The organism is Mesorhizobium sp. B2-2-4, from assembly GCF_006442375.1.
GTDB lineage: Bacteria > Pseudomonadota > Alphaproteobacteria > Rhizobiales > Rhizobiaceae > Mesorhizobium.
This window is the reverse complement of sequence record NZ_VFWB01000003.1, coordinates 332,865-447,372: the sequence shown is the minus strand read 5'-3', so window position 1 is coordinate 447,372 and position 114,508 is coordinate 332,865. Positions and strand designations below refer to the sequence as shown.

Sequence of the window (114,508 nt, the reverse complement as noted above, 5' to 3'; positions counted from 1 at the left end):
ATCTCCGGGAGCCAGCTCTTGCCCGACAGCACGTCCTCGATCAGCCGCCCGACGCGCTCGGCACGCCGGCGCTCGTCCTCGTCGCGGTCGAACTCCCTCGAGATCAGGATCGTGTCCAGCGCGCGGCCGTCCGAGGTGGTGAAGATCTGCGCGTCGACGATGTTGCCGCCGGCCGCCGCACAGGCGCCGGCGATCACCGACAGCAGGCGCGGATGGTCCTGCGCCAAAACGGTGATCTCGGTCACCGCCTCGAACTGGTGCGTCTTGACCATGGTGGCAAGCTTGTTGCCGGACGCATCCGCCTCGCGGATGAATTCGGCGTGGCGAAGCTGGTCCGGCAGGTCGACGGTCAGCAGGTAATTCTCATAGTGCAGGCCGACATAGCGTTTGCGGATCTTGTCGGGCCAGCCGGCGAGCGCTTCGGCCAGGCACTCGCGCGCCGCCGCCGTGCGCTGGGCGCGCGACACTTCCGAGAAGCCGCCGGTGAGCAGCAGTTCGGTCTCGTAGTACAGCGTGCGCAGCAACTGGCCCTTCCAACCGTTCCAGACGCCCGGTCCGACGCCCCTGATGTCGCAGACGGTGAGGATGAGAAGCAGCTTCAGCCGCTCGACGGACTGCACGATCGAGGCGAAGTCCTCGATCGTCTTGCGATCGTTGAGATCGCGCGTCTGCGCCGTCATCGACATGACCAGATGGTTCTCGACCAGCCAGGCCACCGTTTCGGTGTCGGCGGTCGAAAGTCCCATATGCGGGCAGATGCGCCGGGCGATCCGCGCGCCGGCTTCCGAATGGTCCTCCGGCCTGCCCTTGGCGATGTCGTGCAGCAGCACGGCGACGTAGAGCGCTTCGCGGCTCTTTCTCAGTCCCGGCATCAGCGAATGCGACAGCGGATGCACCTTCTCGCCGTCGCCGCGCTCGATCTCGGCCAGCACGCCGATGCAGCGGATCAGATGCTCGTCGACCGTGTAGTGGTGGTACATCGAGAACTGCATCATGGCGACGATCTTGCCGAAATCAGGGATCAGCCGGCCCAGCAGCCCCGCCTCGTTCATGCGGCGCAGGTTGAGCTCGGCATTGCGGTCCGAGGTCAGGATGTCGAGGAACAGCCGGTTGGCCTCCTCGTCGCGCCGGAGCGATTTGTTGACCAGGCCGAGCGAGCGGGTGAGCAGCTTCAGCGCGTCGGGGTGAAACTCCAGCCCGTGCTTGTCGGCGAACCAGAACAGCCTGAGCAGATTGACCGGATCGCGCTCGAACACCTGGTCGTCGGCGATGTTGATACGGTGGTTGTCGACGATGAAATCCGACGTGCCGGCAAGCTTGCGCTTGCGGCGCTGGAAGGTGAGGAAGATGCGGTTGAAGCCCGGCACATGCTTGGCCTGCTCCTCTTCGAGCGCGGCGCAGAAGATGCGGGTCAGGTCGCCGACATCCTTGGCGACGAGGAAATAGTGCTTCATGAAGCGCTCGACCGCCGACAGGCCGGGATGCGTGGTGTAGCCCAGCCGCTCCGCGATCTCGCGCTGGATGTCGAAATGCAGCCGCTCCTCGGCCTTGCCGGTGAGGAAATGCATGTGGCAGCGCACGGCCCACAGGAAATCCTCGGCCTTCTGGAATTCGCGGTATTCGGCCTGCGTGAAGACGCCCTTCTCGACCAGCTCCTCGCCGGTGCGCACCCGGTAGAAATATTTGCCGATCCAGAACAGCGTCTGCAGGTCGCGCAGGCCGCCCTTGCCGTCCTTGACGTTGGGCTCGACCAGATAGCGGCTTTCGCCGGCCTTGGCATGGCGCTCGTCGCGTTCGGCGAGCTTGGCCTGCACATATTCCGGTCCGGTGGTGCGCACCACCTCATGGTCGAAGCGCAGCATCAGTTCGTCGTAGAGCTTCTGCTCACCCCACAGGAAGCGCGCTTCCAGGATCGAGGTGCGGATGGTGATGTCGGTGCGCGACAGCCGCAGGCATTCCTCGATGTTGCGGGTCGCGTGGCCGACCTTCAGCCCGAGGTCCCACAGCATGTAGAGCATGTATTCGACTGTCTGTTCGCCCCACGGCGTCTGCTTGTAGGGCAACAGGAACAGGAGGTCGATGTCGGATCCCGGCGCCAGCGTGCCGCGCCCATAGCCGCCGACCGCGACGACGGCCATGCGTTCGGCCACCGACCGGTTCTTTACCCGGTAGACATGGGTCGCGACAAAATCGTAGAGCGCCCGGATCAGCTCATCCATCAGATGCGACAGCCGCTCGGCGCAGGCATTGCCGCCGCCATCCTGCTTCAGCATGGCCTCGGCTGTTTTGCGGCCCGCGGCGAGCCGGCCCTTGAGAAGCTGGAGAACCCCGGCGCGGGCGGCCGATCCGGAGCCGTCCCCGGTCGTGGCCGCCGTCAGCGCGGTCATCTCGCGGCGCAAGGCGTCGCCGTCGATCAGTTCATCGAGCTTCAGGGAGATTTTCGCCATGGTACCGGTTGGCCTTGCCTTTTGGGCGGCGTCTATAGCGCGTTTCCGCGGCGCTGGGTATGGGGGCGGGTTGACGCGTTTCCATGGTGCGGGACACCCGCGACAATAAAATTCAAGCCAGTCCTTGACCTTCCAGTTACTGGAAGGACTACCTCCGGCTCGAAGCAGTTTGATAGAGGCATTCGAAATGACGCATTCAGATCACGATCATCACGCGCATGGTGGTTGCTGCGCGGCAAAAGGTGCGGCCGTGGATGCGGGCGCCGTCACACGCGATCCGGTCTGCGGCATGACCGTCGATCCAGCCGCCGGCAAGCCGACATCGCAGCATGCTGGCCGTCTCTATCATTTCTGCAGCGAAAGCTGCCGTTCGAAATTCCGGGCCAAGCCGGAAACATACCTGACCGCCACCGACCCCGTCTGCGGCATGAGCGTGGACCGCGCCACGGCAAAGCATTTTCTGCGCCATGACGGCCAGGGCTTCTATTTCTGCTCCGCCGGCTGCAAGTCGAAATTCGAGGCGGCGCCGCAAACCTATCTCGGCGACAGACCGGCGCCGGAAGCGATGCCGAAGGGCACGCAATACACTTGCCCGATGCATCCCGAGATCATCCGTGACAAGCCCGGCTCCTGCCCGATCTGCGGCATGGCTCTCGAGCCGATGGGCGTTCCGACCGGTGACGAGGGGCCAAATCCCGAACTGGTCGATTTCACCAGGCGGTTCTGGGTCAGTGCGGTGCTCTCGGTGCCCCTTCTCATCGTCGCCATGGCGCCGATGATCGGTCTGTCGTTCGAGAAGCTGGTCGATGACCGGACAAAAGTCTGGATCGAGCTGGCGCTCGCGAGCCCGGTCGTGCTTTGGGCCGCATTTCCGTTCTTTCATCGCGGCTGGGACTCGATCCGCAACCGCAGCCCGAACATGTGGACGCTGATTTCGCTCGGCGTCGGTGCGGCCTATCTCTACAGCGTCGTCGCGACGCTGTTCCCGGACATTTTTCCGCATCAGTTCCGCGGCCATGGCGGGGCGGTGCCGGTCTATTTCGAGGCCGCAGCCGTCATCGTCGCGCTGGTCTTTCTCGGCCAGGTGCTGGAACTGCGCGCCCGCGAAAAGACCGGCTCGGCGATCCGCGCCCTGCTCGACCTTGCGCCCAAGACCGCCCGCCGCATAGGAGAGGACGGTTCCGAGAGCGATGTGCCGCTGGACAGCGTCAAGGCCGGCGAGCGCCTGCGCATCCGGCCCGGCGATGCCGTGCCGGTCGACGGTACCGTGCTCGAAGGCCGCTCTTCCATCGATGAATCGATGATCACCGGCGAACCGTTGCCGGTCGAGAAGGCCGAAGGGGATGCCCTCACCGGCGGCACGCTCAACAAGAATGGCTCGCTGATCATGCGCGCCGAGCGGATCGGCGCCGAGACCACGCTCTCGCGCATCGTCGAGCTGGTCGCCAAGGCGCAACGCTCGCGCGCGCCGATACAAGGGTTGGCCGATCGCGTTTCCTTCTACTTCGTCCCGGCTGTCGTTCTGGTCGCCATCGCTGCCTTTGTCGCCTGGGCGATCTTTGGGCCCACGCCCAGCCTGATCTTCGCCATCGTCTCGGCGGTCTCGGTGTTGATCATTGCCTGTCCCTGCGCACTCGGCCTCGCCACGCCGATGTCGATCATGACCGCCACCGGACGTGGCGCCCACGCCGGCGTGCTGATCAAGGAGGCCGCCGCGCTCGAACGCTTCGCTTCCGTCGATACGCTGATCGTCGACAAGACGGGGACACTGACCGAAGGCCGGCCGAAACTGACGGATGTCGTGGCGGCCGATGGGTTTTCGGAGGAGGAATTGCTGGGCCTCGCCGCGAGCCTGGAGAAGGGCTCGGAGCATCCCCTGGCCGAGGCTATTGTCGAAGGCGCCGCGACCCGCGGTGTAAGGGTCGCCGAAGCCAATGGCTTCGAGGCGGTCACCGGCAAGGGTGTTTCCGGTGCCGTTTCGGGCAGGAATGTAGCGCTCGGCAACGCCGCGATGATGCGTGATCTCGGTGCCGACGTGTCCACCGTTTCGGCCGCGGCCGAAGCGCTACAAGGCGATGGCAAGACGGCGATGTTCGTCGTCGTGGACAGGAAATTGGCCGGCATCGTGGCCGTCGCCGATCCGGTCAAGGCGACCACCGCCGAGGCGATCAAGGCCCTGCACGACAGCGGCTTGAGGATCATCATGGCGACCGGCGACAATGAGCGCACGGCAAACGCGATCGCCAGGAGTCTCGGCATCGACGAAGTCCGCGCCGGCCTGTTGCCGGAACAGAAGGGCGCGCTGGTCGAGGAATTGCGCGGCAAGGGCGCCGGCGTCGCCATGGCCGGCGACGGCGTCAACGACGCACCGGCCTTGGCCGCCGCCGATGTCGGTATCGCCATGGGCACCGGCGCCGATGTCGCCGTCGAAAGCGCCGGCATCACTTTGGTCAAGGGCGACCTCAACGGCATCGTGCGTGCCCGCACACTGGCGCAGGCGACCATCCGCAATATCAGGCAGAACCTGTTCTTCGCCTTCCTCTACAATGTGCTTGGCGTGCCGGTCGCGGCCGGCGTGCTCTATCCGCTGACCGGCACGCTGTTGTCGCCGATGCTGGCGGCGGCGGCGATGAGCCTGTCCTCGGTTTCAGTGATCGCCAATGCGTTGCGGCTGAGGACATTGAAACTTTGAGCCGATCCCCCAAATACGAAACCCGATCAACAGGAGACCATCAATGACCTTGGCCAAGAAAATCGTGCTGCTGCTGATGGCGGCTGGAATGCTGGTTGCCGTCTTCCTCGAAAGCGTTCCCGCACAGAGCGAAGAGATGAAGCACGACATGGCCGGCATGGCTACGGGGGCGGAAGGCCCATCGACCGCAGGCTACAAGGCGGCGATGGACAAGATGCACGCCGACATGATGGCCTCCAAATACACCGGCGATGCCGACGTCGATTTCGTCCGCGGCATGATCCCTCACCACCAGGGCGCCATCGACATGGCCAGGGTCGAACTCGCCAACGGCAAGGACCCCGAGATCCGCAAGCTGGCAGAGGCGGTCATCGCGGCGCAGGAAGCCGAGATCAAGCAGATGCAGGACTGGCTCGCCGCCCATCCGGTGAAGTAAGCTTTCGCGGCTCGGCGAGAACGCCTCTGAATTTCTCGTCCGGCCTGTGATGCGATCCCGTCTCAACTGGAGCCTGCCATGCCATCGAGCGTCAGAACCACCACGCTGCCCTGCGGCGAAGTCATCCCCGTTCTCGGCCAGGGCACCTGGAAAATGGGCGAGGATTCGCGCCGTCGCGCGGAGGAGGTGAATGCCCTCAAGCTTGGTCTCGATCTCGGCGTCAAGCTGATCGACACCGCCGAAATGTACGCCAGCGGCGGCGCCGAGGAGGTGGTGGCCGAAGCCATTGCCGGGCAGCGTGCCGAGGTCTTCCTGGTCTCGAAGGTGCTGCCGTCCAACGCCTCGCGCGCCGGTGCGCAGCGCGCCTGCGAAAACAGCCTGAAGCGCCTCGCGACCGACCGTATCGATCTTTATCTGCTGCATTGGCCGGGCAGCGTGCCCCTGGCCGAAACCGTCGAAGCTTTCGAGGCGCTGAAGAAAGCCGGCAAGATCCGCCACTGGGGCGTCAGCAATTTCGACACCGGGGAGATGGAAGAGCTGGTCGGCCTGCCCGACGGCGGCAACGTCCAGACCAACCAGGTGCTCTACAATCTGGTCCGGCGCGGCCTTGAGTTCGATCTGGCGCCCTGGAACCGGAAACGCGGAATTCCTCTTATGGCCTATTCGCCGGTCGAGCAGGGCGCCTTGGCGCGCAATGCCAGTTTAGACGCGGTCGCAGACCGCCACGGTGCGACCGCGGCACAAATCGCACTGGCCTGGGTGATGCACCAGGATGGCGTCATCGCCATTCCCAAGGCCAGCAGCCAGGACCATGTCCGCCAGAATGTCGCGACACTCGACATCGAGCTTACGCGCGAAGACCTCGCCGACCTCGACCGCGCCTTCCCGCCGCCGAGCCGCAAACGCGGGCTGGAGATGATCTGAGCGTTGTCGGTGAAGCTGCCAATCTCCCCCCTCGAGGGGGGAGATTGGCGGTTTCGGCGATACCGCCATGCCAGCAGGTTCAATTTACATCCCCGCCAACCCCTTCAACCGATAAAGCGCTTCCAGCGCTTCCCTCGGCGTCATCTCATCGGGATTGATGTCACTGAGTGCGACGCCCAGCGCATCGCTCTTGACCGGCTTCTGCGCTTCCCGCTTCACCGCCACTGAAAACAGCGGCAGGTCGTCGACCAGCCGGTTGGTCTTGCCCGAAACCTCGCCTTCCTCGAGCTGGTGCAGCACTTCCTTGGCACGGTCCACCACCGCCTCCGGCAGGCCGGCCAGCCGCGCCACCTGGACGCCGTAGGAGCGGTCGGCCGCGCCCTTGCCGACCTCGTGCAGGAAGACGACGTCGTTCTCCCATTCCTTGACCCGCATGGTGACGTTGTGGAGCCGCGCCAGCTTGCCGGCAAGCGAGGTCATTTCGTGGAAATGCGTGGCGAAGATCGCCCGGCAGCGGTTCTTCTCGTGCAGATATTCCACCGCGGCCCAGGCGATCGACAGGCCGTCGAACGTGGCGGTGCCGCGGCCGATCTCGTCGAGGATTACCAGCGCCCGTTCGCCGGCCTGGTTGAGGATCGCCGCCGTCTCGACCATCTCGACCATGAAGGTCGATCGGCCGCGCGCCAGATCGTCCGAGGCGCCGACGCGGGAAAAGAGGCGGTCGACGACGCCGATATGAGCCGATGTCGCCGGCACGAAAGAGCCGGTCTGGGCCAGGATGGCGATCAGCGCGTTCTGCCGCAGGAATGTCGATTTACCGCCCATATTGGGGCCGGTCAGCAGCCAGATCGCGCCGTTCTTGGCGCTGCCCTCCGGCGACAGGTCGCAGTCATTGGCCACGAACGGCCCTTCGCCCGAGCGCCGCAGCGCCTGTTCGACCACGGGATGGCGCCCACCCGAAATCTCGAAGGCAAGGCTGGCATCGACCAGCGGCCGGCACCAGGCCTCGCTTTCCGACAAAAGCGCGAGCGCCGCCGACACGTCCAGCACGGCGAGCGCATCGGCCCCGGCGCGGATCTTCTCCGCTTCGCCGACCGCTTCCGCCGTCAGCGCATCGAAGGCGGCAAGCTCGATGCTCAGCGCCCGGTCGGCGGCATTGGCGATCTTTGTTTCCAGCTCCGCCAGCTCCGTCGTGGTGAAGCGCATGGCGTTGGCCATGGTCTGGCGGTGGATGAAGCGCGCCTTGGCGCCATCGCTGCCGGTCATCACGGCGTGATGGTTGGCGGTCACCTCGATGTAGTAGCCGAGCACATTGTTGTGCCGGATCTTCAGGGACCGAATGCCGGTCTCCTCGATCAGCGAACGCTCCAGCCCGGCGATCACTTTTCGCGACTCGTCGCGCAGCGCCCGCATCTCGTCGAGCTCGGCGTTGTAGCCGCCTCGGATGAAGCCGCCGTCGCGCTTCAGCAGCGGCAGTTCCTCGCCAAGTGCCTGCGTCAGATGCCCGGCAAGCGCGTGCGGCAGCGCCCGGATGGCGGCGAGCGCCGCCGCCAATTCCTGGGGCAGGGCGGTCGCGGCAAAGACCTCCGCGATCGCGCCGGCCGCCTCGAAGCCGGCGCGCAGCGCGCCGAGGTCGCGCGGGCCGCCGCGGTTGAGCGCCAGCCGCGACAACGCGCGCGGCATGTCGGCGACGCTCTTCAGGCTCGCCCGCACGGTCTGGCAAAGCCGCGTCTCGGAACGGAAGAACGACACCGAATCCAGCCGCGCGGCAATTGCCGCCGGATCGGTCAGCGGCGCCATCAGCCGGTCGGCGAGCAGCCTGGCGCCGCCGCCGGTCACCGTGCGGTCGATCGCCTTGAACAATGAGCCTTCACGGCTGCCCGACAGCGTGCGCAGGAGTTCCAGGTTGCCGCGCGTCGCCGGGTCGATGAACAGGGTCGAGCCGGCCTCCTCGCGCTCGGGGCGCGACAGCGGCGGCCGCTCGGCCTTCTGCGTCTTTTCGACATAGGCGATGGCGCCCGAGATCGCCGACAGCTCGGCACGGGAAAACGCACCAAAGCTGTCCGGTGTCGCCACCTCGAAGAAGCGGGCGATGCGCGCGGCCGCCCAGGCCGAATCGAACAGGCTCGGCGGCTGCGGGTTGGCGACGCGGCCGAGCATGTCGAATACCGGTCGCAATTCGGGATCGTGGAACACCGGATCGGCGACGATCAGTTCGCGCGGATCGACGCGGAAGATGTCGGCGAGCAGCCGGTCTGCGGTGGTGTCTGTGACCCGGAAAGCGCCGGTCGAAATGTCGATCCAGGCCAGGGCAAAGCTCCCCTGGTTCCCGGTCGCGCCGCCGCGCTCCCCGCCTCTTGCATCGCTGCTGCCCTTCACCCGTCCCAGCGCCATCAGGAAACTCGATTCCGACGGCGCCAGCAATTTGTCCTCGGTGATGGTGCCAGGCGTCACCAGCCGCACCACATCGCGGCGCACCACCGATTTGGAGCCGCGCTTCTTGGCTTCGGCCGGATCCTCGATCTGCTCGCAGACGGCGACGCGGAAACCCTGCGCGATCAGTTTCTGCAGATAGTCGTCCGCCGCATGCACCGGCACGCCGCACATCGGGATGTCGTGGCCCTGATGCTTGCCGCGCTTGGTCAGCACGATGCCGAGCGCCCGGCTCGCCTTCTCCGCATCCTCGAAGAACAGCTCGTAGAAATCGCCCATCCGGTAGAACAGCAGCGAATCCGGGTTCGCCGCCTTGATCTCGATGAACTGCTCCATCATCGGCGTGACGCCGCCAGCGGCTGCCGGCGTGATCGCCTCGGGAGCGTCCGGTTCGTTTTGAATGTGCATGTTCATGCGCTCACGCTAGCAGATGTGGCGGCGGGGTTTAATGCCGGCCATTGGAAAAGCAGGGGAAGAACGGAGATCAACCACCATTGAACGCCATGCGTCCTTCCGACGCCAGTTCGGTAACGCTTGGCGGTTTACACGCGGCGGCGCGTAGTCTTAATTCGGAATCACACAAGGCACCCGCCTCAAGGAGGTGCCGCATGGCGAGGAAATCAAAAGCATCATGGCAAGGAAAACCGAAAACAGCGGTCCGTCCGTCAGCGCGCAGGAAGCGCTCGAATTCCACGCCATGGGGCGGCCCGGCAAGCTCGAGATCGTCGCCACCAAGCCGATGGCCACGCAGCGCGATTTGAGCCTCGCCTATTCGCCTGGCGTCGCCGTGCCGGTACTGGCCATCGCGGAGGATCCCAGCCGCGCCTTCGACTACACGTCGCGCGGCAACATGGTCGCCGTCATCTCCAACGGCACCGCGATCCTGGGCTTGGGCAATCTCGGCGCGCTGGCCTCCAAGCCGGTCATGGAGGGAAAGGCGGTGCTGTTCAAGCGCTTCGCCGACGTCGATTCCATCGACCTCGAGGTCGACACCGAGGACGCCGACGAGTTCATCAACTGCGTGCGCTTCCTTGGGCCCTCCTTCGGCGGCATCAACCTGGAGGACATCAAGGCGCCGGAATGCTTCATCATCGAGCAGCGGTTGCGCGAGCTGATGGACATCCCGGTCTTCCACGACGACCAGCACGGCACCGCCATCATCTCGGCCGCCGGCCTGATCAACGCGCTGGAGATCACCGGCCGCGACATGAAGACCACCAGGATGGTCTGCAACGGCGCCGGTGCGGCCGGCATCGCCTGTATCGAGCTGATGAAGGCGATGGGCTTTGCGCCCGAAAACATCATCCTGTGCGACACCAAGGGCGTGGTCTTCCAGGGCCGCACCGAAGGCATGAACCAGTGGAAGTCGGCGCATGCGGTCAAGACCGACGCGCGGTCGCTGGCCGAGGCGCTGGACGGCGCCGACGTGTTCCTCGGCCTTTCCGCCAAGGGCGCGCTGACCACCGCCATGGTGCGTTCCATGGCCAAGAACCCGATCATCTTCGCCATGGCCAACCCCGATCCCGAGATCACGCCCGAGGAAGTGGCGGAGATCCGCACCGACGCCATCATGGCGACCGGGCGTTCGGATTATCCCAATCAGGTCAACAACGTGCTCGGCTTCCCCTATATTTTCCGCGGCGCGCTGGATGTGCGGGCCACCACCATCAATGACGACATGAAGATCGCCGCCGCGCGTGCGCTTGCCGACCTGGCACGCAAGGACGTGCCCGACGACGTCGCCGCAGCCTACCAGGGCAACCGGCCGAAATTCGGCCCCAACTACATCATCCCGGTGCCGTTCGATCCGCGCCTGATCTCGGCCATTCCGCTGGCCGTCGCCAGGGCGGCGATGGATTCTGGCGTCGCCCGCAAGCCGATCCTCGATCTCGACCGCTACGCGCAGGAGCTGTCGGCCCGCCGTGATCCGATCGCCTCGACCTTGCAGCGCATTTACGACCGTGTGCGCCGCCAGCCCAAGCGCATCGTCTTCGCCGAGGGCGAGGAGGAGCAGGTGATGCGCGCCGCCGTCTCCTATGTGAACCAGCGGCTCGGCACCGCCATCCTGCTCGGCCGTGACGACGTCATCAAGGAGAACGCCAGGCACGCCGGCATCGACCTCGACAAGCAGGGGCTGGAGATCATCAATGCTCGCCTGTCGCGCCGCAATTCGGTCTATACCGATTATCTCTACGAGCGCATGCAGCGCAAAGGCTTCCTGTTCCGCGACTGCCAGCGCCTGATCAACAACGACCGCAACCATTTCGCCGCCTGCATGGTGGCGCTGGGGGATGCCGACGGCATCGTCACCGGCGTCACCCGCAATTATTCCACCGCGCTCGACGATGTCAGGCGCGTCATCGACGCCAAGCCCGGCCACCGCGTCATCGGCGTGTCGATCGTTTTGGCACGTGGCCGCACCGTGATCGTCGCCGACACCGCCGTGCACGACATGCCGAACGCCGAGCAGATCGCCGATATCGCGGAGGAAGCGGCAGGCTTTGCCCGCCGCATGGGCTATGAGCCGAGGCTCGCCATGCTCGCCTATTCCACCTTCGGCCATCCCCACGGCGAGCGCTCCGAGCGCATCCAGGAAGCCGTGCGCATCCTCGACAAGCGCCGCGTCGATTTCGAGTATGACGGCGAGATGGCCGCCGACGTCGCGCTCAACGCCCGTGCCATGGCGCAATACCCGTTCATGAGGCTGACCGGCCCGGCCAATGTGCTGATCATGCCGGCCTTCCACTCCGCCTCGATCTCCACCAAGATGCTGCAGGAGCTCGGCGGCTCGACGGTCATCGGCCCGCTGCTGGTCGGGCTGAACAAGCCGGTGCAGATCGTCTCGCTGAACGCCAAGGACAGCGATATCGTCAACATGGCGGCGATCGCGGCCTACACGGCGGGGACCTGAGGAAGGTCCGCGCGTCGGATGCGAAAGCTGCGGCGGATCTGCTTAACCCGCGGAAAACACCCGCGCCGCCTCGACGACCTCCTTGACCTGGTCTTGCCGCAGCAGGTCGATGGGAATGCGCTCGTCGAGCAGCGCCGAGGGGCGGGTCAGCCACAGCCATGCCAGCCTCGGATTGCCGATCAACGACAGCACGTCTCGAATGCCCGCCACCGGCCTGCCGTCCACGAACTGCGCCAGCGGGAAGACGTGCTTGCGGCCGCCCTTGCGCAAGGCGACCACCTCGCCCCGCCTTTGCCAGCGGTGCAGGGTCGAGCGGGCAATGCGCAGGTGTTCCTCCAGATAGGTCGAACCGGCGACCCGCCCGGCCCAGTCTTCGATCAGCATTGATTCGAGATCGTCGGACTGGGTGCGCGGAAGCGGGGAGGCGGGGCCGTCGAAACCCGCCGATGGATTTGTGGCGCCCGCGGTGCCGGCTTCGCTGCGGCGCGCGGCTTCCACGGCCAGCGCACGCACGAATTTCGACGCCAGCCCCGGAAGGTCGGCATGAATGGCATCGATGGCGCGCTGATGCGTCGGCGATAGCAAGGTGACGGCTGACGCTATGCTGCCGGCGATCTTGCCAACCGAGACCATGGTGGGTTTGTTGATGGCCTCGTCATAGTGGGCGAGCGCCCGCTCGACCTTCTCCGCGACCATGTCCGCGAAGTCGTCTTGTTTAAGACCGGTTATGTGAAATCTGTTCATGCATCTGTCTTCGGGCCGCGAGCGCTCCTCCCCGACTGCGCCCGTTGCTGAATTTCTAATGTGGAAAGCGGAAATCGCGGCGGCAACAAATCCGGCCGCCGACAGCTTGCTTTCTTGCATCTTGGCACCCCAACTGGTTGAGGGCGCCCAAATGTCAGTCAAAGGGCGCCCAGATTGCGTGTAGGTGCGATGTGTGACAGCCGCGCGACGGTGAAGCTGCCGATCTCCCCCCTCGTGGGGGAGATGCCCGGCAGGGCAGAGGGGCGCGCGAAGGATCGCTAGGTTGCGGTGGTTCCCTTCCGCGTGCCCATACTCTTCGAACTGGCGCCCCGACATGACAGTACGCTCATGCCGTTCATTTCGGGCTTGGCGGCAGTGTAGAACCCTGGATATGCCAGCGGGACAGCGCCCCCCCCCTCTGGCCTGCCGGCCATCTCCCCCACGAGGGGGGAGATCGGCAGCTTCACCGCCCCCCTACAGCAGCCCCGCCAGCTCGGCCTCGCGACGCAGATTCTGCCTTGGCCTCGGCCCGATCTGCTGGATCACCAGGCCGGCCGCCAGTGAGCCGAGATCGCCGCAGGTCTTGAGGTCGCGGCCCTGGGTATAGCCATGCAGGAAACCCGCGGCATAGAGGTCGCCGGCGCCCGTCGTGTCGACCAGCTCCTTGATGGCGGTCGCCTGGATGACGACGGTCTCGTCGCCGCGCGCGATGACGGAGCCTTTTTCCGAACGCGTCACGGCGGCGACCTTGCAGTCCTTGCGGATCTGGGCCAGCGCCTCGTCGAAGGACGAGGTCTGGTAGAGCGACTTGATCTCGTGGCTGTTGGCGAAGACGATGTCCACGGTGCCCGAGCGCATCAGCTCGAGGAACTCGTCGCGGTAGCGGTCGACGCAGAACGAATCCGACAAGGTCATCGACACTTCGCGGCCCGCCGCGTGCGCCAGCTTGGCCGTCTGCCGGATCGCCTCCTTGGCGCGCGGCGGATCCCACAGATAGCCCTCGAAATAGGTAATCTTGGCGCCCGACGCCTTGTCGGCCTCGACATCCTCCGGCCCGAGCTCGACGCAGGCGCCGAGATAGGTGTTCATAGAGCGCTCGCCGTCGGGGGTGACGAAAATCATCGAGCGCGCCGTCGGCGGCTCGCCCTGAAGCGGCTTGGTGTCGAAGGCGACGCCCTGGGCGTGGATGTCGTGGGCATAGATTTCGCCCAAAGCATCGTTGGAAACCTTGCCGAAGAAGGCGGCGCGGCCGCCGAAGGAGGCAACGCCGGCCGCCGTGTTGCCCGCGCTGCCACCGGACGCCTCGATCGCCGGGCCCATGCGGCTGTAGAGTAGCTCGGCGCGGTGCGTGTCGATGAGGTTCATCGCGCCCTTGATGATGCCATTGGTCTCCAGGAATTCCTCTTCGCACTGGGCGATGATGTCGACAATCGCATTGCCGATGCAAAGCACGTCATAGTCCGGCATCAATGTCTCCGCCAAAATCCGCGCCGGCTTCTTGCCATGCCGGCCGGGCGCGGGTCTAGCGATTTGCAACCGGTTTGCCTAGGCCATGTTCATATCGCGTGACGCCCAGGAGCTACGACAATTCGGTCGTGGCCGAAGCATTTCACCGCGGCTTTGCCTAAAAAGGGCCGTTCGATCCCGGCCCGAAGGCGGCAAGCCCATGCCTGAAAGAAACGACATGAACACCGATCTGGCGCTGCTCGCCCTCCTGGCGGTGCTTTGGGGCGCCTCCTACACCTTCATCAAGATCGGCGTCGAGACGATCCCGCCGGTGACGTTCATCGCCGCCCGCACCTTGATCGCGGGCGCGATCCTGTTCGCCATCATCCGCTGGCGCGGGCTCGCCATGCCGGCCGATGCGGCGAGCTGGCGCCGCTTTGCTTTCCAGGCGTGCCTCAACAGCGTCATCCCGTTCACCCTGATCGCCGCCGCCGAGCGCTCGGTGGATGCCGGCCTCGCCACCATCCTCAACGCGACGTCGCCTATCTTCACCTTCCTTCTGACGGCGCTCATCACCCGCCACGAACCGGTGACGCTGCGCAAACTGATCGGCGTCGGCGCCGGCATTGCCGGCATCTGCCTCATCGTGGGCACACAGGCGCTGGGCGGCCTCGGCCATGAACTCTGGGCGCAGCTTGCCATCGTCCTTGCAACGGTCTGCTATGCGGGGGCGGCGATCTTCGGCCGAGGCTTCAAGGGCCTCGACCCGATGCTGCCCGCCGCCGGCTCAATGCTTTGCGGCGCCGTTATCCTGGTGCCGCTCAGCCTCGCCGTCGACCAGCCCTGGACGCTCGCGCCGTCGACGGCGTCGATCCTGGCCTTGCTCGGCCTGTCGGTGTTTTCGACCGCGCTGGCCTTCGTCATCTATTTCCGCCTGATCCACACGCTGGGCTCGGTCGGCACGACCTCGCAGGCCTATCTGCGCGTGCCGATCGGCGTCGGCATCGGCGCCGTTTTCCTTGGCGAAAGCCTGGGTTCGACGGCCTGGCTCGGCATGGCCTTCGTCGTCGCCGGCGTCGCGGCCATGACCATTCCCACCCGCAAGCCGGCGCTCGCACAATAGGCAGACAGGGCAATCGCCTCAGACCAAATGGCTCCGATTGTCGAGGTAGCGCCGCCCCTCATCCGCCTGCCGGCGTTCGTCACTCGAAAAGCCAAGCAGTTGGCTTTTCGTCCGCTTCGCGGACCGCTCCTCCAACTCCCCGTAAGTGACGGGGAGAAGGGCGCTGTCATCACTGATTTCGCCAATCACCACGTTGCGATGGAGGCACCGGGGTTGCCGCCAGCTCCTCTCTCCCCGTTCTACGGGGAGAGATGTCCGGCAGGACAGTGAGGGGCGGCGCCGGCGCTCGCAAGAGGGGTGATGCGGAGAGTTCGAAACCTGAAACGACCGCCTTGACCCACGGCAGGCAATAGAGCTTGTGACCGGCGAACCTGCTGCCTATCCTCCCAGGGGCAATCCGTCGAAGCGAGGAAGCACCGTGATCTCCAGCGCCGCCCGCGCCGCCGCCGGCCAGTTGTTCTCGCCCGAATTGCGCGCCGTCTTCCTCAAGACGTTAGGCCTGACTGTGCTTGCTCTGGTCGGCCTGTGGTTCGGGCTGACCAGCCTCGTCGAGTGGCTGGCGCTGCCATGGCTGCACACACTCTTTCCCGGCCTGCCGTCCTGGGCCGGTTGGCTGGGCGGCATCATCGCGGCCATCGCGCTTGCCTTCGGCATGGCGCTGCTCGTCGCGCCGGTCACGGCTGTCGTCGCCGGGCTGTTCCTCGACGATGTCGCCGAAGTGGTGGAGCGTACCGACTATCCCGGCGATCCGCCCGGCCGCGCCATGCCGGCGCTGCGCTCGCTGGTGTTGGCGATAAAGTTCTTCGGCGTCGTCGTTTTGGGCAACATCGTTGCCCTGCTGCTCCTGCTGGTGCCGGGCATCAACATCGCCGCCTTTTTCATCGTCAACGGCTACCTGCTTGGGCGCGAGTTCTTCGAATTCGCCGCTATGCGCTTCCGTCCGGAAGAAGAGGCCAGGGCCTTGCGCCGGCACCATGCCGGGACGGTCTTTCTCGCCGGCCTGGTGATAGCGGCCTTCCTTGCCGTGCCGGTGCTCAACCTGGCGACGCCGCTCTTCGCCGCAGCCATGATGGTGCATCTGCACAAGGCGATCTCGGCCCGGCCCGATCGGGGGAGCAAGCCGTCCCGTTGATGCGCCAGTCCCTACCGCAGCAGAAAGCCGCGCCCCAGTTCGTCGTCGGGCTCGACGATGAATTCCGCCCGGCCGCAATAGTAGGCGCGGCCGCCGACGCGGGCGATGATCGCTTCATGCGGTCCGGCTTTCGCCGTCCGCGCCACCGCGCCGGAAAAGCGCGAGCCGGCGATGCTCTCGAAAGTGCGTGTCTGGCCTGTTGCGATCTCGCCCTTGGCATGCATCGCCGCCAGCCGGGCGGTGACGCCGGAGCCGGTCGGCGACCGGTCGACCTGCGCCTCGGCGAAGACGCAGACGTTTTTCGTCGGCTCACCCGAAAACGTATCCCGCCCGTCCGTCAAAATGGTGCCGTAGAGAAAGGCGAGGTCGGCATGGTCGGGGTGCGACAGGTGGAATTCCTGCTTCAGCCTTTCGGACAGCGCCGTCGCCGCATCGACGAAATCGCGCACCCGATCGCGGCCGAATTCCAATCCGAACTGGTGACAGTCGGCCAGGGCATAGAAGGCGCCGCCATAGGCGATGTCGAAGCCGATCGCGCCGTAGCCGGGCAGCTCGATCTTGCGGTCGCGTGCGAACAAGAAAGCCGGCACGCTTTCGAACGACACAGCACCTGCCTTGCCGTCGCGCACCTCGACCGAGGCAATCACCATGCCGCAGGGCGCCTCGATGTTGACCATCGTCACCGGTTCCCGCTTGGTCACCAGCCCTTCGTCGACGGCATAGCGGCCGAGCGCGACGATGGCGTGGCCGCACATGGTCGAATAGCCCTCATTGTGCATGAACAGCACGGCAAGGTCGGCGCCCGGCAAATCGGGCTCGACCAGCAGCGCGCCGTACATGTCGTAATGGCCGCGCGGCTCGAACATCAGGATTTTCCGGAGATGATCGAGATGGTCGCGCACATGGGCGCGCTTTTCCAGGATCGTGCCCTTCGGGATATCGGGGTAACCCCCGGTGACGATCCTCAGCGGCTCGCCGCCGGTGTGCATGTCGACGACGGTCAGCGTCATGTGTTCGGCCCGCTTATCCCGATTTGCCAAACAGCGCCTGCAACTTGCCGAAGGGCATGGCGGCGCGGGCGAAGCCGAACGTGCCGTCCTGCTGGATCTCGCGCGCCGCCGTTTCCAGCATGCCATAGGCGAAGTTGGTGAGCCACGGCCCAAGCGAAACGCGCTTTGCCCCGGCCGCGGTCAGATCGGCAATGGTGAAGTCGGGCCTTGCCATGACGTTGACCGGCTTGCTCACGGCCGAGCAGACTGTGCGCACCATCTCGACGTCGCCGATGCCCGGCGCGTAGAGCACGTCGGCGCCCGCCTTCTCGAATGCCTGCAGCCGCTTGATCGTGTCGTCGAGGTCGGACTTGCCCCAGAGGAAGTTCTCCGCCCGCGCGGTGAAGACGAAATCGCGTTTCAGCGCGCGGGCCGCTTCCGCCGCCGCCGCGACGCGCTCCACCGCGTGCGAAAAATCATAGATCGGCTTGTTCGGGTCGCCGGTGTGGTCCTCGATCGAGCAGCCGGCAAGGCCGGCGGCTTCAGCCGCGAAGATGGTTTCGGCGGCCTGCTCGGCGCTGTCGCCCTTGCCGCGTTCGAGGTCGGCCGAAACCGGCAGCTCGGTTGCCGCCGTCACCTCGCGGCAATGATGGATCATCTGGTCGAAGGTCACCGCGCCGTCCGGCAGGCCGCGCGAGAAGGCGAAACCGGCGCTGGTCGTCGCCAGCGCCTTGAAACCGAAGGATCCAAGCAGCTTCGTCGTGCCGACGTCCCAAGGGTTGGGCATGACGAAGGTCGAGGCATGCAGGTCGCGAAAGATCTTGCCCTTGTCCATGGAAGTTCCCCCATCGTGTTGAGTGCGATGGCGGGGATTTTAGCTTGCCCGCCTTGCCCGGGCAAACGAATGCAGTTGGCTCAGAAGCGTTTCGCGTTCTCTGCTGACAATTCGTCCGGCGCGTCCCTGCAACGCCGTCAAAACCGGCGCCGATCAGTGGATCGGCACCAGTCCGGCCAGTGTGCGCATGTCGTCGAACAGGATGCCGCCGGCTCGCATCAAGCCGTCACGGTCGCTGTAGGGATCGCCATGATAGGAAAATACCCGCATGCCGGCGGCGATGCCGGCCTGCGTGCCGGCGACGCTGTCCTCGATGACGATGCAGTCGGCAGGCGCAAAGCCCATCGTCTTGGCCGCATGCAGGAAGAGGTCCGGAAACGGCTTGCCGCGCGCGACCATCGTCGAGGAAAACATCGCATGTTCGAACAGCGGCAGCAGGCCGGTCTGGCCAAGCGTGATGTGCATTTTCGACACCCTGGCCGAGGTGGCGACGCAATAGGCGATGCCGGCCGCGCGGACAGCCTCGACGAACTCCCGGACATAGGGAATCGCCTCGACCCCATGGGCGAACAGGTCCGGCAGCCCTGCATTCCAGCGCTCGACGAAGTCTGCGCCGAGCCTGACGCTGGTCTCTTCTTCGATCTGCTTCTGCACTGAGACCATGCTGCGGCCGGAGAAGTTCTTGCGGCAATATTCAAAGCTGGTGGGATACCCGGCTTCGCTCAGCCATTCGGCGAGACGCCGGTTGGCCAGGTTCTCGGTATCGACCAGAATCCCGTCGCAGTCGAAAATGACAAGTTTCGGTATGTTCATCAGGCCGTGCCGGTCGAGCCGAACCCGCCCGAACCGCGCGCCGTGCCGCCGGCCAGGGCGCGCTCTTCGACGCCCGCCTGCGTCACCGCGGCGAACACCATCTGGGCGATGCGCATGCCGCGCGTCACCGCAAAATCCTCGTCGCCGAGATTGACCAGCAGCACCTTCACCTCGCCGCGATAGTCGCTGTCGATCGTGCCCGGCGTGTTGAGGACGGTCAGCCCGTGTTTGAAGGCAAGGCCGGAGCGCGGCCGCACCTGGCCTTCCATGCCTTCAGGAATTTCCAGGATCAGTCCGGTCGGCACCAGCGCACGTTTTCCCGGCAGGATCAGCAGCGGCCGATCGTCGGGCACCGCCGCGCGCAGGTCCATGCCGGCGGCGCCGGGGCTTTCATAGGCAGGGAGGGGGAGTCCTTCCGCATGCGGTAACCTTACGAAGCCGACGGTCGGACCGATGACGGAGGAATTTTGGATGGCTGCGCGCATAAAATCGATCCTATCGGCGCGATTGCCGATTCGGTCAATTCGCCCGCGACCCTATCAACGGCTTTCTTTCGGGCATCACTATGGCCGGAGCCAACCCTTAGCGCACTTCCATCGGCACCACCGTCGTCTCCTTGATCTCCTCCATCACGAAGGACGCCGAAACGTCCGACAGCGCCACCTTGGCGATCAGCCGCTGGTAGAGCCGGTCATAGGCCTTCACGTCGGCGACGCGGGCGCGCAAGACATAGTCGAGGTCGCCGGACATGCGGTAGACTCCCGTGATCTCGGAAAACCCGGTCACCGCCGCCCGGAATTTCTGCAACCACTCGGGATCATGATTTGAGGTCCGAACCAGGATGAACACGGAGAGGCCGAGCCCGAGCTTCTCGGCATCGACCAACGCCACCCGGCCGGTGATGACGCCATCCTCCTCCAGCCGCTTGACGCGTCGCCAGCAGGCGTTGCGCGACAACGCCACCCGCTCCGACAGCTGATCAACAGACAACGTGCCGTCGCGTTGCAATTCGGCGAGCAATTTCCGATCGATTTCGTCGATTTCGATGGCCATGTGGGATGTTTGTCCCACGAACAAGCAAAATACAAGGACATTTTGAGACCGATGAACCGACGAACCGTGCCAGGATACCCCTATCGAGAACTTGAAGCGCTGAAGGGGAAGCAACATGTCGGTCGCACGGATTTTCACCTCCCATCCGGCCAAGGTCGGCGAAACCTATTTCGGTCACATGGCCTTTGCCGCCTGGTTTTCCTCGCGCCTGCTGACGGCCGCCGGGGCCGCCCTCGTTCACGCTTTCTTGCCATTTCTGTTCGAGACTACCGCCAGCCGAATCGTCCGCGAACTTTACGAGCGGACGCACAACAGAGGTTCGCACGCGGTCAAGGAGCCCAAGGCCCTTCCGGACCGCGCCTAGGAACGGACGAAGCGATGTGCCGGTGGGCGGCCTATCTCGGTGAAGCGGTCTTCCTCGAAAACATCCTCACGGCGCCCTGCCACTCGCTGATCGCCCAGAGCCATTGCGCCGAGGAAGCCAAGTCGCCGACCAATGGCGATGGTTTCGGCCTTGCCTGGTATGGCGACCGGCCCGAGCCCGGCCTCTACCGCGACATCCTGCCGGCCTGGTCCGATCCCAATCTGAAGAGCTTGTGCCGACAGATCAAATCCGGATTGTTTCTCGCCCATGTGCGCGCCTCGACCGGCGGCGCCACCAGCCGCATGAATTGCCATCCCTTCATCTCGGGCCCTTGGTCGTTCATGCACAACGGCCAGATCGGCGGCTTCGAGAAGATCCGCCGCGCGCTGGAAAATTCGCTGTCCGACGCCGTCTTCGACCAGCGCGAGGGCACCACCGATTCCGAGCTGTTTTTTCTCCTGATGATCGACGAAGGGTTGGCCGCCGATCCGCAAGGCGCCGTCGCCCGTGCCACCAGCCGCGTGCTGGAGGCTTCGCGGCGTGCCGGCATCGAGCCGGCGCTGAAGCTGACGGCCGCCCTTTCCGACGGGCAGGCGCTCCACGCGGTCCGCTACGCCACGGACGACCACGCGCCCACCCTCTATACCGCCTCCAAGGGCGGCGGCCGCTGCATCGTCTCCGAACCCTTCGACCGTGAAGGCGGCGACTGGCAGGCGATTCCGCCATCGAGCTTCATCACCATGACCAGGGATGGCATGAATATTCAGCCGTTTGCGCCGGCCCCCGCGAAGCTGGCGTTGGCCGGGTAGCCTCCTCGCGGCGCGAATTGCCGTAGAGAGCCGTCCACCAAGCTATTGAGCGAATCGATCCAACCCATAGGGCGCCAGCAATGGATCACGCTCGCCGTCGAGGATTTCGCGCGCGGCGAACAAGCCGGCCGCCGGCGCCAGCGTGATGCCGGAATGCGTGACCGCGATATAGAGGCCGTCCATGCCCTCGGCGCGGCCGATGATCGGGAAGCCGTCGATCGGCGTCGGCCGGTAACCGAGCGTATGGAAATCGAGCTCCAGGCCATCGCCGCCGCGCAGCATGGCCTGCAGCGCCGCAAACAGCTCGCGCGCCGTCGCCGCCGCATCCATCCCCGGATCGGCACCGCCGAAATCTGATCCGGCGATGATGCGGCCTTGCGCCGTCTGGCGCATGTGCAGCCGCTCGGTCAGCACCAGCCCGTTGAGCAATTTTTTGTAAGGCCGCGAATGGACGATCAGGCCGGGCGGCATTTCGATCGGTAGCCTTATGCCGGCCGTCGCGGCAATCTCTGGCGAGCCGACGCCAGCCGCGATCACCACCTCGTCGGCGGCGAGCAGGCCATGGGCGGTGTCCACGCCCGTCGTCCTGCCCCCGGTCTGAACAAGCGCTGTAACCGTGCTGGAGACGAAGCGCGCACCGCGCCGTTCGGCGTCGGCCAGCAGCGCGTTCGTCGCTGCGACCGGCTCGGCGACACCCTCCTCGGCGACATGTAAGGCAAAGTCGGGAAGCCCGGCGAGATTGGGCTCGATGCCGACCGCGCCGGCGCGGTCGACCCGCCTGATGCCATAACCCCAGGACGAATGCTCCGCCGCATAGGCCTCCAATTTGTCCGACGGCAAGTCCCAGCACAGCCCGCCGCACCAGGCGAGCGGAAGGCCGGGCAGGTCCTGCGCCAGCCGCGACCATTCCGCCATGGAGCGGATGCGCAGCCGGAAATACGGTTCCGGATTGCCCCAGCTGGCATTTATCCAGGCAAACGAGTTCGGCGTCGCCACGCCGCCGGCAGCGCTGTCGGCAATGACCGTCACCTGCGCGCCCGCCTTGGCCAGGTGCCAGGCGATCGAGGCGCCGATGATGCCGGCGCCGATGACGATCACTTTCTTGCTCATGCAGGATCTCCATCGAACAGGTCTTCTGATGCCATCGCGTCGTCCCTATCTCAAGAGCCGGCGGACCAATCCGGGCAAATCTGTTCGACAGGCCGGGAAAGCGCTGCTAGAAGCCCGCGCCACAGACAGGATTCCATAAATTGGCTGAAGACATCGAACAGGCGGTATCGCGCCGCCGTACTTTCGCGATCATCGCCCACCCGGACGCCGGCAAGACGACGCTCACCGAAAAGCTGCTGCTGTTCGGTGGCGCCATCCAGCTTGCCGGCGAGGTCAAGGCCAAGAAGGACCGCATCCAGACCCGATCGGACTGGATGAAGATCGAGCGCGAACGCGGCATTTCGGTCGTCACCTCGGTGATGACGTTCGAGTATGAGGACAATGTCTTCAATCTGCTCGACACGCCCGGCCACGAGGATTTCGCCGACGACACCTACCGCACGCTGTCGGCGGTCGACTCAGCGGTCATGATCATCGACGCCGCCAAGGGCATCGAGCCGCGCACGCTGAAGCTGTTCGAGGTCTGCCGGCTGCGCGACATCCCGATCATCACCTTCGTCAACAAGATGGACCGCGAGAGCCGCGATCCCTTCGAGATACTGGACGAAATCGAGCAGAAGCTGGCGCTCGATACCGCGCCCATCACCTGGCCGATCGGCCGCGGCAGGACGTTTTCGGGCACTTACCACCTGGCGCTGAACGCCGTGCGCAAGGGCGATGACGAGAAGGAACGCACTCCGGTCAACGGTCCCGATTCCAACCGCGTCGCCGGCCTGTTGCCGGAAAACGAGCGCGAGGCCTTCATCGAGGAGCTGGAACTCGCGCGCGAAGCCTGCCGTCCGCTCGACATCGACGCCTTTCGCGAGGGCCATCTGACGCCGGTCTATTTCGGCTCGGCGCTGCGCAATTACGGCGTGCGCGACCTGATCGAGGCGCTCGGCGCTTTCGGGCCGCCGCCGCGCGCGCAGGATGCCGACACCCGGATGGTGGAGGCGACCGAGGACAAGATGACCTCCTTCGTTTTCAAGATCCAGGCCAACATGGATCCCAACCACCGCGACCGCATCGCCTTCGTGCGCGTCTGCTCGGGCAAGCTCGAGCGCGGCATGAAGGCCAAGCTGGTGCGCACCGGCAAGCCGATGAGCCTGTCTGCGCCGCAATTCTTCTTCGCCCGCACCCGCGTCACCGCCGACGAGGCCTTTGCCGGCGACGTCGTCGGCATCCCCAACCACGGCACGCTGCGCATCGGCGACACGCTGACCGAGGGCGAGGAAATCCTGTTCCGCGGCGTGCCGAACTTCGCCCCGGAAATCCTGCGTCGTGTGCGCCTCGGTGATGCGATGAAGGCCAAGAAGCTGAAGGAGGCGCTGCACCAGATGGCGGAGGAGGGCGTCGTGCAGCTGTTTTCGCCCGAGGACGGCTCGCCGGCCATCGTCGGCGTCGTCGGTGCGCTGCAGCTCGACGTGCTGAAGGAGCGGCTGAACTTCGAATACACGCTGCCGGTCGAATTCGAGATGTCGCGTTTTTCGGTCTGCCGCTGGATATCGGCTGACGACAAGACGGAAGTGCAGCGCTTCATCGAAGCCCATCGCGGCGACATTGCCCGCGATCTCGACAACGACCCGGTGTTCCTCGCCCAGCACGCCTTCTCGCTGAATTACGAGGCCGAGCGCTGGAAGGCGATCCGCTTCGCCACGATCAAGGACTACCAGGTCCGCGACAAGGCGGCGTAGCGGCGCTGCCTTTTTCCTTCTCCCCTTGTTGTGGGAGAAGGTGTCGCTGAAGGCGACGGATGAGGGGCAGCGCCGGCCTCAAAAATCAATGGACAGCCCTGCCCTTCGCAGGCTCAGGGCGTTCGAAGCTCGGAAAAGCCAATCAATTGGCTTTCCGTCCGCTTACGCGGACCACTTCTCACCCCTTCGCCGCCTCTTCGATCTTGGCGATGTCGATCTTGCCCATCTTCATCATCGCACTCATCACCCGGCCGGCCTTTTCCCGGTCCGGATCCTGGAGCAGGCGCGGCAGCTGTTCCGGCACCACCTGCCAGGAGACGCCGAACTTGTCCTTCAGCCAGCTGCACGGGCCGGGCTCGCCGCCCTCGGTGAGCCTCTCCCAGAAATAGTCGACTTCTTCCTGCGTCTTGCAGTCGATCGACTGCGACATCGCCTCGTTGAACTTGAATTGCGGTCCGCCGTTGAGCGCCTGGAACGGCACGCCGTCGAGCTCGAACGTGGTCAGCAGCACTTTGCCTTCATCGGCGTGGCCCTTGGGCCAACGCATGACGCTCAGCACCTTCGAATTCTTGAAGATGGAGACATAGTGGTTCATCGCCTCTTCGGCCTGTCCATCGAACCACAGGCAGGTGGTGATCTTTTGCATGTCGTGCTCCTCGGTTGCTTCTTGCTGCTACAATGGAACGGCCGTCTGAGAAAATGGTCCCACTCCCTTGCCGTTGATCCAAGGACGGGCGCCCGGTAGGCGATCCGACACGGGAGGCCATCTTTTTTCGCAAACTCTGAATTTTTCTGGAGAATCTGGCGCATTGCAAAAATGTGGCCAGACAATAATTGCCGGTCTATAACGCCTGCGATCCATATTCAGGAACGCGACGCTCCGCATCGGGCGCAGCCAGCCAGCTAAGGAAAGTTCATGCCTGCCTATCGCTCCCGCACCACCACCCATGGCCGCAACATGGCCGGCGCCCGCGGCCTCTGGCGCGCCACCGGCATGAAGGACAGCGATTTCGGCAAGCCGATCATCGCCGTGGTCAACTCCTTTACCCAGTTCGTGCCGGGCCACGTCCACCTGAAGGATCTCGGCCAGCTGGTCGCGCGCGAGATCGAGAAGGCCGGCGGCGTCGCCAAGGAATTCAACACCATCGCCGTCGATGACGGCATCGCCATGGGCCATGACGGCATGCTCTATTCGCTGCCGTCGCGCGAGCTGATCGCCGATTCCGTCGAGTACATGGTCAACGCCCACTGCGCCGACGCCATGGTCTGTATCTCCAATTGCGACAAGATCACGCCCGGCATGCTGATGGCCTCGCTGCGCCTCAACATCCCGACCGTCTTCGTCTCCGGCGGGCCGATGGAAGCGGGCAAGGTGGTGCTCGCCGGAAAGGCGCAGGCGCTCGACTTGGTCGACGCCATGGTCGCCGCCGCCGACGACAAGATCTCCGACGAGGACGTCAAGGTCATCGAGCGCTCCGCCTGCCCGACCTGCGGTTCCTGCTCGGGCATGTTCACCGCCAATTCGATGAACTGCCTGACCGAAGCGCTCGGCCTGTCGCTGCCGGGCAACGGTTCGACACTGGCGACGCACGCCGACCGCAAGCGGCTGTTCGTCGAGGCCGGACACTTGATCGTCGATCTCGCCCAACGCTATTACGAGCAGGACGACGAGACGGCGCTGCCGCGCAGCATCGCTTCAAAGGGCGCGTTCGAGAACGCCATGACGCTCGACATCGCGATGGGTGGCTCGACCAACACCGTGCTGCACATCCTGGCCGCGGCGCATGAGGGTGAGGTCGACTTCACCATGGAGGATATCGACCGGCTGTCGCGGCGGGTGCCCGTGCTGTGCAAGGTGGCGCCGGCCAAGTCCGACGTGCACATGGAGGACGTCCACCGCGCCGGCGGCATCATGGCGATCCTCGGCCAGCTCGACCAAGCCGGACTGATCAACCGCGACCTGCCGACCGTGCACACATCAAGCCTCGGCGAGGCGCTCGATCATTGGGATATTTCGCGCACCTCAAGCCAGAACGTGCGAGATTTCTTCCTCGCCGCGCCCGGCGGCGTGCCGACGCAGGTCGCCTTCAGCCAGGATCGTCGCTGGGACGAGCTCGATCTGGACCGCGAGACGGGCGTTATCCGCTCGGCGAAGACGCCTTTTTCCAAAGACGGCGGCCTTGCCGTGCTCAAGGGCAACCTGGCGCTCGACGGCTGTATCGTGAAGACGGCCGGCGTCGACGAGTCGATCCTGAAATTCACCGGCCCGGCGCGGGTGTTCGAAAGCCAGGATGCCTCGGTCAAGGCGATTCTCTCGAATGAGATCAAGGCCGGCGACGTCGTCGTCATCCGCTATGAAGGACCGCGCGGCGGCCCCGGCATGCAGGAAATGCTCTATCCGACCAGCTATTTGAAATCGAAAAGCTTGGGCAAAGCTTGCGCGCTGATCACCGACGGGCGCTTCTCCGGCGGCACGTCGGGCCTGTCGATCGGCCATGTCTCGCCCGAAGCCGCCGAAGGCGGCACGATCGGGCTGGTGCGGGAAGGCGACACGATTGAGATCGACATCCCCAACCGCTCGATCCGCCTCGCCGTGAGCGATGAGGAGCTCGCCAGCCGCCGGGCGGCGATGGCGGCCAAGGGCGCCCTGGCCTGGAAGCCCGAAGAAAAACGCAAGCGCAAGGTGACGACCGCGTTGCGCGCCTACGCCGCCTTCGCCACCAGCGCCGACAAGGGTGCGGTGAGGCACGTTCCGGAGTAGCGCTCGAATCGGCCAGGTTCGTGCTGCCCCTCATTGTCCTGCCGGACATTTCTCCCCGTAAGTGACGGGGAGAAAGGGCTATAACCAAAGATTTCGCCAATTGTAGACGTTGCAAAAATGGCGGCGAGGTCGCAGCATCTCCCTTCTCCCCGTCTCTAGACGGGGAGAAGGTGCCGGCAGGCGGATGAGGGGCGGCGCCACGTGGCAAGATTTTTCGCCCGCCGCGATCACGGCGGCAGCCGACAGGTGCTGATTCTTCGGGGACGACACAGATGGATTTCGACCTTATCGTTCGCGGCGGCACATTGCCTGACGGCAGGGTTGCCGACATCGGCATCGTCGGCGAGACGATCGCGACGATCGAGCCGAAGCTCGATGGCAACGCCGGCACGACGATCGACGCGCGGGGCAATCTGGTCTCTGCGCCGTTCGTCGACCCGCACTTCCATATGGATGCGACGCTCTCCTACGGCATTCCGCGGATAAACGCCTCGGGCACGCTGCTCGAAGGCATTGCTCTGTGGGGCGAACTGAAGCCGCTCCTGACGCATGAGGCGGTGCGCGATCGCGCGCTCGCCTATTGCGACTGGGCGGTGTCGATGGGATTGCTCGCCATCCGCACCCATGTCGATGTCTGTGACGACAGGCTGCTGGCGGTCGAAGCCCTGCTCGACGTCAAGAAGACGGTGGCGCCCTATATCGACCTGCAATTGGTCGCCTTTCCACAGGATGGGCTCTACCGCTCGCCCGGTGCACGGGAAAACACCATCCGCGCGCTGGATCTGGGCGTCGATGTCGTCGGCGGCATTCCTCATTTCGAGCGCACCATGGCCGAGGGCACGCGCTCGGTGACCGAGCTTTGCGAGATCGCGGCAAAACGCGGCCTGATGGTGGACCTGCATTGCGACGAGACCGACGACCCGCTGTCGCGCCACATCGAGCAACTGGCCTATGAGACGCAGCGTCTCGGCCTTCAGGGCAAGGTGGCCGGCTCGCATCTCACCTCGATGCATTCGATGGACAATTACTACGTCTCGAAACTCCTGCCGCTGATCGCCGAGGCGGGCGTCTCCGTCATCCCCAATCCTTTGATCAACATCATGCTGCAGGGGCGCCACGACACGTTTCCCAAGCGCCGCGGCATGACCCGGGTCAAGGAGATGCTGGCGCTGGGCATCCGCGTCGGCTGGGGCCAGGATTGCGTGCTCGATCCCTGGTATTCGCTGGGCACCGCCGACATGCTCGACGTCGCCTTCATGGGGCTTCACGTCGCCCAGATGTCGAGCCCGGCCGACATGGCGCGCTGTTTCGACATGGTCACCAACGTCAATGCCGCCATCATGGGGCTCGATCATCTGGGCCTCGCCGTCGGCAAGCGCGCCAGCCTGGTCGTTCTCGACGCCGGCAATCCGGTCGAGGCCATTCGCCTGCGCCCCGAACGCATTTGCGTCATCGCCAGGGGCAAAGTGGTGGCGGAACGAACCAGGCAGGACACCAGGCTTGCCATCCCCGGCAGGCCGGCATTGGTGAACCGGCGGCACGTATCGTCCTAGACCCAGCCGATTTCCGGCGCTGGCCTTGCCGATTCCCGGATTTCTCCTCGTCAAAACGGCCGCTTCCGTCTACGACGCGGCCTGGAGCAATTCCAGGAAAAGTGTGTACGGTTTTCCGTCCGGAATTGCGCGAAATAAAGAGATAGAGCGGTTCGCCGTTTTCGTAAACGGTGAACCGCTCTAGACAGGCAAGGAATCGGGATCGGCATGACGCAACCCGTGGCGCAGAATACCACAATCAGGAACGTGCTTCTGGCCGGCATTCTGCTGATGCTGGCCGGCGACTTCCTGTTTGCGCTCAACGACGCCATGGGCAAATGGCTGGTCGCCAGCTTTTCCGTCGGCCAGGTGGTTCTGATCAGGTCGATCGGCGCGTTTTTCGTGCTCGGTCCGATGATCGCCCACCAGGGCGCCGCCAAGCTGTTCCGCATGGAAAGGCCCGAATTGCAGGTCCTGCGCGTCATCATGACCACGCTCGATACCGGACTCTTCTATGCCGCCGTCGTCTATCTGCCGCTTGCGGATGTGATGAGCTTCTATATGGCCGGGCCGATCTATGTGGCGGCACTCTCGCATCTCCTGCTTGGCGAGAAGGTCGGCTGGCGCCGCTGGATGGCGATCCTGCTCGGCTTCTGCGGCGTGCTGATCATGCTCAAGCCCTCCTCGGCGGCTTTCTCGCTGTCGTCGGGCTTCGCGCTGGCGGGCAGCATTGCCTTCGCTTTCGCCATCATCCTCAACCGGCGTTTGCGCGGCACCAGCGACACCAATCTGGTGACATGGCAGACCATCGGCACGCTGCTGGTCGGCGGCGCCCTGACCATCGGCGCCTGGCACACGCCGTCGGCGCTCGATTTCGGCGCCATGCTGCTGCTCGGCATCGTCTCCTGCGGTGCCCATCTGATGATCACCCGGGCGCTCAAGCTGGCCCCGGCCTCGACGCTGGCGCCGCTGCACTACACGCTGCTTCTATGGGCGGTGGTGTTCGGGCTGGCGTTCTTCGGCGACGTTCCCGGCCCGCGCATCCTCATCGGCTCGGTCATCGTCGTGCTGGCCGGCTTGTTCATCTTCCATCGCCAGAAGGTGGTCGACACGACGGTGCCGCCTGAAAACGTGCCGAAGGGTGTGAATTAGCCCTCGCGGATCGCCGCCAGGTGCCGTGAAAATTCCGCCGTCTCCATCAGCGCCTTGCAGCGCGCGAAGCGGCCGTCGGCATAGGCCCGAAAATCGTCGACGGGATTGTCGTTGGCCAGCTGGATCAGTCCCCACAGCGTCCACAACAGGTCGCACATCGCCTTGTAGATGACGATGCGCCCTCGCTCCGCCGGTTTCGCCTCGCCCCCGAAATAAGCGCGGATCATCTCCTCGTCCTGCGCGGCATCGAACTTGCCTTCGACGGAGAGGTCGCCAAGATCCCAGAGCGGATCGTTCATTCCTGAATATTCCCAGTCGACGATCCACATCCTGTCACCCGCATCGATAAAATTCTCGCACAGCGGGTCGCAATGACAGGCGACGACGGGCAGCGGGTGGGCCGACAGCGCCGCGCGCACGCCACCGGCCTCGCGCACCACGTCGTGATAGCCGGCGGGCAGGGCGACCTCCTTGGTCGACAGCACCTTCAGATAGTCATCGATCATCGCGAACAGTTCGAAACGGAACGGAAACACCGCACCGGACGAATGCAGCTTGCGGAAGGCCTCTCCCGCACGCGCCGGGCTGCCCGGCCGAACCCTGAATTTTTCCGGCGACATGGTTACGGCGCCGGCGATGAAGCGCGTCACCATCACGCCGGTGCCCGGATCGACATGCAGCACCTCGGGGCTGACGCCTGCCTTAGCCGCCTCGCGCGCCGCCACCGCCTCATTGGCGCGGTTGATATATTCCTCGGTGCCTTTGCCTGGAATGCGCAGGCAGAAGTCCCCGGCCTTGAAAACCAGGTTGGTGAGGCCGCCAAGCCGCTCCAGCGTCCCGTTATAGCCGGCCAGCATGGGAATGGCGGCAAGTTTTGTCCGTGCCTCGTCCATTGTCATGCCCGCTCCCCCGCTGTTATTTGTCGCAGAGACGGTTCCACAAAATTCGTGCTTTGGCTATCATCCGTGCGAGACCAATTTAGGGCATGGCGGACAGGACGAAAGTGACCGACAGCAAGCATAAGGGCGCGCTTGGCGCTGCCTACGCGGCCAAGCGCCCGGAAGACGTGGCGGCGCTCTATGACCGTTGGTCGCAGACCTACGACAGCGACATGTCGGCCGCCGGCTATCGCCATCCCACCATCTGCCTGGCCTTGCTGGCAAGGCATCTGCCGCGTGGCTCGGCACCGCTGCTCGATGCCGGGGCCGGCACCGGGCTCATCGGCGAATGGCTCGACATTGCCGGCTATCCCGAGGTCGAGGCGCTCGACATCTCGCAAGGCATGCTGGATCAGGCAGAGCGCAAGGGCGTCTATTCGGCCCTGCATTGCCTGGCGCTTGGCGGGCCGCTGCCCTTTGCCGACAATGCCTATGCCGGGGTGATCTCGGCCGGCGTCTTTACCTCGGGCCATGTCGGTGCCGAAGGGCTGGACGAACTGATCCGCATCTGCCGGCCGGGCGGCGTGATCGTGCTGACGGTCAAGAACACGATCTGGGATCTGGGCTTTAACGCGAGGGTCGCGGAGCTGGAGGCGCAGGGGCTGGTCACCCGCATCGAGGAAACGCGCCCGTACGTCTCGATGCCGGGCGAGGCCGACACGGTGCCCAGCCGCTGCCTCGCCTTGCGTGTGAACTGATCAGGCTTTGATCCTGTTCCCGGCCGGATCATACATCGGCTCGAGATGGATCTTTGCCGGCGTGCGCTGCATCGCCACGACCAGCTCATAGCGGCCCGAGGCGAGAAAATCGTCGCTCACGCCGTCGGCATTGCGCACATAGCCGTAGCCGATGTTCTTCTCCACGGTGTAGCCATAGCCGCCGTTGCTGAGATAGCCGACCGGCTCGCCATTGCGCAGGATCGTCTCGCGCCCGACGAGCACGATGTCCTGATCGTCGACCGTGAAGCCGGCGAAACGCTTCTTCAATGGCCCGCCAGTGATTTTCTCCAAGGCGCGCCGCCCTACGAAATCCGTGTTCTTGCGAAGCTTCACCGCCCAGCCGAGGCCGGCTTCCAGCGGCGTGTCGTTGGGGGTGATATCGGAGCCCCAGGCGCGATAGCCCTTTTCCAGTCGCAGCGATTCCAGGGCCCGGTAGCCGACCGGGCGGATATCATGTTGCTTGCCTGCCGACATCAACGCGTCGAAGATCTCGCCGGTTGCGGAGATCGGCACGTGCAGCTCCCAGCCGAGTTCCCCGACATAGGTGACGCGCAACGCCCGCACGGTGTGGCCGGCAACGACAATCTCGCGGGCATGGCCGAATGGGAAACCGCTGTTGGAAACGTCGGCATCGGTCACGCCGGCCAGCACTTCGCGGGCGCGCGGTCCCATCAGCGACAGCGTGCCGAAATCCTCGGTGACGTCGGTGAGCGTGATGTCGAGCTCCTTTTCGACATGGTCGCTGATCCAGGACAGGTCATGGGTGCGGAAGCCCGTGCCGGTAACGATATAGAACCTGTCCTCGCCGAACCGCGACACGGTGAGATCGGCCTCTATGCCGCCGCGCGTGTTGAGAAGCTGCGTATAGGTCAGCCGGCCGGCCGGCTTGTTGACGTCATTGGCGCAAATCCAGTCCAGCGCCTTCGGCGCGTCGGGCCCGGTCAGCTCGTATTTGGCGAAGGACGACTGGTCGAAGATGCCGACCTTCTCGCGCACATGGCGATGTTCGTCGCCGACGGCTGAAAACCAATTCTGCCGGCCCATGGAATAGACGTCACGCGGCTCGACGCCTTCGGGGGCGAACCAGTTCGGCCGCTCCCAGCCGAGCTTCGAACCGAACACGGCGCGATGCTGTTTCAGCCTGTTGTACAGCGGCGAAACGATGCGCGGCCTGCCGGAGAGATACTCCTCATGTGGAAAGCCGATCGTGTAGTGCTTGCCATAGGCTTCCAGCGTGCGCTCGCGGACCCAATGCCGGTCGCGGTGCAGGCTGGAAAAGCGCCTGATGTCGACGACCCACAGATCGAACGGCGCCTCGCCATCGACCACCCATTGCGCCAGCACCCAGCCGGCGCCGCCGCCCGAAGCGATGCCGAAGGCGTTGAAGCCGGCGCCGACGAACATGTTGGCGCATTCGGGCGCCACGCCGAGGATGAAATTGCCGTCCGGCGTGAAACTCTCGGCCCCGTTGATCATCTGCTTGACGCCGACGGTTTCCAGCGCCGGCACGCGCGCGATCGCCTGGCTCATATGCTGTTCGAAATGATCATAGTCGTCGTCGAACAGCCGGAACTCCCAGTCATTGGGCACGTCGCCTCCGGGGAGATCTGTCGTCCAGGCCTGCGGGTTTGGCTCATAGCCGCCCATCACCAGCCCGCCGACCTCTTCCTTGAAATAGGTGCGCCGGTCCGGGTCGCGGATGGTCGGGACATCGGTCGCCAGCCCGTCGATCTTCTCGGTGACGATAAACTGGTGCTTCACCGGCTGCAGCGGCACGTTGATGCCGGCCATGGCGCCAACCTGCCGTGCCCATTGTCCTGCGCAGTTCACCACCTTGTCGCAGGCGATGTCGCCCATGTTGGTCTTCACCGCAATGATGCGGCCGCCTTTGATCTCGAAGCCGGTGACGCGCACTTCCTCGTAAAGCCTTGCGCCATGCATGCGCGCGCCCTTGGCCAGCGACTGGGTGACGTCGGATGGGCTCGCCTGACCGTCGGTCGGCAGCCAGGAAGCGCCGACGAGATCGCCGGTTTCCATCAGCGGCCACATGTTCTTGACCTCTGCCGGCGACAGCAACTCCATGTCCATGCCAAAGCTCTTCGCTGTCGTCGCCAGCCTCTCGTACTCGGTCCAGCGGTCGGCATTGGTGGCAAGGCGCAGGCACCCGCTCATCTTCCAGCCGGTGGCAAGGCCGGTCTCGGCCTCCAGGCCCTTGTAGAGGTTGACCGAATATTTGAGCACGCGGGTGATCGAGGCCGACGAGCGCAGCTGCCCGACCAGGCCGGCGGCGTGCCAGGTCGAGCCCGAGGTCAGCTTGCCCTGTTCGAGCAGCACCACATCTGCCTTGTGGTCGCGGGCCAGATGGTAGGCCGTCGAGCAGCCGATAATGCCGCCGCCGATGACGACGATCGCTGCCTGGGTTGGCAAGGTCATGAATTCAGGTCCCGTATTTTGTCCGGTAGTTTTCCAGCGCGGCATCGAGCCGCGTCAGGTTCTCTTCCGTGTAGGCGACGTAGTCGATGCCGGGCACGTCGAGGTAGAGTTCCGAAACCATGCTCCACATCGCCTCGCGCAGCAGCGAGGCGCATTGCATGGCCGCATGCGAGCGGCGGATCGCCTCGTCCGGCTCCTTCATGAAATAAGCGGTCAGGAAGGCGAAGGATTCCTCGTCGCTCATGCCGGCGTTCGAGGCGACGCCGGCAAGGTCGAACATCGCGGTATTGAAGCCGGCATATTCGAAGTCGATCAGCCATAGCCTGCTGCCGTCGTCGAGAATATTCGCCGGCAAAAGATCATTGTGGCCGAACACGATCGGCAGCAGTTTCTGGGCGCGTTCGAGCTCGTCGGCCAGCATCAGCAGACGCGGCAGGTCGCTCGCCTTGCGGCTGCCGGCGTCCTCCAGCGTGCGCGCATAGTCGCGGATGACGTGGAACACCCAGAACATGAAGCCGGCACCGGAGACGTGGTTGGGCATCTCACGGTGGAAGCCGCGCATCAGGGCGGCGACACGGCCGAGATTGGCGCGCACGTCCTCAGCCAGACAGGTCTTGGCGCCGAGATACTCCGTCACGAGAATGCCGGGTTCGGCATGGCGGACCGCCGGCGCGAAACCGGCGGCATGCGCGGCGCGTGCGGTCATCACCTCACGCTCGCGAAAGACGTGGTGGAAGGGATAGTCCCTGCCGAAACGCACGACATGCCTCCCGGCCGCGTCCTTAACCCGATAATTGGCATTGCTCAGCCCGCCGGGCAGCGGCTCGATCTCGACGCTGCCTGTCCAGCAAGGCAGGGCGCGGATGCGGTCCTCGGCCGTCATGAATTCGCCCTTCGTCCGGCAAGGCGCCGACGGGGCGGCACCACCGTGGCGACCCGCCGTTTGTCCGGACGCTCGTTCTGGCAAAGACCTCGCCGGCGCGGCATTCGGGATCGGTATCCCGCGCCGCACCGACGAGCCCCACGTGCCGGGCTCTTCGAGGCCGGCATCCGCCCCCGCGGATGAGAAAATTCTTCCAGTCGCCCTCGCGTCAGGCAGTTTCCAGACCTTGGGGCACACAAATTCGGATCAGGCTCCGCTATCGCTTTTCCGTGGCAGTGCGAGCCTGACACGGCATCAGTGTCACGCCGGGTAAGCCACGTTGTCAACGAGATTCTGTGGCTTTTTCTGCTTTCCTGCCCGTATTCTTTCGAGATTCCTTGTAATATGCGGCAGATTTGCCATAGAAGCGGTCACTGCATCATGGCGCGACTGGAAATGACCCGATGAGCCATTCCAAGCGGCACGGCGAAATCCTGCGGTTTCTGCAGGAGGAAGGCACCGTCACCATCGCCAGCCTGGCCGACCGGCTAGGCGTCTCGCTGGAAACCGTTCGCCGCGACGTCAAGCCCCTCACCAGCGACGGCTCGCTCCTGAAGATGCATGGCGCCGTCGGCCTGCCGTCGACGATCGGCGAAGCGCCGTTCGAACGGCGCATGCGCGAGAACGCCGAGGCCAAGCGCCTCATCGCCCGCATGGTCGCCGCCACCATCCGCGACGGCGAATCGATCATGCTCGACACGGGAACGACCACCTCGTTCCTGGCGCGTGAACTGCTCGGCCATCGGCGGCTGACGGTCGTCACCAACTCATCCGACATCGCCCGCACGCTGGCCACCGTCAACGGCAACAAGGTCTACATGGCCGGCGGTGAGCTGCGCAGCGATTCCGGCGCCGCCTTCGGCGCCTCGGCCATCGACTTCGTCAGCCGCTTCTCGGTCAGCCATGCGGTGATCTCGACGGGTGCCGTCGATGCGGTGACGGGTGTCATGGATTACGATCTCGACGAGGCCGAGTTCGCCCGCATGGTGCTGTCGCGCGGCCAGCGTTCGCTCGTCGTCACCGATCATTCCAAGTTCGGGCGCCAAGGCCTGGTCCAGGTCTGCGGCTTCGATGGCTTTTCCGAGCTCGCCACCGACCGGCCGCCGCCGCGCGACATCGCTGCTGGCCTGGCGCAGGCCGGCGCGCGGCTCAGCGTCGCGGGCGAGGCAGCCTGAGCTAACCGAATACCAGCGACTGGTGGGCGCATATGCCGGCGAAGGCGCCGCCCGATACGGCGAAGGCGATGTTGTGCATCGCGCGTGACGCGTCCCCGGCGGCGTAGACGCCGGGAACCGTCGTCTGCTGCCTGTCATCGATTGATATCACCGGGCCAAGGGGACCGTCCGTGAAGCCGCAACCGAGCTGTTCGGCCACCGGGCTCGCCATTGTATTGCGCGGCGCGGTGAATATCGCGCGAACCCCCGCCTTTCGGCCGCCGTCGAGGATCACCGTCAAGCCGCCCGCGCCATCCTCCCGCAGTTCGGCGACCGCAGCGGGTTCGAACCTCACATTCTTGCCTTCAAGGACAGACATCTGTTCGGCATCGGGCTCGATCAGGCGATTGCCGAACAGCGTGACGTCGCCCCAGTCGGCGATCAACTGCGCCTGATGCAGGGACATGGGCCCGGTCGCCAGCACGCCAAGCGGCCCGCCGGAAACCTCGTAGCCGTGGCAATAGGGGCAGTGCAGCACGGTCTTGCCCCACTGCTCGGCAAGCCCGGGAACTTCCGGCAGGATGTCGCGCACGCCGGTGGCCAGAACCAGCCGCGCGGCGCCAAAGGTCTCGCCGCCCTCTGTGCTGATTTCGAAGTCGCTGCTGCTATTGGCGACCGCCTTGTCCGCACGTCCCTTGACAAGGCGAGCCGTCGGATAGGCTAGCAACTGCCGTCTTGCCTCCTCCAGGATGGCGCCTGGCGTGCGCCCGTCTTGGCCGAGGAAGCCGTGCGAATGCGCGGCGAACCGATTTCGGGGCTGGCCGGCGTCGATCACCAGGACGTTGCGCCGGGCCCGGGCCGCCTGGATGGCGGCGGACAAGCCGGCAAAGCTGCCGCCGACGACGGCAAGATCATACTGCATGGCTGGAGACTCCGATGAGGTCGTAACGGCGGCGGAAGTCGGCGGTCAGGTCGGCCAGCGTGATACGGCTGAGCTTCTCCGCCAGCAGCTTCTCCGCCGCGATCCGAAAATCGTCGAGGACGGCGATGACGGCCTGCTCGACAAGGCAGCCGGGGCTCTCCGGCTCGGTGCCGAACTGCAGCAGCGTCTCGCCAAGCGCGGCGCTGATTTCGGCCAGCGAGATCTCGTCGGGCGGGCGCCCGAGCAGCCAGCCGCCGCCATGTCCGCGTGAAGAGGTGACGATGCCGGCATCCCGCAACCCCGCGATGGTGCGGCGCACCACGACCGGATTGGTATGGATGAAGGTGGCAAGCTGCTCCGAGGTCAGCGCCCGCTCGGGCTTCTCGGCCATGTGGACCAGAATGTGCAAGGTGGAAGACAGCCGGCTGTTGCGTTTCATGTAACTTATTTAGTTACAATTCTGGGGGCCGTCAAGTTGCCGATCCGTTTCCACTTCCCAGTGTCGTCCCCGCCGTGTTTAGTCGGGCCATGGCTTTCACCATCCGCCAGTTGCAGTTCTTCATCGCCGTCGCCGAGCAGGGCACGGTGTCGGGTGCCGCGCAGAACCTCTCCATTTCGCAATCCTCGGTCACCGAAGCGATCAAGGAGCTCGAAGGCGATCTCGGCGTCGAATTATTCGACCGCCATCCGCGCGGCCTCAACATCACCCACAAGGGCCACCAGTTCCTGCGTCATGCCACCAAGATCCTGGCCGATGTGTCCGATGCGCGCCGCGCCTTCCTCGGCGAGCAGGCGACAGCGGGCGGCCGGCTGCAGCTCGGCGTCACCTCGCTGGTCGCCGGCTATGTGCTGTCGGACCTGCTTTCCCGCTACCGTCGTGCCTATCCCGGCGTCGAGGTCTCGGCAATCGAGGACAATGGCGACTATCTCGAGCATCTGCTGATCGGCGGCAAGCTGGACATCGCCGTGATGGTCACGTCCAATCTGCGCGACCGAACCGCGCTGCAATCGGAAATCCTTGAAGTCTCGGCTTACCGCCTGTGGCTGCCGCTCGGGCATCCGCTCGCCGGCGCCGACATCATCGGCATCGGCGACATCGCTTCGGAGCCGCTGATCATGCTGACCGTCGACGAGATCGAGGAGAACACCGGCAAGTTGCTGACGGCAATCGGCGCCAAGCCGCATGTCGCCTTCCGCACCCGTTCGGTCGAAGCGGTGCGCAGCCTCGTCGCCACCGGCGCGGGCGTGGCGCTGCTGCCCGACCTCGTCTACCGGCCGTGGTCGCTGGAAGGCGACCGCATCGAGTCGCGCGACGTCTCCGGTGCCCTACCCGTCGTCCAGGTCGGGATGGTCTGGCGCCGCGGCTCCGGCCTGCCGCAGGCTGCGCGCGATTTCATCGGTCTGGCGCAGTCGCAGCGCATGGTTCGCCAGCGCCCCGACAAGAACGGCCGCTAATCTATCGGAAAAACCGATATCCCCCTTCTGATAAATGAATTTGCGAAACCGGGATTTTCACAGCAACTTCGCTTCAGGGAACAAAGCCGCCGCCGAAGCGCGGGCCTATCAATGGGAGATCGATGATGAATTCATTCCTGAAGTCATGCACTGCATTGACGGTCGCGCTGACCTTCTCCGGCCATGCCATCGCTCAGGTCACGGAACTCGGCAAGGGTGAAGGCGAGGTCGATATCGTCGCCTGGCCGGGCTATATCGAGCGTGGCGAAACCGACAAGGGCTATGACTGGGTCACCGCCTTCGAGAAGGAAAGCGGCTGCAAGGTCAACGTCAAGACCGCCAACACGTCGGACGAGATGGTCTCGCTGATGAACGAGGGCGGCTTCGACCTCGTCACCGCTTCGGGCGATGCATCGCTGCGCCTCGTTGCCGGCAAGCGCGTGCAGCCGATCAACACCGACCTCATCCCGAGTTGGAAGACGGTCGACGACCGCATCAAGGACGCCCCCTGGTTCACCGTCGACAAGGTTCATTATGGCGTCCCCTACCAGTGGGGGCCGAACGTCCTGATGTACAATACCGATGTCTTCAAGGAAGCGCCCAAGAGCTGGAACATCGTCTTCGAGGAGATGAAGCTGCCGGACGGCAAATCAAACAAGGGCCGCGTCCAGGCCTATGACGGCCCGATCCACATCGCCGATGCCGCCAACTACCTGATGTTCCACAAGCCGGAGCTCGGCATCAAGGACCCCTACGAGTTGAACGAGGACCAGTACAAGGCCGCGCTCGAGTTGCTGCGCGTCCAGCGCACGCTGGTCGGCCGCTACTGGCACGATGCCGCCATCCAGGTCGACGATTTCCAGAACGAAGGCGTGGTTGCCTCCGGCTCGTGGCCATACCAGGTCAACACGCTGATCGCGGCCAAGAAGCCCATCGCCTCGACCGTGCCGGAGGAAGGCGTCACCGGCTGGGCCGACACCACTATGATGGAGGCCGACGCGGCACATCCGAACTGCGCCTATATGTGGCTCGAACACTCGCTTTCGCCCAAGGTGCAGGGCGACGTCTCGGCCTGGTTCGGCTCGCTGCCGGTCGTCCCCGCCGCCTGCAAGGGCAACGAGCTCCTGACCGACGAAGGCTGCAAGACCAACGGCTACGAAAACTTCGACAAGATCAAGTTCTGGAAGACGCCGGTGACCAAATGCGCCACCCGGAACGACCAGTGCGTGCCCTATTACCGCTGGGTGTCGGACTATATCGGCGTCATCGGCGGGCGATGATTTTCTTCACCCTCCCCTTGTGGGGAGGGTCGACGCGCAGCGTCGGGGCGGGGCGTCGCGGCGGTCTGTGCCAGAGCACCCCCACCCGCGACTTCGCCGCGACCTCCCGCATCGAGAGGAGGTAAGTGGCGCGCGTTCGCCGTCCAGCCACGATTGCGGGCGACCGAAGAGAACCCAATCGGCAAGAGACTGACACCCCATGACCTCAGCCGTTTCCTTTCAAAAAGTCTCGCGCCATTTCGGCAGCGTGCGCGCCGTCGACACGGTCGACCTCGAAATCGTGCCTGGCGAGTTCTTCGCCATGCTCGGGCCGTCCGGTTCCGGCAAGACGACCTGCCTGCGCCTCATTGCCGGCTTCGAGCAGCCGACGGCGGGTTCGATTTCGATCTTCGGCGAGCGCGCCGAGGGTGTTCCGCCCTATCGCCGCAACGTCAACACCGTCTTCCAGGACTATGCGCTGTTCCCGCATCTCGATGTGCTCGACAATGTCGCCTATGGTTTGATGGTCAAGGGCGTCGGCAAGGCCGGGCGGCACAAGGCAGCGGAAGAGGCGCTGTCGCTGGTCAGGCTGCCCGGCTACGGCGCCCGCCGCCCTGGCCAGCTTTCCGGCGGTCAGCGCCAGCGCGTCGCGCTGGCCCGCGCACTGGTCAACCAGCCCAAGGTGCTGCTGCTCGACGAGCCGCTCGGCGCGCTCGACCTCAAATTGCGCGAGAACATGCAGGAAGAGCTGAAGTCGCTGCAAAAGGCGCTCGGCATAACGTTCGTCTTCGTCACCCACGATCAGGGCGAGGCGCTGTCGATGGCCGATCGCGTCGCCGTCTTCAACGACGGCAGGATCATGCAGATCGGCACGCCGGAAGATATCTACCAGCGGCCGAGCACTCGCTTCGTCGCCGATTTCGTCGGTTCCTCCAACGTGCTGCCGCCGGATTTCGTCCAGCGCTATTGCGGCCAGCGCCGCTGGGGCAGCCTGCGACCCGAATCGATCCGCGTCGGCCGCGCCGCGAAAGGCGACGGCGTGGCCGCGCGCCTCGTCTCAACTAACTATCTCGGGGCGACCACCAGGCTGGCGCTCGATGCCGACGGTCTGAAATTGCACGCCATCGTGCCTGCCGGCACGGCCTTGCCCAGGGAAGGCGAGGCGGTGGTGCTCACCTTCAACCGGGAGAGCCTGCATTTGATGGACGAGGCGGTGTGATGAAGGCTTGCGCGAAGCACCCCCCTCTGTCCTGCCGGACATCTCCCCCGCAAGGGGGGAGATTGGCTGCCCTTTCGGGTTTCGCCAATTTCCAACGTCGCAGAATTGGCGAGGCTGAGAAATTGCCAATCTCCCCCCGTGAGGGGGAGATGTCCGGCAGGACAGAGGGGGGCGACGCAGAACGCGGCCTCTCATATAATTCTCTTCAGCACACGGCGGCCCCATGACCATTGCCGCGCTCAACCCCAGCCCAGCCCCTGCCATCCTGCCCGGCAGCGGCGGCATACGCGGCGCGCTCTCCGACCTCTTCTGGCGCAGGCCGCAACTGCTCCTTCTGCTTATGCTGCTGCCGCCGGTCCTGTGGCTCGGCATCGTCTATATCGGCTCGTTGTTCGCTCTTTTGGCGCAGAGCTTTTTCTCGATCGACGAGTTCTCCGGGCTTATCAACCGTGAGTTCACGTTGAAGACCTATGGCGACCTGTTGCAGGCCGCCAATCTGGACATCATTCTGCGCACGGTGACGATGGCGGCCCTGGTGACGCTGGCCTCGGCTGTCGTCGCTTTCCCCATTGCCTATTACGCGGCGCGCTATGCGCGCGGCCGCTGGAAAGCGCTGTTCTATCTCGGCGTCATGCTGCCGCTGTGGTCGAGCTACCTGGTCAAGATCTACGCCTGGAAATTGATCCTGGCCAAGGAAGGCATTCTCACCTGGCTGCTCGCCAAGCTGAACCTGTTGGGGTTGCTCGATGCGTGGCTGTCGCTGCCGGTCGTCGGCGGCAACTCGCTGTCGGTGTCCTTCACCGGCACCTTCATCGTCTTCGTCTATGTCTGGCTGCCCTTCATGATCCTGCCGGTGCAGGCAGCCCTCGAGCGCGTGCCCGGCAATCTGGTCGAAGCCTCTTCCGACCTTGGCGCGTCGCCCGGCCAGACTTTTCGCAATGTGCTGTTCCCGCTGGCGCTGCCCGGCATCGTCGCCGGCTCGATCTTCACCTTTTCGCTGACATTGGGCGACTACATCATCCCGCAGATCATCGGCACGTCGCGCCTGTTCATCGGCCAGGCCGTCTATTCGCAGCAAGGCACGGCCGGCAACATCCCGCTCGCCGCCGCCTTCACGGTGGTGCCGATCGTCATCATGGGCTTCTATCTCTGGGGCGCCAAGCGCATGGGGGCCTTCGATGCGCTCTGACCGTGCCCAATCGGCTCCGCTTGGCCTGAAGATCGCTGCGGCCTGCGGCCTGCTGTTCCTGCATCTACCGATCCTGCTGATCTTCGTCTATGCCTTCACGACCGAAGAGAAGAGCTTCGTCTGGCCGCCGCCGGGGCTCACCACGCAGTGGTTCGCCGTCACCTGGAACCGGCCGGACGTGTGGCAAGCGCTGTCGCTCTCGGTGCGCGTCGCCGCCATCTCAACGGCCATCGCGCTGGTTCTCGGCACGCTGTGCGCCGCCGCGGTGTCACGGACGAAATTCTTCGGCCGTGAAACCATTTCGCTGCTGGTCATCCTGCCGATCGCGCTGCCCGGCATCATCACCGGCATTGCGCTGCGTTCGGCTTTCGCGCTGGCCGACATTCCGTTCTCGTTCTGGACGATCGTGCTCGGCCACGCCACCTTCTGCGTGGTTGTCGTCTACAACAATGCCGTTGCCCGCTTCCGCCGCACCTCGGGCTCGATGATCGAGGCCTCGATGGATCTCGGCGCGGATGGTTTCCAGACCTTCCGGCATATCGTGTTGCCCAACATCGCCACGGCGCTGCTTGCCGGCGGCATGCTGGCCTTCGCGCTGTCGTTCGACGAGGTCATCGTCACCACCTTCACCGCCGGCCAGCAGCAGACGCTGCCGATCTGGATGCTTGAAGAACTGATCCGCCCGCGCCAGCGCCCGGTCACCAATGTCGTGGCGATGGTGGTGGTGCTGGTGACGCTGCTGCCGATCCTCGCCGCCTACTACCTGACCCGCGACGGCGACCAGATCGCCGGCAGCGGGAAATGAAATAGTGAGCAGTGAGTAGTGAGTAGTGAGTAGTGAATAGTGAATGGGAGGATGGTGAATAGTAGTTTTGGATAGTGAATACGCGGCAGAAACCTACTCACTACTCACTACTCACTACTCACTACTCACTATTCACTACTCACTATTCATCATTCACTACTCACTATTGCCAATGGAGAACCCAATGGACACCCAGATGTTGATCGGCTCGAAGTTCGAGAAAGGCACCGAGACCGAGGAGCCGGTCCTCAATCCGAAGACCGGGGCGACCATTCTCAATCTCCCCGAGGCGAGCCCGGCGCAGATCGAGGCGGCGGTGACGGCTGCCGGGAAGGCGTTCACGGCTTGGTCGCGTACCACGCCCGCGCAGCGCTCGGGCTATCTCCTTAAGATCGCCGACCGCATAGAGGCCGAAGCCAGGGAATTCGCGGCGCTCGAGGCGCTGAACTGCGGCAAGCCGATCAATGCCGTGCTCAATGATGAAATCCCGGCGATCGTCGACTGCTACCGTTTCTTCGCCGGCGCCGTCCGCTCCATGCCAGGCCAGGTAGCCGGGGAATACCTGCCGGGCCACACCTCGATGGTCCGGCGCGATCCGATCGGCATCGTCGCTTCCATCGCGCCGTGGAATTACCCGTTGATGATGATGGCCTGGAAGGTGGCGCCGGCGATCGGCGGCGGCAATACGGTCGTCTTCAAACCGTCGGAACAGACGCCGCTGACGGCGCTGAAACTGGCGAAGATCCTGGCCGAAATCCTGCCCGAAGGGGTCGTCAATGTCGTGCTCGGACGCGGCGACAGCGTCGGCAATACGCTGATCAACCATCCCAAGGTCAACATGATCTCGATCACCGGCGATGTCGCCACCGGCAAGAAGGTGCTGCAGGCGGCCGCCAAGTCGGTCAAGCGCACGCATCTGGAACTCGGCGGCAAGGCCCCGGTCATCGTCTTCGACGATGCCGACCTCGGCGCCGTGGTCAACGGCCTGCGCGCCTTCGGCTACTACAATGCCGGCCAGGACTGCACCGCCGCCTGCCGCATCTATGCCGGCAAGAAGGTCTACGACAAGCTCGTCGCCGATCTCTCCTCGGCCGTGTCGACCATCAAGTACAATCTGCCGGACGATGCCGAGAACGAGATCGGCCCATTGATCTCGCGCCGCCAGCGCGATCGTGTCTCGAGCTTCGTCGAGCGCGCCTCGGAATTGAAGCACATCGAGATCACCACCGGCGGCAAGCCGGGCGAGGGCACTGGCTTCTACTACCAGCCGACCGTCGTCGCCGGCGCCTTGCAGGAGGACGAGATCGTGCGCCGCGAAGTGTTTGGTCCGGTCGTCTCGGTGACCCGCTTCACGGATGTCGACGAGGCGGTGAACTGGGCCAATGACAGCGATTATGGCCTGGCATCGTCGGTGTGGACCAGGGACGTCTCACGCGCCATGGCGACCGCCGCTCGCCTGCAATATGGCTGCACCTGGATCAACACCCACTTCATGCTGACCAACGAGATGCCGCATGGCGGGCTGAAGCAGTCCGGTTACGGCAAGGACATGTCGCTCTACGCACTGGAGGATTATACCGCCGTGCGCCATGTGATGGTGGCGCACGGGTAATCTGTCTCGTTCCGGCAAAGGCAGATCTTATATGGCTGTGGCCGGCGCCGGCGACCCCGCTTGAGAGGGTCGTCAGCGCCATTCCACTTCGCGATTGCGCTGCATTTGACAGGCACGGCCGCCGAACGGCATCAGCGGCGAGACCCCGGCACTACGCGGCCGTCCGGCCCGGCATCGCCGATGTCGCAGGCTTGATGTTCAGGTTGACCCGGAAGACATTGGATGGGTCGTAGGTTCGCTTAACCTGGCTCAGCCGCTCGTAATTTCCGCCATAGCTCGCCTGCAAGCGCGCGTCTCCTTCATCGTCCATCATGAAGTTCACGTAGCCGCCCTCGCCATTATGGGGATGGACGCTCGCCCAGTAATTCCGTGCCCACGCGGTCAGGTCGGCGGCTTTGCCCGGATCGGGGTCGATGGCGGCGATGACCATCGACCAGCTTGCGTCACGCGCGTTCCAGGCGGTCTCGTCCTTGCCGACGCGGCGGACGGCGCCGTCAATCGGGTATAGATGCATCAGCGACAATTCGCTGGGCGCCTGGGCGGCCTGTGCGATATGGGTCGCGATCGCTTCGTCGGGAAGCGACTTGACGAAATCGCCCTTCCAGTACCATTGCAGGCCTTTCGGAAGGAGCGGGTCGAATAGCGACTGCATCGCCGGGAACGGCATTACGCCCATCCAGTTGAACATTGGCGGCGGCAAGGTGTCCAGCAGCGGCGCCATGGCCTTGCGCCCGTCCTCCTCCGTGCCGTTGTAGCACGAGATGATGGCACAGGCGCGGTTGCCCCAATGCTCGCGCGGGAAAGGATCGCTCGAAGGGACGGATTTGAGGCCGACGAAAGCGCCGAGGTCTTCCGGCGCTTCCGGCAGGTAGTCGCGATAGGTACGCATGACCGCCGACGCGTGCCTGGCGTCCCAGAACACCGGACCGCCGAAGATCATGTTCACCGGATGAGCCTGGAACAGGAAGCTGGTTACCACGCCAAAATTGCCGCCGCCGCCCCGGAGCGCCCAGAACAGGTCGGGATTCTCGCTTTTGCTGGCCTTCGCCATGCTGCCATCGGCCAGCACCAGATCGGCCTCGATCAGATTATCGATGGTGAGGCCGTATTTGCGCGTGAGATAGCCGGTTCCTCCACCGAGGGTAAGGCCGGCGACGCCCGTGGTCGAAACGATGCCGAACGGAACGGCGAGCGCGAAAGGATGGGTGGCGTGGTCCACGTCGCCCGAAGTGCAGCCGGGCGCGACCCTCACGGTGCGGGTTTTCGGGTCGACATGGACGCCTTTCATCATCGACAGGTCGATGACGAGACCGTTGTCGCAAATCCCCAATCCCGCGCCGTTGTGGCCGCCGCTGCGCACGGCGATGAGGAGGTCGTTTATGCGCGCGAACCTTACAGCGGCGATCACGTCGGCGACATCGACGCAGCGTGCAATCAGCGCCGGACTCTTGTCGATCATGCCGTTGTAGACCTTGCGGGCCTCCTCATAGCCGGCTTCGCCGCGCAGGATCAGCTCTCCGCGCAAGCCTTCACGCAGTTTTGCATAGGTTTCGTCGGTCATCGGTTTCCTCCCTGATCGCGCCCGCGCCATATGGTTTCGACGCGACGATTTATCTTGTTGCTTTGCTTGTGCCGTCCATCCGTCGGGTGCGCAGGATGGTGCAGGAGAGCACATTGCACCGATCCGGCTCCTCGCTGCTTCGCCCGAAAGGGCCAGTGGGGAAATGGCCCGGGAGAGCCATAGCGGGCAGGCGGAAGCCGTCATGGTAGCGAAAGCGCGTCGCGTCGAAAGGGACCGATGCGGCGCGCTTCAGATCGTTGTTCTATGGGCACCTTTGGGCGACATGCATTATTCGACGATGCGGAAAATCTGCCAGAGGCTGGTGCCCGACACGACGTAAGGCTCGATCTCCTTGCCCCATTTGGCATGCGCGTCGATCTTGCCGATCCTGGCGAAGAACTCTTCCAACTGGGCCAGGCTTTCGACCTGGTGGTGAGATTCGACCGTCGCCTCCCGCGCGCCGATCGAACCCGTCATGATCTGGAACTTCAGGTCGGCGACGCCGACCTGCGAACCGATCTCGGATTCCCATTTCCGCAAGAGGTCGAGCACGGTCTGCTTGTGTCCGAACCTGGCGTCGATCTGCCATCTGGCGCTGAACATGTTTTCCTCCTCCGAAGATGCGGCTGATGCCGCTTACTCGTCCCAGGCCTGCACGACCGTCTGCCGTGCAATCCGCCCGCCCTTGAGTTCCAGCATCGCCGCGCAGAACACCTTGGTCCCGTCCGGGTAGGCGCAGGCCTGGGTGAAGGCGAGATTGTCACCATCGGCGATGGTGGTGTCGACCTTGTGGGTCATTGCCCGGCTGCAGATGTCGTCCCAGAATGTGCTGATCGCCGCTCGGCCGCGGATCTCGCGCGGCTTGCTCGGCGGATTGTTGCGGTCGACGACCCGCAACACCGCATCGTCGGCGTAAAAGCTCGACAGCATCTGTCCGTCGCGCCCTTCGATGGCTTTCTTGATTGCCGCGCCGTCAACGGTCTGTGTCTTGGTCAGCATTTCGTCCTCCATGGGCCCGTCTTCCCGATCGGGCGGTTGATGAGCAAAGTGCTGCCCGGCGGTCATCGCCGTGCAGCGATAGTGTCACTGCGACTTGGCCTTCACGGCCGCGAACACGTCGTCGGTCTGCTTCTTGAAGGCTGTGAGGTCGACCTGGCTGCCGTTGAGCATCGTCGACCAGTGGCGAACGATCGCCGCCATTGCCACCGCTTCCTTGATCTCCTCGTCGGTCGCGCCGTTGAGCTTGGCGGCCTCGGTGTGGAAGTAGACGCAGTACTGGCAAGGAATCTGCGAGGCGACGGCAAGCCCCATGAGTTCCTTGGTCTTGCCGTCGAGTGCGGTCTTGGGGTTGAGCTGCATCGACTTTATCTCGGCCCAGGCACCGGCGACCGCCACGTCAGGCAAAGTCTTGAACATGTCCGGCACGGAGCCGAGCGTGGCCGCTATGTCCTTGTATGCTGCCGTCGCCGAGGCATCCTCGGCCCGCGCCGGAGCCAGGGCCAGCAAGGCGCCGGCGCCGGCCGCGATGACGAGCAATCTGGTCTTGCGACTTGATTTCACCATTTCATCCTCCCTTCGCAGTACCGTCACGGCGATATCGCCTGGCCTGCATGGGAAGAATTGATAATCCCCGACGCCATCGGCCGCTTCGCCCGAAAGCGCCATGGCCTTTATGGCCCGTGCGGGCCAGGGTTCCGTGCCGAAAACGCGGCCGCCGCCGCCCGCGACGGCAGGTCGAGCTTGAGCAATATGTTGGCGACGTGACGCTTGACCGTATGCTCGCTGAGGTTGAGCTCGGCGGCGATCGCGGCATTGCTTTTGCCGTCGGCGATCAGGCTCACCACCTCGCTTTCGCGCGCCGTCAGCGCGGCCGGTTCGGCAGGCCTGGGCTTGGATCGGCAGGCGGGTTCCAGATGCTGCTCGGACGTCGCAAGAACAAACGCCAACGGCTCGTCCAACTCGTCGAGCGCAATGCGTCCGCCATCGATGAAGTGTAGGCCGGAGCCGGTCGCCAGGTCGGAAACCAGCCGCGACGCCAGGATCTCGCCGCGGCTGGCATGGGCCGCAAGTTGTATGGTCACGCGTGCAGTCAAGCCGACCGGCGGTCCGCGCATCTCGATCTCGCCGACATGCACGCCCTGTGCACTGGCCACACCGATCTCCTGCGCCGCTTCGCGCAATGCCGCCGCGCAGCGTATGGCGCGCGCCGGACCGTCAAAGCGCGAGATCATCAGCTCGCCATGCGTGCCTGCGACACGTCCGCCATGGCGCCCCACCAGCAATCGCCAGGTCTCCTGGAATCGCTGGCTGCGCTCGCTCCACATGCGGTCGCCGAGGCGCGCCGTATCGTAGATACGCGTCACCAGCAATGCGGCGAGCACGCGCTCGCTGTCGGCCACGGCCGGCTCGCCGGTCAGGAATTCCTCGATCAGGTCGGCGACCCTGTCGACGTCACCGGTCCACACCGGGTGGTCGCGCCCAGGGATTTCGACAAGCCGGGCGTTCGGAATCTTCCGGGCGAGAAAGCGGCTGGCATCGGGATCGACGCGCGCGTCGTTGCGGCGGTGGATCAGCAGCGTCGGCGCGCTGATCGCCGAGAGTATGCCGCGCACGTCTATGCCGGCATTCATGCGCGCCAGCGCCGCCGCCGCCGTCGGACTTGCCGACAGCCGCTCGAATCGCGACCACCAGGCGGCAAAGTGACTGTCTTCGACGCGGCCGGGCGCAAAATGCGGCAAGGTGGCGCCTGTGCCCCAGGCGGTTTCCGTCGTCGCGATGAATGCCTCCAGCCGGTCCGGCGGCATCACCCATCGGTGGAAATGGGCATAGCCGCCATAGAGCGCCAGGGCGCGTGTCCGCTCCGGATAGGTGGCGGCGAACAGCATGGCCATCGGAGCGCCTTCCGAGGCGCCGAGCAGGGCCGCGCGGCCGCTGCCGGCCGCGTCCATCACCGCACGCACGTCGTCCATGCGCGTTTCGAGGCTGGGGAGATGGTTGGCATCGACGCGGTCGGACAGGCCGGTGCCGCGCTTGTCGAATAGGATCAGCCTTGAGAAGGCGGAAAGCCGTTTCAGCAGCCTGCTATAGCCTTCATCCTCCCAATGCAGGTCGAGGTTGGAGATGAAGCCCGGCACGAAGACGAGATCGAACGCGCCTTGGCCGACCACCTGATAGGCGATCCGCACGTCGCCGCTACGGGCGTATCGGGTCTCGATCGGCCTCACGAGTTGTTCCGCCCGGCCTGACGATTTCGGATCGCCGACCATAGCAGAGCTGCGTCGCGTGCGGCAGCTTAAACTTTAGCGGAAGGAAATATAAGCGGACGCGAACCAATGGCTATTTTTGCGAGACGGCTACGTCGCCTGGGGGAAGCTTGAGCCCGAGCTTCAGATCGGCCTCGGCGGGCGAGACCGGCCGCTTGATCCTGGTCGAGGCAGCCACGACGAGTTCATCGAAGCCGTCGCCGCCGCTGTCCAGCATCTCGAAGAACTGACGCCGCATCCTCGGCTCCCAGAATTTGTTGATATGCTCGGCCACTCCGGCCACGCCTTCTTCGCGCGGCCTGGAGTGGAAAAAGGCCGCGATCTGGTTGGCCATCCGCACCAGCTTCTCGCTGGTGCTCATGATGTGGTCTTCGTCATGCGACATGTTTGGCAACTCCGCGAACCACCCGGTCCGGATGGGTGAAAATATCGAAATCGTCGCCGCGAACCAAGGCCACCAGCGTCATGCCGGCCTGTTCGGCGGTGCGGACGGCGAGCGCGGTCGGCGCAGAGACGGCAATGATGAAGGGCGAGCCGATCGTCGCCGTCTTCTGCACCATCTCGACGGAGACGCGCGACGTCACCACCACCGCGCCGGTCGCGCCGTCGATGCCGGCCTTGGCCAATGCACCGGCCAGCTTGTCCAGTGCGTTGTGACGGCCGACATCCTCGCGCGCAATGACGGTGCCCTTGCCGGGGATATAGAAGCCGGCGGCGTGCACCGCGCCCGTCTCGCTGTGCAGCGGCTGCATCCTGGAGAGAAGCTTGACGGAACGGACGATGTCGCCGGCATCAAGCGTAAGTTTAGACGCACCAACCGAATCGACCGCGCGCATCGCTTCCTCGATGGATTCGATGCCGCAGAGCCCGCAGCCAACCGGTCCGGCGAGCCTGCGCCGCCGCGCCTCGAAGCGCGTGTTGGCCTGGTCCTTCAGTCGAATCTGGATGTCGATGCCGGCGCCGAGATCCTCGACCTCGATTGCCTCGATCTCTTCGGGGGAAGCGATGATGCCTTCGGTCAGCGAGAAACCGAGCGCGAAATCCTCGAAATCGGCCGGACTCGCCATCATCACCGCATGCGTCGTACCGGCAAAGGAGAACGCCACCGGCGTTTCTTCCGGCACCATGCGGCGGGCCGCTGCCGTGCCGCTGGCGCGGCGAGCGAAACGGGACATTTCGGTGATGGCGGGGCGTTTGCGGGTCACGAGACGCACCCCTCGCGCCTTTCCTCTCCCCCGTCGATCGGGGAAGAGGTGTCGAGCGAAGCTCGACGGAGTGGGGGGCGATCAACCGTCAAGATTGAAGCTCTTATTGTCGAATGTCTCGTCCAAGGTCTACTCCGCCGCTTCCAGCGAGGCGATGCGGCGGCTGTTGCGCGCTTGCTCGTCATAGTCGCGTTGCCATTCCGATGGTCCGTTGGAGGCACCGACCTGCACCGCCGTCACCTTATATTCCGGACAGTTGGTCGCCCAGTCCGAAAAGTCCGTGGTGATGACGTTGGCCTGCGTGTCGGGATGGTGGAAGGTCGTATAGACCACGCCCGGTGACACCCTGTCGGTGATCTGCGCGCGCAGCGTCGTCTCGCCGGAGCGGCTGGTCAGCCGCACCCAGTCGCCGTCGCGCAGGCCACGGTTCTCGGCGTCGTGCGGATGGATCTCCAGCCGGTCCTCGGAGTGCCACATGATATTGTCGGTGCGCCGCGTTTGCGCGCCGACATTGTACTGCGACAGGATCCGGCCGGTGGTCAAAAGCAGCGGGAAGCGCGGCCCGGTTCGCTCGTCCGTCGCCACATATTCGGTGCGGATGAACTTGCCCTTGCCGCGCACAAAGCCGTCGACATGCATGACCGGGGTGCCGAGAGGGGCCTTCTCATTGCAGGGCCACTGCACCGATCCGAGGCGGTCGAGCAACTCGAACGAGACGCCGGAGAAGCTCGGCGTCGTCTTGGCGATTTCGTCCATGATCTCGGACGGATGCGCATAGTTCCAGTCCAGCCCGACGGAACGGGCAAGCTCCTGCGTCGCTTCCCAATCGGCGTAACGCGCCTTCGGTTCCAGCACCTTGCGCACCATGTTGATGCGGCGCTCGGCATTGGTGAAGGTGCCGTCCTTCTCAAGGAAGGTCGAGCCCGGCAGGAACACATGCGCGTAGTTCGCCGTCTCGTTGAGGAAAAGGTCGTGCACGACCACGCATTCCATCGCGGCCAGTCCGGCGGCGACATGCTTGGTGTCGGGATCGGACTGCAGGATGTCCTCGCCCTGGATGTAGATGCCCTTGAAGGAGCCGTCGACGGCGGCATCCAGCATGTTGGGGATACGCAGGCCGGGTTCGTCGTCCAGCTTCACGCCCCACAGGCTTTCATAGATGTCGCGCACCGCGTCGCCCGAGACATGGCGATAGCCTGGCAGTTCGTGCGGGAAGGAGCCCATGTCGCACGAGCCCTGCACGTTGTTCTGGCCGCGCAGCGGGTTCACGCCGACGCCCGGGCGACCGATATTGCCGGTGGCCATAGCGAGATTGGCAATCGCCATCACCGTGGTCGAGCCCTGGCTGTGCTCGGTGACGCCGAGGCCGTAGTAGATCGCCCCGTTGCCGCCCTTGGCGTAGAGACGTGCCGCACCGCGGATCAGTTCGGGATCGACGCCGGACAGCTTGCCGACGGTTTCGGGGCTGTTCTCCGGCAGGGCGACGAAGGACGCCCAGTCCTGGAATTCCGTCCAGTCGCAGCGCTCGCGGACGAAGGCCTCGTCGAACAGGCCTTCGGTGACGATGACATGTGCGAGCGCCGTCAGCACGGCGACATTGGTGCCGGGCTTCAGCGGCAGGTGGTAGTCGGCTTCGATATGCGCCGACTTGACCATCTCGGTGCGGCGCGGGTCGAGCACGATCAGCTTGGCCCCCTGGCGCAGCCGCTTCTTCAGCCGCGAGGCGAACACCGGGTGTGCGGAAGCCGGATTGGCGCCGATGATGACGGCGACGTCGGTGAATTCGACGGAATCGAAATCCTGCGTGCCGGCCGAGGTGCCGTAGGTCTGGCCGAGCCCGTAGCCGGTCGGCGAATGGCAGACGCGCGCGCAGGTATCGACATTGTTGTTGCGGAAGCCCTGGCGCACCAGCTTCTGGACCAGATAGGTCTCCTCATTGGTGCAACGCGACGAGGTGATGCCGCCGATCGCCGTACGTCCGTACTGGTACTGGATGCGGCGGAACTCCTTGGCCGTGTGGGCGATCGCCTCCTCCCAACTCACTTCGCGCCAGGGATCGCTGACCTTCTCGCGGATCATCGGCGACAGGATGCGGTCCTTGTGAGTGGCATAGCCATAGGCGAAGCGGCCCTTCACGCAGGAATGGCCGTGATTGGCCTTGCCCTCCTTGTAGGGCATCATGCGGATGACCTCGTCGTCCTTCACTTCGGCCTTGAACGAGCAGCCGACGCCGCAATAGGCGCAGGTGGTGACGGCCGAGCGTTCCGGCAGGCCCTTGGCGAGCACTGTCTTCTCGCGCAGCGCATCGGTCGGGCAGGCCTGCACGCAGGCGCCGCAGGACACGCATTCGGAAGCGATGAAATCCTCGTGCATGCCGGCGACCATGCGCGATTCGAAGCCGCGGCCCTCGATCGTCAGCGCGAAGGTGCCCTGCACCTCTTCGCAGGCCCGCACGCAACGCGAACAGACGATGCATTGCGCTGGATCATAGGTGAAATACGGATTGGATTCGTCACGCGCGACGTAGTCGACGGCCAGCGAGCCGTGGCCGGGCGCGACGCCATCCTCCTTGACGTGATTGCGGCCTTCGACGCCGTAGCGGTTCTCGGTCAGGCCAACCGACTTCGCCACCGCGTCGAACTCACTGGCGCCGGTTCCGGCCTTCTCGTTCCAGCCCACCGGATGGTCGGAGACATAGAGCTCCATGACGCCGCGGCGAATGGCGTCGAGCCGTTCCGACCGCGTGCGCACCACCATGCCTTCGCCGACAGGCGTCGTGCAGGACGCCGGCGTGCCGCCGCGCCCTTCGATCTCGACCAGGCAAACGCGGCAGGAACCGAACGAGTCCAGCATGTCCGTGGCGCATAGCTTCGGGATCTCGACCCCGCTTTCCATCGCGGCGCGCATGATCGACGTGCCTTCCGGCACGCTGATGCTGCGGCCGTCGACGGTCAGCGTGATCCGCTTCTCAGCCTTCGATTGCGGAGTTCCGTAATCGATCTCTTCGATAAGCGTCGGGAAGTCGGCTTTGATGTTCATCTGCCAGCTCCTATTCAGCAGCCACGCGCGCCGGCGCGGGCTTGAAATCCTCGGGGAAATGCGTGATCGAGCTCATCACCGGGTAGGGCGTGAAGCCGCCCAGCGCGCAGAGCGATCCGAACTTCATCGTGTTGCAGAGATCGGTAACCAGGGCGAGGTTCTTCTCCGGCTCGATGCCGGCGGCGAGCCTGTCGATGGTCTCCACCCCGCGCGTCGAGCCGATGCGGCAGGGCGTGCACTTGCCGCAGCTTTCGATGGCGCAGAACTCCATGGCGAAGCGCGCCTGCTTCAGCATGTCGGCGGTGTCGTCGAATACGGTGATGCCGGCATGGCCGATCAGTCCATCGCGCTTGGCGAATTCCTCATAGTCGAACGGTGTGTCGAACAGCGCGCGCGGAAAATAGGCGCCGAGTGGACCGCCGACCTGCACCGCCTTCACTGGCCGGCCGGTGGCCGTGCCGCCGCCGATATCGTCGATGATTTCGCCCAGCGTCATGCCGAAAGCCGCCTCGAACAGGCCACCGCGCTTGACGTTGCCGGCGATCTGGATCGGGATCGTGCCGCGCGAGCGGCCCATGCCGAAATTCTTGTAGTAGGCGGCGCCCTTGTCCATGATGACAGGCACCGAAGCCAGCGAGATGACGTTGTTGATCACCGTCGGCTTGCCAAAAAGGCCCTGGATTGCCGGCAGCGGCGGCTTGGCGCGCACCACGCCGCGTTTGCCTTCCAGACTGTTCAGAAGCGAGGTCTCCTCGCCGCAGACATAGGCGCCGGCGCCGACGCGGATCTCCATGTCGAAGGCGTTGGGCGAACCGAGCACGTTGACGCCGAGCACCCCGGCCTTGCGGGCGACCTCGACGGCCTTGTTCATGACCGCCACCGCATGCGGATATTCCGAGCGGATGTAGACGAAGCCCTTGGTCGCGCCGGTGGCGATGCCGGCGATCGCCATGCCTTCGATCAGCACGAAGGGATCGCCCTCCATGATCATGCGGTCGGCGAAGGTGGCGCTGTCGCCCTCGTCGGCGTTGCAGACGATGTATTTGCGCTCGGATGTCGTATTGAGCACCGTCTTCCATTTGATGCCGGTCGGGAAGCCGGCGCCGCCGCGGCCGCGCAGCCCCGAGTCAGTGACCTGCTTGACGATGTCGGCCGGGGCCATGGCCACCGCGTTCTGCAGGCCCTTCAGTCCGCCAAGCGACTTATAGGCGTCGAGTGACAGCGGGTCGTTGATGCCGCAGCGCGCGAAGGTCAGACGGGTCTGCTTGGCCAGGAACGGGATCTTGTCCGGCGCGCCCAGCCAGCGCTTGTGGTGGCCGCCTGTGAGAAAGCCATTGTCGAACAGGCTCTTGATGTCGGACGGCTTCACCGGCCCGTAGGCGACGCGGCCGTTTGCTGTGGCGACCTCGACCATAGGCTCTAGGAAATAGGCGCCGCGCGACCCGTTGCGGACGATCTTGGCCTCAACGCCGCGCTCGGCGAGTTCAGCGCGAACTGCCTTGGCGACCCTTTCGGCACCGAGCGCCAGCGCGCCGGAGTCGCCGGGAATGTAGATGCGCGGGATCATGAGCGCACCTTTGCGACGATTTCTTCGATCTTCTCGTTGTCGAGCCGCCCGATCACCTCGCCATCGAGCATCGCCGAGGGCGAGCAGGCGCACAGCCCGAGGCAATAAACCGGCTCCAGGGTCACCGAACCGTCTTTCGCAGTCTCGTGGAAATCAATGCCGAGCAATTGCTTGATCCTGGCGGCGACCACGTCGGAACCCATCGACTGGCAAGCTTCGGCCTGGCAGAGCTTGAGCACATGCCGGCCTGCCGGGCGGGCGCGGAAATCGTGATAGAAGGTGACGACGCCGTGCACCTCTGCTCTGGAAAGGTTCAGTCCGTCGGCAATGACCGGGAGTGCTGCCTGCGGCACATGGCCGAACTCTTCCTGAATGTTATGGAGGATCGGCAGCAGCGGACCTTCGAGATCTTTCAGCTCCTGGATGATCGCGGCCGTGCGCGATGCGATCTCGGTACTTGCAGGCTGCATCGTCACGCAGCGCCCTCCCTGGTCGGTGGCTTTATCGCTAAGTCTTTACAAAATCAGGAGAATCCCCTGAAATCAATAAAGCTGATCCGTCGCTCGATAGAAATTTTCTATCGAGCTCCAGCGCCTGCATTCCCTAACCTACCGGTGGGCGCGGAAATCGTCTGCAAGCGCCATCGCCTCGTCCAGCAGCGCCGAAACCAGCGGCGTATGCGGTTCGCGCAACGCGGCCACCAGCCCGACCGTGTGGCTGGCGTCCGGCTCGACGATCGGGATAGCCCTGATAGGTTCGGAAAAGCCGAACGTTTCCGTGAGGTTGAGCGGCATGATCGAGGACCATTTGCCCGTGCGGATATGCGAGAACAGCACGATCATCGAATTGGATTCCAGCGTCGGCCGGACCTCGACACCGGCCTCGGCCAGGTGCTGGTCGATGATGCGGCGGTTCTGCATGTCCGGGGTCAGCAGGCAGAGCGGCAGGTGGCTGATCTCGGCCCATGTCACCTTGTCGCGGTCGGAATAGGGGTTTCCGATGGCGGTGATCAGCTGATAGCGCTCATCGTAGAGTGGTACGCTGGTCACTCGTCCGAGCGGTTCGTTGTCGAGATAGGTGATGCCAGCGTCTATATCGAAATTGCCGAGCAGCGACAGCACTTCGATCGAGGTCCGGGACAGTACCGAGAAGGTGACGCCGGGGTGTTTTTCGCGGAATGGCGTCGTCAGCCGCGCCACCATGGCGAGCGCGGTGGGAATGGCGGCGATGCGGATACGTCCCGACAAGCCGTGCCGCGCCGCCCGCATCTCCTCGCGCATGGTTCGGGTATCGCCGACGATGCGGCGCGCCCACACCAGGACCTGCTTGCCCTCCGGGGTCAGGCCCTGGAAGCGCGAGCCGCGCAGGACCAGCATCACGCCCAGCTGACCCTCAAGTTGCTTGATGCCGGCCGACAAGGTGGGCTGGGTGACGCCGCACACTTCGGCAGCCCGCCCGAAATGCTCTTCCTTGGCCAGCGCGATGAAAAATTCCAGCTTGTCGATCATATCTGAAGCTAACCGCCGCCGCCGCACCGCGCCAGAGGGCTGCCGGCCACTGCGATGTCGATCGCCCCAAGCCGATGCTTGATCGCAGAAACCTATCGGTCGACGAGATTGAGGATGTTACCGTCCGGATCCTTGAACCAGGCGACCTTCATGCCGTGACCGACATGGATGTCGCCTTCCAGTGTCAGGCCGGGCATCTCGTAGTGCTCGAACGCAACGCCTTTCGATTTCAGCCCGCTGACGACGGTGTCGATCTCATCGCCGACCGTCCACGTCACCGCCGTCGCCTTGTTGGTTCCGGCGAACTGAGAGCGATAGACATTGATCGTGGTGTCGCCGCTTTTGTACACGATCAGTTCGCCACCCTCGTCATGCACCTGTTTCAGGCCGAGCGTCCCCTCGTAGAAAGCCTTTGCCTTCGCCAGCTCTTTCACCGCGAGGTTGGCCGTCGCGTTGCTGTTTGCAAGCATGATCGTTTCTCCTTCGCTGCTTGTCGTCCCCGGCGTCTCCTTGGAAATAGGTCGCTCCGGTCGCTTGACGACCCCCGCTTTGCCGGCGGCCAGCCAATTGCGAGCGGTGCCTGCAATTGGCTGCATCCACATCTTTCAGCCGGCTTACTGTTCCCCATGGGCGCATGCGGCGCTATGTGGATGGAACTGGTGCGCCGGGAGGGACGAACATGCTGGGCTGGTTCCGCAAGCTGTTGCCGCGCGAAGATCGCTTCTTCGACCTGTTCGAGCGGCATTCCCGCACGGTGGTCGGCGGCGCGGAGGCCCTGCAGCAGCTCCTCCTAGGCAAGGACATCGAGCATTGGTGCGAAAAGATCGTCGATCTCGAGGACGAAGCCGACCATATCACCGCCGAAGTCCTGCTTGCCGTGCGGCGCTCATTCATCACGCCTTTCGACCGCGGCGATATCAAGGACCTGATCCAGTCGATGGATGACGCCATCGACATGATGCACAAGACCGTCAAGACGGTGCGGCTGTTCGAGAAGAGGGAATTCGATCCGCTGATGCAGGAAATGGGCGCCGTCATTGTCGATGCCGCCAGGCTCGTCGCGGAGGCGATCCCGCTGCTGGCCAAGGTCGGCGCCAACAGTGCGCGCCTGAACGAACTCGCCGAGGAAGTCATGCGTGCCGAAGGCCGAGCCGACGATCTGCATGAGCAGGGCCTGAAGGATCTCTTCAGGCGGCACGGCCGCAGCGATGCGATGGCCTATCTGATCGGCTCGGAGATCTATGGCCAATTGGAGAAGGTGGTCGACCGCTTCGAGGACGTCGCCAACGAGATCAGCGGCATCGTCATCGAGAACGTCTAGGCGATGGAAGTCGCGATCGCCTTTCCCCTGCTGGTCGGCCTCGTCGCCGTCGCGCTGTTCTTCGATTTCCTCAACGGCCTGCACGACGCCGCCAACTCGATCGCCACCATTGTCTCGACCCGGGTGCTGAGACCGCATTACGCGGTGTTCTGGGCGGCCTTCTTCAATTTCATCGCCTTCATGTTCTTTGGCCTTCATGTCGCCGAAACCGTGGGCAAGGGTATCATCGATGCAAGCATCGTCACCCCGGCGGTGATCTTCGCCGCCCTGGTCGGCGCCATCGTCTGGAATATCGTCACCTGGATCGCCGGCATCCCGTCGAGCAGTTCGCATGCGCTGATCGGCGGATTGGTGGGGGCAGGCGTCGCAAAGGCCGGCACGGGTGCCATCGTCTGGGCGGGGCTCGGCAAGACGGTCGCCGCCATCGTCCTGTCGCCGGCGACGGGCTTTGTCCTGGCGCTTCTCCTGATCCTGGTGGTTTCCTGGCTGTTCGTGCGCCAGACGCCGTTCGCCGTCGACAGTACCTTCCGTGTCATGCAGTTCTTTTCCGCCTCCCTCTATTCGCTCGGTCATGGCGGCAACGATGCGCAAAAGACCATGGGCATCATCGCCGTGCTGCTCTATTCCCAAGGCATGCTCGGAACGGATTTCTACGTGCCGCTCTGGGTGGTCCTGACTTGCCAGTCGGCATTGGCGTTGGGCACGCTGTTCGGCGGTTGGCGCATCGTCCACACGATGGGCTCGAAGATCACCAGGCTCAACCCGATGCAGGGATTCTGCGCCGAGACCGGCGGCGCCATCACCCTCTTCGCCGCGACATGGCTCGGTGTTCCGGTTTCGACCACGCACACCATCACCGGCGCCATCATCGGCGTCGGCGCCGCCCGCCGTGTCTCGGCGGTGCGCTGGGGCATAGCCGGCAACATCGTCATCGCATGGGTCGTCACCTTGCCGGCGACGGCGGCGATTTCGGCACTGACCTATCTGGCGGTTCGCCTGGCAGGCTGATGTCGCGGCCTGGCGCTTGGAGCCGCCGGCGATCTGCACTATGTGAGCAGCAGCCGAACGCCAGGGAAGCAACAGCCATGTCCGTCACCAAGGAAACCGTCACCAAGGAAACCGTCATCGAGCGCCTGAAAACGGTCAATGGCCCCGATTTCACCGGCAACATCGTCGACCTCGGCATGGTTTCCGAGATTTTCATCGCCGATTCGAAAGTGTTCTTCTCGATCACCGTTCCGGCCGCCAGGGCGCAGGAGATGGAGCCATTGCGCGCCGCGGCCGAGCGTGTCGTGAAAGCTATTCCAGGTGTCGCTGGTGCCGTCGTCGCCTTGACGGCGGAGAAGAAGGGCGGCGGCATGGAGGCGCCTGTCGCGGCGCGCCCGGCGCCACGTCCCGCCCCGCCCGTTGCCGCGCCGCGCCCGGCGCCCCATGCGCCTGCCTCGCACAGCCAGGGCAAGCGCGGCGTGCCCGGCATAGAGGCGATCATCGCGGTTGCGTCCGGCAAGGGCGGTGTCGGCAAGTCAACCACGGCCGTCAATCTGGCCCTCGGCCTCGCCGCCAACGGGCTGAAGGTGGGCGTGCTCGATGCCGACATCTATGGCCCGTCCATGCCAAGGCTGCTCAACATTCACGGCCGGCCGCAGACCGTCGACGGCAAGATCCTGAAACCAATGCAGAATTACGGTCTCAAGGTGATGTCGATGGGCTTCCTCGTCGACGAGGAAACGCCGATGATCTGGCGCGGGCCGATGGTGATGTCGGCGCTGACGCAGATGCTGCGCGAAGTCGAATGGGGGCCGCTCGACGTGCTCGTCGTCGATATGCCCCCCGGCACCGGTGATGCCCAGCTCACCATGGCCCAACAGGTGCCGCTGGCCGGCGCGGTCATCGTCTCGACGCCGCAGGATCTGGCCCTTATCGATGCTCGCAAGGGCCTCAACATGTTCAGGAAGGTCGACGTGCCGCTGCTCGGCATCGTCGAGAACATGAGCTATTTCCTCGCCCCCGACACCGGCAAGCGCTACGACATCTTCGGCCATGGCGGCGCACGCCGCGAGGCCGAGCGCCTCGGCGTCACCTTCCTTGGCGAGGTGCCGCTGGAGATGGGCATCCGCGAAAGCTCGGATGAAGGTGCGCCGGTGGTGGCATCGAAGCCCGACAGTGCCGAAGCGAAGATCTATCGCGATATCGCTTCGAAGGTCTGGGACCGGGTCAACGAAGAGCGCGGCGCGGCCGCGGACGCCGTGCCGAGCATCGTCTTCGAGTAATTTTCGTCCAGGCGGCGCCAACGCTGGATAGACCAGCTAAGCAGCACCCACCTTCTCGCCGAAGCTCGAAAAGAATTGTCCCGCCAATTTCTTCGAGGTCGACTCGATCAGCCGGCTGCCGAGTTGGGCGATCTTGCCGCCGACCTCGGCCTTGGCCGCATATTTCAGAACGGTGGTGCCAGGTCCATCCTCGGTCAGCGTCACGTCGGCGCCGCCCTTGGCGAAGCCGGCGATGCCGCCCTTGCCTTCGCCCTGGATCGTGTAGGCATGCGGGGGATTGAGATTTCTCAACGTCACTTCGCCGTTGAAGGTCGCCTTGATCGGGCCGATCTTCAGCACCACCGTCGCCGCCATCTCGGTCGGCGACTTCATTTCCAGGCTCTGGCAGCCGGGGATGCTTTCTCTCAGCACCGCCGGATCGTTCAGCGCTTCCCAAACTTTCTGGAGGGGTGCGGCGATGCGCTCCTCGCCCTCGATCACCAAAGCCATCAGAACCTCCCGGACGACCAATGTCGGATTGTTGGTAGCGTGCGGCCCGATTGATGTCTATCGCACCAAAGTCCGGATTCAGATCACGCGTGCCCCTTGCCTGCATCCGCGCGTTGTCATATCGATTTGTCATACAAATACGGAGACCATGATGGCTGGCGCCCCCACAGGAAAGAAAAAGTTTCGCTCGCAGGAGTGGTTCGACAACCCCGACAATCCGGGCATGACGGCGCTTTATCTAGAGCGCTACCTGAATTACGGGCTGACGCGCGCCGAACTGATGTCGGGCAAGCCGCTGATCGGCATTGCCCAGACCGGTTCCGACCTGTCGCCTTGCAATCGCCACCACATCGAGCTCGCCAAACGCGTGCGCGAAGGCATCGTCTCCATGGGCGGCATTCCTTTCGAGTTCCCGTGCCACCCGATCCAGGAGACCGGCAAGCGCCCGACCGCAGCTCTCGACCGCAACCTTGCCTATCTCAGCCTGGTAGAAGTGCTCTATGGCTATCCGCTTGACGGCGTCGTGCTCACCATCGGCTGCGACAAGACGACGCCGGCGCTGTTGATGGCGGCGGCGACCGTCAACATTCCGGCCATAGCGCTGTCGGTCGGTCCGATGCTTAACGGCTGGCACAAGGGCAAGCGCACCGGTTCGGGCACCATCGTCTGGGAATCGCGCCAGCGCCTGTCGGCCGGCGAGATCGGCTACGACGAGTTCATGGACATCGTCGCCTCCTCGGCGCCGTCCACCGGCTACTGCAACACCATGGGCACCGCCACCACCATGAACTCGCTGGCCGAGGCGCTCGGCATGCAGCTGCCGGGCTCGGCCGCGATTCCGGCTCCTTATCGCGAGCGCGGCCAGATCGCCTACGAGACGGGAAAACGCATCGTCGATATGGTGCACGAGGATTTGAAGCCCTCCGACATCATGACGCGCAAGGCCTTCGAGAACGCCATCGTCGTCAATTCGGCGATCGGCGGCTCCACCAACGCGCCGATCCATCTCAACGCCATCGCCCGCCATCTCGGCGTGCCGCTCGACAATGACGACTGGCAGAAGATCGGCCTCGACGTGCCGCTCATCGTCAATCTCCAGCCGACGGGCGAATATCTGGGCGAGGACTACCATCACGCGGGCGGCGTGCCGGCCGTGGTGGCGGAGCTCATGAAAGCCGGGCTGCTGCCGCATCCGGATGCTCTGACCGCCAACGGCAAGACAATGGGCGACAATTGCCGCGATGCCGTCAACGAGAACCGCGAGGTCATCCGCACTGTCGCCGAGCCGCTGAAGGCCAATGCCGGCTTCATCAATCTCAAGGGCAATCTGTTCGATTCGGCAATCATGAAGACCAGCGGCATCTCGCCCGAATTCCGCGAGCGCTATCTCTCCAACCCGAAGGACCCCGAGGCCTTCGAGGGCAATGCCATGGTCTTCGACGGTCCGGAGGATTACCACGCCCGCATCGACGACCCGGCGCAAGGGATCGACGAGCACACCATCCTGTTCATGCGCGGCGCCGGTCCGGTCGGCTATCCCGGCGGCGCCGAGGTCGTCAACATGCAGCCGCCGGCCTATCTCATCAAGAAGGGCATCCACGCGCTGGCCTGCATCGGCGACGGCCGCCAGTCCGGCACGTCAGGCTCGCCCTCCATCCTCAACGCCTCGCCGGAAGCCGCCATCGGCGGCGGGCTTGCATTGCTCAAGACAGGCGACCGCGTTCGCATCGACCTGAAGAAGGGCACGGCCAACATTCTCGTCACCGATGACGAGATCACCCGCCGCCGCGCCGAGCTGCAGAACAATGGCGGCTACCATTATCCCGAGCACCAGACGCCATGGCAGGAAATCCAGCGCGGTATGGTCGACCAGTTCTCGGGCGGCATGGTGCTGAAACCGGCGGTGAAATACCAGGACGTCGCTCATACGAAGGGCGTGCCCCGGGACAATCACTGATTATTCCCCGGGACATTCATCGATTGTTTGAAGCGACAATTGACGGATAGCGATCGACGATCGGCGGCCTGATCGGCCGCCGGTCGTTTTTTCGTTTCGTGGCCCGCTATGGACCGAGGACATTGCGTCCTTGACAAGCCTGCCCAACAAATCCACCATCGCTGCAAGGGGTTCATCGCGACGACCCCGTGAGGCGTCAGCCCAACGTTCGCGTCCAGGCTTCTCTTTCAGGAGGTGGACGCCATGCCGTCAACAACCGCTGTCACCGTGCCGCAACTGATCCGTATGGTCGGTTTGCCGGGCGCGCCTGCAATCCTCGATATCCGTACCGAGGACGACTACAACGCCGATCCACGTTTGCTGCCGGCGTCGTACCGGCGCGATTTCAAAACCGTCCAGACTTGGGCAGCCGACTTCGCCGGTGGCCGCGTGGCGGTCGTCTGCCAGCAGGGAAAAAAGCTCTCGCAAGGCGTCGCCGCATGGTTGCGTCATGAAGGGATTGCCGCCGAATCGCTCGAAGGCGGCTTCGAAGCCTGGCGGGACGCCCACGGCCTTCTGGTCCGTGCCGACAGGATGCCGCCTCGTGACGACAAGGGCCGCACCGTCTGGGTGACGCGGGCCCGGCCCAAAGTCGATCGCATCGCCTGCCCCTGGCTGATCCGCCGTTTCGTCGATCCTCAAGCGGTCTTCCTGTTCGTCGACGCCGCGGAAGTGCCCGATGTCGCCGATCGTTTTCAGGCCGTGCCTTTCGACATCGACAATGCGTTCTGGAGCCATCGCGGCGAGCGCTGCACCTTCGACACGATGCTCGAGGAGTTCGGGCTCGAATCCGAAGCGCTCGACCGCCTCGCCGTGATCGTGCGCGCAGCCGACACGGCCAGCCTCGACCTGGTTCCGCAGGCGGCGGGATTTCTCGCCGCCTCGCTTGGCTTGTCGCGCATGTTTCGCGATGACCTGCAACAATTGGATGCCGGCATGCTGCTTTACGACGCGTTCTTCCGCTGGTGCCGCGACGCCACCGACGAGACGCACAATTGGCCGGCGGGAGCGAAGGCGTCATGAACTCCCTCCTTTCCGAGGAAAGTGCCGACCTCATCGAGGCGCCTGCGGTCCCGAGCTTCCGCGAGGCCACGAAACTCTGGGCGAAGATCGGGTTGCTCAGTTTCGGCGGACCGGCCGGGCAGATCGCGCTCATGCACAGGGAATTGGTCGAGGAAAAGCGCTGGATCGGCGAGCAGCGTTTCCTGCATGCGCTGAACTACTGCATGCTGCTGCCTGGCCCCGAGGCCCAGCAACTCGCTATCTACATCGGCTGGCTGCTGCACAAGACGGTCGGCGGTCTTGTTGCCGGCGTCCTCTTCGTCGTGCCCGGCGCGCTCGTCATGCTGACCTTGAGCATTCTCTATGCGCTCTATGGTGATGCGCCGCTGGTCGAGTCGCTGTTTTTCGGGGTGAAGGCGGCAGTGCTGGCGATCGTGGTCGAGGCCGTGATCCGCATCGGCCGGCGCGCCTTGAAGAACCGGGTGATGGCGGCGATCGCGCTTTGCGCCTTTGTCGGCATCTACGTGCTCAACGTCCCCTTTCCGCTCCTCGTCCTGTTTGCAGGACTGGTGGGGTGGGTCGGAAACGGCATCGCGCCGGCCCTGTTTTCTGGCGCCGCGCATGGCAAGGACGAAGCTCCCGACGCCACGGGCGCGGTCGATCTGATGTTCGAGCGCGGCGAACTGGCCCACACCAGGCCGACGCGATGGCACGCGCCGCGCACCATCGCGATCTGGCTGCCGATCTGGCTTGGACCGGTTGTGCTGATCTGGGCGTTCACATCGGCAAACAGCGTCTGGACGCAGATCGGCGGCTTCTTCAGCCTCATGGCGGTCGTCACTTTCGGCGGCGCCTATGCCGTTCTGGCCTATGTCGCGCAAGCGGCCGTCGGTTCTCTTGGCTGGCTTGCGCCAGGCGAAATGGTCGATGGCCTGGGCCTTGCCGAAACCACGCCAGGACCGCTCATCCTGGTCCTGCAGTTCGTCGGCTTCCTTGCAGGCTTGCGCCATTCCGGATCGCCATATCCGTTGTTTGCCGGATCGCTTGGAGCGCTGCTTACGCTGTGGGTTACCTTCACGCCGTGCTTCTTCTGGATATTCCTCGGCGCGCCCTACATCGAGGCGCTGCGCGGCAACAAGGCATTGTCGGCGGCATTGGGCGCGATCACCGCGGCGGTCGTCGGCGTCATCATGAATCTGGCCCTGTGGTTCGCCTTGCACGTCATCTTCCGCGACGTGCGCGCGACGGGGCTCGGAACGGAGATGCCGGTACTGTCCTCGATCGACTGGCGTGCCGCGCTGCTGTCCTGCGCTACCATGATCGCCATCCTCAAGCTGAAAATCGGCATGCTGCCGACGCTTGCCGGATCGGCTTTGGCGGGTGTCTTATTGCTTGCGGCGAGTGGGTAGCTTCGACACGGAGGAGACCATGGAAACGGTCAGTGTCCGCTATATCGTCAATGACGTCGACAAGGCGATCGCCTTCTACCGCGACCATCTCGGCTTCACGGTCGCCATGCACCCGGCGCCATCGTTCGCCATGCTTGCCAGGGGCAACCTGCGGCTTCTGCTCAATGCCGCTGGCGGTCCTGGTGGGGCGTCGCAGCCGATGCCCGACGGCAGCGTGCCCGAACCCGGCGGCTGGAACCGCATTCAGATCGAGGTGGAGGATCTCGAAGGCGTGGTTTACAAGCTGAAAACTGCCGGCCAGGCTTTCAGGAACGAAATCGTCAAGGGCATGGGCGGCAGCCAGATATTGCTGCGGGACCCATCCGGCAATCTGGTGGAACTGTTCGAACCGGGGCGCAGATAATGCGTCCCTGTCACGAATAGCCAGCTGACATGGGCAGAAACCACCTGCACGGCATTTGCATTCCGTTGCCAGGCCACTCAATTTGCTGGGAAACAGATTGGACCATGATGGCCAAACGACGCTCTTCCCTCGGTTTCCTCGGCATGTTCGGCCGTTCAAGCGACCTCAGGCAGCTCGATGCCGCATTGCGCGGAGCCGACTTGCATCCCGCCCTTGTGCCGGAGGGCGTAAAGCTCACCATCGTCAACCTGATGAAGGATCACTGGCCCGACGAGCCGCCGCCGCAGGCTTATGCGCAAGTGGCGTGTTTGTTCAGCTATTGTATTGCTGGGCCTGAGGCATTCGAGCGCTCTCATGGCGCGCAGCCGCGGCAGGACGTGGAGCGTCGGATAGAGGCCGCGGTCGATGCCGGAGACAGTTTCGACGCCCAGATCGTGCTGATGGCGCTACACGCCAAGCTGGTCAATACCGAGGTCGTCGAACATTATGGGCTGAGCGCGGATTAACCTATTTTCAAAGGGGGGCTTTCTCAGCCGCCCATGCCGTTGCGCGGCAGCTTGATCATGTCGCCGAAGCGGGCGCGCAGCCTGTCGTCGAGCGGCTTCGGCACATGGCGCGGGAAGCGTTCGGCGAGGATGCGCTTCTTCTCGACGATCGCCCGCTGCAATATGTCGGGTCGGCCCTTCTCGTTCCATTCCTTCGGCGAAAACCGGTCGCCGACGGCGGGGTAGAAATATTCGGTCTGCATCAGCTTCAGCGTCTGCTCGTTGCCGAGATAGTGGCCCGGGCCTTTCAGGCAGACATCAGCAATGGTGTCGATCGACAGCGCGTCGTCCGTCACCTCGATGCCGCGCACGCAGCGCAGGCAATGGCCCAGCATGTCGTTGTCGATGATCAGGCTTTCCAGGCAGAAGCCGAGCAGGGACGCATGCATGCCGGCCGATTCGTAGACCAGGTTGAGGCCGGAAAGGCCGGCCATCACATTGGTAATGCCTTTTTCATAGCCGGACTGGATGTCGGGCAGTTTCGAATCCGTCATGCCTGCGGCCGAACCGCCTGGCAGGTCGTAGAACTGCGCCATCTGCGCGCAAGCCGCGGTCAGCACCGCCTGTTCGGCCGAGCCGCCGGACATGGCGCCGGTGCGCAGGTCCGACACGAACGGCCAGGTACCGAAGATCGCCGGATGGCCCGGCTTGATGGTGTTGACATAGACAAGGCCGGCCAGCACTTCGGCCACGGCTTGCACCACCGCACCCGCGATCGCCGCCGGAGCGGTGGCCCCGGCCTGTCCGGCCGAAAGCAGCAGGATCGGGATGCCTCCTTCGACGCAGGCCTCGAGCACGCCGCAGGCGTCCTCGGCGAATTTCATCGGCGGCACGACGAAACAGTTGGAGTTCGACACGAACGGCCGGGCCCGGAAATTCTCCTCGCCACCGGCGATCGCGTAGAGCATTTCGAGCGCCGGTTGCACGTTCTCCCGCACCGTGAAGGACGTGCCGACATGCTTGGACGTGCCCATCACGCAGGCATAGAGCGTGTTGAAGTCCATTTCGAGCGGATCGGGAATGTCGCGCGGCACCATGGGCCGCTGGAAGAAATGGATGTTATCGAGCCCGTCGACGATGCGCGCGGCATCATAGATGTCCTGCAGCAAGGATTCGCGATACTCGCGCTTCTCGACGTCGACAAGATGCACGGCAGCACCCGCCGTGCCGTAATGCACGCGCTTGCCCTGGATCACCATGTCGTGCTTCGGGTCCTGGCCGTGGAGCGTGAAATGCCGCGCCGCCCGCTTGATCGTGTTGAGCACCAGTGCGCGCGGGAAACGGATACGGCCGTCGTCGCCATGGCTGGCGCCGGCCTTGGTCAGCGCCTCGATGCAGGACGGGATTGCGTTGGCGAAGCCGACCGTCTCCAGCAGGGTCAGCACCGCTTCGTGGATGCGCTCGCAATCAGTGCCGCGCAGGGGGCCATAGCTCCCCCCCTCAAGGCCGGCGCGAACCGGCCTGATGTCGTCGGCGAGCGGCGCCGCCCGCATGGCGCGACGCGCTTCGCGTCCGCCGGAGCGGCGCGAACGCTGGTCGGCCGCTTCCTGCTTTTCGACAGCCACTGACATGGAAGCACTCCACCTTTTCTCGGAAGCAGGGCGGCGGTTGGTCCACCATCGACTGCTTCGTCCCCTTTAGGCCTCGACTATGCCGCCGGCATTGGCACAGCCTATGAGCCAGCCGGTCCGGTTGCATATGCCAGTGCTAAAGAAGCAGGAGCCGCTGTTGCGCGGCTCCCGGGAGGTGGTCAGGCCCAGGTGATCAGGCGGCGGCCGGCCTGCGGCCCGCGGCGGTTGCAAGTTCGCGGATACCGGGCTCGATATGCTGCAGCGCGATCGAGGAGATGCCCAAGCGCATGAAACGCGAAGGCTTTTCGGTGCGGTCGAAGAAGCGGTCGCCTGGTTCGATGATGACGCTGCGCGAGGCGGCGGCCTCGGCCAGTCCGCGGGAATCGGTGCCGCGCGGTCCCTCCAGCCACAGCGACGTGCCGCCGGCCGAGTCGGTCGAACGCCACTCGGGCAGGAAAGCGGAAATCGCATGGACCAGGCGCTTGCGCCGCTCGTCGAAGGCGCTCGACAGCCGCCGCACCAGCGCTTCGTGGTGGCCGAGCGACAGGAACAGCGCGACCGCGCGCTGGTTGTTGGCCGGCGGATGGCGCAGCATGAAGCGGCGCAGCGCCCTGAGTTCGGCGATTAGTCCAGCCGAGGCCACGATGTAGCCAAGCCGCAGGCCCGGAGCCAGCGTCTTCGACATCGAGCCGACATAGATCACGCGGCCGGAGCGGTCGAGGCTCTTCAAGGCTTGCTGCGGCGCCTCGTCGAGAAGCTGGCTGTCATAGCCGTCCTCGATGATGATCTGGTTGTAGCGGTTGGCGCGCGCCAGAAGGTCCTGCCGGCGTTCCGCCGACAGCGGCACCATGGTCGGGCAATGATGGCTGGGCGTGACGAAGACAAAGCCGGAATCGTTGGGAATCGAAGAGGTTACGATGCCGGACTGGTCGACCGGCACCGGCTGGATGTCGGCGCCGGCGAGCCGGAAGATCGAGCGTGCGTCGGGGTAGCCCGGATCCTCCATCGCCACCTTCGAGCCCTTGGTCATCAAAAGCGTCGCCAGCATGTAGAGCGCGTTCTGGGCGCCCAGCGTGACGATGATCTCGTCGGGGTTGGCGAAGATGCCGCGCCTGGGCAGCAGCCGCGCCTGGATCTGCTCGATCAGCAGCGGATCGTCGCGATCGACCATGTCGGAGGCCCAGTTGCGGATCTCCAGCACGGCAAGCGCCATGCGGTTGCACTCGCGCCACTCGGCGGTCGGGAACAGCGCCGGATCGAACTGGCCATAGACGAAGGGGTAGGACGACTTGATCCAGTTCTCGTGCTTGGCTGGCGGCGGCATGTCGCTGGCCGCGATCTGCCGGCGTGCCTTCCAGTCGATCTCGTTGGCCTGGTCGGGCGCCTTCTGGTGCGGCTTGGCCGGCGTCGCCAAAACGTCGGGATTGACGAAATGGCCGCGCCGCTCGCGCGCCACCAGGAAGCCCTGGTCGACCAGTTGCTGGAAGGCCAGCACCACGGTTCCGCGCGCCACGCCGAGTTTTTCGGCCAATATCCGGCATGACGGAAGCGGCATCGAAGCGGCGATCTGGCGGTCGAGAATAGCGGCCACGATCGCCTGGCGGATCTGTGCCTGCAAAGTCTGGCCGGATTCGGCCGAAATCCGGAACAGGCCGGACCATATGGCCGTGTCGTTGCGCTGTGGCATGGGAAATGTTCCTCGATGGCCAGCTTTTTTCGTTTGGCTGGACCAGTCGAATGTAACGGTGGCACAAGGGGTTGCGCCAATCAATTTTTCTGATCTTTGGGATTTATGCCAGTGATCTTTCGGCCTTCGCATCCCGTGTAACGCAGTGCGTCATCGCCGCGTATTGACCGGACGGAATTCGGCTCAATAGTTTGGCGCGACGACACGCGCCGGAAACATCCGGTCTGCTAAGATAATTTAACAGTCCCAGGAGCCCGCCGGTGGATCAGTCAGCCTTCCAAAAACAGCTTGCCGCCTTGCGCGACCATCGCGCCGCGGCAGCCGGCGATATGCGCCAGGCCTTCGCCGCCGATCCGCAGCGGTTCAAGACGTTCTCCGCCAGCGACGGCGACCTGTTGCTCGACTGGTCGAAATGCGCCGTCGATGCGCGCACGATGGACCTGCTGGAGAATCTGGCTGACGCCGCCGATCTCGAAGGCCGCCGCGCCGCCATGTTCGCCGGCAAGAAGATCAACGTTACAGAGGGCCGCGCTGTTCTGCACACCGCCCTGCGCAACCTGACCGGCAAGGGCATCATGCTCGACGGGCAGGATGTGAAGGCGGAGGTCATTGCCGTATTGGACGCGATGGGCGCCTTCGCCGACGCGGTGCGTTCCGGCAAGGCGACAGGCGCCACCGGCAAGAAGATCACCGACATCGTCAATATCGGCATCGGCGGCTCCGATCTCGGCCCGGCCATGGCGACGTTGGCGCTGGCGCCCTATCATGACGGTCCGCGCGCGCACTATGTCTCCAACATCGACGGCGCCCATATCCACGACACGCTGAAGGGCCTTTCCGCCGAGAGCACGCTTTTTATCGTCGCCTCCAAGACCTTCACCACGGTCGAAACGATGACCAATGCGCAGACGGCGCGCGACTGGGTCCAGAAGGCGCTCGGCAAGGAAGCGATCGGCAAGCACTTCGCCGCTGTCTCGACGGCACTCGACCTGGTGGCGAAGTTCGGCATCGAGCCGGACCGCGTCTTCGGCTTCTGGGATTGGGTCGGCGGCCGCTATTCTGTGTGGGGCGCCATCGGCCTTCCCGTGATGATCGCCATTGGTCCACGCGATTTCCGCGCCTTCCTCGATGGCGCGCACGAAATGGACGAACACTTCCGCACCGCGCCGCTGGCCAAAAACCTGCCGGTGCTGCTTGGCCTTGTCGGCTGGTGGCATCGCGTCGTTTGCAAATACCCGGCCCGCGCGGTCATCCCCTATGACCAGCGCCTGTCCAGGCTGCCGGCCTATCTCCAGCAGCTCGACATGGAATCGAACGGCAAGAGCGTCACCCTGGACGGCGGCCCCGTGGCGACGCCGACCGGGCCGCTGGTCTGGGGCGAGCCCGGCACCAATGGCCAGCACGCCTTCTTCCAGCTCCTGCACCAGGGAACCGATTTCATTCCGGTCGAATTCCTCGCCGCGGCGAACGGCCACGAGCCGGAGCTGAAGCACCATCACGACCTGCTGCTCGCCAACTGCCTGGCGCAGTCGGAAGCCTTCATGAGGGGCCGCACGTTGGAGGAAGCGCGCGCGCAGATGCTGGCCAAGGGCATGAAGCCGGCCGATGTCGATCGCATTGCCCCGCACCGCGTCTTCTCCGGCAACCGGCCCTCGGTGACCATTCTTTATCGCAAGCTCGACCCGCGCACGCTCGGCCGCCTGATCGCTCTCTACGAACACCGCGTCTTCGTCGAGGGAACGCTGTTCGACATCAACTCCTTCGACCAGTGGGGCGTCGAGCTCGGCAAGGAACTGGCCACCGGCCTTCTGCCAGTCGTGGAAGGCAAGGAAAGTGCCGCAAAGCGGGATGCCTCGACCGCCGGCCTGGTGGAACACATCCACCATTTGCGTGGTTCGGAGTGACTGAGTTGGCAGACATCAAGGGAATATTGTTCGACAAGGATGGAACGCTTGTCGACTTCAATGCGACCTGGCTCGGGGTTGCCGACTTCATGGCCATGGACGCCTCCGAAGGCGACCGTTGGAAGGCCGACAGGCTGCTTGCGGCCGCGGGCTTCGATTTCGCCAACAGGCGCTTCAAGCCCGACTCCATCTTTGCCTCCGGCACCAATCTCGACGTCGTCGAATTGTGGTTTCCGCGCCTGTCCGATGAAGACCAGATGCTGGCCGTCGCCCGCTTCAACCAGATCACCTCGGTGCAGGGCTCGGCGATGGCGGTGGCTCTGCCGGGCATCGTCGAAACGCTCGGCACCTTGCACGCAAGGTCCTATCGGCTCGGCGTCGCCACCAACGATTCGACCAGCGGCGCGGAAAAAACGCTGGTAACGCTCGGCGTCGCGCAGCTGTTCGACGCCGCCTACGGCTATGACGCGGTGGCCAATCCCAAGCCGGCGCCGGATACGATCCAGGCCTTCTGCGATCTCACCGGCCTGAAGCCGACGCAGGTCGCCATGATCGGCGATAACCGCCACGATCTCGAAATGGCTCGTGCCGGCGGCTGCGGCCTGGCGGTCGGCGTGCTCTCGGGCACCGGCACGCGTGAATCTCTGGCCGGAATTGCCGACGTGATCCTGGATTCGGTTGTCGACCTGCCGGATTTCCTTTCAGCGCGGGTCAAGGAGACGATCTGATCTCGTCGCTAGCGGCGTCTCGGCTTCGAAGGAAAAGACGCCGCTCGGCCTGCTTGCGGCGCCCTTCGCGTCGCCGAAATCCGGCACCTGATATTCGGCGAGCAGCCTGAGCCGCGACAATGGTAGATCGGAGCGGCGCGGGTCGCCGATCAGGACCTCGACGCCGGCGGCAAGGCAGCGGTCGAGAAAGGGGATCATACGTTGGGTGACATCGGGTCCGTAGAACACGTCGCCGGCCAGCACAAGGTCGACCGCCGGTGGCGGACCGGTGGTAATGTCTTTGCAGATCACCGAGATCGTGACGCCGTTGTCTTTTGCATTGAGACCGAGCGCGGCGACGCCGTTGCGGTCGATCTCGGCGGCGATCACTTCGCGGGCCCCGGCCTTCGCGGCAGCGATGCCGACAATGCCGGAGCCGGCACCAAGATCGAGCACGCGGCGTCCCGCCACGGTCATCGGATGGTCGAGGACATAGCGCGCGAGCACGGTGCCGCCGGCCCATGCATAGGCCCAGTAGGGCGGTTGTGGCTCCGGCGCATCTTCCGCATCGCCTTCGGGCTCGACGAGCCGTCTCAATCCGCTGCTGGGGTGCGCCGTGTAAAACCGGATTTCTGGAAGCGCAGGCGCAGGGACAAGGCGCATGTTGGCCTTGATGAACTCGGCCGGGTCGAGGCGCGGGCACCGGTCCTGGGCATCGGCGCCGGCAAGATAGTGGTCCAAGCCGGCTCCTATTCGCGCAATGCGCGCCGCAGGATCTTTCCGACCGGCGTCTTCGGCAGTTCTGTCCTGAATTCGATGTATCTGGGCCGCTTGTAGCCGGTCAGGTTCTCACGGCAATAGGCGGTGATGGCCTCGGCGGTCAGCGCCTGGTCTTTCTTGACGATGAACAGTTTCGGCACTTCGCCCGAATGCTCGTCCGGCACGCCGATTGCCGCCACTTCGAGCACGCCGGGATGCAGCGCCACGACTTCCTCGAGCTCGGTCGGATAGACGTTGAAGCCGGAAACGAGGATCATGTCCTTCTTGCGGTCGACGATCTTGGTGTAGCCGCGCTCGTCCATGAAGCCCATGTCGCCCGACTTGAAGAAGCCGTCCTTGGTCATCACCTTGGCGGTCTCGTCGGGCCGGTTCCAGTAGCCCGCCATCACCTGCGGCCCCTTGATGCAGATTTCGCCGACCTCGCCGAGCGGCAAATTGTTGTCCTCCTCGTCGCGGATGGCGATCTCGGTAGACGGCAGCGGCAGGCCGATCGTGCCGGTGAATTCGCCGGAGCTGAATTTGTTGGCCGTTGCCACGGGCGACGTCTCCGACAGGCCGTAACCTTCACTGATCGGGCAGCCCGTCAGCGCCTTCCAGCGCTCGGCGACGCCCTTTTGCACCGCCATGCCGCCGCCCAGCGTCAGGAGCAGCGGCTTGAAGTCGAGCTTGCGGAAATCCTCATTGTTGAGCAGCGCGTTGAACAGCGTGTTGAGGCCTGGAAAGATATGGATCGGATACTTGCCCATTTCCTTGACGAAGCCGGGGATGTCGCGCGGATTGGGGATCAGTATGTTCTGTCCACCCATTTGCATGCCCATCAGCGCATTCACGGTCAGCGCGAAGATATGATAGAGCGGCAGTGCGCAGATGAGGTTGAGATGGGCGGGTTTTGGCTTGACCGTGTAGGCGTCCTGCAGCCACAGCGAATTCTGCGCGACATTGGCCAGCACGTTGCTGTGCAGCAGGATAGCACCCTTCGAGATTCCCGTGGTGCCGCCGGTATATTGCAGGAACGCGATATCGTCGGCCGCCACCTTGGCCGGCTTGAAACCCATGCCGCTGCCCACCTTCAGCGCCGCGTTGAACTTGACATGGCCGGGCAATGACCAGGCCGGCACCATCTTCTTGACGCGGCGCACCACCAGATTGACGATGCTTCCCTTGAGCCCGCCGAGCATGTCGCCCATGGCCGCGACGACGACGTGCTTGACCGACGTCCTGGCGATCACCGCTTGCAAGGTGCTGGCGAAGTTCTCCAGGATGATGATCGCTTGTGCCCCGGAATCCTTGAGCTGGTGTTCCAGCTCGCGCGGCGTGTAGAGAGGGTTGACGTTGACCACCGTGTAGCCGGCGCGCGCCACCGCCATCATCGCCACCGGATATTGCAGCACGTTCGGCATCATCAGGGCGACGCGTGCGCCTTTGGGCAACCCGGTCGATTGAAGGTAGGCGCCGAACGCCGCCGAAAGCCGTTCGAGTTCCGCATAGGTGATCGACTTGCCCATGCAGGTGAAGGCCGGCTGGCCGGCAAATTGCTTGCAGGCGGCAACGAGGAAATCGCCGATGGAGCTGTAGGGCAGGGCGCCGATCTCGGCCGGCATGTTCTCCGGGTAGCTTTCCAGCCAGGGCTTTTCCGGCAAGCCTGCGGCAAGGGCGGTGAGCGCTTTCGGCAATCGCTTGGCGGCCGCCGGTCTCGAGGCCGCCGGTGCCGGCTTGGCCACGGATGCGGCTTGTGCGGCCCCAGTCTTGCTAGTCCGGGTCGCCCCGGTCTTGCTCGCGCCAGTATTCGTCGTCCCGGCCTTGGTCGAACTGGTCTTTGTCGTCCCGGTTTTAGCAGTTCCGGCCTTCGCCGACGTCTTTGCGGGGACGGCTTTGGCCGCCGGCTTCGCGGCCGGTTTGACAACAGCGTCCGCCTTGCCGGCGGAAGGTTTCCCTGCGACCTTTGCCTTTGTGCTCTTTGCGCCCTTTGCGTTCTTGGCGGAGGGCGTTGGCTGCTTGTCGGCGCCCGCGGCCGGCTTCAGGGTCGCCTTGGCCGTCTTCGGCGGAGCCGTCCTGTTCGATGCTTTTGCCAACCGTCCCTCCCTGTTTTGTTCGCCCCTGCCGCGCTCGCCTCCTGCTAAGAGAGGCGTCCCCCGCTGCCGACGGTGCCTTGTCTATGTATGGCCTCTATCGGCGGGCGTGCAAGCCTTGCCCCAGCGGCAAGCCGTCGAAAGATTTGCCGCCGAAAATCTTTCCCGCCACGGGCGCAGCGGCCCTGCATCGTCCGGCATCCCCGGTCATATGAAAGCGGGCGCGACGTTGATCTCGTAAGATTGGTGATCAATAAAAAAATGCGGTCGTTAATAATGTTGTGAATAGAAAAAAATACTGAATTTTTCCATTTTTTTGCGGAGAGGAGGATTTTTTTCCCGCTTACCATGGGGTAGGCAAACTGGGTGTTCCAAAGCCGGAGAAACGGTGCTTATATGCGCGCTTCGCGAGCCTGATAGAGGGGCTTGGAAAAACATCAGGGAGTGCTCAATGAGGAAGAAACTGACTTTTGCAGCCGCGTTGCTGGCTGCAAGCGTCCTGGGCGGCGTGGCCAACGCAAAAACCTTGGTCTACTGCGCCGAAGCTTCGCCGGAAGGCTTTGACCCGGCGCCCTATACCGCGGGACAGACGTTCGATGCGTCTTCGCGTACGGTCTTCAACCGCCTCGTCGAATTCGATCATGGCAAGACAACGGTCTCGCCGGGCCTGGCCGAAAGCTGGTCCATTTCCGACGATGGCAAGGAATACACGTTCAAGCTTCGCAAGGGTGTGAAGTTCGCCGCTACCGACTATTTCACCCCGACGCGCGACTTCAACGCCGACGACGTGGTGTTCTCGTTCCAGCGTCAGGTCGACAAGAACGGCCCCTGGTTCCAGTACATACCGGGCATTGCCTACCAGTATTACAATGACCAGTTCGGCGACAACATCACCAAGGTCGAGAAGGTCGACGACCTGACGGTGAAGTTCACCCTCAAGGAGCCGGCGATCACTTTGATCCCGACGCTGGGCATGGACTTCGCCTCAATCGTTTCCAAGGAATATGCCGACAAGCTGCAGGCGGACAAGACGCCTGAACTGTTCAACCAGAAGCCGATTGGCACCGGCCCGTTCATCTTCGTCGACTACCAGACCGACGCTGCCATCCGCTACAAGGCCAACCCCGACTATTGGGGCGGCAAGCAGAAGATCGACGACCTTGTCTTCGCCATCACCACCGATCCGGCGGTCCGTGCGCAGAAGCTGAAGGCCGGCGAATGCAACATCATGTCCTACCCGGCGCCGGCCGACATCGCCGGCCTGCAGGCCGATCCGAACCTGAAGGTCGACGAGCAGGAAGGCCTCAATGTCGGTGCGCTGATGTACAACACCCAGCAGAAGCCGTTCGACGACGTGCGCGTGCGCAAGGCGCTCAACATGGCCATCAACAAGAAGGCTATCATCGACGCGGTCTTCCAGGGCGCCGGCCAGGTGGCCGTCAACCCGATCCCGCCGACCATGTGGTCCTACAACAAGGACGTGAAGGACGATCCGTACGATCCGGATGCGGCCAAGAAGATGCTCGAAGAGGCCGGCGTCAAGGACCTCAAGATGAATGTCTGGGCCATGCCTGTGTCGCGCCCCTACATGCCGAACGCGCGCCGCACCGCCGAGCTGATCCAGGCCGACTTCGCCAAGGTCGGCGTCACAGTCAACATCGTCAGCTACGATTGGGGTGAATACCTCAAGCGCGCTTCGGCGGTCGATCACGACGGCGCCGTCATCGTCGGCTGGACCGGTGACAATGGCGATCCGGACAACTTCCTCGGTGTGCTCTTGAGCTGCGCTTCCGTCGGTTCGAACAACCGCGCGGAATGGTGCAACAAGGACTTCGATGCGCTCATCAACAAGGCCAAGACGGTTTCCGACCAGGCCGAGCGCACCAAGCTCTACGAACAGGCGCAGGTCATCTTCAAGGAACAGGCACCGTGGGCGACGCTCGCACACTCCAAGGTGTTCATGCCGATGCAGAAGACCGTCTCCGGCTTTGCGATGGATCCGCTCGGCATCCATCGCTTCGACGGCGTCGATATCGCCGAATAAGGTTCGCGAAACGGGGCGGCGCCACAGCGCCGTCCCACCTCGCCCGCCATGCTGCGTTATATCCTCGGCAAGCTCGCCCTCATCGTCCCGACCTTCATCGGGATAACCATCCTCGCCTTCGGCTTCGTGCGCATCCTGCCCGGTGATCCGGTGCTGGTGCTCGCGGGCGAACGCGGCCTGTCGCCCGAACGTCACGCTGCGCTGATGCACCAGTTCGGCTTCGACCTGCCGATCTGGCGACAGTACCTGACCTATCTGGCCAATATCCTCAGCGGTGATTTCGGCACCTCGTTTTCCACCAAGACGCCGGTGCTCAAGGATTTCCTGGTGCGGTTCCCGGCGACGGTCGAACTTGCCATCTTCGCCATGATCTTCGCCATCGTCATCGGCGTCGCCTTCGGCATCTTCGCCGCGATCCGCCGCGGCTCCTGGTTCGACCAACTGACCATGGGAACGGCGCTGGCAGGCTATTCCATGCCGATCTTCTGGTGGGGGCTGCTGCTGATCATCGTGTTCTCCGGCATGCTGCACTGGACGCCGGTTTCCGGCCGCATCGACCTTCTCTATTTCTTCAAGCCGGTAACCGGCTTCATGACCATCGATTCCCTGATCTCCGGACAGAAGGGTGCATTCCGCTCGGCCCTGTCGCACCTCGTCCTGCCCACCATCGTGCTCGGCACCATTCCGCTTGCCGTCATCGCCAGGCAGACGCGGTCGGCCATGCTCGAGGTCCTCGGCGAGGACTATGTGCGCACCGCGCGCGCCAAGGGCCTGGCGCCTCGCCGCGTCATCGGGCTGCACGCTTTCCGCAATGCGCTGATCCCGGTCGTCACCACCATTGGCCTGCAGGTCGGCACGCTCCTGACCGGCGCCATCCTGACCGAGAGCATTTTTTCGTGGCCAGGCATCGGCAAATGGATGATCGACGCTATTTCCAAGCGCGACTATTTCACCGTGCAAGGCGGGTTGCTTTTGATCGCGCTCATCGTCATGTCGGTGAACCTCATCGTCGACGTGCTCTATGCCGTCATCAACCCGCGTATCCGGGCGAATTGACATGACCAACGAAGGCCCTGCCACAATCGAAGCCGCGACCGTCGTCAGGCCGCAGGACGCCCGGCTGCAGATGTTCGCCGAGTTCTGGCACTATTTCTCGATCAACAAGGGCGCGGTGATCGGCCTCTTCGTCTTCGCGCTGCTGATCCTGATCGCGGTCTTCGCGCCGCTGCTCGCCCCGCATTCGCCGGACGACCAGTTCCGCGACTTCTTCCTGACGCCGCCGGCCTGGCAGGCGGGCGGCAGCGCCCAGTTCCTGCTCGGTACCGACGCCGTCGGCCGCGACATTCTCTCGCGCCTGATCTACGGCTCGCGCTTCTCGCTCGCCATCGGCTTCGTCGTCGTCACCACGGCGCTGATCTCCGGCGTCATCCTCGGCCTGCTCGCCGGCTACTGCCGCGGCTGGGTGGATACGCTCATCATGCGCATCATGGACATCATCCTGGCCTTCCCGTCGCTGCTGCTGGCGCTGGTGCTGGTCGCCGTTCTCGGACCTGGGCTGGTCAACGCCATGATCGCCATTGCCTTCGTGCTGCAGCCGCACTTCGCCCGGCTCACCCGCGCCGCCGTGATGGCGGAGAAGAACCGCGAATATGTCATCTCGGCCAAGGTCGCGGGCGCCAGCCATTTCAGGCTGATGCTGGTCACCATCCTGCCCAACTGCATCGCGCCGCTGATCGTGCAGGCGACGCTGTCCTTCTCCAACGCCATCCTCGAGGCCGCCGCCCTCGGCTTCCTCGGCATGGGCGCGCAGCCGCCGACGCCGGAATGGGGCACGATGCTGGCCGAAGCACGCGAGTTTATCCTGCGCGCCTGGTGGGTGGTGACCTTCCCCGGCCTCGCCATCCTGATCACCGTCTTTGCCATTAACCTGATCGGCGACGGCCTGCGCGACGCGCTCGACCCCAAGCTGAAGAGGTCGTGAGCATGTCCCTGCTCGAGATCAAGAACCTCACCGTTTCCTTCGACACCGCCGCCGGTCCGTTCATGGCCGTGCAGGGCATCGACCTGTCGATCGAGCCGCGCGAAGTGCTGGCGATCGTCGGCGAATCCGGTTCCGGCAAATCGGTGGCGATGCTGGCGGTGATGGGGCTGCTGCCCAACACCGCGACCGTCAAGGCCGACCGCATGGCCTTCGACGGCGTCGATCTGCTGAAGCTCAGCCCGTCCGAGCGGCGCAAGATCGTCGGCAAGGATATCTCCATGATCTTCCAGGAGCCGATCGCCAGCCTCAACCCGTGCTTCACCGTCGGCTTCCAGATCGAGGAGGTGCTGCGCTTCCATATGGGCATGGACCGCGCCCAGCGCCGCGCGCGCGCCATCGAATTGATGAAGCTCGTCGGCATTGCCGATCCGGAAGAACGGCTGAGCTCGTTTCCGCACCAGATGTCGGGCGGCCAGTGCCAGCGCGTCATGATCGCCATCGCCATCGCCTGCAATCCGAAGCTCTTGATCGCGGACGAGCCGACCACGGCGCTCGATGTCACCATCCAGAAGCAGATCCTTGATCTCCTGGTTTCGCTGCAGGCCAAATACGGCATGGGCCTGATCATGATCACCCACAATATGGGCGTGGTGGCCGAGACCGCCGACCGCGTCATCGTCCAGTACAAGGGCCGCAAGATGGAAGAGGCCGACGTGCTGTCGCTGTTCGAGAGCCCGAAAAGCAACTACACGCGCGCGCTGCTGTCGGCGCTGCCGGAGAACGCGGTCGGCGACCGGCTGCCGACCGTTTCCGACATGCTGTTCGAGCCGGCGCCCTCGGCCGCGGGAGCCTCCGCATGAGCACCACCGTCCTCGAAGGCAAGAACATCGTTCGCGACTACCATATCGGCGGCGGCCTGTTCAGCGGGCCGCGCACGGTGCACGCGGTCAAGGGCGTCTCGTTCACCGTGGATAAGGGCAAGACGCTCGCCATCGTCGGCGAAAGCGGCTGCGGCAAGTCCACGCTCGCCCGCATCATCACGCTCATCGATCCGGCGACATCGGGCGAGCTGTTCATCGACGGCAACAAGGTCGACATCGCCAGGGGCGGATTGACCAAGGAGATGCGCCGCAAGGTGCAGATCGTCTTCCAGAATCCTTACGGGTCGCTCAACCCGCGCCAGAAGATCGGCGACGTGCTGGGCGAGCCGCTGCTGATCAACACCGACAAGACGGCCGCCGAGCGGCGCGACCTCGCCATGAAGATGCTGAAGAAGGTCGGCCTCGGTCACGAGCACTACAACCGCTATCCCCACATGTTCTCGGGCGGCCAGCGCCAGCGCATCGCCATCGCCCGTGCGCTGATGCTGAACCCGAGCCTTCTGGTGCTGGACGAGCCGGTCTCGGCGCTCGATCTTTCGGTGCAGGCGCAGGTGCTCAACCTGCTCGCCGACCTGCAGGACGAATTCCAGCTGACCTATGTCTTCATCAGCCACGATCTCTCCGTGGTGCGCTACATCGCCGACGACGTGATGGTGATGTATTTCGGCGAGGCGGTCGAATACGGCTCGCGCGACGAGGTCTTTTCAGACCCCAAGCACAGCTACACCAGGACGCTGTTCGCCGCCACGCCGCGCGCCGATGTCGCCAGCATCAAGGCGAGGCTGGCGAAGAAGAAAGCGGCGTGACTCCAATTCGTCATCCTAGGGCGGAGCGCCGCAACGCGGTGCGGAGATCCTAGGATCCATGCCGTTATCTCAGCCGAAAAGCGCTGCGGAGCAGGTTGTGCACCGTGGTAACGCTCGCATATCACGGCATGAATCCTCGGGTCTGCGCCGCGTCGCTCCGCTCCTTGCTCCGCCCGTGGATGACGAAACGGAGGCAGTCACGCCTCCGGTTTCTCTCGCGAAAAGGGTCGAGCGCTACGACAGCTTCGCGATGACAGCCCGCAGCGCTTCACCGAAACGCCTGACTTCCTCGACCGTATTGTAGTGCACCAGCGAGGCGCGGATGGCGCCGCTGTCCATCGACAGGTTGAGGCGCTTCATCAGGCGCGGGGCGTACATGTGGCCGTCGCGAATGCCGATCTGCATCTCGGCCATTTCCTCGACGATCCGCTGCGGCGACAATTTGCCGATGTTGAAACAGAAGGTCGGCACGCGTTCGTTGATCCGGGCCTCCTCGGAAACGCCGTAGATTGTTGCCCCGCAGCTCTTCAGCACAGCCAGCATCTCGCGCGCCAGCACCAGCTCGTAGTCGCGGATGGCGCCCATGCCGGCGACGATGTTTTCGCGCCGCGAGCGGTTGTTGGACGGAGCAAGATTGCGGCCGATGAGCTCGAGATACTGCACGGCCGCATCCATGCCCGACACGTTCTCGTAAATGAAGGTGCCGGCCTCGACCTTGTAGGGCGGCTCGTCGGGGATGAAGTCCTCGCGGAAGGTCGGCAGTCGCTTCAGCGTTTCGAAGCGGCCCCACAGGAAACCCATATGCGGCGAGAAATTCTTGTAGCCGGAACAGACGAGATAGTCGCAATCCCATGCCTGGACGTCGATCAGCCCATGCGGCCCGTAATGCACGCAGTCGAGGAACACTTCGGCGCCGGCGGCGTGCGCGATCCCTGCCACCGAAGCGACGTCGACGATCGAGCCGATGGAATGCGCCGTCACCGTGCAGGCGACAAGCCGGGTACGATCGGAAACAAGCGGGCGCAGATCGTCGATATGCAGGTTGCCGTCCTCGCGCATGCGCCACCACTTGAACTTGGCGCCGGCGGATTCGAGTGCCAGCCATGTCGCGATGTTGGCGTCATGGTCCATGTCGGTGACGACGATCTCGTCGCGCTCTCCAAGCATCTGGCCGATGCCGAGGCTGACTAGGCGGATGAACGAGGTGGCGTTCATGCCGAAGCAGATCTCGGATGGGCTGTAGGCATTGATCAGCAGTGCCACGCTTGTCCGCGCATCGGCGACCGATTGGTCAACGGTGACGCTGCGCCCATAACGGCCGCCGCGCTGCACATTGTGCGAAACCAAATGGTTGGTCACCGCATCGAGCACGCTCTGCGGAATCTGTGCGCCGGCGGCGTTGTCCAGGAAGATGAAGTCGCCTGCCCGCTGCAAGGCCGGAAACATCGCCCGGATTCTTTCAACAGGGAACGCGCCGGAAGTGCCGGTCGCATTGGCGGCTTGATGCTTGTTCATGGTCGTCTCCTGCGAAGTGCTCGGTAGAGGGGAAATTGTAGGCGCGGTCAGCGCGTCTTCTCGGTCTTGAAACGGTCTTCAAGCAGGCTGACGAGGCGAACCATCGGCCACAGGAAGATGAGATAGACCAGGGCTGCGCCGATCAGCGGCGAGGGATTGGCATAGAGCGACTGTGCATTGGTCGCTTCCTTCAGGAGTTCCGGCAGCGCCACGGTGGAGGCGAGCGAGGTGTCCTTGAACATCGAGACGCAGTTGCTGGTCATCGGCGGGATGACGACGCGCACCGCCTGCGGCAGCACCACCTTGCGCAAGGTCAAAAGGAACGGCAGGCCGAGCGCCTGCGACGCCTCGAACTGGCCGCGCGGAATGCTTTCGATGCCGGAGCGGAACACTTCCGCCGAATAGGCCGACATGATGATGGCGAAGGCCGTTACGGCGGAAGCCCAGGACGATAGGCGGATGCCGAGGAAGGGCAGCGCATAATAGATCAGGATCAGCACGACCAGCACCGGCAGCGCGCGGAAGATATCGGTGTAGCCGACCGCCAGCCACCGGAGCGGCTTCGGCGCATAAAGCCGCAACAGGCTGATCACCAGGCCGATGGGGATGCCGATGCCGATGCTGAGCAGGCCGAGCAGCAGCGTGTTGAGAAAGCCGCGCAGCAGCGCCGGCAGACTGGACGCGATGACGTCGGCGTTGAAGAAGGTATCGAGCAGCGACATGGGAGGCTTTCCCGAACCGTTTGGCGTCCCTTGACGCCGGAGCAGAGGTCCGGAACAGCGAAAGCGGTTTTGCCGCGCCGCGCTGGTTCCGGGAGACTATGTATCAAACGGAACGTGCCGGCCTTTCGAGCCGGCACGTTCTCCTTGGCGGCCGCCGCTCAGGCCTTCGGCACCGGCATTTCCTTGGCGGTCGAGGAATCGGCGGGCGCGTCGCTGCCGAACCACTTCTTGTGGATCGCGGCCAGCGTGCCGTCCTTCTTCATTGCCGTCAGCGCGTCGTTGAGCTTGCCGAGCAGCGGGTGGTCCTTGGTCATCATCAGCCCGTACTGTTCGCCGGTCTTGATGCGTTCCTTGACGGTGAGATCCTTCATCTTGGTGAAGGAGTACTGCATGCCCGGAATGTCGCTGACAGCCGCGTCGATGCGCCCGGCGCTGAGGTCGAGCAAAAGGTTCTGCTGTGTGTCATAGCCCTTTACGTCGCTGAGGCCATCGGCCTCCTGATGCGCCTTGACCCAGGTCTCGCCGGTCGAGCCGGACAGCACGCCGACGATCTTGCCCTTGAGGTCGGCCTCGGCCTTGATCGGGCTGTCGGTCTTGGTGGCGATGCCCATGTCGGAATCATAGTAAGGCTGCGTGAACGACTGCGACTTCAGCCGCTCCGGCGTGATGGTGATCGACGAGATGGCGACATCGATGCGCTTCGAGGTGGTGGCGGCGAACAGCGCCTGGAAGCCGAGATCGGCGATGTCGGTGGTCATGCCGACGCGCTTTGCCGCTTCGTTGACGATGTCGACTTCAAAGCCCTCGAAAGTGCCGCTCTCGTTCTTGTACTCGAAGGGCGGGTTGGTCGGGTAGGCGCCGACATTGAGCACATCGGCGGCATAGGCGGTTGCCGGTCCGGCGGCGATGCCGATGGCGGCCGCGAGAAGGATGAGATTGCGACGGGTCAGGCTCATTGTTGGTCCCTCTGGGGTGTTCCCTCTGGTTGTTGATCGGGCGGGCTGATGCCCGCACGGTTTCTTGCCGCCCCACCTCCCAGCGGGGCGTCAATTCATGCTCGCTGCCATACGGTCGGGCGCTGTCCGGTCGCGGCAGACGCACATCGGCGGGAAGGCAAGGTTGGCGATGCTCTCGGTATGCGGATCGCGGATCTGGCGCGCGCACGCCATCGCACGCATGGCGCGTGCTGGAGGATGACTGGGGGCAGCATGAACGACAAGGACTGAAACCCTTTGATCCCACCCGATGCACCACGATGGATGTCCGGCAAGCCCGTCCGGAACGGCAGTCGCCATCGATCGAGGAATGCTTATCCAAACCGCGGCAGTTTTCAAGGCAAAAGTTTTAAGCTTAAAAAGTTGGCAGCGGCGGCGCCTGGCATACCTTTCGATAGCGCTAGCGGCCGCTCCTGCCCAGTTCGGCATCCGCGCGGGCTTTGCCGGCAGCAGCGCCAGCCCCCAGAAGCATCGTGTCGCTGGCCAGGATGAAGAAACTGGCGCCGAGTGCTGCCCATCGGGCGACATCTTGCGGCTTCGCGCAGAAGATCCCGGATGTCCTGCCATGCGCGATTGTCGCATCGATGATCCTGCGGATCGCTTGCGCGAGCTTGTCGGCGCCTTTGAGGCCGATCGCATCGATCGATACGGAGAGATCGCCGGGCCCGACGAAAATCACGTCGACGCCCTCGACGGCGGCGATTGCCTCGATATTGGCCAGCCCTTCCGATGTCTCGACCTGAACCGCCACGACGATGCTGTCATTGGCCTGAGCGAGATATTCGGAGATGCGGTAGCCATAGCCGGCGGCCCGTCCGGGCCCGACGCCGCGCTCGCCGGTCGGCGGATAACGCGAGGCCTTCACCGCCGCCTGCGCCTGGGCGGCGGTCGAGACGCGCGGGACGAGCACGCCTTGCGCGCCGCTGTCCAATGCCGCGGCGATCGCTTCCGGTGCATGGCCGGGCACGCGCACCATGGCCGGCACGCGATGGATGTCGGCCGCGCGCACCATCGCCTCGATCATGTCGCGCGAAATCTGGGCATGTTCCCAATCGATGCAGAGAAAATCGAGACCGGACTGCGCCATCACCTCAACCGCAACGGGATGCGGAATGGCGGCAAAGGAACCGACGAGGCTTTCCCTGCCGATGCATTTGTGGCGAAACCCGCTCATCGTTCCATCCCCTTGTTGTCGTGCCGGAATTCATATCCGCAAACAGCGGCGAGGCGAAGCTATTTCAGGCTTGAAATATTTTCGCGCGGGCCTAGCGTGTCGATCTCCCGCCGCGAGTTCCGGACATGATCAAAGCGCATCCCCTGCACCGCCCAAACAGACTGAAGGTCGGCGTCTTCTCGACCAATGCCGATGGCGGCCTTGCCATATCGGATGTGCCTGAACGCTGGACGGCAAGCTGGCACGACAATCTGACGGCGGCGCAGATCGCCGACCGCGCGGGGCTGGAATTCCTGCTGCCGATTGCGCGCTGGCGCGGCTTTGGTGGCCGCAACAGGGTGCGCGAATGGTCGTTCGAGACCTTCACCTGGGCGGCGGCGCTCAGTGTGGCCACCCAGCAGATCGGCCTGTTCATGACCGTGCATGTGCCCCTCGTGCATCCGCTGTACGCCGCCAAGGCGCTGGCGACGGTCGATCATATCAGCCAGGGCCGTGCCGGCCTCAACATCGTCTGCGGCTGGAACCCGAAGGAATTCGGCATGTTCGGCACGCCGCTGGTCGAGAAGGGGTATGATCAGGCCGCCGAATGGATCGAAATTCTGGAAAGGCTTTATGCGTCGGCTGAACCTCTCGACTATGAGGGCACTTATTATCGTCTCAAGGAAGCCGTGAGCCGGCCGGCCAGCCTGCAAGTTCCGCGACCAGTGACGATGAACGCGGCTTTCGGCGGTCCGGGCCGCGATTTCGCTGCCGCCAGATGTGACTATCTGTTCACGACCTTTTCCGAGATGGCCGATGCCGGCAAACATGTCGCCGATATCAGTGAGCGGGCCGACAAGGCTGGCCGCGAGGTCGGCGTCTACACCGTGGCGCATGTCGTCTGCCGGCCGACGATGGAGGAGGCGCAGGCCTATTACACACGCTATGCCGTCGATCTGGCCGACCGTGAGGCGGTCGATGCCCATATGGCCGGCAAAAAGGAATTCTCGCGGTCGCACGACCCGTATGCCTATGACCGCTATCGCCAGCGTTTCGCCGGCGGCGCCGGCACCTATCCCTTGGTCGGAACGCCCGAAACGATCGCAGCCGATATGGCCGCCATTGCCGGGCATGGCTACCAGGGCATTGCGCTGTCCTTCGTCAACTACACGCAGGAACTCCCCTATTTCTGCGATCACGTGCTGCCGCTGCTGGAGCAGGCCGGCCTTCGCGGAAAATAGTCTGGCCCATGCCTTCCTGATTTCTCATCCTGGGGTCTGCGCCGTATCGCTACGCTCCTTGCTGCACCCAGGATGACGAAGCGACGGCCGATTATTCCGGAATAACCGCGGTGGCCTGAATCTCCACCTTGGCTCGGTCCTCGACCAGTGCCATCACCTGCATCGCGGCCATCGCCGGGAAATGCCGGCCGATTACCTTGCGATAGGCCTCGCCTATACCCCTGAGATTGGCCAGATATTCAGCCTTGTCGGTGAAATACCACGTCATCGACGTGATGTGCCGCGGCTCAGCTCCGGCCTCCGCCAGCACCGCGACGATATTTTGAAGCGTCTGCCGCACCTGGCCGACGAAATCGTCGGTCTCGAACTGGCACTGGCCATTCCAGCCGACCTGTCCGCCGACGAACACGAGCCTGCCGCGCGCTGCAACGCCATTGGCATAGCCGACCGGTTTTGCCCAGCCTTCCGGCTGCAGGATCTCGTGCATTTCAACTCTCCAATATCGGTCCGCAATATCCGCGTTCGAAAACAGTCCAGTCCGACGACGCGCCCTGTTCAGGCAGCGCCCATCACCTGCCGCGCGATCACCACCTTCTGCACGTCGGAAGCACCCTCGTAGATGCGCAGCGCGCGGATCTCGCGATACAGGCTTTCGACGATGTGACCCTTGCGGACGCCGTCGCCGCCATGCAGTTGCACCGCTTTGTCGATCACCTCCTGCGCCTTGTCGGTGGCGAACAGTTTGGCCATCGCCGCCTCGCGCGTTACCCGCGCCGCGCCCATGTCCTTGGTCCAGGCGGCGCGGTAGACCAAAAGCGCCGCGGCATCGACGTCGAGCGCCATGTCGGCGATATGGCCCTGCACCATCTGCAGCTCGGCCATCGGCGCGCCGAACAGCTTGCGTTCGGCCACCCGCTTGATGCTTTCATCGAGTGCGCGGCGAGCAAAGCCGAGTGCCGCCGCGCCGACGGTCGAGCGGAACACGTCGAGCACCGACATGGCGATGCGAAAGCCGTCGCCCGGTTTGCCGATCAGCGCCGAGGCGGGCAGGCGGACCTGATCGAAAGACAGTCGTGCCAGCGGATGCGGCGCTATGACTTCCAGGCGCTCCGCGATGCCGAGGCCCTTGCTGTCCCCGGGCACGATGAAGGCTGATAGCCCCTTGGCGGCGGGTGCCTCGCCTGTGCGGGCAAAGACGACATAGAGATCGGCGATGCCGCCATTGGAGATCCAGGTCTTTTCGCCCGAAAGGACATAGCCGTCACCATCGCGGGTCGCTGTCATCTCCATATTGGCGACATCCGATCCCGAGCGCGGTTCCGACAGCGCAAAGGCGGAAATGACCTTGCCGGCGCGCGTCTTCGAAAGCCATTGCTGTTGTTCCGGCGTGCCGAACAGGCTGAGCGCTCCGGTGCCGAGCCCTTGCATGGCGAAGGCGAAATCGGCGAGCCCGTCATGCCGCGCCAGCGTCTCACGCGTGATGCACAAGGTGCGCACGTCGAGCGGTCCCGGATTGTCGGTGTCGAGCGCCGTCGGCTTCAGCCAGCCGTCCCGGCCGAGTTTTTGCACCAGCTCGCGGCAGGCGGCGTCGACGTCATGGTGATCGACGGGTAGGTTCTTCGCGCACCATGCCTCGAGGTGCCCGGCCAGTTCGCGATGACGGTCTTCGAAGAACGGCCAGTCGAGGAAGGAGCGGTCAGGCATTTCTGCCTCCGCTATTCTCCAGAGTCCGTGCTCTACGGCGCCCCCCTCTGTCCTGCCGGACATCTCCCCCTCTAGGGGGAAGATCGATCCTCATCTCGGCTTTCGCAAATCGCCTGCGCCGCAGGATGGCTGCCGCCGCCGAAGCTGCCAATCTCCCCCCTAGAGGGGGAGATGGCCGGCAGGCCAGAGGGGGGCGCTGTCCCGCCAACGTCTCCATCAACCTGCTCATCCTCAATTCCCCTCGAACACCGGGTTTTCCTTGGCAACAAACGCCTTGTACGCCCGCTCGAAATCGCGCGTCTGCATGCAGATCGCCTGCGCCTGCGCTTCCGCCTCGATCGCCTGGTCGAGGCCCATCGACCATTCCTGGTTCAACTGCGTCTTGGTGATGCCATGGGCGAAGGTCGGGCCGGAGACGATGCGCGCCGCCATGTCGAGCGCGTCGGCCTCGAGCGATGCCGCCTCTACAAGCCTGTTGTAAAACCCCCAGCGCTCGCCTTCGGCAGCCGTCATGGTGCGGCCGGTGTAGAGCAGTTCGGCGGCGCGGCCCTGGCCGATGATGCGCGGCAGGATCGCGCAGGCTCCCATGTCGCAGCCGGCAAGACCGACGCGGGTGAACAGGAATGCCGTCTTGGCGTCCGGCGTGGCGATGCGGATGTCGGAGCTCATGGCGATGATGGCGCCGGCGCCGACCGCCACGCCGTCGACCGCCGCGATGATCGGCTTGCCGCAATTCAGCATCGCCTTTACGAAATCGCCGGTCATGCGGGTGAAGGCCAGGAGTTGCTTCATGTCCATCTTGACCAGCGGGCCGATAATGTCGTGGACATCGCCGCCGGAGCAGAAATTGCCGCCATTGGACAGGAACACCACGGCATCGACATCGTCGGCATAGACGAGGTCGCGGAATGTATCGCGCAGTTCCGCATAGCTGTCGAAGGTCAGCGGGTTCTTGCGCTCCGGCCGGTCGAGCCGGACCTTGGCGATCCGGCCTTCGACCTGCCAGAGGAAATGCTTCGGCTTGAAGCCGGCCATCTTGCTCATTCGCGTCCCTCCCAGTTGCTGCGGAACGAGGTCAGCATGCCGGTCAGCCGGCGCGCGTCGTCCTCGCTCACCTTGCCCAGCAATTCGCCGACCCAGCCCTCGTGAGCGGCAGCGATGACTGCGAAGGACTTCGAGCCCTCATCCGTCAGCCGCACCATCGAGGTGCGGCGGTCGCCATTGCGGCGGGCGCGCGCGACCAGCCCCTCGGATACGAGCCGATCTACGATGCCCGTGACATTGCCGTTGGATACCAGCAGGAAGCGCGACAGATCGCTCATCAGCATGCCTTCGGGCGCTCGGTAGAGCGCGGCCATCACGTCGAAGCGCGGCAACGTCGTGTTGAATTCCTTCTTCAGGCGCTCGCGCAGTTCGGCCTCGATCGTGCGCGAGGCGCGCAGCAGCCTGATCCACAGCCGCAAGCGGTCCTTGCCGGGTCCCGACGGCGCGGGCAGGGGGCCGGCTACCATGTTTCGCCTCCTGAGATCGAAATTGCCTGTCCGGTGATCGACGCTGCCGCATCGCCGCACAGCCACAGCACGGCCGCGGCAATTTCCTGCGGCTGGATGAAGCGGCCTTGCGGATTGGTCGCGGCAAGGCTCGCCCGCGCCTGCTCCACCGAGCGGTCGGTTTTTTCCACGATCCGCTGGATGGACTCCTCCAGCATTTCGGTTTCCACAAAACCCGGGCACACCGCGTTGACGGTCACGCCGGACTTCGCCGTCTCGGCGGCAAGCGCCCGCATCAGGCCGACGACGCCATGCTTGGCCGCCACGTAAGGCGCAACATAGGCGTAGCCTTTCAGTCCGGCGGTAGACGCGATGAAGACGATGCGGCCCGCCCTGCGCGCGGCCATGCCGGCGAGCGCCGGCTTCACCGTCAGGAAAGCGCCGGTCAGGTTGACGTCCAGCGTCCGCTGCCAGTCGGCCAGCGTGGTCTTGTGCGCCGGCGTGCTGCCCGCCATGCCGGCATTAGCGACGACGATGTCGAACGGCCCGCGCGCGGCCTCCGCCGTCTCGTAAAGCGATGCCATCGCCGCCTCATTGGTGACATCGGCAGTGATGGCGAAAACGCCTTTGCTTTCGCCAGCCACCTTGGCCAGCTCCGCCTCGCGGCGGCCGCATATGGTGACGTCGATGCCGGCACCAGCCAGCGCCAGAGCGATCGCTCGGCCGACACCAGACCCGCCGCCGGTGACAAGGGCATGGCTGCCGGCGATCATCGCGGCGGCCGTCATACTTTCAGCCCCGCTGCGGCATCGCGTTCGGCCAGCCGGTAGATCTGGTCGCGCCCGGGCAGATAGGGATCGGGCCATTTGACGCCACGGTCGCCGAGCGCCACCGCCGCATGCAGCGTCCAGTAGGGATCGGCGAGATGCGGCCGTGCCAGCGCCACCAGGTCGGCGCGGCCGGCCATCAGGATCGAATTGACATGGTCCGGCTCATAGATGTTGCCGACCGCCATCGTCGCCATGCCGACCTCGTTGCGGATGCGGTCGGAAAACGGCGTCTGGAACATGCGGCCATAGACCGGCTTTGCCAGCACCGAAGTTTGTCCTGCCGAGACGTCGCAAATGTCGACGCCGGCCTCATGCAACAGCCGCGCGATCTCGACGGCGTCGGCGGGTGTTACGCCTTCGATGCCGACCCAGTCATTGGCCGAAATGCGCATTGAGATCGGCTTCTGCGCCGGCCAGGCGGCGCGTACGGCGCGAAAGATTTCAAGGGGATATCGCATGCGGTTTTCCAGCGAACCGCCATACGCATCCGTGCGCCGGTTGGTGACCGGCGTGATGAAGGACGACAGGAGATAGCCGTGCGCGGCGTGGATCTCGAGCATGTCGAAGCCGCAGCGGTCGGCCATCTCAGCCGAAGCCACGAACCCGTCGCGCACTCTGTCCATGTCGGCGCGGTCCATCGCCTTCGGCACCTGATTCTCAGGTGACCACGCCACCGCCGATGCCGCCATGACGGGCCAGTTGCCCGCCGCCAGCGGCACGTCGGTGCCTTCCCAACCAACCCGTGTCGAGCCCTTGGCGCCGGAATGGCCGATCTGCGCGCAGATCTTCGCTTCGGTCTCGGCATGGACGAAGCCGACCAGCCGTTTCCACGCCATCTCATGTTCGGGCGCATAGAAGCCCGGGCAGCCGGGCGTGATCCGCCCTTCCGGACTGACGCAGGTCATCTCGATATAGATGAGCCCGGCGCCGCCCTTGGCACGCTCGGCATAGTGCGTGAAATGCCAGTCCGTCGGGCAGCCGTCGACAGCCTTGTATTGTGCCATCGGCGACACGACCACGCGGTTGTTGAGCCGCATGTCGCGCAGCTGGAAGGGCGCGAACATCGGGGCGCGACGGAGTCTGTTGGCGCCGGCGCCCGCCTGGCGCTGGAACCACTCCTCCGCGCTTTCAAGCCACTCCGCGTCGCGCAGCCGCAGGTTTTCGTGGCTGATGCGCTGCGAGCGGGTCAGCAGCGAATAGTTGAACTGCACCGGATCGAGGCCGAGATAACGCTCGACCTCCTCGAACCATTCGAGCGAGTTGCGCGCCGCCGACTGCAGCTTCAGCACCTCGGTGCGGCGCGCGTCCTCATATTTGCGGAAGGCGGCCTTTAGGTCCGGTTCGGTTTCGACATACTCGGCCAGCGCGACAGCGCTTTCCAGCGCCAGCTTGGTGCCGGAGCCGATCGAGAAATGGGCTGAGGCCGCCGCGTCGCCCATCAGCGCCAGATTCTCAAACGACCAGCGCTCGCACAGCACGCGCGGGAAATTGATCCAGGCCGAACCCCTGATGTGGTTGGCATTGGTCATCAGCTTGTGGCCGCCAAGATGCTTTTCGAAGATGCGCTCGCAGACGGCGATGGATTCCTGCTGCGTCATGGCGCCGAAGCCGAAGGCGGCCCAGGTCTGTTCGCTGCACTCGACGATGAAGGTCGCGGTGTCGCTGTCGAACTGGTAGGCGTGCGCCCACACCCAGCCATGCTCGGTCTTTTCGAAGATGAAGGTGAAGGCGTCGTCGAATTTCTGGTGGGTGCCGAGCCACACGAACTTGCATTTGCGCGTGTCGATGTCGGGCTTGAAGATGTCGACGAAGCTGTTGCGCGCCCTGGAATTCAGCCCGTCTGCGGCGACGACCAGGTCATGCGTCTCCATATAGGGCCGGGGATCGGCGATGTCGGTCTCGAACACCAGCTTGACACCGAGCTCGCGTGCGCGCCGCTGCAACAGGATCAAGAGCCGCTTGCGGCCGATGCCGCAGAAGCCGTGGCCTGAGGATACAGTGCGCACGCCGTCATGGACCACGGCGATGTCGTCCCAATACGCAAAATGCTTCTTGATCCAGACGGCGCTGACCGGATCGTTCCTGGCCAGATTCTCAAGCGTTTCGGCTGACAGAACGACGCCCCAGCCGAACGTGTCGTCGGCGCGATTACGCTCGAAAACCGTCACATCGTGCGCGGCGTCCCTCAGCTTCATCGAAATGGCGAAGTAAAGGCCGGCTGGTCCGCCGCCGAGAACCGCAACCTTCATCTGTGCGATCTCCTCTTCGCTTGCTTGATTTCAGTATCGCGCCGGGGCCAAGATATTTCAAGCTTAAAGTTTTATGCCGAAACGATTATGCGAAATAGCGGACCGCGCGCTCGCGCATCGCCGCACGCGCGGTCCGTGGGGTCACTTTTCCGGGTTCTTCGGGCTCCACAGCACCGTCTCGGCACTCTTCTCGTAAGCCATGCCGTCGGGATAGCTGATCGCTTCCAGTTGCAAGCCCCAAGGCGCCTGGAAGTAAAGGATGGTCTGGCCGGCGGCGGGTCCTTCCTTGACCGGCAGCGGCCCCAACCTGGTCTTTACGCCCTTGGCCTCGAGATAGGCTTTCGCCGCCGCGACGTCGTCGACATAGAAGGCGATGTGAAAACCGCCAATGTCGCTGTTCTTCGGTGTCAGGTCCTTCTGGTCCGGCGCGGTGTATTTGAACAGCTCTATATTCGACCCCGTGCCGCAGCGAACCATGGTGACCTGCTCGATGACAGCCTTCGGATCGACGCCGAGAAGATCCTGCATGAAGGTGCCCTTGTCGTCGGCGAACGGGCCGAACGACATCGCCTTCTTGCAGCCGACCACGTCGGTGAAGAAATCGACCGCCTGCTTCATGTCGGGAACCGTGATGCCGGTGTGGTCGTGCCCGCGCATACCGGGGATCGAGCTTGCTGCCGCCATACCGGTGCTGCCGAGGATGGCGGCAGCGAGTGCTGCATTTCGAATTGTTGTCTTCATGTCAGTTTCTCCTCCATTTGGCGGGGCTTTGTCATTGGCCGGTCGCACATCCGAGCCCGCTTTTCGGCGTGCGTATGCATTCATGTCGGAGCCTTGGCAGCGGAAGGAATATCCAGCCAGCCGTCGTCGATTTCGGGCAGTGGGATGGCCGCGATCAGGTCGCGCGTGTAGGTCTGTCGGGGATTTTCGAAGAGAGCGTCCGTCGCGCTCGCTTCGACGATCCTGCCTTCGCGCATGACGATGACCTGCCGGCACAGCCGCCGGATGACCGACAGATCGTGGCTGATGAAGGCGACCGTCAGCCCCATCTCCTCCGCCAGTTTCTCCAGAAGGGTGAGGATCTGCGCCTGCGTCGAGACGTCGAGGCCGGAGACGATCTCGTCGGCCAGCACGAATTTCGGCGCCAGCGCCAGCGCGCGCGCTATGCCGACGCGCTGGCGCTGGCCGCCCGACAGTTCGTGGCGGTAGCGGCCGGCGAAGCTCTGCGGCAGGCCGACGCGCTGCAAGGCCTCGGCCACGCGGTCCCTGAGATTGTCGCCAAGCCCGTTCTGCTTCAGCGGCGCGGCAATGATGCTGGCAATGGTGCGGCGCGGGTTGAGCGACGACATAGGATCCTGGAAGATCATCTGCAAATCGCGGCGCAGCGGCCGCAACTCCGCCTCCGGCAGATGCGTGATGTCGAGGCGCTCGAAGCTGATGCTGCCGGCGCTGGGCTCCAGCAGTCGTACCAGGGCACGGCCGAGCGTCGACTTGCCGGATCCGGACTCGCCGACGATGCCGGTCACCGATCCCTTGGGCAGGTCAAAGTCCAGGCCTTTTAGGATTTCCGCCAGCGGCGCGCGGCCGATCAGCGGCTTGCGGGTCATGTCGGGCAGCGCGACTTTCAGGCCGCGCACGGAAAACAGCGGCTCAGCCATGCGGTCGCCTCCACGCCTGGTCCGCGGCCGCAATCTCCGCGGCAAGCCCGGCCAGCACTGCCTCGTCGACCGGCTTTAGCGAGGCGAGGGGATCGGTGTAGCGCGGCGTTGCCGCCATCAGTGCCCGTGTGTAGGGGTGCTGCGGTGCCGCGAAGAGGGCAGCTGTTTCGGCCTCTTCCACGACCTTGCCGGCATAGAGCACCGAGACCTTCTGGCTGATCTTGGAGACGACGCCGAGGTCGTGGGTGACGAACAGGATCGCCGTGCCGTGCTCGCGCTGCAACGCAGCGATGAGCCGCAGGATCTGCTTCTGCACGGTGACGTCGAGCGCCGTGGTCGGCTCGTCGGCGACGATCAGCCGGGGCTCGGCGGCGAAGGCTGCGGCGATCAGCACGCGCTGGCGCATGCCGCCGGAAAGCTCGTGCGGGTAGCTTTTCAGTACCCGGTCGGGGTCACGGATCTGCACCTCGTCCAGCAATTGCCGGATGCGGGTTTCGGCCCTCTCGCCGCTCCAGCCGAGGATGCGCACCAGCCGGTCGGTCGTTTGCGGGCCGATGCGGCGCGACGGGTTGAGCGCGGTCAGCGGATCCTGCGGGATCAGTGCGGTGCGCGCGCCGATCAGCGTGCGCCGTGCCTTCGGGTTGAGCTTGCCGAGGTCTTCGCCCTCGAGCCGCATATCGCCCTCGACGATGCGCACGCTCGACGGCAAGACGCCAAGTACCGCCTTGCCGATCATCGTCTTGCCGGCGCCGCTTTCACCGACCAGTGCTCGCACTTCGCCGGGCTGCACGGCAAGCGACACCGAGCGCAGCACGCGCTGGCCGTTCGGCAGCACGGCGCTCAACTCCTTGATATCGAGACAGGCGCTCATCGCAGCACCGGATCGAAACGTGTCTTCAGCGCCTCGCCGAACTGGCTGAACGACAGCACGGTCAGGATCAGCGTGATCAGCGGGAATACCAGCACCCACCAGGCCTGGTGGATCGACAGCCGGCCCTCGGCGATGATGCCGCCCCAGGTCGGGTCGTCGGTCGAGATCGACAGGTTGACGAAAGACAGGATCGCCTCGACGATGACGGCGATGCCCATTTCCAGCGACAGCAGCGCCACGATCGATGGCACCACATTGGGCAGCACTTCGCGCAGCATGATGCCGATGCGGCCATAGCCGGCGATGCGGGCGTTCTCGACATAGTCCATGCGCGACTGGCCCATCGCCTCGGCGCGGATGACCCGGCAGAAACGCGTCCAGTCGATGATCGCGATCGCCAGGATGACAGAGCTCAAACCCGTGCCGAGCACGGCAACCAAAAGGATGGCGAACAGCACCGGCGGGAATGCCATCCAGACATCGACGATGCGCGAGATGATGCGGTCGGCCCAGCCGCCGAAATAGCCGGCGATCAAGCCCAGGGTCGAGCCGACAAGGCAGGCGGCGCTGGCGGCGGCGAAGGCAACGATGAAGGCGATGCGCCCGCCGAAGATCAGGCGTGACAAGAGATCTCGGCCGAGGCTGTCGGTGCCCAGCCAATAGCCGGGCTCCGCGCCATCGAGCCAGAACGGCGGCAAACGTTCGAGCATAAGATCCTGCGCAAGCGGGTCCCGCGGCGCGACCAGCGGCGCCAGGATCGCCGCCAGCAGCACCAGCAGCAGCCAGCCGCCGGCCAGCCAAAGCCTGGCGCTTGAGCCGTGTCTCGAGATGCGGCTCTCATCCATGGCGCAGCCTCGGATTGAGCAGGGCGTACATCATATCCACCGCGAGATTGATCAGCACGAACAACAGCGCGAAGACCAGCACGATGCCCTGGATCAGCGGCAGGTCGCGGTTGATGACCGCGTCGATCGCCATGTTGCCGAGACCCTCATAGGAAAACAGCCGCTCGACGATGACCGTGCCCCCGATCAGGAAGGTGAACTGCACGCCGACCAGCGTCAGCGTGGGCAGGGCGGCATTCTTCAGCGCCTCGCGCAGGATGACCTGCGTTTCCGAAAAACCCTTCACCCGCGCCAGCACGACATAGTCGAGGTCGAGCACTTCCTTCAGCGATTGTTTCAGTAGCTGCGAGATGATCGCCGCCAGCGGCAATGCCAACGCCACTGCCGGCATAAGCATGTGCTTCAGGAGATCCCATGTGAGATCGAGGCGGAGCCGAAGCAAGCTTTCGAACAGATAGAACTGGCTGACGAAGGGCAGGTCGAGTTGCGGCGAGACCCGGCCGGAAATGTCGAAGATCGGCACCAGCACCCCGAACAGCAGGATCAGCACCAGGCCCCAGAGGAAGTCGGGAATGGAAAGTGCCGCCCCGCTGGCGATGTCGATGCCGGCTTCCACCGCCGTGCCTCGTTCGCGGGCGCCGAGGATGGCCATCGTCCCCCCGATCGCCACCGCCATGATAAGCGCGACGATGGCGAGTTCCAGCGTTGCCGGCAGCCGGTTGAAGACAAGCCCGAGCACGTCTTGCCGCAGCGAGATCGAGGTGCCGAAATCGCCTTTGACGACGCCGGACAGCCAGATGAAGAACTGCTCGACAATCGTCTTGTCGAGGCCGTAGAGCGCCCGCAGCCGGGCGATGTCGACATCGGTCGCGCCGGGCGGCAGCATCATGGCGATCGGATCGCCGGGAGCGATGCGGATCACGACGAAGACGACGACCGCCACGCCGAACAGCGTGATCAGCATCGTCAAAAGACGGATCAGGAATCGTTGCAGGAGCATGTAAATCTTTGCTGGAGCCCGGAGGCTCGTATGCCGAAAGAAGATGCGCGCCGTCGCTATGGACGGCGCGCGGCAAGCCCGGCCGATATCAGGCCGGGGTCATCAGGGCCGGCAACAGCGCGCCGGACACATGCTGCACGACGTTGACGCCCTTGGCATGCACGATCGGCTGCGCATACTGCATCAGCGGCAGCACATAGGCTTGCTCGGCGATGTATTTGTCCACCGCCTTCCAGCCGGCGATGCGCTTGGCCTCGTCCTTCTCACCCCACAGCGGGTTGATCATGTCGATCAGATCCTGGCTGTCCCACACCGAGTGCGGGCTCGGTCCATACATGGCAAAGCCGGTCGAGGTGGTCGGGTCGCCGATGGCGTTGCCCCAGTTGTAGAAGGCCGCCGGCGCCAGCTTGTCGGCGGCGCGCAGTTCGTAGTGCTTGGCGATCTCGTAGACCTCGATCGTCGCCTCGATGCCGACCTTGCGCCACATGCCGACGATCGCCTGGATCATCTCATAGTCCTTGGGCTTGAAGCCCTTGGTCGTCTGGATGGTGAACTTGACCGGCTTTTCCGGCGAATAGCCGGAAGCGGCCAGCAATTGCTTGGCCTTTTCCGGATTGTGCTCGACCTTGATCGACGCGTCGTAGGCCGCGTATTCCGGCGTTTCCAGCGTGGCGAGCGGCTGGCCGTAGCCGCGCAGCAGCCGCTTGACCAGAAGCTCCTTGTCGACCGCCATGACGGCTGCCTGGCGCACGTTCTTGTCCAGCATCGCCTCGACGTCGTTGAAGAAGATCATGCCGATGTCGGAAACATTCTTGATCGAGCCGGCAAGGCCGTCCTTGGCGATCAGGCGGTCATACTCCTCATAGGGAATCTCGAGCGTCACCTGCGAGGAGCCGGACTCGATTTCGGCGACACGGCTCGCCGCGTCTGTGACGAATTTGATCGTCACGTTCTCGAATGCCGGCTTGCCGCCCCAGTACTTCGGATTGGCCTTCAGCCGCAGGAAGGCGTTGCGTTCGAACTTCTCGACCATGTACGGGCCGGTGCCGATCGGAGCCTTTTCGAAACCTTCGGCGCCCACCTTCTCGTAATAGGCCTTCGGCATGATGTAGCCCGTGAGGAACGACATCCACTTGAAGTAGACCGGGTCGAACTGCACGACATCGCCCGTGATCTTGTTGCCCTCGATCTTGAAGTTGTTGACGTTCTTCCACACGAACTGGATCGGGTTGCCGGTCTTTTCATCGCCGGCCCGCTGCAACGACCAGACCACGTCCTCGGGCGTGAACGGCGAGCCGTCATGCCAGGTTACGCCCTCGCGCACCGTCATCATGATCTTGGTGCGGTCGTCATTCCAGCCCCACTCGGTGAGCAGCCCCGGCGCGAAGGACAGGTCCGGCTTCTGCGGGATGAACTGATCGAACACCGACTGGTAGAGGCCCTGGATGGTCGGGTTGACCGCCGAAGGTCCGGTGGTCGGATCCCAGGACGGCAGGTTGACATTGTAGGCGATGGTCAGTTCGCCGGCCGCCGCCCCGGCGATCTTCGGCAGGCCGATGGCCGTCGCCCCGAGTGCGGCGGCACCGTATCCGAGCAATTCGCGTCTGTTGATTGTCATGGTCGTTCCCCTTGTTGGTTTTTCTGTTTTCCGTGCACGGCTTCGTTGTTTGATCAGTGGGGTCCCTGGGCAACCGTACCTTGCCTTGCTCCACCCCAATGCCTTTCGGCTGCTACTTCCCGCCAAGCTGTTGCGCCAGCATGAAGCCCGAGGCGGCACCCGTGCCGGCGCCCGGCCATGTGGCGGCACCGGTGAGATGCAGATTGGCCACAGGCGTGTTCCAACCGGCGTAGCCGCGTGCCGGGCGAAACAGGAAATTCTGTGCCAGGTGGTGGCTACCACAAACCTGGTCGCCGCCGACGAGGTTCGGGTTCTCGCGCTCGAGGTCGATGGGCGAGAATACGGCCTGGTCAAGGATCTTGGCTCGCAGGCCGGGCGCGTAGGTTTCGACGATGTCGAGCACGCGCTCGGCATAGCGATCCTTGACCTGATCCCAATGCGCGGGCGCGATCTTGCCGGCGGCGTCGCCAAGGATTTCTGCCGGCAGCATGCGCACCTGCACCCACAGCACATGCTTGCCTTGAGGCGCGCGCGACGGATCGACCGCGGTTGGTTGGCCGAGGACCAGCACCGGCTCGTCCGGCAGCACGCCCGCCATCGCCTGCTGATAGGTGCGCGACATGGCGTCGAGCGACGGTGACAGATGCACATAGGCGAACTGCCGCAACTCGGCGCCGGCGCGCCAGTCCGGCAGATCGTCCAGCGCCAGATGGATCATCATGGTGCCCGGCGCGTGGCGGAATTTTTGCATCGCCGTGTCGAAGCCGGCGTCGCCGGAACCGTTGGGCAAAAGCGTGCCGGCCAACGCCTTGGGTGCAACGCCGGCAATGACCGCCCTGGTGGCCGTGTGCGTCTCACCGGACTTGAGCCGCACACCCGTCGCCTTGCCGGCCGAAACCGTGATTTCGGCCACCTCGGCGTTGGTGAAGATCTTGCCGCCGGCGCCCGTGACCATCCCCGATAAGGCACGAATGATGGTGTGGGCGCCGCCCTTGCCCAGCACCATGCCGAAACTCTGGTTGGCCATGGATTCCAGATAAGGGAACACGGCACCGCCTGCGATGTCGGGCGCAAAGTCGAGATGCATGCCCCAGGTGGCGAGCGTCGCCCGCACATGGGGCGACTCGAAAGTCTCCTCCAGCCACGCGCGGGGCGAGGAAAGCAGCAGGCGCCCGGTATCGAGCGCGCCGGTAAGGCCCTTCTTGCGCCAAAGGTTCCACACCGTGCCGGCAAGGGCGCGGGCGCTCATCGGTGACCCCAAGAGGCGAAACAGATGCTCTGCTTCCGCCGGGAAGGCGGCGACCAGCTTGCGCCACGTGGCGGCATCGGCGGCGGAGAAGGCAGCCATGCGCGCGGCCGTCTTTTCCAGATCGTTGCTGACGCCGAACCAGCGTCCGTCCGGGAAGGCGCTGGCGAAACAGTCGGCGACCGGCGCGAATTCCAGCCCGTGGGCGTTCAATTCATTTGCATATTTCCGGTGGAAGGCCGAGCCGGCGAACAGGCTCAGATTCATCGCACCGAAATCGTGCCGAAAACCCGGCAGCGTGAACTCGCGGGTCTGGACGGCGCCGCCGATCGTTGCACTGCGCTCAAAAACCCCGGTTTTCCAGCCTTTGAGTGCCAGATGCGCGGCGCAAGCCAGACTGTTGTGGCCCGCCCCGACAAAGATGGCGTCGAACTCGCTCACGCCCCGCACCCATTTCCTTTATGCTTAAAGATAATTGCAGATGCATATGTTTTCGTCTAGTAGGATATTAAGGGCCGAGACGAGCCTTCAGCACATCAGACAAGAGGGAACAGAGACCATGGACACGCAACAACTCCTCGGCGAAGTCGCCGGCCAGCTTCTTTCAGGCGCCATCAAGGTGGTCGACCTGTCGGCGCCGCTCGGTCCTGACACGCCGCTGATCAAGCTGCCGCCGGAACTTGCCGTCGACACGCCGAAGGTCGAGATCCATAACATCTCCCGTTACGACAAGAATGGTCCCTGGTGGGCCTGGAACTGGCTGAAGCTCGGCGAACACTCGGGCACGCATTTCGACGCGCCGCAGCACTGGATCAGCGGCAAGGATTATCCGGATGGCGCCACCGACACCATTCCGGCGCAGAACTTTATTGGTCCGGTCAATGTCATCGACTGCTCCAAGGAAGCCGCCGCAGACCATGATTTCCTGCTCACCGTCGATCACATCAAGGCGTGGGAAGCCAAGCATGGCGCCATCAACGCCGGCGAATGGGTGGTGATGCGCACCGACTGGTACAAGCGCAACGGCTCGGAAGCCGAATTCCTCAACGCCAACGAGACCGGCCCACACACGCCCGGCCCGACGGCGGAAGCAATCCAGTTCCTGATCAGCAAGGACATCAAGGGCTGGGGCTCGGAGACGATCGGCACCGATGCCGGCAAGGCCGGCGGCATGGAGCCGCCATTCCCGGCCCACACGCTGATGCACAAGGCCAACCGCTATGGTCTGGCCAGCCTGTGCAACCTCGACCAGTTGCCGCCGAAGGGCGCCATCCTGATCGCCGCGCCGCTCAAGATCGAGCACGGCACCGGCAGCCCGATCCGCGCCCTGGCGCTGGTGCCGGGCAAATAGGGCGAAGTGGATCTTCGGGAGAAGATCATGCGCGCGGGCGATGCGATCGGGAGGCAGGTTGGCGGCACTCGCGCCCTACGGCGCCCCCCTCTGTCCTGCCGGACATCTCCCCCTCAAGGGGGGAGATTGGCAGCTTCGGCGCCCCTCTCATTCCTGCAACGTTGGAGATTGGCGAAAGCGGTGATGACAGCCAATCTCCCCCCAAAAGGGGGAGATGTCCGGCAGGACAGAGGGGAGCGCCGTAGAGGACTGACCTCCCAAGCCTATCCGCTGCCCACGGGGAACCGCCAATGAACGCCCCCGACCACATCATCGTCGGCAGCGGCATCAACGCGCTGGTCTGCGCGGCGTTGCTCGGCGGCAAGGGCGCCAAGGTACTCGTGCTGGAGCGCAACGACCGCATTGGCGGCTGCATGCGCACCGAGGAAATCACCGCGCCCGGTTTCATCCATGATGTGATGGCGACGACCTTCGTGCTGTTCATTACCTCGCCGGCTTACGCGGCGCTGGGCAAGGACTTGGCCCGGCATGGCCTGGAGTTCTGTCACGCGGCCACCCCGACGGGGGTGCTGCGGCCCGACGGCAACCATGCCGTGCTCAGCACCGACCGCGCCGCCAACATCGCCGCCTTCAATGCGATCGCCGCAGGCGACGGCGACCGGCACGCCGAGGATGTCGGCGGCATCGAGCGCAATGCCGGGCTGCTGTTCGGCCTGCTCGGCGGCAGCCTGTGGACCTACCCGACGGCGAAGCTGCTCGCCGGTGATGCCTGGCGGCGGAGCCCGCGCGGGCTGGCCGCCTTTCTCGGCGATGCGTTGGTGCCGGCGCGCGGATGGCTGGAAAGCACCTATCGGTCCGAAACCATACGCGCGCTGTGGGCACCGTGGGTCCTGCATGCCGGACTTGGGCCGGAAGATGCTTTCTCCGGCCAGATCGCCAAGGTCATCGCCTTCGCGCTGGAGGCTGCGGGCGCGCCGATCGTCAAGGGCGGGGCGAAGAACCTGCTGTCGGCCTTCGAGGCGCTTGTCAAAGAGCGCGGCGGGGTCATCTCCACCGAGGCCGACGTTGCCTCGATCATCCTGACCGAAGGTCGCGCCACCGGCGTGCGGCTGGCCTCGGGCGAAACCGTCCATGCGAAGAAGAGCGTCATCTGCTCGGTCACGCCAACGCAGCTTTACGATCGGCTGCTCGGCAGCGGCAGCCCCAGGAATGACATCGAGGCGACGCAAAAATACCGCTACGGCAAAGGCAATTTCCAGATCCACTATGCCCTCGACGAGCCGCCTTCATGGCGAGGCCAGGGGTTGGACGAGGTGGCGCTGCTGCATCTGACGCCTGGGTTGGACGGGGTATCGAAGGCCTGCAACGAGGCGGTGCGGGGCATGCTGCCCGAAGTGCCGACCATCTGCGTCGGCCAGCCGCACGCGCTCGATCCCTCGCGTTGCCCGCAAGGCAAGGCGATCCTGTGGCTGCAACTGCCCGAGGCGCCCCGTCACATCAAGGGTGATGCCGCCGGCAAGCTGCAGGCGCCGGCGGACGGGCAATGGACCGACGCGCTGCGCGAGGCCTATGCCGATCGCGCCGAAGCGATCCTTGCCAGTCATATCGATGGCTTCAAGGACAGCGTCATCGCGCGCCGCGCCTATTCGCCTGCTGATCTCGAAGCGATGAACATCAATCTGGTCGGCGGCGACCCCTATGGCGGGTCCTCGACCGTCGACCAGTCCTTCCTGTGGCGGCCGTTCAAGACCAGCCGCAATCACCAGACCGGCATCAAGAACCTCTACCATATCGGCGCCTCGACCCATCCGGGCGCGGGCCTCGGCGGCGGCTCCGGCTTTCTCCTGGCGGGGAGACTATGATGGAGCAGAAAATCGCGGAAAAGCGCCAGCGCATATCGACCTTGGGTCAGATCGGCCTGCAGCAATTCGCGCCCTATCTGATGAACCGCATCATGGGCCGCTACAACGCCACCTTGCGCGACGATTTCCGCAAGCAGGGCCTGACCATTTCGCAGGTGCGGGCGCTCGCGGTGCTGTCGGTCACCGACGGCGTCACCGTCAACGACCTCTCGGTCTACACGGTGATCGAGCAGTCCACCTTGAGCCGCACGCTCGACACGCTTGAGGGGCAGGGGCTTGTGCGGCGCGAGCAGGGGGTTAGCGACAGTCGCATCCGCCATGTGTTCCTGACCGACGAAGGCCGCACCGAGTTCACCCGCGCCTGGCCGGCCATGCATGACGCTTTCGAGGCCATGTTCGACGATGTCGACGACGCCGAATACGCCGCGCTGATCGCGACATTGCAGAAGATGCTGAAGAACATTCGCAAGCACGACATCTAGAGCTACGCGCCGCCGAAGCCGGGCGGCAACGGAAGGAGGCCAAAAATGGCCGAACGGTCTTTTGCCAAGGAAGTCGAAAAGCTGAGGCTCGGCGCCGGCGAGGAATTTGCCGGCGAAGGCATCCTCGCCATCACCAAGGCGCTGCTGCAATGCGGCGTCGGCTATGTCGGCGGCTACCAGGGTGCGCCGATCAGCCATCTCATGGACGTGCTGGCCGATGCACAGGACATTCTGGGCGAACTCGGCGTGCATTTCGAGGCGAGCGCCTCGGAAGCCACCGCCACCGCCATGCTGGCGGCCTCGGTGCATTATCCGATCCGCGGCGCGGCGACCTTCAAGTCGACGGTCGGCACCAACGTCGCCTCCGACGCGCTCGCCAACCTCGCCTCCGGCGGCGTCACCGGCGGTGCGTTGATCATCGTCGGCGAGGACTATGGCGAGGGCTCCTCGATCATGCAGGAGCGCAGCCATGCCTTCGCCATGAAGAGCCAGGTCTGGCTGCTCGACCCGCGCCCGAACCTGCCCTCGATCGTCAAGGCCGTGGAAGACGGCTTCGAGTTGTCCGAGGCCTCCAACACGCCTGTCATGCTGCAGGTGCGCATCCGCTGCTGCCATGTCCACGGTCATTTCACCGCCAAAGACAACAAGCGGCCGCCGATGACGGTGGCCGATGCGCTGGAGGCGCCCCGCCGCGACACCGGCCGCATCGTGCTGCCGCCCGCTTCCTTCCTGCACGAGAAGGAGAAGGTCGCGAAGCGCTGGCCGGCGGCGGTGGATTTCATCAAGAGCCGCAAGATCAACGAGATCTTCGGTTTCGATCACGGCTCCGTCGGCATCGTCATGCAGGGCGGCATGTACAATTCCGTCATCCGCGCTTTGCAGCGGCTCGGCCTTGCCGACACCTATGGCGAGACCGACGTGCCGCTCTACGTGCTCAATGCCGTGTATCCGTTGATCGACGACGAGTTTCTGTCCTTCTGCGAAGGCAAGCAGGCGGTGCTGGTCGTCGAGGAAGGCCAGCCCAACTACATCGAACAGGCCTTTGCCGCCATGCTGCACAAGGCCGGGCGTGGCACCCGCCTGGTCGGCAAGGAGCACCTGCCGATGGCCGGCGAATATACCGGCCAGGTCATGCTCGACGGCATCGGCGCCTTCCTGCGCACCGAGGCGCCGCATCTTCTGCCCGGCGAAGTGCGGGCTCCCAACAAGGTCGGCGACGGCGTCGACACGGCGGACCTGATCAATGTCGTTCCAGGTCGACCGCCCGGTTTCTGCATCGGCTGCCCGGAGCGGCCGATCTTTGCCGCGACAAAACTGGTCGAACAGGAACTCGGCAAGCACCACATCGCGTCCGACATCGGCTGCCACCTGTTCTCGATCATGCCGCCCTTCGAACTCGGCGCCACCACAATGGGCTACGGGCTCGGCCCGGCCTCGGCCTCGGCCTTCAATTCACCCGACGCCAAGCGCCGCTCGATCTCCTTCGTCGGCGATGGCGGCTTCTGGCACAACGGCCTGACCTCCTCGATCGGCAACGCGGTGTTCAACAAGAACGACGGCGTCATCGTCATCGTCGACAATTTCTACTCGGCCGCGACGGGAGGACAGGATATCCTGTCGTCTCGCGCCGGCAACAAGACCAAGTCGACGAAGCATCCCATCACCGAGGCCGTGAAAGGCATGGGCGTCAAGTGGCTGCGCCATGTCGACCGCACCTATGACGTCGGCAAGATGCAGGACACGCTGCGCGAGGCGCTGACCACGGACGAGAAAGGCCCGAAAGTCATCGTCGCCTCGTCGGAATGTATGCTCAACCGCCAGCGCCGCGAAAAGCCCCTGGTCGACAAGGCGATCAAGGGTGGGACGCGCGTCGTCAAGCCGAAGTTCGGCGTCGATGAGGATATCTGCACCGGCGACCATGCCTGCATGCGGCTGTCCGGCTGTCCGTCGCTGTCGGTGAAGTCGCTCGACGATCCGCTGCGCGACGATCCGGTGGCAAGCATCGACCAGAACTGCGTCGGCTGCGGCAATTGCGGCGAAGTCGCCGATGCGGCGGTGCTGTGCCCGTCCTTCTATCGCGCCGATGTCGTGCACAATCCGAGCCGCTGGGACCGTTTCCTCGAGAGCGCCCGGCGCGCCGTCATCGGTCTTTTGCAGCGTCGCCGCGAAGGCCGCCGTCTGGTGTTCGCCGATGCTTGATCACAACGCCTCACTGCGCCCGAAGACAGGCGCCGCCGACGACGAACGCGTTATCAAGCTTGCGGTGCTTGCCGTCGGCGGCCAGGGCGGCGGCGTGCTTGCCGATTGGATCACCGACGTCGCCGAGCGCAACGGTTACGTGGCGCAATCGACCTCGGTGGCCGGCGTCGCCCAGCGCACCGGCGCCACCATCTACTATGTCGAGATGGCCCGTGACACCGGCCGCCTGCCGGTCTTCGCGCTGTCGCCCTCGCAAGGCGACGTCGACATATTGATTGCCGCCGAGCTGATGGAAGCCGGCCGCGCCATCATCCGCGGCTTTGTCACTCCCGACCGCACGACGTTGATCACCTCTTCGCACCGCATCGCCGCCGTGTCGGAAAAGATCGAGCCCGGCGACGGCAGGGCGTCGTCGTCGAAGGTGTACGCGACGGCTGAAGCCGCATCGAAGCGCTTCATCGCTTTCGATATGGAAAAGATCGCCGCCGACAGCGGCTCGATGATCTCGGCCAGCCTGCTTGGCGCGCTGGCCGGCTCCGGCGCTCTGCCGTTCACGCGCGAAAGCTACCAGGAGGCGATCGGCGCCGGTGGCCGCGGCGTCAAGGCCAGCCTCGCCGCCTTCGCCGCCGCCTATGATCGCGCGCGCGGCACGGCATCATCGGCTGCGCCAAAGCCGGCAGAAGCGGCTGTCGTCGGCTCCGCCCTGGCCGCTGGACAGGTGAGTGGCCCGCAAGACCTCCTGCGAGGCTGGCAGGCCCTGGCCGCCCGCATCGACGTGATGCCCGTGGCGGTGCGCGACATGGCGCTGCGCGGTCTGCGAAAGGTCGTGGACTATCAGGACATTGCCTACGGACGCGAATATCTCGACCGCCTGGACAAAGCCGTCGTGCTGGACGGGCCTGATCGAGCCTATGCCCTCTCGATCGCCGCCGCCAAGCATTTGGCGAACGCCCTATGCTACGACGACATGATCCGCGTCGCCGACCTGAAGACGCGCTCGACCCGCGACAGGCGCGTGCGCAAGGAGGTCGGCGTCAGGGATGGCTCGGTCCTGCAGGTGACCGAGTATTTCCATCCGCGCATCGAGGAGTTCTGCGGCACGCTGCCGGCGGGGCTGGGCAGCTACATCGAGAACCGGCCGAAGCTCGCCGCCTTCCTTGACCGTCGCATCAATCGCGGCCGGCGCATCCGTACCGATAGTTTTGCCGGTTTCACCGCTCTGTGGTTCATCGGCGGCCTGCGCCGCTGGCGCCGCCGCCTGCTGCGCCACAAGGTGGAAGCCGCGCATCTGGAGAGCTGGTACGCGCTGGCGCTGGGCCATGCGCGTGAGGACTATGCGTTGGCCGTGGAGATCCTGAACTGCCGCCGGCTGATCAAGGGCTACAGCGACACCCATGTCCGTGCCCAGTCGAAGTTCGACCGCGTGCTGTCGGCGCTCGACCTGCTCAAGGGGCGCGCCGACGCCGCTGACTGGATGAGGCGGTTGCGCGAGGCGGCGCTGAAGGACGAGAAGGGCGACATGCTCGATGGCGCTCTCAAGACGGTGGCGACGCTGGGGGCCGGGCCGACACACTGAGGCCGCGTCGCGCCGTCACCGTGTTTCGACTTGTGAATGAAGCGGCGCAGCTTGCGGGAAAAGATGCAGCAGTCCTGAATCGGCGCGGCGGCGCAGATGTGCCTCCACCTCGGCCCGGTCAGCACAGCCATGGAACCTGCCGCCGCAATGGTCACGCAACCGCACCAGATCGGACATGACGGGTGACATCGGCAGGCCGGCGGCATCGAGCAGGCTTGCGCTGAGAAAGGCAATATCGAGCGACGCCATATCGGGCATCGGGTGACGCAGTGGATGATGGAAGGTCGTGAGGGTGTAGAAGGTGCGATAGGCGAGCGAGTCAAGCTTGGCCAGCGCGTCACTGCCTGCGGTCGCATCGACAAACGGTTTGGTTGCCGAGGACTGGTGGTCGCCGAATTCGAGCACCACGGCGCCGCGCGTGCCGGCCTCCGCTTCCCGTTGCTTGAGAAAATCCTGAAGGTCGCCGCGCGCGATCGCCATGCGGCGCAGATATTCGCCGACCTGGAAATCGTCCGCGAAAGGCTCGCCTTCCATCTTCAATCCCGGCTCCATCCGCCCCTCATAGGGCGAGTGCGGAAACATGGTCTGGATTTCGAGGAACAGTGGCCGGCCGTCTTCCCGGCGGTGCCTGGCGATGAATGCCTCCGCCGCGTGATAATAGAAACGGTCGCGCAGGTGGTAGAAGGGCGCGGCGATATCCTTGATGTCGAGGACGTTCTCGAACCCGATCGACTTCAAGAAAGGCCCCTCGTTGACGAAGGTAAAGTCCATCGGCGTCATGACGGCCGTTCGATAGCCGCAGCGCGCCAGCAACTCCGGCAACGCGCCGGCGACCTTGTCCTGTAGCGTGATCGTCAGATAGGGACTTCGCCAGCCGAAATCGGTGGCCGAAACCCCGGTCATCAAGGACAAATTGCTGATCCAGGTGCCGCCGCCGAACGTCTCGACCTGCATCGGGCGGGGCTCGCCGGCGGCAGGTGCAAATCGCTGCAGGAATCCCGCGCCGCTGGCGATCTGCGGAAAATAGCTTGGATCGGACTGGCTTTCGCTCAACACGAAGAAAATATCGGGAAGCGCTGCCCGGTCGCCGCAGTCGACCGTGTCGGCGAAGGGTGGCTGTGGCGCGACGGCCTGCAGCCGCTGCTCGAACGCCGGCTCGACGACCAGGTTGCGCAGATCCATCAGTGAGATGAAGAAGGCCGACATGTGCCGGCCCTGCATATAGTAGAAGTACCGGTCCTTCGAAGCCTCGGCGGGAAAGGTCAGCGGCACCAGCGTGACGAGGACGGCCAGAAGCAGGGCGCGCGCCGATGCGGGCCAGCCAAGCTTCCGGTCGGCGCGAAAGATCAGGATCACTGCGGCGATGCCAAGCACCAAAGCCGCAGCGACAGGCAGGATGAGGTGGAGATAGGAGCCGAGCAGGAAGCGATACACTCCCGGATCCGTCGACACGAAGATCGTGTCGTAGAAGTGCAGCGAGAACCCCTTCATCCGGAATTTGACCGCCGAGATCAGCGTCACCAGGGCAACGGCCATCCAGGCGAGATAGACGGAAAAGGCGAGGCGCCCCGATGTCAGGAACACCGCTCCCGCGAGCGCCGCCACCAATGTCAGCGAGAACGGCACCGACAGCCATTCATGCTCGGCCCGGCCGGCACCAAAAACGCCCGCAAGGCTGATCAGCACCAACGCCAGCGGATGGCAGAAGGCCCGCAAAGGCCCTTGAAGTCGAGATATGGCTTTCCCCACGAACATGTCTGTGCGTTCCTTTGGGGGAGCTTTGTGTCATTTGCCGCTTTCGAACAATTCCATAGTAAATTTAACCTTAATCGCCATGTGCGATGGGAATTCAGACGACCAGATCGCGCATCGGCTTCACCGTCGCGGACTCCGGGAACACCTTGTCGACGAGCACCGCCGCCGAAAGCCCGAACTGGTCGGCGAGCAGGCCTTTCAGCACCGCCCTGACATCGCTGGTCGGCGCCAGATCGCGCTGGTTACCAGTGACGCCAGCGGTGCCAGACCCGATGTGGGTGCCAGACACGATGGGGGTGCCAGACGTGGAAGACCGGGCCGGGCCGGTAATAACGCGGATACACAACCACCCGATTGGGCACGCAGCGCCCCCCGTGGTTGGGATGCCAGCCGGGGCCGCAACCCCATGCCACATGCTCGATCAGCGCCGGGGCGCTTGGCTGGGGCAGCATCGGCGTGGCGGATGCCGCCGCAACGGTCGCGGCCGTTCCGGTCAAGGCAAGCGCGGCGGCGGCCGCGTATTGTGTCAGACGGTTCATGACGATACTCCAAATGGTCTCGAAGTTGAAAACCTGTTCGCACCAAGCTGTCCGGCAGGTGTGCCCTTCTTGCCTTAAACGGCGGCTTCGGCGCATTCCGTCGGTGCTTATGGCGATTTTTTTGGCGCCGGCGGCAACCCGGCGCGTCTTGTCAGCCCCTCAGCCAGAACGCCGCGATCCTCTGCCGAACTTGCCGCGGCGAACTCGACGATGCGCTGCTCCAGCCGCATGCGCATGGTGACGTCGGCGTTGCGGGCCCGATCGAGCGCGGCTGTCAGGGCTGCCGTGTCGAGGGTGGGCTGCCGCAGCAGGTCGGCGGCCTCGCGCCTGGCCTGCTGGCCGTCGAGAATGACTTGGCGGGATTCGCGCCGGACCTCACGCAACGCCTTGCGGAAGATCCTGCGTTCCTGGTCCGGAAGCCGGCCTCCGGCCGCTTCCAGCGAATAGCCCTGGCCCGCCTTGCCACTTCTCAGCCAGACGGCCCCGCCGGCAAGGGCGCCGGCCAGGAAGACGTTCAGCGCCACGGACGCGATGAGGAGCTTGCGGCTCGTGCTCATAGGTTTTCCTCGATGGTGTCGTCGGGACCGGCATCGCCGAACGCCGTCGCATTGGCGTCCAGCACATACTGATCGGGCTGAACCTCAGGCGTGGCGACGATCACCAAAGCCGATCCGGCAACCGCGCCGGCCAGGCCGATGCCGGCAAGTCCCAGTCCCAGCCACCACAAACGCTGGCGCGAGCGTTGGGCAAGATGCCGGTCGGCAGCCCTCACTATGCCGCCGTGCAGCGCCTTGCCGGGCGCCTCGACGCGATAGCTGTCGAGCAGGGCGTCGAGCTTGCCGGCATTCCTCAGAATAGCCGCGCCCGCGTCGCTTGCGGCAAGGATGCTGCCCGCCGCGCGTTCGGCCTGTGGCCATCGCCGCAAGTCGCCGCCATAGGCTGCCGCCAGCACGGCAAAGCGTTCGGCATCCATCGTCGGTGCGTCCCTGGATCGGTCAGACATCGGTCTTTCCCTTGCCTGTTGGCCCCTTGCCCGCTGGCATCGCGTGCCCGCGCGGCGCGGCGATCATCGGAGCCGGCTGCCAGGCGGTGTCGGCAAGGCGCGAACGCTGCGCTTTCATGGCGGCGCGGTTCTCATTCATGGACATCGTCCCTGGCCAGGATCGCCTGCAGCGCCCTGCGGCCGCGCGAAAGCAGGCTCTCCAGGGCATCGACGCTGATCTCCAGGGTCGTGGCCGCCTCGATGTTCGACATGTCCTGATAGTAGACCAGGATGATGGCTTCGCGCTGCCGCGGCGCGATGGCTCGCAAGGCCTGTTCGACGCGCCACGTGTCTTCCCGCGGCTGGGTATCCGGAAGCGGCGCCGGGTCTACCACCTCCGGCAGATCGTCTGTCACCCATTCGCGGCGGCGGCGCAGCCGGTCGTAGCAGAGGTTCAGCGTCACCCGGTGGATCCAGGTGTCGAAGCTGGCATTGCCGCGCCGCCAGCCCGAGGCATGGCGCCAGAGTCGGACGAAGGTCTCCTGCGCGACATCCTCGGCTTCCGCCGCGTCGCCCAGCATGCGCACGGCAAGCGCCAGGATGCGCGGCAGCTTGCGCGCGACCAGCGTTTGCACGGCCGCCGGATCGCCGGCGCCGATACGACGAACCAGATCCTCGTCCGGATCCGCGCTCATCGGCTGGCGCACCCCTGATGGTCATCGCGTGCCATTACCCCCGTTCATTGCTCCGCCTTGGGAGCGGATTTATGGCCCGGCATTTCGTCGACGCTCAGAACGCCGTCGCCATTCTTGTCCAGCCTGGCGAAGCGCTGGGCGAAGAACGCATCGAGCTCGGCGCGGTCGATGAAGCCGTCATGGTTCGAGTCCGCGCGCGCGAAGGACTGTGTCGGGTCGCCCTTGGTGCCGCGCTTTGCCTGGAGGGCCTCCCATTCCAGCAGGCTGATCTTGCCGTCGCCATCCGTGTCGGCGGCCATGATCGCCTTCTCACGCCGCTTCTGGAACTTGGCCAGCGTGATTTCGGGCCTGGTCTTTGACGTGGCTGGCGCGGCAGCGGGGGGCGGTGCAGAAGGGGACGTCGCGGCCGGAGGCTGTGTCGCCGTCTGGGCGAACGCCGTGGCGGTCAGCAGGCTCAAGGCAGCGGCAAGGATCGAACGGCGTATCATGCTGGCGTCTCCGGTTGGCGCGCTGCCATGGCATTGTGCCGTGGCGACGCTTCTCCCGTTAAACGCAGCGGCGGTAGAAATCCGTCGGTGACTTTTAGGCCAGCAGGCGCATGCCGCAACAACGCGCCCGATCGGGCGCTGCTTGCGCCCTGTTCGAACCCTTCAGCTGAAGGGCAGGAACTTGAGCAATTCCAAGAAAAGTGTGTACGGTTTTCCCGGGAAAAGCGCGTAGCGCTTTCCCTATGGAATTGCGCAAAAACAAAGAGATAGAGCGTTTCGCCGTTTCCGCGAAACGGTGAACCGCTCTATGTCGATTGGTCCGCCACCACCAACTGGTCCGGCTTGAAGCCGGCATGCTGCGGGGTCCATACATCGCCCTCGCGGTTGAACCAATGACACATATATGTGCCGGAGGCGGCACCGTCGCTTATCGTCATCTTCGGGCCTCCGGACTTCAGCTTGACGACGTCTCCGGTTTTGAAACTGTTGGGCATTTTGACCTCCCATGCTGACGCCGGGAGTTTCACATCAAACCTCGGTCTCGACAATGGCGGATGCATTCGGCCAGCATCGCGATCCACAGTGCCAGGCGGCGTTTTGAGGTCGGGTCTCGGTCCCAGTTGTAGATTCGGTCGCAGTTGCAGCAATGTGTCTTGCCGTTTGTTGTCGAAATTGGATGTTGAAATTCCTGTTCGGCTGGTGGAGATTGATCCTCTGCTGAGTATTGAGCGCGGCTATCGCTTCGGCGATGCTGCCGATCTGGCACCATGAGTTTCGGACGGAGTTCTATCGAACCGTGATCAGAAGCAACAAACAACAGCAACCCGCATGCAGTCTCGTGCCGAATACAGTAGAGTTGCGACATTGAGTGAGAGAGGCTTGAAGCGCTTGGGGAAAAGCGAAGGGTTCCCATCAGAGCGCCGGAGGAAATGATTCGTCACGTTATGGTTGCTGCCTGCCCCAACGATCAAGCCGCTGATCAACGCCGGCTGGCAGGGGGGAGTACATGCCCGGGAAAGCATTGAGAGGAGGCCGGTTTGGCGAAGGCCAAGGGGATCGCTCTGGAGATTGCAGAGCATAGCGCAGCGAATCCCGATGCACAGAAGCCGCTGCGCAAGCGCTTGTTCGATCACCCGCTTCTCGTGGTTAAGCGGAAACTGTTATATCGCCTGCTGCACCCCCAGGCGCCACGGCACCCTGTGCCGCTTACAAAGCCGGTCCTCGTCGTGGGCTCCGCGCCGGTCTCGAACCCGCCGGTGGGTTTTCAGCGCGATGCTTTCACACTCTTTACCGTGAATGGCTCGCAGACCGTGACTGCCCGCTGGGGGATGGGTACTCCTGACGCGACATTTCTTTACGTCAACCAACTTGACGCGACCAAGCCCAACGCTGTGGCCGTGCGCGCCGTCTTGACCGGCCAGGAGACCGATCTGCTCTGGATTGTGCGTGCACACCGCACGATGGAGGAATTGCGCTGCAACATCGCGGCCTTCAACTACCGCTGTCGCGACCTGCGCACGATGACCCGTCACCAGCGCATGGCGCTCTACGAAGCAGTGATGGGTGTGCCCAATTTCGAGATGCATCTGGAGGAGAAGTTCTCGACCGGGATCACGGCGGTCCTTTACGCCTTGCATAACGGCGCGCCGGCCGTGATCATCACGGGTATTGACCCAGGTTCGCACGGCCATGTGTACAACAAACTGAACATCGACCGGATGCACGTCGGTTCCGATCGTGCCACCCTGCTGGCGCTGTTGGCGCTCGGTTTCCCCCTTTATACGAGCGATCCGCACGTGGCGGACTCGCTCGGTCTGCCACTCTGGACGGGCCAGGCCGGGAGATGTGAGGTCCAATAACAACGGTCGATGTGGCTTGCTGGTGAGCTGTCTCAAATGTGAGTGCGACGATCCGCTCGACAGCTCCGTCGTGAAGAGGTGCGATGCCGGTTGCTTGGCTCTTGTCGCGCAAAAACACCATCGAGACCTTCAGAGATGAAACGCTCGTGGCAACCCGGACACACGGCATTGCGAATGTGCTTCTGGTCTTCCGCGTGCAGTGCTGCCATGCTAGATTCGCCTAAATTCACATCAGATTACAGAACTGCCACATGATACCAATCTACATTGGCTATGATCCGCGCGAATCCCGAGTTCTAGACGTGGCGCGATGGAGCGCCTATCGGCGGACAAGCACCCCGTTGCAGATACAGCCGCTCGTGCTCAAGGACCTTGTAGCCCAAGGAATCATGACGCGGCCGATGGAAGTACGTGACGGTAAGCTCTGGTGCCCGATTTCCGAGGCGCCGATGGCGACCGAGTTTGCCATATCGCGCTTTGCCGTTCCATTCATGGGGCAAAGCGGCTGGGCCATGTTCTGCGATTGCGACGTCCTGTTCCTGAAGGACCCGGTCAAACTGCTCGATCTGCTCGATCCTTCCTACGCGATCATGGCGGTCAAGCACCAGCAACGCGAATCCGAAGCGGTCAAGATGGACGGACAAACGCAGACGTTCTATCGCCGCAAGAACTGGTCGTCGGTCGTTTTATGGAATCTGGATCATCCCGCCAACAAGCGGCTGACCAATGAGATGCTCAATACGTGGCCCGGACGTGACCTCCACGCCTTCAAATGGCTTGAGGACCATGAGATCGGCGAATTGCCCCTGGCGTGGAACTACCTCGTCGGGGCTTCGGCTTCCGAACTCGATCCCGCCGATGTCTCGCTGGCGCATTATACGCTCGGCGGCCCTTGGTTTGCGGGTTGGTCCGGCACCACGCAATGGGACGAATTGTGGAGCCGGGAAGAGAGCATCCTGCGCGCGTTTGAGGAACAGGCGGTTCAGATTCCCGGATGAAAACTCCGCTTTCGGATCTCTTGCCAGCCTTCGCAAAGCCAATTCTTCGCCTGCCCAGGGCCACGGGTCCCGCCTTGGTGATGGGCTCGGCGCCGAATTTTCGCCTCCCGCAGGGACATGATGCCGATTGGGCACTTGTGACCGTCAATGCTTCCCAGCTTTTGGCGGAAACCGTCGGCCTCCCCGTTCCTGATATCGCCGTTATCCGCCGCGGCATTTTTGTCGACGCCAGCGAACAGGATTTCTACAAGCGTGATTTGTTGAGAGGACGGCAGGCAAAGCACCTGATCATCCCGGTTTGGCCCGATGTCGAGGACAAGCTGAAAGCCGGTTGTCGCACCTTCAATTATCGTTATGAAACCTTGCAGGCGCTTACCAAATGGCAGCTTGCCAACGTCGTCTGGCAGCTTAGCGGCAAATATCATATGTTCCGCGGCTGGCACCGGAAGATCTCCACCGGAGCCTTCGCGATCATACTGGCGCGTTTCGCCGGCTTTGCCCCTGTCGTCGT

The 114,508-nt window shown here is 64.2% G+C and carries 102 protein-coding genes and 1 pseudogene (2 of these 103 only partly in view); 44 read left to right on the top strand and 59 right to left on the bottom strand.

The window, feature by feature from the left end; genetic code table 11:
• A protein-coding gene (locus FJ959_RS10495) for a [protein-PII] uridylyltransferase (protein WP_140497125.1) crosses the window boundary here: on the bottom strand, positions 1-2,447 show its 5' portion. Its footprint begins 355 nt before the window's first position; 2,447 of the gene's 2,802 nt are visible here — the first part of the coding sequence; the start codon lies at positions 2,445-2,447; its stop codon lies off the left edge, out of view.
• Positions 2,448-2,634: 187 nt separating this feature from the next.
• On the opposite strand from FJ959_RS10495, the gene FJ959_RS10490 reads away from it, so the two are divergent.
• From FJ959_RS10490 to FJ959_RS10480, 3 genes are all read left to right on the top strand, one after another.
• Positions 2,635-5,139: a heavy metal translocating P-type ATPase gene (locus tag FJ959_RS10490; protein WP_140630063.1), complete on the top strand. Its 2,505-nt coding sequence runs from the start codon at positions 2,635-2,637 to the stop codon at positions 5,137-5,139.
• A gap of 43 nt (positions 5,140-5,182) precedes the next feature.
• Complete coding sequence (locus FJ959_RS10485; RefSeq protein WP_140512966.1) at positions 5,183-5,575, top strand: DUF305 domain-containing protein; 393 nt, start codon at positions 5,183-5,185, stop codon at positions 5,573-5,575.
• Positions 5,576-5,653: 78 nt separating this feature from the next.
• The gene (locus tag FJ959_RS10480; protein ID WP_140630060.1) at positions 5,654-6,499 is read left to right on the top strand and encodes an aldo/keto reductase; all 846 of its coding nucleotides are present in this window, start codon (positions 5,654-5,656) and stop codon (positions 6,497-6,499) included.
• 84 nt (positions 6,500-6,583) lie between these two features.
• Here the strand turns inward: FJ959_RS10480 and mutS are convergent, their stop codons facing one another.
• The gene (gene mutS, locus FJ959_RS10475) at positions 6,584-9,346 is read right to left on the bottom strand and encodes a DNA mismatch repair protein MutS (protein WP_140630057.1); all 2,763 of its coding nucleotides are present in this window, start codon (positions 9,344-9,346) and stop codon (positions 6,584-6,586) included.
• A 217-nt stretch (positions 9,347-9,563) separates the two neighbouring features.
• Between mutS and FJ959_RS10470 the strand changes: the two genes are divergently transcribed.
• Positions 9,564-11,843 carry an NADP-dependent malic enzyme gene (locus FJ959_RS10470; RefSeq protein ID WP_140497115.1) on the top strand — a complete coding sequence of 760 codons (2,280 nt, stop codon included), beginning with the start codon at positions 9,564-9,566 and terminating at the stop codon, positions 11,841-11,843.
• A gap of 42 nt (positions 11,844-11,885) precedes the next feature.
• On the opposite strand, the gene FJ959_RS10465 is transcribed toward FJ959_RS10470, so the two are convergent.
• Entirely contained in the window at positions 11,886-12,587 is a 702-nt protein-coding gene (locus FJ959_RS10465; protein ID WP_140630055.1) for a hypothetical protein, read from the bottom strand.
• 474 nt (positions 12,588-13,061) lie between these two features.
• Positions 13,062-14,054: an adenosine kinase gene (locus tag FJ959_RS10460; RefSeq protein ID WP_140512976.1), complete on the bottom strand. Its 993-nt coding sequence runs from the start codon at positions 14,052-14,054 to the stop codon at positions 13,062-13,064.
• 199 nt (positions 14,055-14,253) lie between these two features.
• Here FJ959_RS10460 and FJ959_RS10455 point away from each other — a divergent pair, with 199 nt between their 5' ends.
• A complete protein-coding gene (locus tag FJ959_RS10455) occupies positions 14,254-15,156 on the top strand; it encodes an EamA family transporter (protein WP_140630052.1) in 903 nt (300 codons plus the stop codon).
• Positions 15,157-15,574: 418 nt separating this feature from the next.
• Entirely contained in the window at positions 15,575-16,288 is a 714-nt protein-coding gene (locus FJ959_RS10450) for a sulfate transporter family protein (protein WP_140497105.1), read from the top strand.
• Between the two features lie 11 nt (positions 16,289-16,299).
• On the opposite strand, the gene FJ959_RS10445 is transcribed toward FJ959_RS10450, so the two are convergent.
• The 5 genes from FJ959_RS10445 to FJ959_RS10425 form a co-directional block, all read right to left on the bottom strand.
• Positions 16,300-17,298: a proline racemase family protein gene (locus FJ959_RS10445; protein WP_140630050.1), complete on the bottom strand. Its 999-nt coding sequence runs from the start codon at positions 17,296-17,298 to the stop codon at positions 16,300-16,302.
• A gap of 13 nt (positions 17,299-17,311) precedes the next feature.
• Positions 17,312-18,112, bottom strand: a complete 801-nt coding sequence (locus FJ959_RS10440; protein WP_140523629.1) for an oxaloacetate decarboxylase — start codon at positions 18,110-18,112, stop codon at positions 17,312-17,314.
• A 153-nt stretch (positions 18,113-18,265) separates the two neighbouring features.
• Positions 18,266-18,925 (bottom strand): HAD family phosphatase, encoded by a 660-nt coding sequence (locus FJ959_RS10435; RefSeq protein WP_181167621.1) that lies wholly within the window; start codon positions 18,923-18,925, stop codon positions 18,266-18,268.
• Positions 18,925-19,410: a dUTP diphosphatase gene (gene dut, locus FJ959_RS10430; RefSeq protein WP_140559736.1), complete on the bottom strand. Its 486-nt coding sequence runs from the start codon at positions 19,408-19,410 to the stop codon at positions 18,925-18,927. Before dut ends, FJ959_RS10435 begins: the two co-directional genes overlap by 1 nt.
• 97 nt (positions 19,411-19,507) lie before the next feature.
• Positions 19,508-19,978, bottom strand: a complete 471-nt coding sequence (locus tag FJ959_RS10425) for an Lrp/AsnC family transcriptional regulator (RefSeq protein ID WP_140497095.1) — start codon at positions 19,976-19,978, stop codon at positions 19,508-19,510.
• 115 nt (positions 19,979-20,093) lie between these two features.
• Between FJ959_RS10425 and FJ959_RS10420 the strand changes: the two genes are divergently transcribed.
• Together FJ959_RS10420 and FJ959_RS10415 are read left to right on the top strand one after the other, a co-directional pair.
• Positions 20,094-20,342 (top strand): DUF6356 family protein, encoded by a 249-nt coding sequence (locus FJ959_RS10420; RefSeq protein ID WP_140512988.1) that lies wholly within the window; start codon positions 20,094-20,096, stop codon positions 20,340-20,342.
• Between the two features lie 14 nt (positions 20,343-20,356).
• Positions 20,357-21,151 (top strand): class II glutamine amidotransferase, encoded by a 795-nt coding sequence (locus tag FJ959_RS10415; protein ID WP_140580523.1) that lies wholly within the window; start codon positions 20,357-20,359, stop codon positions 21,149-21,151.
• Between the two features lie 42 nt (positions 21,152-21,193).
• Here the strand turns inward: FJ959_RS10415 and FJ959_RS10410 are convergent, their stop codons facing one another.
• A complete protein-coding gene (locus FJ959_RS10410; RefSeq protein WP_140630048.1) occupies positions 21,194-22,261 on the bottom strand; it encodes an FAD-binding oxidoreductase in 1,068 nt (355 codons plus the stop codon).
• 140 nt (positions 22,262-22,401) lie between these two features.
• Between FJ959_RS10410 and FJ959_RS10405 the strand changes: the two genes are divergently transcribed.
• A complete protein-coding gene (locus tag FJ959_RS10405; RefSeq protein ID WP_140630045.1) occupies positions 22,402-23,994 on the top strand; it encodes a peptide chain release factor 3 in 1,593 nt (530 codons plus the stop codon).
• A gap of 178 nt (positions 23,995-24,172) precedes the next feature.
• Here the strand turns inward: FJ959_RS10405 and FJ959_RS10400 are convergent, their stop codons facing one another.
• Positions 24,173-24,640, bottom strand: coding sequence for a VOC family protein (locus tag FJ959_RS10400; RefSeq protein ID WP_140497085.1), 468 nt, complete (start codon positions 24,638-24,640; stop codon positions 24,173-24,175).
• A 270-nt stretch (positions 24,641-24,910) separates the two neighbouring features.
• Between FJ959_RS10400 and ilvD the strand changes: the two genes are divergently transcribed.
• From ilvD to FJ959_RS10380, 3 genes are all read left to right on the top strand, one after another.
• Positions 24,911-26,755 (top strand): dihydroxy-acid dehydratase, encoded by a 1,845-nt coding sequence (gene ilvD / locus FJ959_RS10395; protein WP_140523649.1) that lies wholly within the window; start codon positions 24,911-24,913, stop codon positions 26,753-26,755.
• A 272-nt stretch (positions 26,756-27,027) separates the two neighbouring features.
• The gene (locus tag FJ959_RS10385; RefSeq protein WP_140630043.1) at positions 27,028-28,308 is read left to right on the top strand and encodes an amidohydrolase family protein; all 1,281 of its coding nucleotides are present in this window, start codon (positions 27,028-27,030) and stop codon (positions 28,306-28,308) included.
• 207 nt (positions 28,309-28,515) lie between these two features.
• Positions 28,516-29,439 carry a DMT family transporter gene (locus tag FJ959_RS10380; RefSeq protein WP_140497079.1) on the top strand — a complete coding sequence of 308 codons (924 nt, stop codon included), beginning with the start codon at positions 28,516-28,518 and terminating at the stop codon, positions 29,437-29,439.
• On the opposite strand, the gene FJ959_RS10375 is transcribed toward FJ959_RS10380, so the two are convergent.
• Entirely contained in the window at positions 29,436-30,338 is a 903-nt protein-coding gene (locus tag FJ959_RS10375; protein WP_140630040.1) for a phosphotransferase family protein, read from the bottom strand. The two genes, FJ959_RS10380 and FJ959_RS10375, sit on opposite strands and share 4 nt — an antisense overlap.
• Positions 30,339-30,442: 104 nt before the next feature.
• Here FJ959_RS10375 and FJ959_RS10370 point away from each other — a divergent pair, with 104 nt between their 5' ends.
• Positions 30,443-31,075 carry a class I SAM-dependent methyltransferase gene (locus tag FJ959_RS10370; RefSeq protein ID WP_181165288.1) on the top strand — a complete coding sequence of 211 codons (633 nt, stop codon included), beginning with the start codon at positions 30,443-30,445 and terminating at the stop codon, positions 31,073-31,075.
• Here the strand turns inward: FJ959_RS10370 and FJ959_RS10365 are convergent, their stop codons facing one another.
• Positions 31,076-33,529, bottom strand: coding sequence for an FAD-dependent oxidoreductase (locus FJ959_RS10365; protein ID WP_140630037.1), 2,454 nt, complete (start codon positions 33,527-33,529; stop codon positions 31,076-31,078).
• Positions 33,530-33,533: 4 nt separating this feature from the next.
• Positions 33,534-34,412: a phosphotransferase family protein gene (locus FJ959_RS10360; protein ID WP_140497071.1), complete on the bottom strand. Its 879-nt coding sequence runs from the start codon at positions 34,410-34,412 to the stop codon at positions 33,534-33,536.
• 443 nt (positions 34,413-34,855) lie between these two features.
• Here FJ959_RS10360 and FJ959_RS10355 point away from each other — a divergent pair, with 443 nt between their 5' ends.
• Complete coding sequence (locus FJ959_RS10355; RefSeq protein WP_140497069.1) at positions 34,856-35,626, top strand: DeoR/GlpR family DNA-binding transcription regulator; 771 nt, start codon at positions 34,856-34,858, stop codon at positions 35,624-35,626.
• A 1-nt stretch (position 35,627) separates the two neighbouring features.
• Here the strand turns inward: FJ959_RS10355 and FJ959_RS10350 are convergent, their stop codons facing one another.
• On the bottom strand, positions 35,628-36,527 hold the full coding sequence (locus FJ959_RS10350; protein WP_140523662.1) for an NAD(P)/FAD-dependent oxidoreductase: 900 nt from the start codon (positions 36,525-36,527) through the stop codon (positions 35,628-35,630).
• Positions 36,517-36,966: an Rrf2 family transcriptional regulator gene (locus FJ959_RS10345; RefSeq protein WP_140523665.1), complete on the bottom strand. Its 450-nt coding sequence runs from the start codon at positions 36,964-36,966 to the stop codon at positions 36,517-36,519. Before FJ959_RS10345 ends, FJ959_RS10350 begins: the two co-directional genes overlap by 11 nt.
• A gap of 89 nt (positions 36,967-37,055) precedes the next feature.
• Here FJ959_RS10345 and FJ959_RS10340 point away from each other — a divergent pair, with 89 nt between their 5' ends.
• The 6 genes from FJ959_RS10340 to FJ959_RS10305 all read left to right on the top strand — a co-directional run bounded on the left by FJ959_RS10340 (position 37,056) and on the right by FJ959_RS10305 (position 44,066).
• Entirely contained in the window at positions 37,056-37,982 is a 927-nt protein-coding gene (locus FJ959_RS10340; RefSeq protein ID WP_140513010.1) for a LysR substrate-binding domain-containing protein, read from the top strand.
• Positions 37,983-38,107: 125 nt separating this feature from the next.
• The gene (locus tag FJ959_RS10335; RefSeq protein WP_140523667.1) at positions 38,108-39,262 is read left to right on the top strand and encodes an ABC transporter substrate-binding protein; all 1,155 of its coding nucleotides are present in this window, start codon (positions 38,108-38,110) and stop codon (positions 39,260-39,262) included.
• 199 nt (positions 39,263-39,461) lie between these two features.
• Positions 39,462-40,460, top strand: a complete 999-nt coding sequence (locus FJ959_RS10330) for an ABC transporter ATP-binding protein (protein ID WP_140523670.1) — start codon at positions 39,462-39,464, stop codon at positions 40,458-40,460.
• A 223-nt stretch (positions 40,461-40,683) separates the two neighbouring features.
• Positions 40,684-41,649, top strand: a complete 966-nt coding sequence (locus FJ959_RS10320; protein ID WP_140513016.1) for an ABC transporter permease — start codon at positions 40,684-40,686, stop codon at positions 41,647-41,649.
• Positions 41,639-42,454, top strand: coding sequence for an ABC transporter permease (locus tag FJ959_RS10315; RefSeq protein WP_140523673.1), 816 nt, complete (start codon positions 41,639-41,641; stop codon positions 42,452-42,454). Before FJ959_RS10320 ends, FJ959_RS10315 begins: the two co-directional genes overlap by 11 nt.
• Before the next feature lie 184 nt (positions 42,455-42,638).
• Entirely contained in the window at positions 42,639-44,066 is a 1,428-nt protein-coding gene (locus FJ959_RS10305) for a gamma-aminobutyraldehyde dehydrogenase (protein WP_140630034.1), read from the top strand.
• A gap of 151 nt (positions 44,067-44,217) precedes the next feature.
• On the opposite strand, the gene FJ959_RS10300 is transcribed toward FJ959_RS10305, so the two are convergent.
• The 12 genes from FJ959_RS10300 to FJ959_RS10245 form a co-directional block, all read right to left on the bottom strand.
• Positions 44,218-45,627: an FAD-binding oxidoreductase gene (locus FJ959_RS10300; protein ID WP_140630031.1), complete on the bottom strand. Its 1,410-nt coding sequence runs from the start codon at positions 45,625-45,627 to the stop codon at positions 44,218-44,220.
• Positions 45,628-45,915: 288 nt separating this feature from the next.
• A complete protein-coding gene (locus FJ959_RS10295) occupies positions 45,916-46,230 on the bottom strand; it encodes a hypothetical protein (protein WP_140497050.1) in 315 nt (104 codons plus the stop codon).
• Positions 46,231-46,263: 33 nt separating this feature from the next.
• Complete coding sequence (locus tag FJ959_RS10290; protein WP_140497301.1) at positions 46,264-46,626, bottom strand: nuclear transport factor 2 family protein; 363 nt, start codon at positions 46,624-46,626, stop codon at positions 46,264-46,266.
• 84 nt (positions 46,627-46,710) lie between these two features.
• Entirely contained in the window at positions 46,711-47,190 is a 480-nt protein-coding gene (locus FJ959_RS10285) for a carboxymuconolactone decarboxylase family protein (RefSeq protein ID WP_140630028.1), read from the bottom strand.
• A 107-nt stretch (positions 47,191-47,297) separates the two neighbouring features.
• Complete coding sequence (locus FJ959_RS10280; protein WP_140630026.1) at positions 47,298-48,851, bottom strand: alpha/beta fold hydrolase; 1,554 nt, start codon at positions 48,849-48,851, stop codon at positions 47,298-47,300.
• 112 nt (positions 48,852-48,963) lie between these two features.
• On the bottom strand, positions 48,964-49,275 hold the full coding sequence (locus FJ959_RS10275; protein WP_140559723.1) for a formate dehydrogenase subunit delta: 312 nt from the start codon (positions 49,273-49,275) through the stop codon (positions 48,964-48,966).
• Complete coding sequence (gene fdhD, locus FJ959_RS10270) at positions 49,265-50,095, bottom strand: formate dehydrogenase accessory sulfurtransferase FdhD (protein ID WP_140630024.1); 831 nt, start codon at positions 50,093-50,095, stop codon at positions 49,265-49,267. The genes FJ959_RS10275 and fdhD overlap by 11 nt, the downstream gene beginning before the upstream one ends.
• A gap of 129 nt (positions 50,096-50,224) precedes the next feature.
• On the bottom strand, positions 50,225-53,134 hold the full coding sequence (gene fdhF / locus FJ959_RS10265) for a formate dehydrogenase subunit alpha (RefSeq protein WP_140630021.1): 2,910 nt from the start codon (positions 53,132-53,134) through the stop codon (positions 50,225-50,227).
• Between the two features lie 10 nt (positions 53,135-53,144).
• Positions 53,145-54,701 carry an NADH-quinone oxidoreductase subunit NuoF gene (locus FJ959_RS10260; RefSeq protein ID WP_140630019.1) on the bottom strand — a complete coding sequence of 519 codons (1,557 nt, stop codon included), beginning with the start codon at positions 54,699-54,701 and terminating at the stop codon, positions 53,145-53,147.
• Positions 54,698-55,177 (bottom strand): formate dehydrogenase subunit gamma, encoded by a 480-nt coding sequence (locus FJ959_RS10255; RefSeq protein WP_140497038.1) that lies wholly within the window; start codon positions 55,175-55,177, stop codon positions 54,698-54,700. Before FJ959_RS10255 ends, FJ959_RS10260 begins: the two co-directional genes overlap by 4 nt.
• A 132-nt stretch (positions 55,178-55,309) precedes the next feature.
• A complete protein-coding gene (locus tag FJ959_RS10250) occupies positions 55,310-56,209 on the bottom strand; it encodes a LysR family transcriptional regulator (protein ID WP_140523710.1) in 900 nt (299 codons plus the stop codon).
• Between the two features lie 92 nt (positions 56,210-56,301).
• Entirely contained in the window at positions 56,302-56,679 is a 378-nt protein-coding gene (locus FJ959_RS10245; protein WP_140513034.1) for a VOC family protein, read from the bottom strand.
• A gap of 209 nt (positions 56,680-56,888) precedes the next feature.
• On the opposite strand from FJ959_RS10245, the gene FJ959_RS10240 reads away from it, so the two are divergent.
• The 3 genes from FJ959_RS10240 (at position 56,889) to FJ959_RS10230 (ending at position 59,800) form a co-directional block, all read left to right on the top strand.
• Positions 56,889-57,530 carry a DUF47 domain-containing protein gene (locus FJ959_RS10240; protein WP_140497032.1) on the top strand — a complete coding sequence of 214 codons (642 nt, stop codon included), beginning with the start codon at positions 56,889-56,891 and terminating at the stop codon, positions 57,528-57,530.
• Between the two features lie 3 nt (positions 57,531-57,533).
• Positions 57,534-58,538, top strand: coding sequence for an inorganic phosphate transporter (locus FJ959_RS10235; RefSeq protein ID WP_140497030.1), 1,005 nt, complete (start codon positions 57,534-57,536; stop codon positions 58,536-58,538).
• A gap of 77 nt (positions 58,539-58,615) precedes the next feature.
• Positions 58,616-59,800 carry an Mrp/NBP35 family ATP-binding protein gene (locus tag FJ959_RS10230; protein WP_140630016.1) on the top strand — a complete coding sequence of 395 codons (1,185 nt, stop codon included), beginning with the start codon at positions 58,616-58,618 and terminating at the stop codon, positions 59,798-59,800.
• A gap of 36 nt (positions 59,801-59,836) precedes the next feature.
• Here FJ959_RS10230 and FJ959_RS10225 read toward each other — a convergent pair whose 3' ends face one another.
• Entirely contained in the window at positions 59,837-60,289 is a 453-nt protein-coding gene (locus FJ959_RS10225) for a carbon monoxide dehydrogenase subunit G (protein WP_140580489.1), read from the bottom strand.
• A 151-nt stretch (positions 60,290-60,440) separates the two neighbouring features.
• On the opposite strand from FJ959_RS10225, the gene FJ959_RS10220 reads away from it, so the two are divergent.
• From FJ959_RS10220 to FJ959_RS10200, 5 genes are all read left to right on the top strand, one after another.
• Positions 60,441-62,246: an IlvD/Edd family dehydratase gene (locus tag FJ959_RS10220; protein WP_140497024.1), complete on the top strand. Its 1,806-nt coding sequence runs from the start codon at positions 60,441-60,443 to the stop codon at positions 62,244-62,246.
• 243 nt (positions 62,247-62,489) lie between these two features.
• On the top strand, positions 62,490-63,308 hold the full coding sequence (locus tag FJ959_RS10215; RefSeq protein ID WP_140497022.1) for a sulfurtransferase/chromate resistance protein: 819 nt from the start codon (positions 62,490-62,492) through the stop codon (positions 63,306-63,308).
• Positions 63,305-64,696 (top strand): chromate efflux transporter, encoded by a 1,392-nt coding sequence (chrA, locus tag FJ959_RS10210; RefSeq protein WP_140523712.1) that lies wholly within the window; start codon positions 63,305-63,307, stop codon positions 64,694-64,696. The genes FJ959_RS10215 and chrA overlap by 4 nt, the downstream gene beginning before the upstream one ends.
• Positions 64,697-64,715: 19 nt before the next feature.
• Positions 64,716-65,099: a VOC family protein gene (locus FJ959_RS10205; RefSeq protein ID WP_140523715.1), complete on the top strand. Its 384-nt coding sequence runs from the start codon at positions 64,716-64,718 to the stop codon at positions 65,097-65,099.
• Between the two features lie 107 nt (positions 65,100-65,206).
• Complete coding sequence (locus FJ959_RS10200; protein WP_140497299.1) at positions 65,207-65,605, top strand: hypothetical protein; 399 nt, start codon at positions 65,207-65,209, stop codon at positions 65,603-65,605.
• A 23-nt stretch (positions 65,606-65,628) separates the two neighbouring features.
• On the opposite strand, the gene FJ959_RS10195 is transcribed toward FJ959_RS10200, so the two are convergent.
• Entirely contained in the window at positions 65,629-67,215 is a 1,587-nt protein-coding gene (locus tag FJ959_RS10195) for a trimethylamine methyltransferase family protein (protein WP_140559714.1), read from the bottom strand.
• 193 nt (positions 67,216-67,408) lie between these two features.
• The gene (locus FJ959_RS10190; RefSeq protein WP_140497014.1) at positions 67,409-68,902 is read right to left on the bottom strand and encodes a PLP-dependent aminotransferase family protein; all 1,494 of its coding nucleotides are present in this window, start codon (positions 68,900-68,902) and stop codon (positions 67,409-67,411) included.
• 260 nt (positions 68,903-69,162) lie between these two features.
• Here FJ959_RS10190 and pgi point away from each other — a divergent pair, with 260 nt between their 5' ends.
• Together pgi and FJ959_RS10180 are read left to right on the top strand one after the other, a co-directional pair.
• Positions 69,163-70,806, top strand: coding sequence for a glucose-6-phosphate isomerase (pgi, locus tag FJ959_RS10185; protein ID WP_140630014.1), 1,644 nt, complete (start codon positions 69,163-69,165; stop codon positions 70,804-70,806).
• 5 nt (positions 70,807-70,811) lie between these two features.
• Positions 70,812-71,534, top strand: coding sequence for an HAD family hydrolase (locus FJ959_RS10180; RefSeq protein ID WP_140497010.1), 723 nt, complete (start codon positions 70,812-70,814; stop codon positions 71,532-71,534).
• On the opposite strand, the gene FJ959_RS10175 is transcribed toward FJ959_RS10180, so the two are convergent.
• The gene (locus tag FJ959_RS10175; protein ID WP_140630180.1) at positions 71,508-72,176 is read right to left on the bottom strand and encodes a methyltransferase; all 669 of its coding nucleotides are present in this window, start codon (positions 72,174-72,176) and stop codon (positions 71,508-71,510) included. The two genes, FJ959_RS10180 and FJ959_RS10175, sit on opposite strands and share 27 nt — an antisense overlap.
• 86 nt (positions 72,177-72,262) lie before the next feature.
• Positions 72,263-74,365 (bottom strand): long-chain fatty acid--CoA ligase, encoded by a 2,103-nt coding sequence (locus tag FJ959_RS10170; RefSeq protein ID WP_140630011.1) that lies wholly within the window; start codon positions 74,363-74,365, stop codon positions 72,263-72,265.
• A 448-nt stretch (positions 74,366-74,813) separates the two neighbouring features.
• Here FJ959_RS10170 and FJ959_RS10165 point away from each other — a divergent pair, with 448 nt between their 5' ends.
• The 5 genes from FJ959_RS10165 (at position 74,814) to FJ959_RS10145 (ending at position 80,074) form a co-directional block, all read left to right on the top strand.
• The gene (locus FJ959_RS10165; protein WP_140497006.1) at positions 74,814-76,406 is read left to right on the top strand and encodes an ABC transporter substrate-binding protein; all 1,593 of its coding nucleotides are present in this window, start codon (positions 74,814-74,816) and stop codon (positions 76,404-76,406) included.
• 48 nt (positions 76,407-76,454) lie between these two features.
• Positions 76,455-77,462 carry an ABC transporter permease subunit gene (locus tag FJ959_RS10160; RefSeq protein WP_140497004.1) on the top strand — a complete coding sequence of 336 codons (1,008 nt, stop codon included), beginning with the start codon at positions 76,455-76,457 and terminating at the stop codon, positions 77,460-77,462.
• 70 nt (positions 77,463-77,532) lie between these two features.
• Complete coding sequence (locus FJ959_RS10155; protein ID WP_181171969.1) at positions 77,533-78,387, top strand: ABC transporter permease subunit; 855 nt, start codon at positions 77,533-77,535, stop codon at positions 78,385-78,387.
• Positions 78,388-78,389: 2 nt separating this feature from the next.
• Complete coding sequence (locus tag FJ959_RS10150; RefSeq protein WP_140497000.1) at positions 78,390-79,247, top strand: ABC transporter ATP-binding protein; 858 nt, start codon at positions 78,390-78,392, stop codon at positions 79,245-79,247.
• On the top strand, positions 79,244-80,074 hold the full coding sequence (locus FJ959_RS10145) for a dipeptide ABC transporter ATP-binding protein (RefSeq protein WP_140556803.1): 831 nt from the start codon (positions 79,244-79,246) through the stop codon (positions 80,072-80,074). The genes FJ959_RS10150 and FJ959_RS10145 overlap by 4 nt, the downstream gene beginning before the upstream one ends.
• Positions 80,075-80,308: 234 nt before the next feature.
• Here the strand turns inward: FJ959_RS10145 and FJ959_RS10140 are convergent, their stop codons facing one another.
• The 4 genes from FJ959_RS10140 to FJ959_RS10125 all read right to left on the bottom strand — a co-directional run bounded on the left by FJ959_RS10140 (position 80,309) and on the right by FJ959_RS10125 (position 84,480).
• On the bottom strand, positions 80,309-81,589 hold the full coding sequence (locus FJ959_RS10140) for a cysteine desulfurase-like protein (protein WP_140523731.1): 1,281 nt from the start codon (positions 81,587-81,589) through the stop codon (positions 80,309-80,311).
• A 47-nt stretch (positions 81,590-81,636) separates the two neighbouring features.
• The gene (locus FJ959_RS10135) at positions 81,637-82,311 is read right to left on the bottom strand and encodes an amino acid ABC transporter permease (protein WP_140496993.1); all 675 of its coding nucleotides are present in this window, start codon (positions 82,309-82,311) and stop codon (positions 81,637-81,639) included.
• A 158-nt stretch (positions 82,312-82,469) separates the two neighbouring features.
• Positions 82,470-83,267 (bottom strand): ABC transporter substrate-binding protein, encoded by a 798-nt coding sequence (locus tag FJ959_RS10130; protein WP_140496991.1) that lies wholly within the window; start codon positions 83,265-83,267, stop codon positions 82,470-82,472.
• 439 nt (positions 83,268-83,706) lie between these two features.
• Entirely contained in the window at positions 83,707-84,480 is a 774-nt protein-coding gene (locus FJ959_RS10125) for an HpcH/HpaI aldolase/citrate lyase family protein (RefSeq protein ID WP_140630006.1), read from the bottom strand.
• 125 nt (positions 84,481-84,605) lie between these two features.
• Between FJ959_RS10125 and FJ959_RS10120 the strand changes: the two genes are divergently transcribed.
• On the top strand, positions 84,606-85,700 hold the full coding sequence (locus FJ959_RS10120; protein WP_140630003.1) for an LLM class flavin-dependent oxidoreductase: 1,095 nt from the start codon (positions 84,606-84,608) through the stop codon (positions 85,698-85,700).
• A 91-nt stretch (positions 85,701-85,791) separates the two neighbouring features.
• Here the strand turns inward: FJ959_RS10120 and FJ959_RS10115 are convergent, their stop codons facing one another.
• The 13 genes from FJ959_RS10115 to FJ959_RS10050 form a co-directional block, all read right to left on the bottom strand.
• A complete protein-coding gene (locus FJ959_RS10115) occupies positions 85,792-86,187 on the bottom strand; it encodes a RidA family protein (protein WP_140630000.1) in 396 nt (131 codons plus the stop codon).
• Positions 86,188-86,255: 68 nt separating this feature from the next.
• Positions 86,256-87,404 carry an acyl-CoA dehydrogenase family protein gene (locus tag FJ959_RS10110; RefSeq protein WP_140629997.1) on the bottom strand — a complete coding sequence of 383 codons (1,149 nt, stop codon included), beginning with the start codon at positions 87,402-87,404 and terminating at the stop codon, positions 86,256-86,258.
• Positions 87,405-87,635: 231 nt separating this feature from the next.
• Positions 87,636-88,448: an enoyl-CoA hydratase family protein gene (locus tag FJ959_RS10100; RefSeq protein ID WP_140629994.1), complete on the bottom strand. Its 813-nt coding sequence runs from the start codon at positions 88,446-88,448 to the stop codon at positions 87,636-87,638.
• Positions 88,445-88,915 (bottom strand): MarR family transcriptional regulator, encoded by a 471-nt coding sequence (locus FJ959_RS10095; RefSeq protein WP_140513060.1) that lies wholly within the window; start codon positions 88,913-88,915, stop codon positions 88,445-88,447. The genes FJ959_RS10100 and FJ959_RS10095 overlap by 4 nt, the downstream gene beginning before the upstream one ends.
• Positions 88,909-89,682 carry an SDR family NAD(P)-dependent oxidoreductase gene (locus FJ959_RS10090; protein ID WP_140629991.1) on the bottom strand — a complete coding sequence of 258 codons (774 nt, stop codon included), beginning with the start codon at positions 89,680-89,682 and terminating at the stop codon, positions 88,909-88,911. Before FJ959_RS10090 ends, FJ959_RS10095 begins: the two co-directional genes overlap by 7 nt.
• Entirely contained in the window at positions 89,679-91,973 is a 2,295-nt protein-coding gene (locus tag FJ959_RS10085; RefSeq protein WP_140629988.1) for a bifunctional salicylyl-CoA 5-hydroxylase/oxidoreductase, read from the bottom strand. Before FJ959_RS10085 ends, FJ959_RS10090 begins: the two co-directional genes overlap by 4 nt.
• A gap of 141 nt (positions 91,974-92,114) precedes the next feature.
• A complete protein-coding gene (locus FJ959_RS10080) occupies positions 92,115-92,714 on the bottom strand; it encodes a VOC family protein (protein ID WP_140629986.1) in 600 nt (199 codons plus the stop codon).
• A gap of 80 nt (positions 92,715-92,794) precedes the next feature.
• The gene (locus FJ959_RS10075; protein ID WP_140556782.1) at positions 92,795-93,631 is read right to left on the bottom strand and encodes an ATP-binding cassette domain-containing protein; all 837 of its coding nucleotides are present in this window, start codon (positions 93,629-93,631) and stop codon (positions 92,795-92,797) included.
• Complete coding sequence (locus FJ959_RS10070; protein WP_140629984.1) at positions 93,624-94,502, bottom strand: ABC transporter ATP-binding protein; 879 nt, start codon at positions 94,500-94,502, stop codon at positions 93,624-93,626. Before FJ959_RS10070 ends, FJ959_RS10075 begins: the two co-directional genes overlap by 8 nt.
• Positions 94,499-95,347 carry an ABC transporter permease gene (locus FJ959_RS10065; protein ID WP_140496967.1) on the bottom strand — a complete coding sequence of 283 codons (849 nt, stop codon included), beginning with the start codon at positions 95,345-95,347 and terminating at the stop codon, positions 94,499-94,501. The genes FJ959_RS10070 and FJ959_RS10065 overlap by 4 nt, the downstream gene beginning before the upstream one ends.
• Complete coding sequence (locus FJ959_RS10060) at positions 95,340-96,347, bottom strand: ABC transporter permease (protein ID WP_140496965.1); 1,008 nt, start codon at positions 96,345-96,347, stop codon at positions 95,340-95,342. Before FJ959_RS10060 ends, FJ959_RS10065 begins: the two co-directional genes overlap by 8 nt.
• Positions 96,348-96,435: 88 nt before the next feature.
• On the bottom strand, positions 96,436-97,965 hold the full coding sequence (locus FJ959_RS10055; protein WP_140556779.1) for an ABC transporter substrate-binding protein: 1,530 nt from the start codon (positions 97,963-97,965) through the stop codon (positions 96,436-96,438).
• A 112-nt stretch (positions 97,966-98,077) separates the two neighbouring features.
• On the bottom strand, positions 98,078-99,652 hold the full coding sequence (locus FJ959_RS10050) for an NAD(P)/FAD-dependent oxidoreductase (protein WP_140629981.1): 1,575 nt from the start codon (positions 99,650-99,652) through the stop codon (positions 98,078-98,080).
• Positions 99,653-99,770: 118 nt separating this feature from the next.
• Here FJ959_RS10050 and FJ959_RS10045 point away from each other — a divergent pair, with 118 nt between their 5' ends.
• The 5 genes from FJ959_RS10045 (at position 99,771) to FJ959_RS10025 (ending at position 106,681) form a co-directional block, all read left to right on the top strand.
• The gene (locus FJ959_RS10045) at positions 99,771-100,562 is read left to right on the top strand and encodes a cyclase family protein (RefSeq protein WP_140496959.1); all 792 of its coding nucleotides are present in this window, start codon (positions 99,771-99,773) and stop codon (positions 100,560-100,562) included.
• Positions 100,563-100,852: 290 nt separating this feature from the next.
• The gene (locus FJ959_RS10040; RefSeq protein WP_140629979.1) at positions 100,853-102,424 is read left to right on the top strand and encodes an NAD(P)/FAD-dependent oxidoreductase; all 1,572 of its coding nucleotides are present in this window, start codon (positions 100,853-100,855) and stop codon (positions 102,422-102,424) included.
• Positions 102,424-102,906: a MarR family transcriptional regulator gene (locus FJ959_RS10035; protein ID WP_140496955.1), complete on the top strand. Its 483-nt coding sequence runs from the start codon at positions 102,424-102,426 to the stop codon at positions 102,904-102,906. Before FJ959_RS10040 ends, FJ959_RS10035 begins: the two co-directional genes overlap by 1 nt.
• 45 nt (positions 102,907-102,951) lie before the next feature.
• Positions 102,952-105,105, top strand: a complete 2,154-nt coding sequence (locus FJ959_RS10030; RefSeq protein ID WP_140629976.1) for an indolepyruvate ferredoxin oxidoreductase subunit alpha — start codon at positions 102,952-102,954, stop codon at positions 105,103-105,105.
• On the top strand, positions 105,098-106,681 hold the full coding sequence (locus FJ959_RS10025) for an indolepyruvate oxidoreductase subunit beta family protein (protein WP_140629973.1): 1,584 nt from the start codon (positions 105,098-105,100) through the stop codon (positions 106,679-106,681). Before FJ959_RS10030 ends, FJ959_RS10025 begins: the two co-directional genes overlap by 8 nt.
• Positions 106,682-106,696: 15 nt before the next feature.
• Here FJ959_RS10025 and FJ959_RS10020 read toward each other — a convergent pair whose 3' ends face one another.
• The 8 genes from FJ959_RS10020 to FJ959_RS09985 form a co-directional block, all read right to left on the bottom strand.
• Positions 106,697-108,436: a sulfatase-like hydrolase/transferase gene (locus FJ959_RS10020; protein ID WP_224680772.1), complete on the bottom strand. Its 1,740-nt coding sequence runs from the start codon at positions 108,434-108,436 to the stop codon at positions 106,697-106,699.
• Positions 108,437-108,530: 94 nt separating this feature from the next.
• On the bottom strand, positions 108,531-108,725 hold the full coding sequence (locus FJ959_RS10015) for a hypothetical protein (protein WP_140629971.1): 195 nt from the start codon (positions 108,723-108,725) through the stop codon (positions 108,531-108,533).
• 357 nt (positions 108,726-109,082) lie between these two features.
• Positions 109,083-109,532, bottom strand: a complete 450-nt coding sequence (locus FJ959_RS10005; protein ID WP_140629968.1) for a periplasmic heavy metal sensor — start codon at positions 109,530-109,532, stop codon at positions 109,083-109,085.
• On the bottom strand, positions 109,529-109,978 hold the full coding sequence (locus FJ959_RS10000; RefSeq protein ID WP_140629966.1) for a hypothetical protein: 450 nt from the start codon (positions 109,976-109,978) through the stop codon (positions 109,529-109,531). The genes FJ959_RS10005 and FJ959_RS10000 overlap by 4 nt, the downstream gene beginning before the upstream one ends.
• Positions 109,971-110,117, bottom strand: a complete 147-nt coding sequence (locus FJ959_RS31680) for a hypothetical protein (protein ID WP_181171968.1) — start codon at positions 110,115-110,117, stop codon at positions 109,971-109,973. Before FJ959_RS31680 ends, FJ959_RS10000 begins: the two co-directional genes overlap by 8 nt.
• Positions 110,110-110,652: an RNA polymerase sigma factor gene (locus tag FJ959_RS09995; RefSeq protein WP_140629964.1), complete on the bottom strand. Its 543-nt coding sequence runs from the start codon at positions 110,650-110,652 to the stop codon at positions 110,110-110,112. The genes FJ959_RS31680 and FJ959_RS09995 overlap by 8 nt, the downstream gene beginning before the upstream one ends.
• A gap of 44 nt (positions 110,653-110,696) precedes the next feature.
• Entirely contained in the window at positions 110,697-111,140 is a 444-nt protein-coding gene (locus FJ959_RS09990; protein ID WP_140556763.1) for an EF-hand domain-containing protein, read from the bottom strand.
• A 305-nt stretch (positions 111,141-111,445) separates the two neighbouring features.
• Entirely contained in the window at positions 111,446-111,634 is a 189-nt protein-coding gene (locus tag FJ959_RS09985; protein WP_140496939.1) for a DUF2158 domain-containing protein, read from the bottom strand.
• Positions 111,635-112,177: 543 nt separating this feature from the next.
• On the opposite strand from FJ959_RS09985, the gene FJ959_RS09980 reads away from it, so the two are divergent.
• Positions 112,178-112,999, top strand: coding sequence for a membrane-anchored protein (locus tag FJ959_RS09980; protein ID WP_246675043.1), 822 nt, complete (start codon positions 112,178-112,180; stop codon positions 112,997-112,999).
• Positions 113,000-113,009: 10 nt separating this feature from the next.
• Here FJ959_RS09980 and FJ959_RS32130 read toward each other — a convergent pair.
• Positions 113,010-113,145 (bottom strand): annotated as a pseudogene (locus FJ959_RS32130) (IS630 family transposase); the annotation flags it as partial.
• A gap of 255 nt (positions 113,146-113,400) precedes the next feature.
• Here FJ959_RS32130 and FJ959_RS09975 point away from each other — a divergent pair.
• Both FJ959_RS09975 and FJ959_RS09970 read left to right on the top strand, forming a co-directional pair.
• A complete protein-coding gene (locus FJ959_RS09975) occupies positions 113,401-113,997 on the top strand; it encodes a hypothetical protein (protein WP_224680244.1) in 597 nt (198 codons plus the stop codon).
• On the top strand, positions 113,994-114,508 hold the 5' portion of the coding sequence (locus FJ959_RS09970) for a hypothetical protein (RefSeq protein ID WP_140629962.1). It continues 184 nt past the right edge of the window; 515 of the gene's 699 nt are visible here — the first part of the coding sequence; it begins with the start codon at positions 113,994-113,996; its stop codon lies beyond the right edge, outside the window. Before FJ959_RS09975 ends, FJ959_RS09970 begins: the two co-directional genes overlap by 4 nt.

Bases quoted from the DNA above. Each gene is read 5' to 3' on its own strand.
- FJ959_RS10490 (WP_140630063.1), top strand. From the start codon at position 2,635: ATGACGCATTCAGATCACGATCATCACGCGCATGGTGGTTGCTGCGCG.
- FJ959_RS10485 (WP_140512966.1), top strand. From the start codon at position 5,183: ATGACCTTGGCCAAGAAAATCGTGCTGCTGCTGATGGCGGCTGGAATG.
- FJ959_RS10480 (WP_140630060.1), top strand. From the start codon at position 5,654: ATGCCATCGAGCGTCAGAACCACCACGCTGCCCTGCGGCGAAGTCATC.
- mutS (WP_140630057.1), bottom strand. From the start codon at position 9,346: ATGAACATGCACATTCAAAACGAACCGGACGCTCCCGAGGCGATCACG.
- FJ959_RS10470 (WP_140497115.1), top strand. From the start codon at position 9,564: ATGGCAAGGAAAACCGAAAACAGCGGTCCGTCCGTCAGCGCGCAGGAA.
- FJ959_RS10465 (WP_140630055.1), bottom strand. From the start codon at position 12,587: ATGAACAGATTTCACATAACCGGTCTTAAACAAGACGACTTCGCGGAC.
- FJ959_RS10460 (WP_140512976.1), bottom strand. From the start codon at position 14,054: ATGCCGGACTATGACGTGCTTTGCATCGGCAATGCGATTGTCGACATC.
- FJ959_RS10455 (WP_140630052.1), top strand. From the start codon at position 14,254: ATGCCTGAAAGAAACGACATGAACACCGATCTGGCGCTGCTCGCCCTC.
- FJ959_RS10445 (WP_140630050.1), bottom strand. From the start codon at position 17,298: ATGACGCTGACCGTCGTCGACATGCACACCGGCGGCGAGCCGCTGAGG.
- FJ959_RS10440 (WP_140523629.1), bottom strand. From the start codon at position 18,112: ATGGACAAGGGCAAGATCTTTCGCGACCTGCATGCCTCGACCTTCGTC.
- FJ959_RS10435 (WP_181167621.1), bottom strand. From the start codon at position 18,925: ATGAACATACCGAAACTTGTCATTTTCGACTGCGACGGGATTCTGGTC.
- dut (WP_140559736.1), bottom strand. From the start codon at position 19,410: ATGCGCGCAGCCATCCAAAATTCCTCCGTCATCGGTCCGACCGTCGGC.
- FJ959_RS10425 (WP_140497095.1), bottom strand. From the start codon at position 19,978: ATGGCCATCGAAATCGACGAAATCGATCGGAAATTGCTCGCCGAATTG.
- FJ959_RS10420 (WP_140512988.1), top strand. From the start codon at position 20,094: ATGTCGGTCGCACGGATTTTCACCTCCCATCCGGCCAAGGTCGGCGAA.
- FJ959_RS10415 (WP_140580523.1), top strand. From the start codon at position 20,357: ATGTGCCGGTGGGCGGCCTATCTCGGTGAAGCGGTCTTCCTCGAAAAC.
- FJ959_RS10410 (WP_140630048.1), bottom strand. From the start codon at position 22,261: ATGAGCAAGAAAGTGATCGTCATCGGCGCCGGCATCATCGGCGCCTCG.
- FJ959_RS10400 (WP_140497085.1), bottom strand. From the start codon at position 24,640: ATGCAAAAGATCACCACCTGCCTGTGGTTCGATGGACAGGCCGAAGAG.
- ilvD (WP_140523649.1), top strand. From the start codon at position 24,911: ATGCCTGCCTATCGCTCCCGCACCACCACCCATGGCCGCAACATGGCC.
- FJ959_RS10385 (WP_140630043.1), top strand. From the start codon at position 27,028: ATGGATTTCGACCTTATCGTTCGCGGCGGCACATTGCCTGACGGCAGG.
- FJ959_RS10380 (WP_140497079.1), top strand. From the start codon at position 28,516: ATGACGCAACCCGTGGCGCAGAATACCACAATCAGGAACGTGCTTCTG.
- FJ959_RS10375 (WP_140630040.1), bottom strand. From the start codon at position 30,338: ATGACAATGGACGAGGCACGGACAAAACTTGCCGCCATTCCCATGCTG.
- FJ959_RS10365 (WP_140630037.1), bottom strand. From the start codon at position 33,529: ATGACCTTGCCAACCCAGGCAGCGATCGTCGTCATCGGCGGCGGCATT.
- FJ959_RS10360 (WP_140497071.1), bottom strand. From the start codon at position 34,412: ATGACGGCCGAGGACCGCATCCGCGCCCTGCCTTGCTGGACAGGCAGC.
- FJ959_RS10355 (WP_140497069.1), top strand. From the start codon at position 34,856: ATGAGCCATTCCAAGCGGCACGGCGAAATCCTGCGGTTTCTGCAGGAG.
- FJ959_RS10350 (WP_140523662.1), bottom strand. From the start codon at position 36,527: ATGCAGTATGATCTTGCCGTCGTCGGCGGCAGCTTTGCCGGCTTGTCC.
- FJ959_RS10345 (WP_140523665.1), bottom strand. From the start codon at position 36,966: ATGAAACGCAACAGCCGGCTGTCTTCCACCTTGCACATTCTGGTCCAC.
- FJ959_RS10340 (WP_140513010.1), top strand. From the start codon at position 37,056: ATGGCTTTCACCATCCGCCAGTTGCAGTTCTTCATCGCCGTCGCCGAG.
- FJ959_RS10335 (WP_140523667.1), top strand. From the start codon at position 38,108: ATGAATTCATTCCTGAAGTCATGCACTGCATTGACGGTCGCGCTGACC.
- FJ959_RS10330 (WP_140523670.1), top strand. From the start codon at position 39,462: ATGACCTCAGCCGTTTCCTTTCAAAAAGTCTCGCGCCATTTCGGCAGC.
- FJ959_RS10320 (WP_140513016.1), top strand. From the start codon at position 40,684: ATGACCATTGCCGCGCTCAACCCCAGCCCAGCCCCTGCCATCCTGCCC.
- FJ959_RS10315 (WP_140523673.1), top strand. From the start codon at position 41,639: ATGCGCTCTGACCGTGCCCAATCGGCTCCGCTTGGCCTGAAGATCGCT.
- FJ959_RS10305 (WP_140630034.1), top strand. From the start codon at position 42,639: ATGGACACCCAGATGTTGATCGGCTCGAAGTTCGAGAAAGGCACCGAG.
- FJ959_RS10300 (WP_140630031.1), bottom strand. From the start codon at position 45,627: ATGACCGACGAAACCTATGCAAAACTGCGTGAAGGCTTGCGCGGAGAG.
- FJ959_RS10295 (WP_140497050.1), bottom strand. From the start codon at position 46,230: ATGTTCAGCGCCAGATGGCAGATCGACGCCAGGTTCGGACACAAGCAG.
- FJ959_RS10290 (WP_140497301.1), bottom strand. From the start codon at position 46,626: ATGCTGACCAAGACACAGACCGTTGACGGCGCGGCAATCAAGAAAGCC.
- FJ959_RS10285 (WP_140630028.1), bottom strand. From the start codon at position 47,190: ATGGTGAAATCAAGTCGCAAGACCAGATTGCTCGTCATCGCGGCCGGC.
- FJ959_RS10275 (WP_140559723.1), bottom strand. From the start codon at position 49,275: ATGTCGCATGACGAAGACCACATCATGAGCACCAGCGAGAAGCTGGTG.
- fdhF (WP_140630021.1), bottom strand. From the start codon at position 53,134: ATGAACATCAAAGCCGACTTCCCGACGCTTATCGAAGAGATCGATTAC.
- FJ959_RS10260 (WP_140630019.1), bottom strand. From the start codon at position 54,701: ATGATCCCGCGCATCTACATTCCCGGCGACTCCGGCGCGCTGGCGCTC.
- FJ959_RS10250 (WP_140523710.1), bottom strand. From the start codon at position 56,209: ATGATCGACAAGCTGGAATTTTTCATCGCGCTGGCCAAGGAAGAGCAT.
- FJ959_RS10245 (WP_140513034.1), bottom strand. From the start codon at position 56,679: ATGCTTGCAAACAGCAACGCGACGGCCAACCTCGCGGTGAAAGAGCTG.
- FJ959_RS10240 (WP_140497032.1), top strand. From the start codon at position 56,889: ATGCTGGGCTGGTTCCGCAAGCTGTTGCCGCGCGAAGATCGCTTCTTC.
- FJ959_RS10235 (WP_140497030.1), top strand. From the start codon at position 57,534: ATGGAAGTCGCGATCGCCTTTCCCCTGCTGGTCGGCCTCGTCGCCGTC.
- FJ959_RS10230 (WP_140630016.1), top strand. From the start codon at position 58,616: ATGTCCGTCACCAAGGAAACCGTCACCAAGGAAACCGTCATCGAGCGC.
- FJ959_RS10225 (WP_140580489.1), bottom strand. From the start codon at position 60,289: ATGGCTTTGGTGATCGAGGGCGAGGAGCGCATCGCCGCACCCCTCCAG.
- FJ959_RS10220 (WP_140497024.1), top strand. From the start codon at position 60,441: ATGGCTGGCGCCCCCACAGGAAAGAAAAAGTTTCGCTCGCAGGAGTGG.
- FJ959_RS10215 (WP_140497022.1), top strand. From the start codon at position 62,490: ATGCCGTCAACAACCGCTGTCACCGTGCCGCAACTGATCCGTATGGTC.
- chrA (WP_140523712.1), top strand. From the start codon at position 63,305: ATGAACTCCCTCCTTTCCGAGGAAAGTGCCGACCTCATCGAGGCGCCT.
- FJ959_RS10205 (WP_140523715.1), top strand. From the start codon at position 64,716: ATGGAAACGGTCAGTGTCCGCTATATCGTCAATGACGTCGACAAGGCG.
- FJ959_RS10200 (WP_140497299.1), top strand. From the start codon at position 65,207: ATGGCCAAACGACGCTCTTCCCTCGGTTTCCTCGGCATGTTCGGCCGT.
- FJ959_RS10195 (WP_140559714.1), bottom strand. From the start codon at position 67,215: ATGTCAGTGGCTGTCGAAAAGCAGGAAGCGGCCGACCAGCGTTCGCGC.
- FJ959_RS10190 (WP_140497014.1), bottom strand. From the start codon at position 68,902: ATGCCACAGCGCAACGACACGGCCATATGGTCCGGCCTGTTCCGGATT.
- FJ959_RS10175 (WP_140630180.1), bottom strand. From the start codon at position 72,176: ATGCGCCTTGTCCCTGCGCCTGCGCTTCCAGAAATCCGGTTTTACACG.
- FJ959_RS10165 (WP_140497006.1), top strand. From the start codon at position 74,814: ATGAGGAAGAAACTGACTTTTGCAGCCGCGTTGCTGGCTGCAAGCGTC.
- FJ959_RS10160 (WP_140497004.1), top strand. From the start codon at position 76,455: ATGCTGCGTTATATCCTCGGCAAGCTCGCCCTCATCGTCCCGACCTTC.
- FJ959_RS10155 (WP_181171969.1), top strand. From the start codon at position 77,533: ATGTTCGCCGAGTTCTGGCACTATTTCTCGATCAACAAGGGCGCGGTG.
- FJ959_RS10150 (WP_140497000.1), top strand. From the start codon at position 78,390: ATGTCCCTGCTCGAGATCAAGAACCTCACCGTTTCCTTCGACACCGCC.
- FJ959_RS10145 (WP_140556803.1), top strand. From the start codon at position 79,244: ATGAGCACCACCGTCCTCGAAGGCAAGAACATCGTTCGCGACTACCAT.
- FJ959_RS10140 (WP_140523731.1), bottom strand. From the start codon at position 81,589: ATGAACAAGCATCAAGCCGCCAATGCGACCGGCACTTCCGGCGCGTTC.
- FJ959_RS10135 (WP_140496993.1), bottom strand. From the start codon at position 82,311: ATGTCGCTGCTCGATACCTTCTTCAACGCCGACGTCATCGCGTCCAGT.
- FJ959_RS10130 (WP_140496991.1), bottom strand. From the start codon at position 83,267: ATGAGCCTGACCCGTCGCAATCTCATCCTTCTCGCGGCCGCCATCGGC.
- FJ959_RS10125 (WP_140630006.1), bottom strand. From the start codon at position 84,480: ATGAGCGGGTTTCGCCACAAATGCATCGGCAGGGAAAGCCTCGTCGGT.
- FJ959_RS10120 (WP_140630003.1), top strand. From the start codon at position 84,606: ATGATCAAAGCGCATCCCCTGCACCGCCCAAACAGACTGAAGGTCGGC.
- FJ959_RS10115 (WP_140630000.1), bottom strand. From the start codon at position 86,187: ATGCACGAGATCCTGCAGCCGGAAGGCTGGGCAAAACCGGTCGGCTAT.
- FJ959_RS10110 (WP_140629997.1), bottom strand. From the start codon at position 87,404: ATGCCTGACCGCTCCTTCCTCGACTGGCCGTTCTTCGAAGACCGTCAT.
- FJ959_RS10100 (WP_140629994.1), bottom strand. From the start codon at position 88,448: ATGAGCAAGATGGCCGGCTTCAAGCCGAAGCATTTCCTCTGGCAGGTC.
- FJ959_RS10095 (WP_140513060.1), bottom strand. From the start codon at position 88,915: ATGGTAGCCGGCCCCCTGCCCGCGCCGTCGGGACCCGGCAAGGACCGC.
- FJ959_RS10090 (WP_140629991.1), bottom strand. From the start codon at position 89,682: ATGACGGCCGCCGCGATGATCGCCGGCAGCCATGCCCTTGTCACCGGC.
- FJ959_RS10085 (WP_140629988.1), bottom strand. From the start codon at position 91,973: ATGAAGGTTGCGGTTCTCGGCGGCGGACCAGCCGGCCTTTACTTCGCC.
- FJ959_RS10080 (WP_140629986.1), bottom strand. From the start codon at position 92,714: ATGAAGACAACAATTCGAAATGCAGCACTCGCTGCCGCCATCCTCGGC.
- FJ959_RS10075 (WP_140556782.1), bottom strand. From the start codon at position 93,631: ATGGCTGAGCCGCTGTTTTCCGTGCGCGGCCTGAAAGTCGCGCTGCCC.
- FJ959_RS10070 (WP_140629984.1), bottom strand. From the start codon at position 94,502: ATGAGCGCCTGTCTCGATATCAAGGAGTTGAGCGCCGTGCTGCCGAAC.
- FJ959_RS10065 (WP_140496967.1), bottom strand. From the start codon at position 95,347: ATGGATGAGAGCCGCATCTCGAGACACGGCTCAAGCGCCAGGCTTTGG.
- FJ959_RS10060 (WP_140496965.1), bottom strand. From the start codon at position 96,347: ATGCTCCTGCAACGATTCCTGATCCGTCTTTTGACGATGCTGATCACG.
- FJ959_RS10055 (WP_140556779.1), bottom strand. From the start codon at position 97,965: ATGACAATCAACAGACGCGAATTGCTCGGATACGGTGCCGCCGCACTC.
- FJ959_RS10045 (WP_140496959.1), top strand. From the start codon at position 99,771: ATGGACACGCAACAACTCCTCGGCGAAGTCGCCGGCCAGCTTCTTTCA.
- FJ959_RS10040 (WP_140629979.1), top strand. From the start codon at position 100,853: ATGAACGCCCCCGACCACATCATCGTCGGCAGCGGCATCAACGCGCTG.
- FJ959_RS10035 (WP_140496955.1), top strand. From the start codon at position 102,424: ATGGAGCAGAAAATCGCGGAAAAGCGCCAGCGCATATCGACCTTGGGT.
- FJ959_RS10030 (WP_140629976.1), top strand. From the start codon at position 102,952: ATGGCCGAACGGTCTTTTGCCAAGGAAGTCGAAAAGCTGAGGCTCGGC.
- FJ959_RS10025 (WP_140629973.1), top strand. From the start codon at position 105,098: ATGCTTGATCACAACGCCTCACTGCGCCCGAAGACAGGCGCCGCCGAC.
- FJ959_RS10020 (WP_224680772.1), bottom strand. From the start codon at position 108,436: ATGTTCGTGGGGAAAGCCATATCTCGACTTCAAGGGCCTTTGCGGGCC.
- FJ959_RS10005 (WP_140629968.1), bottom strand. From the start codon at position 109,532: ATGAGCACGAGCCGCAAGCTCCTCATCGCGTCCGTGGCGCTGAACGTC.
- FJ959_RS10000 (WP_140629966.1), bottom strand. From the start codon at position 109,978: ATGTCTGACCGATCCAGGGACGCACCGACGATGGATGCCGAACGCTTT.
- FJ959_RS31680 (WP_181171968.1), bottom strand. From the start codon at position 110,117: ATGAATGAGAACCGCGCCGCCATGAAAGCGCAGCGTTCGCGCCTTGCC.
- FJ959_RS09995 (WP_140629964.1), bottom strand. From the start codon at position 110,652: ATGAGCGCGGATCCGGACGAGGATCTGGTTCGTCGTATCGGCGCCGGC.
- FJ959_RS09990 (WP_140556763.1), bottom strand. From the start codon at position 111,140: ATGATACGCCGTTCGATCCTTGCCGCTGCCTTGAGCCTGCTGACCGCC.
- FJ959_RS09985 (WP_140496939.1), bottom strand. From the start codon at position 111,634: ATGCCCAACAGTTTCAAAACCGGAGACGTCGTCAAGCTGAAGTCCGGA.
- FJ959_RS09975 (WP_224680244.1), top strand. From the start codon at position 113,401: ATGGAAGTACGTGACGGTAAGCTCTGGTGCCCGATTTCCGAGGCGCCG.